The sequence below is a fragment of the [Zimmermannella] faecalis ATCC 13722 genome (assembly GCF_000381765.1).
Lineage (GTDB): Bacteria > Actinomycetota > Actinomycetes > Actinomycetales > Microbacteriaceae > Gulosibacter > Gulosibacter faecalis.
Map to the genome: position 1 here is coordinate 1 of NZ_KB907085.1, position 86,598 is coordinate 86,598.

An 86,598-nucleotide genomic window follows, 5' to 3' on the forward strand; every position below is an offset into this window, starting at 1 on the left:
ACTGACGGCAACTTGCGGGATTCTCAACCGAAAAGCCGCAAATTGCCGTCAGTTCGCGGAGAAAAGAGGCGGCGGATAGGCGGAGCAAGCTCAGCGTCGGTGCGCTCACCCGCGGATGCGGCACCGGGCTCAGCGGCGGGCGGGGACCGCCGCGGCCACCGCATCCGCCACTGTCGGGTGCGTGAACTCGAACCCGCTCTCGACGAGTCGGGTCGGCTGCACGTCGGCGTCGGCGAGCAGGAGCGAGTCGGCAGCGCGGCGCCCGAGCGCGGCCCGCAGGCCCCACTTCGGCACCGGCAGCGCATAGGGCCGGCGCAGCCGCTGCGCGAGCTCGCGACCGAGGTCGTTCGACGTCGCCGGGGTCGGCCCGGCGAGGTTCACTGGCCCGGTCAGGCCAGTGTCGATGACGTGGCGGATCGCCCGCACCTCGTCGTCGAGCGAGATCCACGGCATGACCTGACGCCCGCTGCCGAGCGGGCCGCTCACCCCGAGCTTCGTCAGCCTGAGCAGCGGCTTCAGCACGCCGTCGGCGTGCACGAGCGGCGCCGTGCGCAGTAGCGTGACCCGAACGTCCGGCCCCGCGAGCAGGGCCGAGGCCGACACGAAGGCCGGCGCGTCGCTGCCGAGCGCCCGCAGCGCATCCGCGAGCACACGCGTCGGGCGCAGTCGCGAGCGGCGCAGCTTCGTGGCGTAGGCCGGGGTCCACGGCAGGCGGCCCATGCTCGCGCCGCAGAGGTTGATGACCGCCTTGCCGCCCGCGAGGATGCTCGGGTCGAGCGGCTCGAAGTTCGCGAGCCGCTGCACCTCGTCGGGCGACTCGGCGGGGCGGCGCACGAGCCGCACGACGGTCGCGCCGTCGCGGCGCAGCGACTCGGTGAGGGCGCGCCCGATCAGCCGGAGGCACCCGCGATCACGTATCGATCGGTCATGAGTTTTCCTTTCGCGCGAGCTTCGACGGCCACCACACTGCGCGGCCGACGTCGGTGAACAGCGCGGGCACGAGCAGCGCGCGCACGAGGAACGTGTCGAGCAGCACGCCGAACGCGACGATGAACGCGAGCTGCGCGAGGAACAGAATCGGAATCACCGCGAGCGCCGCGAACGTCGCGGCGAGCACGAGCCCGGCCGACGTGATGACCCCGCCCGTCACGGCGAGGCCGCGGAAAATGCCCTCGCGCGTGCCGTGCAGCTTCGTCTCTTCGCGCACCCGAGTCATGAGGAAGATGTTGTAGTCGATGCCGAGCGCGACGAGGAACACGAAGCCGTACAGGGGCACGGCCGCGTCGGCGCCCGGGAAGTCGAACACGCCGTTGAACACGAGGGCGGCGACCCCAAGTGCCGTGCCGAACGAGAGCACCGTCGTGAGCACGAGCAGCACCGGTGCGAGCACCGAGCGCAGCAGCAGCATGAGAATCAGCAGAATCACGACGAGCACTGACGGGATGATGAGGTTGCGGTCGTGAATCGACGCGGTGTTCGTGTCGATCGCGGTGGCGGTGACGCCGCCGACGAGCGCGTCAAGCCCCGCGTCGGCGAGCGCCTCGCGCACCTCGAGCACGGTCGATTGGGCCGCGTCGGAGTCGGCGGCGTCGGTGAGCGTGCCCTGCAGCAACACCTGCCCGTCGACCTCGGTGGGTTCGGGTGCGGGGGCGCCGGGCGGGCCGGATGCGCCAATCCCGTCGGCGGTGACCGGCGCGGTGCCGGCGGGGCTCGCGTCGCTCACGACCGCGACGCTCGCGATGCCGTCGCGCTCGAGCAGCACGTCGGCGGTCGCCTGCAGCGAGTCGGCGTCGACGACGACGTTGACGGGGCTGCCCGAGCCGCCCGGGAAGTGCTCGCCGAGGGCGGCCTGCCCGTCGCGGGCCTGAGACGACGCGAGCACGAGGTCGGACTGCGGCACGCCGTGCGCCTGCAGCTGCGTGACCCCGGCGGCGCCGGCGAGCAGCACGAGCGACGTCACGATCCAGATCATGCGGGGGCGGCGTTGAATGCCGCGACCAAGCCGCGCCCAGGCGCCGGTGGGTTCGCTCGCGGGGCGCTCATCCTCGCCCTCTGCGTATGCCGGGCCCTCGGCGTGCGCCGGCACGTACTTCGGTCGGCGCGGCCAGAACGCGGCGCGGCCGAACGCGTAGAGCACGGCGGGCAGCAGCGTGATGGCCGAGAGCATCGCGAACGCGATGCCGATCGCGGCGACGGGCCCGAGCGTGCTGTTCGACTTCAGGTCGCTGAGCAGTAGGCACAGCAGGCCCGCGATGACCGTGCCGCCCGACGCGAGAATCGGCTCGATCGCGCCGCGCAGGGCCCGCCACGTCGCCCGCCACTTGTCGGTCGTGTGCCGCAGCTCCTCGCGGAACCGCGCGACGTAGAGCAGCGAATAGTCGGTCGCGGCGCCGATCACGAGAATGAAGAGGATGCCCTGGGTCTGGCCGCTCAGCAGCAGCACTCCGGCCTTCGCGAGCCACCACACGGCGAGCAGCGCGACGGTGAGCGCGAACAGGCTCGTCGCGAGCACCGCGATCGGCAGCAGCAGCGAGCGGTACACGACGATGAGGATGACGAACACCGCGAGCAGCGCGACGAGCAGCAGCACGCCGTCGATGCCCGAGAACGCCTCGATGAGATCGGCCGAGAATCCGGCTGGCCCGGTCACGTACGCCGTGACGTCGTCGGGGGCCACCTCGTCGAGCTTCGCCGAGATCGCCTCGACGACGTCGCCGATGTCGGCGTCGCTCGCGATCGGCACGAACGCCTGCGCCGCGAGGCCGTCGTCGCTCGGAATCACGGGAGAGACCTCGTCGGCGACCCCCTCGAGCTCGGGCAGCGCGGCGATCGCGTCGCCGAGGTCGGCGAGGGCCGCCTCGTCGAGCTCGGTGTCGGCGGTGAACACGATGACGGCGGGCAGCACGTCGGCGTCGGTGAAGTCGGCCGCGAGCTCCTGCACGCGCGTCGCGTCGGCCGACTCGGGCAGGTACGCGGTCTGGTCGTTCGACGACACCTCGCTCACCTTGCCGAAGTATGGTCCGCCGATGCTCGCGCCGACCAGCCAGACGAGGATGAGCGCGGCGGGCAAGACAATGCGCAGCCATTTCGGCACGCCGGTGCGCTTCGGCTGGGTTCGAGCGTGGGTCATGCAGCTCCAATGGTCGTCACAAGTCTTCTCGGCGTGGCGGCGCGCGTCAAGTTCGCCGCGCCCGCAGCGCACCGTCTGTATCGCCGCGCCCGCATCGCCGCACCGGACCGGACCGGACCGCTACGATCGCGCACATGACCGAACGCACGCCAGGCCCCGACTCGACCGCTCGGCGTGCGCGGCTCGCCGTCGCCGCGATGTTCCTCACGAACGGCGCGCTGTTCGCGAACCTGATTCCGCGCCTGCCCGAGCTGAAGGCGCAGCTCGCGCTCGACAACACGGCGTACGGCCTCGTCGTCATCGCGTTCCCGTTCGGCGCGATCGTCGCGGGGCTCGCGGCCGCGGCGGCGATTCGCCGGTTCGGTTCGTCCGCGGTGTCGTGCGGCGCGACGCTGGGCATCAGCCTCGCGCTGCTCGCCGCCGGGCTCGCGCCGAACGTCGTGCTGCTGATGCTCGCGCTGTTCCTCGGCGGGGCGATGGATGCGCTCGCCGACGTCGGGCAGAACGCGCACGGGCTGCGCGTGCAGCGGCGCTTCGGCCGGTCGATCATCAACTCGTTCCACGCGATCTGGTCGATCGGTGCGGTGCTCGGCGGGGCGATGTCGGCCGGCGCGATCGCGCTCGGGCTGCCACTCCCGGTACACCTTGGCATTTCGGGGATCGTGTTCTGTGCCGTCGCGTTCGCGGCCTATCGCTCGCGCCTGCCCGGGCGCGACGACGAGGTCGTTCCCACCGCGACCGGGAGCGTCCCGGCCCCGGCGCCGAAGGCCGCGGTCACCGGCCGCACGGTCGGCATGCTCGTGCTGCTCGTGCTCATCGCGATGGCCGGCACGAGCGTCGAGGACTCGGGCAGCTCGTGGGCGGCGCTCTACCTCGGCGACTCGCTCGGCGCACCGGCGGCGCTCGCGTCGCTCGGGTTCATCGCGCTCGTCGGCGCGCAGTTTGTGGGGCGGATACTCGGCGACAGCATGGTTGATCGCTTCGGGCAACGGGCGGTCGCGCGCCTCGGCGGGGCCATCGTGCTCGTCGGGATGGGCCTCGCGCTCGCGTTCCCGACGGTGCCGGGCACGATCGCCGGGTTCGCCGCCGCGGGCTTCGGCGTCGCGACGCTCGTGCCGGCCGCGATGCACGCCGCCGACGAACTGCCGGGCCTGCGGGCGGGCACGGGGCTCACGATTGTCTCGTGGCTCATGCGGCTCGGGTTCCTCTGCTCGCCGCCGCTCGTCGGCCTCGTCGCCGACGTCGTGTCGCTGCGGGTCGCGCTGCTCGTCGTGCCGCTCGCCGGCCTCGTGACCGTGCTCGCGGCGGGGGTGCTCGCGACGTCGCGCCGGCGCGCCGAATAGTCGGCACGCCGGCGTCGCGGTCTCGCTACGCGCGCGCCTTCTCGACGCGCTCGATGAGGGTGACGAACGCGGTGAGGTACGCCGTGAGGAACTCGCGCGTGCCGTCGTTCGTGATGTTGCGGTCGGCGTCGATGAGGCCCGGCGCCATCTGGATCATGCCCTCAGGCTGGCCCATGACGACGGCGTTGAAGTGGCCCATGATCGCGCGCAGGTGCTGCTGCGCCGCGGCGGTCGAGATCGGACCGCCCGAGGCCCCGATGATCGCGACCGGCTTGCCGTTGAACGACATGTTGCCGTAGGGGCGCGTCGACCAGTCGAACGCGTTCTTCAGCACGCCGGGAATCGAGCGGCTGTACTCGGGGGTGGCGATGAGCACGCCGTCGACCGACTCGATCGCGCGCTTGAAGTCGGTGGCCTCCTGCGGGAACTCGGCCTCGAGGTCCTCCGAGTAGAACGGCAGGTCGCGAATCGAGATCTCGGTGAACTCGACGCCCTCGGGCGCGAGCTTCGCGATCGCCTCGACGAGGGCGCGGTTGATCGACGTGCTCGAGAGGCTGCCGACGATGTAGCCGATAGTCGTCACAGAGGTACTCCTTGATTTGTGGGAGGGACAGCGACGCGGACGCGCCGCCGGGGAGTTCAAGGCGCAAGCGCGGCCGGGTATTCCCAAGAGCTTCTTCACGCATCCTGGGTGCCGCAGTTACCGGCTCAGCCGGTACCCCTGCCGAAAGGTGCCTCTACCGGCAATCCGACGGCGCCTGGACCCTTGAGTGGATGTCCACGACCAACGCCCCCTCGTTCCCTGCCCGCGCATCCGCCACTGCCCGCCTCGCCGCCCGAGCACCCGGCGTCGCCGCCTGCCTGCTCGCCGCCGCGGCGTCGTACGGCCTCAGCCTGCTGCTGCCAGGGACGAGCCCGCTGCTCATCGCGATCGTGCTCGGCATCGTCGTCGCGAACGTCGTGCCGATGCCGGCCGTCGTGGCGCCGGGCGTCGACTTCTCGGCGAAACAGCTGCTGCGCGTCGGCATCGTGCTGCTCGGACTGCAGCTTTCGCTCGCCGACATCGCTGCGCTCAGGGCACCGATGCTCGGCGTCGTGGTCACGATCGTCGCGCTCGGCATCGGCGGCACGCTGCTGCTCGGGCGGATGCTCGGGGTCGCGCCGCGCCTGCGGCTGCTCATCGCGTGCGGGTTCTCGATCTGCGGTGCGGCCGCGGTCGCGGCAACGGCCGGCGTCACCGACCCCGACGACGAGCACGAAGAAGACACTGTCACGGCCGTCGCCCTCGTCGTACTCTTCGGCACGGCGCTCATCTTCGCACTGCCCGCGCTCGCCGGCGCGTTCGGGTTCAACTCGACGTTCGCCGGCATGTGGGCGGGCGGCGCGACGCACGAGATCGCACAGGTCGTCGCGATCGGCGGCACGCTCGGCGGCGGCGCGCTCGCCGTGGCCGTGCTCGTGAAGCTCGCGCGAGTGCTGCTGCTCGCGCCGGTCATGGCCGTCGTGAGCCTGCGCGAGCGCCGCCGCGTGCGCGCGGCGGCGGGCCGCGACGCGGAGCCAGGTGCAAGTGACGGCCCGAAGCTCCCGCCGATCGTGCCGTGGTTCGTCGCGGGGTTCCTCGCGCTCGTGCTCGTGGGCTCGTTCGTGCCGATCCCCGACGCCGCGCTCTCGATCGCGCAGGTGCTGCAGACGGGGCTGCTCGCCGCGGCGATGTTCGGGCTCGGCTGCGGCGTGCGGTTCGCGCGCCTCGCGCGGGTTGGCTTGCGGCCGTTCGCGCTCGCGACGGCGTCGACCGTGCTCGTCGGTTCGATCGCGCTCGGCGGCGTCGCGCTCGTCGCGTAGGGGCCGGATGTGCGGGGTTACGGTGCGACCGGGGCCACCGGCCCCACGGTCGGCACGGCGCCACAGCCGGCAAGGTGCCGCGGCCTGCAAAGATAAGCGGATGCGCCGCCCGGCCGGCCACGCACACCGCAGTCGCACCGCCGTGACGCCGAACCGCCGCGACCCGCACCGCCTTGACACCGAACCGCCTTGACCTCCAAGGAGCAGCCCACATGGCCACCGCAATCACCGGCCTTAGCGCCTTCCCGCTCACGCCCCTGCGCGACGACCACGTCGACACGGCCGCGTTCGCGGCCCTCGTCGAGCGACTCAGCGCCGCGGGCGTCGACTCGATCACCGCGCTCGGATCGACCGGCTCGTACGCGTACCTTGACGCCGCCGAGCGGGCCGAGGTCGCCCGCCTCGCCGTCGAGCACGCCGGCACGACGCCCGTATTCGTCGGCGTCGGCGCGCTGCGCACCTCCCACGTGCTCGCGAACGTCGCGAGCGCCGAGCGCGCGGGCGCCGCGGGCGTGCTGCTCGCGCCGATGACGTACCAGCCGCTCACCGACGACGACGTCGTCGAGCTGTTCCGCGCGGTCACCGACGCGACCGACCTCCCCGTCATCGCGTACGACAACCCCGGCACCACCCACTTCACGTTCTCGACCGAGCTCTACGCGCGCATCGCCGAGCTCCCGGGCGTCGCGTCGATCAAGATTCCCGCTGTGCCCGCCGACCTCGGCAAGGCGCGGGAACGCGTCGCGCGCATCCGGGCCGTCGTGCCCGACACCGTGTCGATCGGCGTCTCGGGCGACGCCGCGGGCGCCCGCGGGCTGCTCGCCGGCTGCGACGCCTGGTATTCGGTCATCGGCGGCACGCTCCCGGCCGCGACCCTCGCGATCTCGCGGCCGGCCGCCGCGGGCGACGTCGACGCCGCGCTCGCGGCCTCGCAGCGGCTCGCGCCGGTGTGGGACTTGTTCGCCGAGTTCGGCAGCCTGCGCGTCACCGCGGCGATCGCCGAGCACCTCGGCCTCGCGCCCGAGCGCTGCCTACCGCTGCCGATTCTCGGACTCGACGACGCTGCGCGCGAGCGAGTCGTGGGCGTCGTCGACGAGCTCGGGCTCGCCAGCTGACCGTGACCAGCCTCGAGCCGGGATGGCCGCGGGTCGTCGCGCTGCCCGACGGCACTCGCCTCGCGTGGGCTCCGCTCGACGCGAGGCCCCGGCGCGATGTGTCGCGTGGCCTCCTGCGGATGCTCCTCGCCGAGTCGCCCTGCGCGGATCAGCTTCGTGACGCGCCCCTCGCCCAGCGGTGCGCGGCGTGCGGCAGCGCGACGCACGGGCAGCTGCGCCTCGACGCCCCGGGCGCGCCCCTCGTCAGCGTGAGCTACGCGGGCGGATACGCCGTGACCGCCGTCGCGCCCGCGGGCTCGGCCGAGTTCGGCATCGACGCCGAGCCCGACACCGAGTTGACCCGGCGCGCGGTCGCGGAGTCGCTCGGCTGGGGTGCCGGCCACCGCCCCGACCGCGCCGTCGCGGAATGGACGCGCCTCGAGGCCATCGCGAAGGCGCGCGGCACGGGGCTTCGCGGCGACTGGCAGCACCCGCGCGCCGACGACTTCGAGGTCGTGACCCGCGCGCTTGGTGCCCCCGCGTATCCGCTCATCGTCGCGGTCGCGCGCCGACCGGCCCCGAGTAACTAGGCCGACCCCGAGCAGCTAGACCGACCCCGAGCAGCTAGGCCGACCCGAACCCCTCAGCCGCGCTCGGCCTCAGTTCGCGGAGGGAAGTGGCGGCAGCGCAGTGTCGAACAGCCAGGCTTGCCAGACCTCGTCGAGCGACTCCCCCGCGACCTCGACCGCGAGCGCCGTGAAGTCGGCGGTGATGGCGAGCCGGTGGCGCCGCTCGGTGGCCCAGCGCAACAGCAGGGTGCGGAACGGCTCGTCACCGAGGCGGCGCCGCAGCGTCTCGAGCAGCAGCGCGCCGCGCTTGTACACGCGGTCGTCGAAGAGGTCGCGCTCACCCGGGTCGGTGAGCACGAGATTCTGCGGCAACCGCGCGAGCTTGCCGTGGTGGAGCTCGGCGCAGTCGCCGATGCTCGGGCCGTCCGAGGCCTCCGACCACACCCACTCCGAGTAGCAGGCGAAGCCCTCGTTGAGCCAGATGTCCTCCCACTTCGCGATGCCGACGCTGTTGCCGAACCACTGGTGCGCGAGCTCGTGTGCGATGAGCCGCTGCTCCTCGGGCGCGCAGTGGTTCGCGCCGAACGTCGCCATGCCCTGCGCCTCGAGCGGAATCTCGAGGTCTTCTTCGGTGACGACCGTCGTGAGGTCTTCTTGCGGGTATGGGCCGAACCACTCCTCGAACACCCGCACCATGTCGGGCAGCGGCGCGAACGCCTGGCGCACGCGGGGCCACTGCGCGGCCGGGGTCACGACGCGGCCCGTGCCGAGGGGATACTCGCGATACTCACCGACGTGCACCGCCATGAGGTAGGTCGCGGTGGGCACGCCGCTCGCGAAGGTCCAGGCGCGCTTGCCGCCGCGGGTGCGCACGTGCCCCTGCGTGCCCGTGATTGCGACGAAGAACTCGCGGTCGCAGGTGAAGCGCACGTCGTAGGTCGCGCGATCGTCAACGCGGTCGTTGCACGGGAACCAGGTGGGGGCGCCGATCGGCTGCGACGCGACGAGGGCGCCGTTGTCGAGCTCTTCCCAACCGATGTGGCCCCAGCGCGAGCGGTACGGCGCGGGCCGGCCCGCGTAGTCGAGCTCAAGCCGCAACTCGGTGCCGGGCGCGAGCGGCGCGTCGAACTTCACCTGCACTGCGCGGCGCGACTGCGTGAACTGCTTGTGCGCCCGGCCGTTCACCCGCACCTTCGCGGCCTTGAGCCCGATGAGGTCGACCTTGAGCGCCTTCGTCTCGGCGAGCACCGTGACGTCGAGCGTCGCCGTGCCGTCGAGCCGGTTCGTGCGCGGCGTGTAATCGAGGTCGAGCGCGTAGTGCCGCACGGCATAGCGCGGGTCGCCCGTGTCGGGCATATAGGGATGCGGGGCGCGGTGGGTGGTGGCGGGAGTGATCATCAGCGCGTTTCGGTACGAGGGCGGAGCGACTTGCAGCCTACGCGGTGGGCGACGGCCAGGTCATCGGATGGGTCGGGTCGTCGGCTGGGCAAGGGCACCGGATGCGCTACTTCGTCGATTGATAGGCCCGCGCCTTCACCGCGCGCCACGGGCCGATGGGGTTCCCGCTCCACCGGGAGCCGACCGGCACCTGTTCGCCGCGCATGACGAGCGACGCGGGGCCGACGGTCGCGTGGTCGCCAATCGAGGCGGCGGGAAGAATCACGCTGTGCGGCCCGAGCGTCGCGCCCGCACCGAGCTCGACGGCGTCGATGCTCATGATGCGATCGTGGAACAGGTGGGTCTGAACGACGCAGCCGCGATTCACGGTCGAGCCGTCGCCGAGGGTGACGAGGTCGGGCTCGGGCAGCCAGTACGAGTCACACCACACGCCGTGGCCGACCTTCGCGCCGAGCGTGCGCAGCCATACGGCCATCGCGGGCGTGCCGACGGCGGCGCGCGCGAACCACGGCGCCGCGAGCATCTCGGTGAACGTATCGCTCACCTCGGTGCGCCACACGAAACTCGACCACAGGGGCTGCTCGCCGGCGCGGATCGGCCCGACGATCACCCACTTCGCGATCGTCGTGATGAGCGCCGCGACCGCGCCGGCCGCGAGCATCACGACGCCCGAGAGCAGGAGTGACCAGACCCAACCCGTACTTATCCAGAGCCAGGCGAAGGTGAACAGCACGGCGACGCCGAGCCCGTGCGACACGATCACCGGCACGATGCGGCACAGCTCCCAGAGCGTGCGCGCGATGCGCAGGCGCGCGCCGGGGTTGTACGTGCGCTCGTCGGCGCCCTCCTGCGTCACGCGGCGCAGTCGAACCGGCGGCGAGCCGAGCCACGACGACCCCGACTTCGCCTTCGACGGCGCGGCCGAAAGCACGGCGACGAGCGAGTTCTTCGGCACGCGATGGCCCGGCTGCGCCATGCCAGAGTTGCCGAGGAACGCCCGCTTGCCGATGCGCACCTCACCGACGCGCAGCCAGCCGCGGTGCAGCTCGTACGAGCCGACCATCGTGTCGTCGGCGAGGAACGCGCCGTCGTCGATGCGGGTCATCTTTGGCAGCAGCAGCACCGTCGAAGCCTCGACGTTCTTGCCCACCTTCGCCCCGAGCATCCGCAGCCAGACCGGGGTGAACAGGCTCGAGTAGAGCGGGAACAGGAAGTTGCGGGCGGCGTCGAGGAGGCGCTCCGTGGTCCACACCTGCCAGCCGACGCGGCTGTGCACCGGGTAGGTGCCCTCGCGCACGCCGATCGAGCAGCACCGCACGAGCACGACGACCCCACCCGCGTAGACGAGGCCGGCCGCGAGCACGGCGGGCACGAGCCAGGCGAGCGCGCCGAGGAACCCGGCCGCGAGCGTTTCGGCGCCGCGCATCCCCGTGCTGAGCACGAGCGCGCCGACGGCGTACGCGACGAACGGGAGCAGCGCGAGTGTCACCGATGAGCATCCGTACGCGAACTTCCACGCGCGGACCTGCGGCGCGGTGCCCTTCGGCCAGCCCTCGGCAGCCTTGCGGCGCTTCGAGTCTTTCGCGCCGCCGATGCGCACGGCGGGCGACCCCGCCCAGAGCTGGTCGGGCTTCACCCGCCCGAACACGGCCGAGCCCGGCGAGATCTCGGCGCCGTCGTCGATGCGGGTGCCCGGCGCGAGCGTCGAGCGCGCCCCGACCGTGACGTTGCGGCCGATGCGCACGCCGCCGAGGCGCAGCAGGTCGCCGTCGATCCAGTAGCCGGTGAGGTCGACCTCGGGTTCGACCGCGCTGCCGCGACCGATCTCGAGCATGCCCGAGATCGGGGGCAGCGAGTGCAGGCTCACCTCGCGGTCGATCTTCGCGCCGAGCGCGCGGGCATACACCGTCACCCACGGGGCGCCGGCGAGGCCGACGGCGTCGATCTGCGTCGCGAACTGTTCGGCGAGCCACAGGCGCATGTGCACGGCGCCGCCGCGCGGATAGTCGCCCGGTTTCACGCCAGCGAGCAGGATGCGCGCGACGAGCACCGCGAAGGCCATGCGACCGAACGGGGTCGAGACGAGCAGCAGCCCGACGATGAGCACCCACCAGGGCGCGCTCGGCAGCGCGGCGAACGCGTCGGCGTCGAGGGCGCGCAGCAGCGTCGTGCCCGTGAGCAGGTAGAGCAGCCAGCGCACGCCGCTCGCGATGAACAGGGGGATGCCCGCGAGGGTCTGCGCCCACTGCGTGCGGCGGGGCGTCGGGCGCGGCTGGTGGTAGCTGTCGGGGTCGGCGTGCTCCTGCGTCGCCGCGATCGCCTTCGCCATGGCGGCGAGGCGGGGCACGTCGTAGATGTCGGCGACCGTGAACTCGGGCACGCGGGTGCGGATGCGCGACACGAGCTGCGCCGCCGCGAGCGAGCCACCGCCGAGGTCGAAGAAATCGGCGGAGACACTCGGCACGGGCACGCCGAGCACCGACTGCCACTGCTCAACGAGCCAGCGTTCGGTGCCGTCGAGTCCCGCGGCGCCGTCAAGGCCCTCCCCCGCGGCCGCGCCCGGGATCGGCCACGGCAGCGCGGCGCGGTCTACCTTGCCCGACGTACGGATCGGCAGCGACTCGACCACCGCGAGCAGCGGCATGACGCCGGCTGCGAGGCGGTCGGCGAGGAACTCGCGGGCGTACTTTCGGTCAAGCTCCTCGTCGCCCTCGACGACGAGGTAGCCGACGAGCACGGGCACGCCCGCGTCGCTATTGCGTACGGCCGCGGCGGCCGCCGTCACGCCCGGGAGGTCCTGCAGCGCGTTCTCGACCTCGCCGAGCTCGATGCGTCGGCCGCCGACCTTCACCTGATCGTCGGCGCGGCCGAGGAACATGAGTCCCGACTCCTCGTAGCGCACGAGGTCGCCCGAGCGGTACGCGCGCTCCCAGCCGAGCGACGGCATCGGCGCGTACTTCTCGGCGTCCTTGGCGGGGTCGAGGTAGTGAGCGAGGCCGACGCCGCCGATGATGAGTTCACCCTGTTCTCCCGGGGCAACGCGGGTGCCGGCCGGGTCGACAACCGCGAGGTCCCAACCGTCGAGCGGCAGGCCGATGCTCACGGGGTTCACGCCGTCGAGGCGGCAGCCGCACGACACAACGGTCGCCTCGGTCGGGCCGTACGTGTTCCAAACCTCGCGCTCGTCGTCGACGAGTCGGGCGACGAGCTCGGGCGGGCAGGCTTCGCCACCGAAGATGAGTAGACGCACGTTCTCGATCGCCTCGGCGGGCCACATCGCCGCGAGCGTCGGCACGGTCGACACCACCGAGATGCTCTGGCGCACGAGCCACTGCGCGAGGTCTTCGCCCGAGCGCACGAGCGCGCGCGGCGCCGGCACGAGGCAGGCGCCGTGACGCCACGCGAGCCACATCTCTTCGCACGAGGCGTCGAACGCGACCGAGAGCCCCGCGAGCACGCGGTCGCCGGGCCCGAGCGGGTCGGCCTGGAGGAACATGTTCGCCTCGGCGTCGACGAACGCCGCGGCCGAGCGGTGCGTCACCGCGACGCCCTTCGGCACACCCGTCGAGCCCGACGTGAAGATGATCCAGGCATCGTCGTCGAGCGCCGGGTCGTCGCGGTCGATCGGCGTCTCGGGCGGTTCGACCCCGCCTGGCTCGACCGGCCGCGGCACGTAGCCGTCGTTGCCGATGATGCCAGCGACGTGCGCCTCGCCAAACACGAGCCGCGCTCGTTCTTCCGTGTCGTCGGCGTCGACGGGCACGTACGCCGCGCGGGCGCGCATGATCGCAAGAATCGCAATGTAGAGCCGCTGCGAGCCCGAGTCGACGCGCACGCCGACGCGGTCGCCCGGCCGCACGCCCGAGTCGCGGAGCGCATCCGCCGTCGCCTCAACCTCATCAAGCAGCTGCGCGTAGCTCAGGGCTGCCGAGCCGTCGTCGATCGCGGAGGCCTCGGGATGCGCCTCAGCCGTCGCGCGCAGCACGTCGATGAGCGTGCGTGGCTCGGGCGCGAGGTGGCCGCGCGTGAGCGGCGCCTGATCGCTCGCGTGGGGTGCGGGGTCTGTGCCGTTGGTGGTGTCTGGTGTTGCTGCGGCAGGGATTGCGGCGCCAGGGGCCGCCGCGTCTGGGGTTGCCGCGTCGGGGGTTGCCGCACCTGAGGCGTTGGCGTCGTCTGAGGTGCTGGCGTCGGTGTTGCTGGCGTCAGGGGCGCCATCGTCTGGGACGTCAGCATCGGGGGTCGGGTGCGTCTGCACGTGCTCCGGGCTCCTTCGTCACAACACCGCAGTGGCGTTGGCAGGCAGGCGGTCGGTCAAATCGGGGTGATTGTCTCACTGCCAAGCGACGCCCCGGTGTCGCGCCGTTAATCCCCCAGTGGCGTGCTGCGCGATATCGCTGCCGTCCGCTGCTGGCCCGAGTAGGTGCATCCTCCGGCGACCGGCGGTACCGCACACGATGCACCCGGCCACCGCAGGATGCACCCGCTCGCCCAGCTCACCCGCTCACCCGCTCACCCGCTCACCCGCTCACCAAGCTCGTCCGCAGCCGGCGCGTAGGATGGCCAGATGGGCAATCTCGCAGCGCGCGCGGCGGTCGTCACGGTCTCTGACCGCTCGGCCACGGGTCAGCGCCGCGACGAATCGGGCCCGCTCGCGGTGCAGCTCCTCGCCGAGGCCGGCTGGCCCGCCGAGGTCACGGTCACGCCCGACGAAATCGACGGAATCCGCGCGGCCGTCGCCGACGCGATCGACGCCGGCGCCCGCCTCGTCGTCACCACGGGTGGCACCGGCATTGCACTGCGCGACGTCACCCCCGAGGCGATGGACACGCTGCTCGACAAGGAGCTCCCCGGCATCGCCGAGGCGATCCGCGCCGCGAGCATCGCGAAGCTGCCCCAGGGGATGCTCTCGCGGGCACGGGCGGGAATCCGCGGCAACGCGCTGGTCGTGAATCTCCCGGGTTCCCCCGGCGCGGTGCGCGACGGCATCCCGATCATCCTGCAGATCGCCGGCCACGTCGTCTCACAGCTCGGCGGGGGCGGTCACGAATGATCGTCACGGCAGACATCTCCGCCGCACCCCTCGACGTCGCGGCGCACCTCGACGCGGTCACGACCTCCGAGACGGGCGCGACGTCGGTGTTCGTCGGCACGGTGCGCGACCACGACCCCGACGCCGCGGGCGAGGTGACCGCGCTCGAGTACAGTTCGCATCCCGACGCCGCGGCGCAGCTCGCCGAACTCGCCCGCGCCTGCGACCGCGACGACGTGCGCATCGCGGTGTCGCACCGCACCGGGGCGCTCCGCGTCGGCGACACCGCCATCGTGTGCGCCGTCGCGAGCGCGCACCGAGCCGACGCGTTCGACGTGTGTCGCGAGGTCGTCGAGCGGGTGAAGCACGAGCTGCCCGTCTGGAAGAAGCAGGTCGAGGCCGACGGCACGGCGCACTGGGTCGGGTTGGGGACGCTCGCATCATGAACGTCTTCGACGGGCCCCTCACCGACCGGTACGGCCGCGTGCACCGCGACCTGCGCATCTCGCTCACCGACAAGTGCAACCTGCGCTGCACCTACTGCATGCCGGCGGAAGGCGTGCCCTGGCTGTCGAAGCAGAACATCCTCACGACCGACGAGATCGAGCGAGTCGCGCGCATCCTTGCCCGCCTCGGCATCGTCGAGGTGCGGCTCACGGGCGGCGAACCGCTGCTGCGCCCCGACCTCGTCGATGTCGTGCGCCGGCTCGCGCGCATCGAGGGGACGGAGGGCCCGCTGCGCGTGTCAATCACGACGAACGGGATTCGCCTCGATCACGTCATCGATGACCTCGTGGCGGCGGGGCTCGAGCGGCTCAACATCAGCATCGACACGGTGAATCCCGAGCGATTCGCGAAGCTCACCCGGCGCGACAAGTTCACCGACGTGCTCGCAGGAATCGAGGCGGCACAACACTCGGGTCTGCGCCCGCTCAAGCTCAACACGGTCGCGATGCGCGGCGTGAACGACGACGAGTTCTGCGACCTGCTGCGGTTTGCCCGTGACCACGACGCGCAGCTGCGGTTCATCGAGCAGATGCCGCTCGACGCCGGCCACATTTGGTCGCGCGTCGAGATGGTGCGCGGCGAAGAGATTCTCGAGCAGCTCACCCGCGAGTTCGACCTCGAGCCATACGGCGATCGCGGCTCGAGCCCGGCGCAGGAGTTCCTCGTCGACGGCGGGCCGACGACGGTGGGCGTGATTGCCTCGGTGACGGCGCCGTTCTGCGGCGCGTGCGACCGCGTTCGACTCACCGCCGACGGGCAGATTCGCAACTGCCTGTTCGCGCGCGACGAATCCGACCTGCTCTCGCTGCTGCGCGGCAATGGCACCGACGAGGACATCGCCCGCATGCTCCGCAGCAACATCGAGATGAAGCTGCCGGGTCACGGCATCAACGACCCGGGATTCTTGCAGCCCGACCGCCCGATGTCGGCGATCGGCGGCTAACGAGCGCCACCAGGCTCGTGCGGCAGCGGCCCTAGCCGCCGGCGAACGGGGGCAGGATGTCGAGGGTCGCGCCGGCCGCGACCGGCACGTCGTCGTCGGCGCGGCGGCCGTCGATCATGACGCTGCAGCGCGACAGCACGTCGGCGAACTCGGCACCGTGCCGCTCGCGCAGGGCCGCGCGCACGTCGCCCACGACCGCGTTCGCGGCCACGTCGAGCGACGCTTCCTCGGTGCCGGCGGCGTCGGCGGCACCGGCGAACAGGCGCACCGTTACCGTTGCCATTCGCTGACCGCCTCTCGCGCAACCTCGGCGGCCTCGTCGGGCGTGCGGCCGGCCGCCACGGCGAGCCCCATGAGGTAGGTCGTGATCGGCCCGGCGGGGCGCACGACCCCGTGGGCCGCGTCGCGCGTGACGTTGAGCAGCATCCCGGTCGGCACCTCGCTCGGGTCGATGCCGAACTTCTCCGCGAGCGTGTCGACCCACCGCTGCAGGTCTTCGGGTGTGTCAGCCATCGGATGTTCCTTCCGCAGTTTCCGACTCATTCGCAGGGTACGCGGCAATCGCGTCCCAGGTGTCCAGGTCGATCGCGAGGTCGCCCACGGCAACCTCGCGCAGTCGGAGCGGTGCGAGCAGCCGCCGCATCGATGCCCCGTCGACCTCACCAACTGCCGCGAGCGCGGCGCGCAGCGACGCGACCTGATAGCGGCCGGCGAGCCACTGCATCCGCCCCTCGCCGTCGACCGCAACGACGCCGTCACGGCCGGTGGGAATCGCGGCCCCGGCCAGTGCGGCAACGAGCGCCGGCGCCCGCGGGAGGTCACACGCGAGCAGCCACACCTCGTCGGGTTCGTCGGGTTCGAGCGCGGCGACGCCGGCCGCGACCGCGGCGACGGGGCCCCCAAACGGCGGCTCTTCGCGCACGACCGTCACGCCGGGCCGCGCGAGCGATGCCGGGCCGACCGCGACCACCGGCGAGCATCCCGACACCGCCGCGTACGCGTAGTCGACGAGCGCCCGCCCCGCGACCGAGACTGCGGCCTTGTCGGCCCCGCCGAGCCGCGAAGCGCGCCCGCCCGCGAGCACGATCGCGCCGATCATTCGGGCCGCCGCCACTCCCCGCTCTTGCCGCCAGTCTTGCGCAGCAGCCGCACGTTCGAGATCTCCACACCCTTGTCGAGCGCCTTGACCATGTCGACGAACGCGAGCGCCGCAACCGACACCGCGGTGAGCGCCTCCATCTCGACGCCGGTGCGGTCGGCGGTGCGCACGGTCGCCTCGATGCGCACGCCCTCGTCGGTCACCTCGAGGTCGACGACCGCGCCGTGCACGCCGATCACGTGCGCGAGCGGCAGCAGCTCGGGGGTGCGTTTCGCGGCGGCGATGCCCGAGATGCGGGCGACGGCGAGTACGTCGCCCTTTGGCACGGCGCCGTCACGAATCGCGGCGACGACCTCGGGGGCGCAGCGCACGAACCCCTCGGCGGTCGCCGAACGCACGGTCGGCTGTTTCTCGGTGACGTCAACCATGCGCGCGTTTCCGGCATCGTCGAGGTGGGTGAATTTGGTCATGTGAGCTCCATCACGATCACGTCGTCTCCTTCTTCGACCCGTTCAACGTCGGCGGGAATCAGCGCGTAGGCTTCGGCGCGACCCAGGGAGGCGACGAGGTGCGACCCGCTGCCGCCGCGCGCCGACGGGCGAACGCCATTGCCCTCGAGCACAACGGGGAGCACTTGCGCTCGGCCAACCGGGGTTTTCCACGCCGCGAGCGCGCGCCTTGTCACGCGGGGCCGGTCGATTTGGGCGACCCCCGCGAGCTGGAGCAGCGCCGGGCGAACGAACATCTCGAACGAGACGGCGACGCTCACGGGGTTGCCGGGCAGACAGAACGCGAGGGCACCGCCCGGGAGCGTGCCGAACCCCTGCGGCTTGCCCGGCTGCATCGCGACCTTGTCGAACCGCACGTCGGGCAGCTCCCCGAGCACCGACTTCACGACGTCGAACGAGCCGACGCTCGCGCCGCCCGAAAGAATGACGACGTCGACATCGAGCCCCTCGACGACGGCCCGCAGCGCGTCGTCGTCATCGGGAACGATGTGCACCGACGCGACCTCGGCGCCTGCCTCGCGCACGCACCCGGCGAGCAGCACCGAGTTGGATTCGGGAATCTGGCCGCGCTGCGGCGTCGCGCCCGGGGGCACGAGTTCGCTGCCGGTCGAGATGATCGCGACGCGCGCCGCGGGCACCACGCGCACCCGGTCGTGCCCCGCCGACGCGATCGACGAGAGGTCGCGGGCCCCGAGCCGAGTCCCCGCCGCAACGACTTCCGTTCCGGCGCGCGCGTCCTCGCCCTCGCGGCGGATGTGCGCACCCGGCTTCGGCTCGGCGGTGACGGTAATCTGCGCGGGCGGCGTCGCCCGCACCTCGGTGCCCTCGGCGGTTGCCTCGAGTGGTACGACGGCGTCGGCGGCCGACGGCACGGGCGCGCCGGTCATGATGCGCGCCGCCTCGCCGGGGCCGAGGTCGGGGTCGTCTGCGCTGCCGGCCGGCACATCGGCGACGACCCGCAGCACGGCGCCCTCGGTCGCGTCGGCCCCGCGCACGGCGTAGCCGTCCATCGCCGAGTTGTCGAAGAGCGGCACCGGCCAGCGGGTCGCGATCGGCTCGGCGAGCACGAGCCCGAGGGCATCGGTGAGCGGCAGCTCGACCGGCGGCAGCTGCGCCGCTGCGGCGAGCACGCGCGCCCGGTGGGCTTCGAGGTCAATCATGCGGACTCCTTCGCTGCGCCAGGTTTGCTCGTGGGGCCAGGTTTGCTCGTGGCGCCAGTGTCGTTCGTGGGGCCAGGTTCGGTCGTGGCGCCAGGCCCCTCTGTCGCCGACGCTGCCCGGCGCGCATCTTCGCCCGCCTGCGCCGCCCAGGCGCCGTATCCCCCGGCCAGCAGCAGCACGCGCGCGTCGGGGCGCGCCGCCCGCAGTGCCCGGCCGGCCGCGCGCGACCGCGGCCCGAGCTGGCAGAACAGCACGATCGTCTCGCCCTCGGGCACCGCGTCGGGATGCGCGAGCAGGGTGTCGAGCGGCACGGCCGCCGCCCCGGGAATCGTGCCGGCTGCGACCTCGTCGGGCCGGCGCACGTCGACGAGCGCAACCTCGCGCGACGCGCGCAGCGACGCGAGCTCGCCCGGCAGGACGTACTGCAGTCGCGCATCCACAGCCGGCGCGAGCGCGACCTCGCGGGTGCGTGCCGTGCGGGCATCGAGCACGAGCATGCGCCCCACGAGCGGTTCGCCGATGCCGCACACGAGCTTCACGGCCTCGGTCACGAGCAGCGAGCCGACCTGCCCGCAGAGCGACCCAACGACGCCGGCCTCGGCGCACGACGGCACGGTTCCCGCCGCAGGCGGTTCGGGAAACACGTCGCACAGCCCGATCGCCTGGCCCGCCGTCGGCCGCGACCAGAACACGCTCACCTGCGCGTCGAACTGCAGCACCGACCCCCACACGAGCGGCACGCCGAGCGCGTCGCAGGCGTCGGCTACTGAGTAGCGTGTCTCGAAGCTGTCGCTGCCGTCGATGACGAGGTCGTAGCCGTCGAGCAGCGAAACGGCATTCTCGGCGGTGAGCCACTGCCGCAGCTCGCGCACCTCGGTGTCGGGGGCGAGGGCACGGATGCGCTCGGCCGCGACCTCGGACTTCGGCCGCCCGACGTCACCGATGCCGAAGAGCACCTGCCGCTGCAGGTTCGACTCGTCGACGACGTCATCGTCAACGATGCCGATCGTGCCGACCCCGGCCGAAGCTAGATAAAGGAGTACGGGCGACCCAATGCCGCCCGCGCCAATCACCGCGACGCGAGCCGCGGCGAGCCGGCGCTGCCCGACCTCGCCGATTTCGGGCAGCCTCCGCTGCCGTGCCGACCGGCGCGCCTCTGCGTCACCGAGCCGCGAGGCCGGTTCGACAAGCGGGGGAAAGAGCATGCTCGTTACGTTAGTCGGCCCCACCGACACGCACGCCACAGCTACGCTCGGGACATGACGACTCTGCGCCGATTCTCGATCGTTGCTGCCGCCGCGACGCTGCTCCTCACCGGATGTTCCGCCGCTGACTCGCCCCACGTCACGTCTGGCGCCGGCAACGGCGACGCGGCCGCGAGCGAACCCGTCATCATCTACGCCGCTGCCTCACTGCAGGCGAGCTTCGACGAGCTCGCCGAGGCCTTCACGCAGGCGCACCCCGAGTATTCGGTCGACCCGATCACCTACGACGGCTCACAGGCGCTCGCAACGCAGATCGAAGACGGCGCCGATGTCGACGTCGTCGCATTCGCGAGTGAGAAGAGCATCGTGCCCCTCACCGACGCATCGCTCATTGGCGAGACGCAGCTGTTTGCCACGAACACGCTGCAGATCGCGGTGCCCGCCGGCAATCCGAAGGGTATCGAGCGTCTCGACGACCTCACCGACCCCGAGATCAGCGTCGTGCTCTGCGCCGTCGAGGTGCCGTGCGGTTCGGCAAGCGAGACGCTCCTCGACGACGCCGGGCTCGACATCACGCCCGTGAGCGAAGAGACGAACGTCACCTCGGTCGTCAACCGCATCGAAAACGGCGAGGCCGACGCGGGCCTCGTCTACGCAACCGACGTCATCGACGCCGGCGACAAGCTCGAGGGCATCACGCCCGACAACGCCGACTCGGCGATCAACCGGTACCCCATCGCCGTATCGCAGAACGCGAAGTCGCCCGAGGCCGCCGAGGCGTTCGTCGAGTTCGTGCTCTCCGACGAGGGCCAGGCGATCCTCGAGGCGCACGGCTTCGGCTCGGCCGAGTGACACTCCCCCGCGGAATCCGACTCGCGGCGGCAGTGGGGCTCGTGGCCCTGCTGCTGCCGCTCGTCGGGCTCGTCACGCGGGTGAACTGGCCGACATTCTGGAACGACCTCGGTTCGAAGGAGTCGCTCACCGCGCTCGGGCTCTCGGTCGCGACCGCGACGTGCGCGACCCTCCTCTGTCTCGTCGGCGGCGTGCCGCTCGCGATCATGCTCGCACGTGCGTCGCAGCGCACCGCCGCGATCGCCCGCACCCTCGTGACGGTGCCCCTTGTGCTGCCGCCCACGGTCGGCGGCCTCGCGCTCATCTCGCTGCTCGGGCGATCGGGCCTCATCGGCCAGCCGATCTTCGCCTCGACCGGGTTCAGCCTGCCCTACACGACCGTCGCCGTCGTCATCGCGCAGGCCTTCGTGTCGTTCCCCTTCCTTGTGATCACGCTCGAGGGCGCGCTGCGCACCTCAGGCACCGCGCACGAACAGGTCGCCGCGAGCCTCGGCGCGAACCCGTGGCGCGTGCTCACCCGAGTCACCCTGCCGCTGCTGCTGCCTGGGCTGCTCGCCGGCACGGCGCTCTGCTTCGCCCGGGCGGTCGGCGAGTTCGGCGCAACGGCGCTGTTCGCCGGCAACACCGCGGGCGTCACCCGCACGATGCCGCTCGCGATCTACACCGCGTTCAACGGCGTCGGGGTGTCAAAGGAGTCGGCCGTCGCCCTCTCGGTGCTCCTGCTTGTCGCGGCCGCCGCCATCGTCGGCGGCATGCGCTCGTGGCGAGAGGATCCGGTGCGATGAGCACACCGCTCCACGTCGATCTCACCGCGACTCGCGGCACGTTCGAGCTGCGCACCGCCTTCGACCTCGCGCCCGGCGAGCGCCTCAGCGTGCTCGGGCCAAACGGCGCCGGCAAGTCGACTCTGCTCGGCGCGCTCGCCGGCAGCGTCCCGGCCACCGGCACGATTCGCCTCGGCGACCGGATGCTCAACGGCGGCCGCCGCCCGGTCGCGCCCCACGCGCGCCGCATCACGCTGCTCGATCAGAAACCGAGGCTGTTCCCGCACCTCGACGCCCGCGCGAACATCGCGTTCGGGCCCCGCTCGCGGGGTGTGAGCCGGAACGACGCCGCCGCGATCGCCGACGACTGGCTCGGCCTGCTCGACCTCGCCGGCTTCGGCGACAGTAAACCCGAGGCGCTCTCGGGCGGGCAGCAGCAGCGCATCGCGATCGCCCGCGCGTTCGCCGCCGAACCCGACCTCGTACTGCTCGACGAGCCGTTTTCGGCGCTCGATGCCCGCACCGCGCCGCAGGTGCGCCGGCTCCTCCACGAGCAGCTGCAGGCGTCGCGCACGACGAGCATCCTCGTCACGCACGAGCTCGCCGACGCCTGGCAGTGGGCCGATCGGTGCCTCGTCATCGAGGGTGGCGAGGTCGTCGCCGACACCTCGCCGGCCGCGATCGCGTCGCGACCCGAGCATCCGTTCACCGCGGCCCTCGCCGGGTTCGGCGTCGTGCACGGCACGTGGTCGCGCGGGCGGCTCCTCGCCGACGGCCACGAACTCGCCGACGCGACGCCGATCGGGCCCATCGCCGAGGGCGACGCCGTCTTCGGCATCGCCGACCCCCGCGAGGTGCGCGTCGCCGCGCCCGACGAGCCGGGTGCGCTCCCCGGCCTCGTCATCGCCTCCTCGATTCGGGCGGGGATGCTCGAGCTCACCCACTCGTCGGGGCTCGTCGCCGAGGTGGCGGCGCCCACCACCGCCCCGTCGAGCGGCGACACCGTGTGGCTTCGCCCCGCCCGCATCGACGTGCGGCCCGCCCCGCATCGCTGATCCGCCCGGCGTACGCTACTGCCATGGGACGAATCACGACTTCGCGCCCCGTCGTCAAGGTCACGCTCGGCGAAGGCACGCGCCGCCGACCCGACTCGCTCGCGGTAGAGGAGCCGCTCGAGATTCGGGTGGCCGGCACGCCGCTCGCCGTGACGATGCGCACGCCGGGCCAAGATGTCGAGCTCGCCCTCGGCTTCCTCATCTCTGAGGGCATCGTCGCGAGCGGCGACGAGTTCCGCTCGGCGATCCACTGCGGTGGGCCCGGTACGGGCGGAACCGAGAACACCTACAACGTGCTCGATGTGAGCCTCGCCCCCGGCGTCGCGCTGCCGACCGACGCGCAGTCGCGCAACTTCTACACGACGAGCTCGTGCGGTGTGTGCGGCAAGGCGAGCATCGACGCGGTCGAGACCGTCTCGCACTACGACGTCGCCGGCGACCCGGTGACGGTCGACGCCGAGGCACTCGCGACGTATCCGACCGTGCTGCGCGACCACCAGGCCGCGTTCGACAAGACCGGCGGCCTGCACGCCGCGGGGCTCTTCGACGCGGCGACCGGCGAGCTGCTCGTGCTGCGCGAAGACGTCGGCCGCCACAACGCCGTCGACAAGGTCGTCGGCTGGGCCGCGCTCCAGGGCCGGCTGCCCCTGACCGGCTGCGTGCTGCAGGTCTCGGGCCGAGCGAGTTTTGAGCTCGCGCAGAAGGCCGTCATGGCGGGGGTTCCGGTGCTCGCCGCGGTCTCGGCGCCCTCCTCCCTCGCGGTCGAGCTCGCGGCCCGCGCCGGCCTCACCCTCGTCGGGTTCCTCCGCGGCCGCTCGATGAACCTCTACGCCCGCGCCGATCGCATCGTGATTCCTACCGACTCTGCCACCGCTGCCGCAAAGGAGCTGCACCATGACTACCACTGAACGCCGCACCACCGGCGGGGTCGACTACCCCGGTCAGGCGCTCGGGCTCATGCCCGACGTCCCGCGGCAGGGCGGGTTCGGCCCCGCGACCACCGGCAAGTGGTCAATCAACGCGCCGTACCACCACCCGGCCGCCGGCTGGGGCGCCGCGATGTCGGTCGGCAACGTGCTCGTGCGCGAACGGCAGCCCGTGAAGGGCACCGTCACGATGTTCCAGATGAACCACCCGGGCAAGGGCTTCGACTGCCCCGGATGCGCGTGGCCCGACGGCCCCGGCGTCACGCTCGACATCTGCGAAAACGGCATCAAACACGTCACGTGGGAGATGACGTCGAAGCGCGTCGGCCCCGAGTTCTTCGCGAAGCACACGGTGACCGAGCTCGCCGACTGGACCGACTACGACCTCGAAGACGTCGGTCGCCTCACGCATCCGATGGTCTACGACGCCGAGACCGACCGCTACCGGCCGATTTCGTGGCAGGGCGCGTTCGCCCTCATCGCGAAGCACCTGCAGGCGCTCACCTCCCCCGACGCGGCGTCGTTCTACACGTCGGGGCGACTCAGCAACGAGGCCACGTTTCTGTACCAGCTGTTCTGCCGCGAGTTCGGCACGAACAACATGCCCGACTGCTCGAACATGTGCCACGAAGCGTCGGGGCGCGCGCTCACCGCATCCATCGCGACGGGCAAGGGCACGGTCGACCTCGAAGACTGGGAGCACGCCGACACGCTGTTTGTGATCGGGGTGAACGCGGCATCGAACGCGCCGCGCATGCTCACGTCACTCGCCGAGGCGGTCGATCGCGGCGCGCAGGTCGTGCACGTGAACACGCTCCGCGAGGCCGGGGCGACCCGCACGATCGTGCCGCACGAGATTCTTGACATGGCGCGATTCAAGACGACCGACACGTCGACCGCCAACCTGCAGGTGCGCCCGAGCGGCGACTTCGCGCTCATGCGCGGCATGGCAAAGGCGGTGTTCGAGGCGGCCGAGACGGATGCGAGCGCGATCGACCACGAGTTCCTCGCGAACTACACAACCGGGCTCGACGAGTACCGCGAGCTCGTGGCGGCGACGCAGTGGGCCGACCTCGAGCGGCAGTCGGGCCTCAGCGAGGCCGAGATTCGCGATGCGGCAAAGATCTACCTCGACTCCGAGCGCACGATCATCGCCTGGTGCCTCGGCGTGAGCCAGCAGGAGTTCGCGGTCGACACGATTCGCGAAATCATGAACCTCCTGCTGCTGCGCGGCAACATCGGGCGGCTCGGCGCTGGCCCCTCGCCCGTGCGCGGCCACAGCAACGTGCAGGGCAACCGCACCTGCGGCGTCAACCACCACCCCACCGAGGCGTGGCTCGCGCGCATGGATGCGGCGACCGGCATCGTCTCGCCGCGCAAGTACGGCCTCGACACGGTGCGCACGATCGAGGGCATGCACCGCGGCGACGTGAAGGTGTTCGTCGGTATGGGCGGCAACTTCGTGCGGGCCGTGCCCGACCCGGTCATGACCGCTGAGGGCCTCGCCCAGTGCGAGCTCACCGTGCAGGTGTCGACGAAGCTCAACCGCTCGCACCTCACCCACGGCAAGGATGCGCTCATCCTCCCCTGCCTCGGCCACTCCGAGCGCGACCTGCAGGCGTCGGGTGTGCAGAGCGTGAGCAACGAGGATGCGATGAGCAGCGTGCAGCTGTCGAAGGGGCCGAAGCGGCCGGCGTCGCCGTACCTGCTCAGCGAGTGCGACATCATCGCGCGCATGGCGATGGCGACGCTGCCCGACACGCAGACGCCGTGGCAGTGGTACGTCGACGACTACGACAACATTCGCGACGTCATGTCGCGGGCGCTCGAGGGGTTCGAGAACTTCAATGAGCTCGTGCGCCAGAAGTACGGATTCCGGATTCCCCAGCACGCCCGCGAGCGCGTGTTCCGCACGCCGAGCGGCCGCGCGGAGTTCTCGCACGCCGACCTGCCGAACGTGGTGCCTGCCGACTCCGAGACGCTCGTGCTGCAGACGATGCGGTCGCACGATCAGTGGAACACCACGATCTACACGAATAACGACCGGTACCGGGGCATCACGAACGCGCGCGAGGTGGTGCTGCTCAACGCCGAAGACATGCGCGAGCGCGGCATCGAGCACGGCGACCCGGTCGACATCGTCTCGACGTCGAAGGACGGTTCGCAGCGGCGGGTGCGCCGCTACCTCGCGCTCGAGTACGACACCCCGCGTGGTTCGGCGGCGGGGTACATGCCCGAGATGAACGCGCTCATCGGCGCCGCCGACTTCAGCCCGCAGAGCGACCAGCCGCTCATGAAGAGCGTGCACATTCGCGTGATGAAGTCGGTGTAGGGGGGGGCGCGTCGTCGCGCGCGGTGCCGAGTGGGTGCATCCTCCGGCGAACGGCGGTACCGCACACCATGCACCCGCCCACCGCACGATGCACCCATTCGGTTGTCGGCGACCGCACGGCGAGTACCGCGAGCGCCACCGCGCGAGTACCGTAGACCCCCATGACCTCGCAGCCGAACCCGACCGCGCCAACCCCGACCGTGCGCGCATCCGCCTCGCCGCACGACGCACAGCCGCACCTGAAGCGAGCGCTGCAGAGCCGTCACATTCAGCTCATCGCCATCGGCGGCGCGATCGGCACGGGCCTGTTCATGGGGTCGGGCAAGACGATCTCGGTCGCCGGCCCCTCGGTGCTGCTGGTCTACCTCATCATCGGCGGGATGCTCTATTTCGTCATGCGTGCGATGGGCGAGCTGCTGTTGTCGCGCAAGTCGTACCGCAACTTCGCCGACATGACGGGCGACATTCTCGGCCCGTGGGCGGCCTACTTCACGGGGTGGACCTACTGGTTCTGCTGGGTCGTGACGGCGGTCGCCGACGTCATCGTCATCGCGTCGGTATACGTCGTGCACCTCGCACCGGCGCTGCCCGAATGGTCGCTGCCGGTCATCGCGCTCGTCGTCATCGCGATTCTCATCGGCCTCAACCTGCCGACGGTGCGTGCCTTCGGCGAGACCGAGTTCTGGTTCGCGATGGTGAAGATCATCGCGATCGTCGCGCTGATCGTCGCGGGTGTCGCGCTCATCCTGGTCGGCTACGAGAGCGAGCACGGCCGCGCGACCTTCGCGCATCTCTGGGCCGACGGCGGCTTCTTCTCGACCGGCTTCATGGGGTTCGTCGCGGCCTTCCAGATCGCAACGTTCGCGTTCGTCGGCATCGAGCTCGTCGGCACGACGGCGGCCGAGACGAAAGACCCTGAGCACAACCTGCCGAAGGCCGTGAACTCGATTCCGGTGCGCATCCTGCTCTTCTACATCGGCTCGCTCGTCGTGCTGATGTCGGTCATGCCGTGGACCGCGTACGACGCCGACAACTCCCCCTTCATTCAGGTGTTCGACGCCGCAGGCCTGCCGGCTGCGGCCGCAATCGTGAACCTCGTCGTGCTCACCTCGGCGATGTCGTCGGCGAACTCGGGCATCTACTCGACCTCGCGCATGGTCTACGGCCTCGCGACCGAGCGGGATGCGCCCTCGGTGTTCGCGCGCCTGTCGCGGCGCAAGGTGCCGCAGAACGCACTGTTCCTCACGGGCGTGATGCTGCTCTCGTCGGTCGTGCTGCTCGTGTTCGGGCTCGGCGAGTCGACGGGGTTCGCGATCGTGACCACCGTGTCGTCGCTCTGCTTCATGTTCGTGTGGAGCATGATCCTCATCAGCTACCTCGTCTACCGGCGTCGGCGGCCGCAGGAGCACGCGGCAAGCACGTTCCCCATGCCGTTCGGCCGGATCATGCCGTGGGTCGTGCTCGCGTTCTTCGGGTTCCTACTCTGGGCGTTCACGGGCGACGCGGATACGCGCATCGGCCTCGTCGCGACGCCCGTGTGGTTCGCACTGCTCGCGGTGGGCTACCTCGGGCTGCGCCGCACGCCCGCGCACCGTCGCGCCCGGGCCGAGCACCGCGCCTTCGCCGCCCGCGAGGTCGTGCTCGCGGAGCGCTGGCGCCGCGGGTCGGGCGAGTAGCGAAGGGGCGCTCCCGTGAAGTTCACGCGCGACACGCAGCGCGGCGCGTGGCTGCTCGATCGCGTCGGCGGCTGGGGCCGTGTCGGCGGCGTCGCGGGCACGGGATTCGAGGCCTACGCGCGCATCCTTCATCCCATTCACGCGTGGCGGTACGGCGATGCCGTCGACGAGTGGGGCGTGCCACGAATCGAAGAAGAAGCGCAGTGGGGCTGGGAGCAGGTCGCTGAGCGCAATGGCCGGGTCATGCATCCGCTCGTGCAGTGGCGGCGCCTCACCGACGACGAGACGGCGCTCTCGTTCGCCGATGGCTGGGAGGTTTCGCAGACCGAGGAGGGCCGGCTCGAGCCGGGTCTGCTCGCGGCGCTGACCACACACCTCAGCGACGCGACGTCGACTCCCGACGACGTCACCGCAGGCGTCTGGAACGGCTGGGGCGAGCTCCACGACGGCGCTTCACGGTACGCGGTTCTTGGGGTTGGCGCCGACGCGGCCGAAGTGGAACGCGAACGGGCGCGCCTCGAGGCAGAGGCTCGGGAGTCGGTCTCCCCCGAGGTGCGCGACGCTGCGCGCCATGGCCCGTGGCTCGAGTGGCCGGGCCGCGAATTTTTGCTCTTCGAGACGAGCCTCGCCGAGCTCAGCGACCCGGCATGGATACGCGGGGCTGGTCTCGGCGCGACGAGCGTCGACGACGGGGTCGCGCCGCAGCTGCTCTGGCCCGCCGACCGCGCGTGGGTGGTCGCGAGCGAGATTGACTGGGACTCGACGATCGTCGCCGGGAGACGCGAGCTCATTGCCGCGGTGCTCGCCGACCCAGCGTTCGAGGCATTCGAGGTCGACGAGCGCGCCGACCTCACCTGGGACGGCGACGCGCTCAACCCGCCGCGGCGCGAGCCCTGATTCGCGGGCTGGAACGCCCATGGGTTGTCACGAAGGCCCCGTCACACGCTGGTGTGACGGGGCCCTTCTGACAACCCATGCGAGATTACGGGTCGAACGACGCGGCGGCCTCGTGCGACGCGGATGCAGTGGGCACAGCCGAGCGCCACGGCCACACTTCACCGCGACACCCGGCTGCGCCCAGGTCGTTCGCGAGGGCGCCACATACGCGATTGCGCAGCGAATGCATCCGTTCAATTCTCGCGATTGAACAGCGTTGAACCGCGTGAAACGATCGAAGCAATACGAATCAACTTCGCCAGCAACTCCTGGAAAACGCGGCAATTCTCCGTTCACGTTCGGGAATGAACACGCCGCAGAGTACGGAATATTCCCGCATAAATTCGGGTTCCTAAGAAACCTTACCGACAAAATCCCCTGGTCAACACGCATCCACCCTGCTAGCCTCTGGAACGTCTGAAGCGATTCATATTTGCCGTCAATGCTGACGCCGACGACTCGATTTCTGACCCCCAGTGTCCCGACTATTCCGTGGGCGCATTTGTCGCGCCCCGAGCCGTCTCGTTCGATTTCCCACACATGGCCACCGCGCCAGAAAGCGATTCGCAATGACAATCCCCCTGACCAGAGGGCGACGATTCGTCGCGCTCACGGCGGCCGCCGTCGTGGCCACAAGCCTCACAGTTCCCGGCGCCGCGTTTGGTGCCAGCGCCGCGCCCGCCACCGCGAGCGCCGTCGACCCGGCAGTGTTCGCCGACCCGACCATCGACTACCGACCGGGCGTGCGCTGGTGGTGGCCGGGCAATGCCGCGAGCGAAGCCGACCTCATCGAGCAGCTCGACTACCTCGCCGAGAACGGCTTCGGCATGGTCGAGATCGTCGCCTTTTCGCAGTCGTATCTCGCGGAAGACGGTTCGAGCGGGTCAATCTACGCCGCCGAATCTGGCTACGACACTGAGGCGCTGCTCGACTACGAATCGCCCGAATTCTTCGCGAAGCTCGACGCCGTCGTCGCGCACGCGAACGAGCTCGGCATCACGGTCGACCTGAACATCGGCAGCGGCTACCTCGCGAACGACGACTCGATCGACCTCGCCGACAGCCAGAGCACGCTCGCCCTGGGCCGAGCAACCGTGCGCGTCGACGAAGCGGGCGCCGTCGAGCTCGTCTCGGGCGACATCGCGACCCCCGAGGGTTCGGGCGCCGTCGAGCTCGGCATCCCGGCCGCGGAGCCGAGCCCATTCTTCGCCTCGGAGATGTATGGCTACGACTTTGGCGAATGGGACCCCGATCTCGTCGATCTGAACGCCGTCATGCTCGCCCCAATCGCCGATGCGGGAGCACCGCTCCACAACGCGAACCAAACGCTCACGGGCGATTTCAGCGGCGTGAACACGTACGACGCGCAGACCGTCCTCGACCTCGACGCGGCGCAGCTCGCTTATCCGCTCGAGGGCGACACGACGTTTGGCGTCGACACGACCGACCTCGCGGCCGGCGACTACGAAGTCGTCGCGCTCTACAGCGCGGCGACGGGCGCCTACGGGCTGAACTCGATCATCGAGAACGCATCGGGCGACCGAAACTACGTCGTCGACCACCTGAACCCGAGCGCGATCACGAACCTCGTGAACGGATGGATCGGTGAATCCGACCTCGAGGGCATCGTGTCGTCGAACGACGTGCGCGCCGCATTCAACGACAGCTACGAGTTCTACACCGACATGAACTACAACGACCTCGTGCAGGCTGCCGCCGAGTCGACCGAGTTGCTCGGCTACGACATCACGCCGTACATCCCGACGCTCTACTCGATCTATGGCGACTCGTTCCTAATTCAGGGCACCCCGACCGTCAAGGCCGAATACGCCGAGCTCGGCCTCGAGATCCCGCAGGTGAGCCCGTTCGGTGGCGGCAGCACGCCACTGCTCGCCTCCGACCTCAGCGAAGCCGAGGCGGCACGCATTACGTACGACTATGGCCAGCTGCTCAACGCCCAGTTCCTCGCGGGTATGGAGGCGTTCTCGAGCGCGCTCGGCGAGTACGGCATCGACTATCGCCAGCAGGCCTACAACCCGCCGGTCGACACCCTGCAGTCCGCGGAGTTTGTGGACATCCCCGAGACCGAGGGCCTCGACGAGTACTCGATCAAGCAGGTCACCTCGGGCGCCCACCTCTACGGCAAGAACCTCATCACCTCTGAGGTGTTCACGCTCGGGTCGGTACCGTTCCAGATCACGCCTGAGTTCATGAAGCAGGGCTACGACCTCATGGCAACGAGCGGTGTGAACAACTTCTTCTACCACGGGCTCAGCGCCACGTATTACGGCAACACCGACCCGTCATTCACGTCGGACGACAACCTCTTCGCTGAGGAGGGCTGGCGAGCCTGGCCGACCATCGGTGTCGAAATGGCGAACACGGCCGGCATCGCCGCCTACTACGGGGCGATGAATGACTACGCGGCGCGCGCGAACTACGTCATGCAGCTCGGTTCGAGCAGCAGCGACGTCGCGATCTACATGCCGCTGTTCGGCAGCCTCGCAAGCGGCGGCGGCTTCAACGGCGAGCCTGCCACGCCGCTCACCGCAATCTCAACTGCGAACGCGAACGGATGGGCGTGGGACGCGATCAACGACGACACGATCCAGACGGGGCTGACCTGGAACGGCTCGCAGCTCATCGCCAATGGCGGCCACGCGACGTTCGACGCGCTCATCGTCGAGAGCAACACGGTTCCGGTCGAGACGATGGAAGCGCTCCAGCGTCTGCAGGACGGCGGCGCACCCATCGTGTTCGTCGGGAGCGCACCCTCGCAGCAGCCGAGCTTCGCCGGCGGCGACTTCGCCGCGGCCGACGCCACCGTCGCCGAGATCGCGAGCACGATGGGCGCACCGCTCGATGCGGCGTCGCTCGTGTCGACGCTCGACCCGGTGATCGCCGCCCCGATCTCGTACGCCGAGAACGAGGACATTCGCTTCGCGCGGCGCACGGTCGAAACCGGTGGCGAGCTCGCCTACGTGCGCAACACGTCGAGCGAACACGCGACGACCGTCGACCTGCAAGTCGCGAGCGAGTTCGCGCAGTGCTGGTGGCTCGACCCCGAAACCGGGAACATCCACGACGCCACGGTGACCGACGGCGTCGTCACGGCAGCGCTCGACCCGGCCGGCGCGGCCATCCTGCTCTGCGAGCCCGCGGGCGTGGGCTTCGCCGACGGCGCGACGACGCCCGGCGTCCCCCTCGCACTCGACACCACCGATCGCGCAGTCGTGCACGAGCTCTCGGACTTCACCCTCGAGGTGACGGCCGACAACGTCGGCTCGGCGCTCCCCCACGACGAGCAGACGGTGACGCTCGAAGGCGACGTGTTCGGCGACTGGTCGAGCGACGAGTTCGCCGACGGTCAGCTCAAGTACGTCACCGATTCCGGCACGTACCGCACCGAGGTTGAGATTCCGGATGCGAGCGACCTCGTTGAAAATGGCGCGGTGCTGTCGCTCGGAGAGGTGCACGACGCCGCCACCGTGCGGGTGAACCCGGGGACCGACCACGAGTTCGAGACGCAGCTGTTCTCGGCGCCGTACGAGGTCGACATCGCTCCGGCGCTCGTCGACGGCACGAACGTTATCGAGATTGACGTGCAGCCCGTGCAGAACAATCGCCGCGAGGGCCTGAAGGAGCTGTACCTCAGCGATCCCGTCGCCTACGTGCAGTATCAGGCGTACGAGAGCCAGCATGGCGGCGACGAGCTCATGCCCGCGGGCATCATCGGGCCGGTCGAGCTGACGAGCGCCGACGAGAGCGTCGCCGAGCCCGGTGCAACGCCGACGCCGACGGCGACGCCAACGCCGGGCCCGAGCGCGACCGAGCCAGGTGCGACCGACGGCGCGACCCCGCCCGAAACTGGCGGCCCCGACGCCGGTGGCCCCGACGCATCCGGTGACGACCTCGCGACGACCGGCGTCGACACCGGGCTCCTCGCGACGCTCGCGGCGCTCGGCCTGGGGCTCGTGGCTGCAGGCACCGCGCTTGCGCTCCGCCGTCGAGCCCACGACAGCGAGTAACCCGCCGAACGGGCCGTGGCCCTGCGCACCAGTTGCGCAGGGCCACGGCCCGCATCCGGCGAGGCGACACGGATGCGGTGGGCACAGTCGAGCGCCACGGCCGCACTTCCCCGCGACACCCGGCGCCGCCCACCGCATCCGAAGCGGCGACACGGATGCGGTGGGCGCAGCCGAACGCCACGGCCACACTCGCCCACGTCGCCCACCTTCGCCCAGGTCATTCGAGACCTCGGCGACGCGCGACCTACCGGTACAGCTCCGGCCGCTCGATCGTCGAGACCCCAACCCGGCGCGCATCGCCCGCGCGGAGCGACTCGACTACCGCCTCGGCGACGGCAGCCGCGGCGTATCCGTCCCACGCGGTCGCGAGCCCGAACGAGTCGGGCGATGCACCGGCGCGAATCGACGCGATCCAGGCCTGCAGCTCGCCGCGGTACGCCTCGGCATATTTGCGGGTCGAATCGACGGGGAACGCCGTGCGGTGCGCGAGCGCGTGCCGCGTATCCGTCAGCGGCAAATCGCGCAGCGACTGCGTGCCGCGCTCAAACACGAGTTCGCCGCGCACCTCGTAGCCGTACTCGGCACTCATGAAGAGCTCGAGCGTCGTGAGCACGCCGTCGGCCGTCTCGAGCAGCACGAGTTGCGGGTCGCGACGCGTCGTGCGCGACGACGACTTGCCGGCCTGCCACGACACCGTCGTGACCTCGCTGCCGAGCAGCCACGGAACGAAGTCGAACTCGTGCACCGCCGACGCGGTCACAGTGTGCTCGGAGTCGCCCGGATACGGGTCGACGTTTCGGTGTGCGCAGTGCAGCATGAGCGCCTCGCCGAGCTCGCCCGATTCGCGCGTCTGCCGCAGCTCCATGCAGCCGGGGTCGAACCTACGCATGAACCCGAGCGTCACGCGCGGCGCCGCCCCGTCGCTCGCGAGCTGCTGCTCAAGTTCGAGCACCTCGAGGCACTCGGTGGCCGTCGGCGCGAGCGGCTTCTCGCAGAGCACGTGCTTGCCGGCCCGCAGTGCCGCGAGCGTGAGCGGAACGTGAAAGTGATCCGGCGCCGCGATGATCACGGCGTCGACGTCGTCGGCCGCGATTGCCGCCGACGGGTCGACCTCGACGCGGGCGACCGTCGAGCCCGACTCGGCGATCACCTCGGCCGCGCGTTCGGTGTCGAGGTCGGCGAGCACCGCGAGGTGGGCACCCTTGATTTCGCGCTCAACACGAAGGGCGTGGTCGGCGCCCATGAGGCCGGCGCCGATGACCGCGATTCCGATGGTCATGTTGTTCCTTTCCTTTCGGCGCCCGGCTATTCGGCGAGGGCGGCGCGGAGCACGTCGACCGAGGCGGTGAGGCCAGCCTCGGGCGTCAGCGCAACGTCTTCGTGCTCGATGCTGAGCACGCCGTCGTAGCCGGCCGCCGCGAGGGCCGCGCAGAACTCGCGCCAGAACTCGACGCCGCCCGGGTGCCCCTGACCGAGGGTCACGTAGTTCCACGCGCGCGCGTCGCGCTCGGTGAAGAACGCCGTCTCGAGTCGGGTGCGGGTGGCAACACTCGGCTCGATGCGGGTGTCTTTCGCGTGCACGTGGTAGATCGCGCCCTCGAGCGCGCGCGCCGACGCAACCGGGTCGGCGCCCATCCACATGAGGTGGCTCGGGTCGAGGTTCGCGCCGACGAGGTCGCCAACCGCCTCACGCAGGCGCAGCGCCGTCGGCGCGTTGTAGACGAGCTGATCGCCGTGGGTCTCGACCGCGATGCGGCGGATGCCCTGGTCGCGCGCGAACTCGACGAGCCCGCGCCAGTACTCGGTCGCGGTCGCCCACTGCCGCTCGAGGTGTTCGCCGTTTTCGCGCGGCCACGCGGTCGTGATCCACGGGGCGACGCGATCACCCGGGTAGACAGCGGGCAGCCCCGACATCATCACGATCGTGTCGACACCGAGATGTGCCGCGAGCCGCATCGTGTCGCGGGCAACCGCATCCTGCTCGGAGCCGGTCTGCGGGTGCAGCACGTTGCCGCTCGCGTTGAGCGCGCCGAGGCGCAGGCCGCGGGAGGCGAGCTGCTCGGTGAGCTCGTCGCGACGGTCGGCGCTGTCGAGCAGTGCCGGCAGGTCGACGTGCGGGGCCGACGACCAGTTGCCGGTGGCGATTTCAACTTCGGTCACGCCGAGATCGGCCACGACGTCGAGGGCGTCGGGTAGCGAGAGGTGGGCAAGTCCGTCGGTGATGAATCCGATGTGCATGAGGTCTTCCTTGACGTGTGCGGGCCGTACGGTGTTTGGATGCGCGAGTAGAGCGCTCGACGCGAGGGTACGGCAAGAATGGGGCATTGTCATGACAATTTCCGCAATGCCTCTCGCCGCCCGCGACATCGCACCGAAGCCCCGCGGGAGTGCAATAGTTATGCAATGGCGAATTCGGATGGGCAGGGCGACTCGCGCGCGTCGGTGACGATGGAGAATGTCGCGCGCGCGGCCGGAGTGTCGCGTGCGCTCGTCTCGAAGGCCTTTCGCGGCAAGGGCGTGAGCGAGGCCTCGCGAGCGGCGATCTTCGCGGCAGCCGACCAGCTCGGGTACCGACACAACCGCCTTGCCGCCAGCCTCGCATCCCAGCAAACCGACACGATCGGATTCTTCTTTCTCGACCTCTATAACGAGGTGTTTGCCGACATCTACACGGGCCTCGCCCGGGTCGTTGAGCGCGCGAACAAGCGCATCGTGCTCGCGATCGGCGACCCTCGGCGCGGCGACGGTCGCGAGGCGGTCGAGAGCCTGCTCGACATGCGGGTCGACGCGATCGTGCTCGCCGGCACCCTGCTCGCCGACGAGCAGCTCGAGGCGCTCAATCGGTCGACTCCACTCGTCGCGGTGACCCGGTTCGTCGCGGGAATCGACTCGGCCGGCGTCGACGATCGGCTCGGCGGGCGCCTCGCGACAGAACACCTCGTGCAGCTCGGGCACCGCCGCATCGCCTACATCAGCTACCACCGGCCCGAGCAGGGATTTTCCTATCTCGAGCGCGCCCGCGGGTACGCCGACGTGCTGGCCGATGCCGGCGCCTCCCCAATCGTCGCGTACACCGACTTCACCCGCGAGAGCGCCCGCGAGGCGGCCCGCGAGCTCCTCACCTCGCCCGATCGCCCGACCGCGATCTTTGCCCACAACGACCTCCTCGCGCTCGGTGTGATCGAGGCGGCGGCCGACCTCGGCCTCGAGGTGCCGCGCGACCTCTCGATCGTGGGGTACGACGACATCCAGGTCGGGTCGATCCCCGGCATCGGACTCACGACCGTCAATCACCGGGCGCAGCGACTCGGCGAGGTTGCCGCCGAGATGGCGCTCGCGCCGCGGGATGCCGCGCAGCAAGTCGCGCGCCACCGAATGTTCGACCCCGAGCTCATCGTGCGCGCGACGACCGGCCCCGCACCCGAGTAGCGGGCGACGCATCCGCCTCGCCACCGCGCATCCGTCCTCGACAACCCGCCAGCTCCGCGCCCCCGCAATCACCCCGCAGCGACCGGCGCCGCCAGCGACAACTGGCGCGGTCATAACGGCGCCAGTTGTCGCCAGCATGGCCACTCACGAACCCGGCAACAAAAGAATGTCGTGACATTCACCAAAGGGCCCGGTACTCTCGTCGGAGCGTAGAGCGCTCTACACCTCAACGAGGTCGAACGCCACCCTCCACGCACCGACGAAGGAGTCACATGTCTCACAACACGAACCCGCTCGAGGCCGAGCTGCCGCCGCTTGGCGAGGCTGGGCCACATCGAAAGCGGCTCGGCCTCATCTCGATCGTGGCCTGCCTCGGCGGCCTGCTCTTCGGCTACGACACGGGCGTCGCGAACGGCGCCGAGGGGCCGATGGCGCAAGACCTCGGCCTCGACCTGCTGCAGCTCGGACTCGTCATCTCGATTCTTTCGTTCGCCGCCGGCGTCGGCGCGTTCCTGGGTGGCAAGCTTTCGGATGCGGTTGGCCGGCGCCGCGCGATCATCGTGCTCGCGGTGCTCTTCTTCGGCGGCACCCTCCTCGTCATCTTCTCGCCCGGCGGCGGCGGAGAGTTCAACGCCTTCGGATTTGCGACGTTGCTCGCCGGGCGCATCACGCTCGGCCTCGCGGTCGGCGGCGCCTCAAGCGTCGTGCCGGTGTACCTCGCCGAGCTCGCGCCCTACGAGATTCGCGGCTCGATCACGGGCCGCAACGAGCTCGCGATCGTGTCGGGCCAGCTCGCCGCGTTCGTCGTGAACGCCGCGATCGCGAACACTCTCGGCGAAGAGGGCGGCGTGTGGCGCTTCATGTTTGCCGTGTGTGCGCTGCCTGCGGTCTTCCTCTTCTTCGGCATGCTGCGCATGCCCGAGTCACCCCGCTGGCTCGTCGAGCACGGGCGCTTCGATGAGGCCCACCGCGTGCTCGAGTCGGTGCGGTCGCGGTCGCGCGCCGACGCGGAGTTCACGCAGGTCGAGCAGATCGCGAACGAAGAGCGCGAGGCGAAGATCGGCTTCGGCGCCCTGTTCAGCAACAAGTGGCTCGTGCGCATCGTTGCGGTCGCGGCCGGCCTGTCGATGATCCAGCAGCTGACCGGCATCAACTCGATTATGTACTTCGGTTCGCGCGTGCTCGAAGAGGCGGGCATGACGCCCGAGCAGGCCGTGCTCGCGAACATTTCGTTCGGTGTCGTCGCGGTGCTCGGCGGCATCTTCGCCCTGCGCAACATGGACCGCATCAACCGCCGCACGACGTTCCTCATCGGCCTCTCGCTCACGACGACGTTCCACGTGCTCGTCGCGATCGCCGCCAACGTGTTCCCCGAGGGCCACCCGGCCCGCGCCGTCGTGATTCTCGTGCTCGTCGTCGGCTTCGTGCTGTCGATGCAGAGCTTCCTCAACATCGCCGTCTGGGTGTGGCTCGCCGAGATCTTCCCGCTGCACATGCGCGGCCTCGGGTTCGGAATCGCCGCGTTCTTCGGTTGGACCATGGGCGGCGTGCTCGCCCTGTTCGTGCCGACCCTCATCGACTGGTCGCTCACCGGCACGTTCGTCGTGTTCGCGGCGATCGGCGTCGTCGCGATCCTCTACGTGTGGCGACTCGTGCCCGAGACTCGCGGTCGCACGCTCGAGGCGCTTGAAGACGACGTGACGACCGGCGCGATTCACACCATCACGAAGTCACAGCAGACCCACGCCGAGTAGGCGCCGCGAAACCCCGTGTATCCGATCGGGTCGAGCACCAGCGGTGCTTCGGCATCGGATACGCGGGGTTTCGTCGTGCGCGGCAGGCGCCACAGGCACATCGAGATGCCTATACTCGAGCCATGAGTTCCGATGAGCGGATCACTCCGCGCTCGATGATTGGCCGCGTCGCCGCCGTACTCGGTGCTTTCTCTGGCGAGCGGCCCGTTATCGGCGTCAACGAAATCGCCCGCAGCAGCGGCCTCGCAAAGTCGGTTGTTTCGCGCATTGTGAGTGAACTTGTTGAGGTCGACTTCCTCGAGCGAGCCGACTCCGGCGTGCGCGTCGGCATTCGGCTGTTCGAGCTCGGCGAACTGGCACAGCGCTCGAAGGAGCTCCGGCAGCTCGCCCTCGGCGCGATGGCCGACCTTCGCCAGGCGACGGGCATCACGGTGCAGCTCAGCGTACTGAAGGGCGCCGACCAGGTGTACGTCGAGATCCTCCGCGGTCGGGACGCCGACATGGTGATCCGATCCCGCGTCGGTGGCCGTGTTCCGGCCTACGCGACCGCGGGCGGCAAGGCCGTCTTGGCGCACTCGAGCGACGAGGCAGTTCAACGAGCAATACCGACGACCTTCGAGCCGCTCGGGCCGGGGACGGTCGCCGACGAGCGCGCCCTCCGCAAACAGCTCGAGCTGGTGCGCGTGAACGGATACGCCCACGAAGTCGAGGAATCAAACCCCGGCGTCGAGTGCGTCGCGTGCCCGCTTCTTCGCGCCGACGGGACCCCGATCGCAGCCATTTCCCTGTCGGGCCCGGCGGGCCGCATCAACGTCCTGCAGCACGCGACCGCAGTGCGAATTACCGCGCTCGGACTCAACCGTCGCATTCGCGCAAACTCCGCGTTCAGTACCCTTTAAGCATTCCGCTCAGCGGAACTCTCCTTACCCTTCCGCTTCGACTCAGAATTACTGTGACCGACGGCAGCGAAGTCGCTGCTGCCGCATTAGCCGTATGACGAAGACGCCAACGGGCTTGCTGCGGCACATTGAGTCGACGAGGAGGCGCCCACATGAGGGCGATGGTGATGCATGAGGCGGGTTCCCCGCTGGTACTTGAAGAACTGGTCTTGGATGCTCCTGGGCCAGGCGAAGTGCGAGTGCGCGTAGAAGCTGCCGGTGTGTGCCACAGTGACGTTCACTATCTGACGGGTGGCCTCCGTTCGCAGACCCCCATCGTGCTCGGGCACGAGGGCTCCGGCATCGTTGAAGCGGTCGGTGATGGCGTCACGCGCGTCTCCCCCGGCGACAAGGTGATCATGCTCTGGCGCCCGCGCTGCGGCGAGTGCCAGTACTGCCTCAAGGGCATGCCCGCGCAGTGCGAACTCGGCAAGATCCACGGGCAAACGAACGAGCTGCTCCGAGGCGGCACGCGCCTGAGCAAGGACGGCGAGCGCTACTACCACCTCATGGGCGATTCGGTGTTCGCCGAACAGGCCGTGGTCTCGCAGGAGTCGGTCATCGCAATCGACCAGAGCATCCCCTTCGACATCGCAGCAATCGTTGGCTGCGCCGTCATCACCGGCATGGGCGCGATCATGAACCACATGCCCGACCTGGCCGGGAAGTCGGTCGTCATCATCGGCGCTGGCGGTGTGGGCCTTTCGGCAGTCATGGCCGCGAACCTCGTCGGAGCGGCACAGATCATCGTCTCCGACCTGGTGGAGTCGCGCCTTGAGAAGGCCCTGGAGCTCGGCGCGACGCACACAATCAACTCGGGCACCGAAGATTTCGCCACGCGAGTACGGGAAATCACCGACTCCGGCCCCGACTACGTGCTCGAAGCCATCGGCCGGTCGCAAACGATTCGTTCCGGCTTTGAGAGCCTCAAGCCTGGCGGCACGGAGGTCGTCGTCGGCCTCGGCTCCGTCGGCGACGACGTCTCCATCCCGGTCAACGTACTCGTGCAGGGTGACCGCCGCCTCGTCGGCTCCCTCTACGGCACGGCCAACAGCCCGATTCAGATCCCCGAGATCCTGCGCCTGTACAAGTCGGGCCGGCTGCCGCTCGACCAGCTTCTCGACCGACAGTTCCCCCTCGCCGAGGCGAACGAGGCGATCGATCACCTCCGCACCGGGGCCGTCGGCCGCCCCATCCTGGTCCCGAATTCGTCCATCAACTCGAACTAACGCACCTCACCGCTCTCAAAGGAGACAGCATGACTGCTACAGCACCCACCGCACCACCCGCGACCCAAATCCAAGTCAGCGCGCGTGATCGACGCCGCGCCCTCTGGGGCAGCGCCGTCGGCTCCACGATCGAGTGGTACGACTACTTCCTCTACGGCACGATGGCGACCGCCGTCTTTAACGTGCACTTCTTCCCGAGCGAGGATGCGACGGTGAGCTCGATGCTCGCGTTCGCTTCGTTCGCGCTCGCGTTCGTTGTTCGCCCGCTCGGCGGCGTGGTCTTCAGCCACATTGGTGACCGCATCGGCCGCAAGAAGACCCTCGTCATCACCCTGACCCTCATGGGTGTCGCAACCATGCTCATGGGCGTGCTTCCCGACTACGCGGCGATCGGCGTTGCCGCTCCGATTCTGCTCACGCTGCTCCGGCTCATCCAGGGCCTCGCCCTCGGTGGCGAGTGGGGAGGCGGCCTGCTGCTCGCCGTTGAGTACGCGCCGAAGAACAAGCGCGGCTTCTACGGCGCCGTGCCGCAGATCGGCGCGCTGACCGGTCTTGCGCTCGGTAACATCGTCACGATCGTCGCCCGAGCGGTCTTCCCCGAAGACGCCTTCACCGAGTTTGGATGGCGCATCCCGTTCCTTCTCTCCGGCGTGCTGCTCGCCGTCGGCCTCTGGATCCGTTCGAAGATCGACGAGACCCCGTCGTTCCGCAAGGTGAAGGCCGAAGGCAACACCGAGAAGCTCCCGATCGCGACCGTCTTCAAGCACTACTGGCGCGAGGTGCTCATTTCGACCGGCGCAAAGTTCATCGAGACGAGCACGTTCTTCATCTTTGCGACGTTCTCGATCTCGTACGCGACCGGCTTCGGGTATGACTTCACGGCGATCCTCAGCTTCGTGCTGGTTGGCTCCATCATCGGCGTCGGCGGCATGCTGTTCTACGGCAGCCTGTCTGACCGGATCGGCCGCAAGAAGGTGTTTCTCGGCGGCAGCGTCGCCGTGGCGATCTTCGTCTTCCCGTACCTGAGCATGCTGTCGAGCGGCAATCTCGCGCTTGCGGGTACCGCGATCATCATCTCGTTCGCCGTCATCTGGCCGACGTACGGTTCGCTCATCGGTACCGTGCTCGCCGAGAACTTTGCGCCCGAGATCCGCTACACGGGCGCATCCCTCGGCTACCAGATCGGTGCTGCGCTCGTGGGTGGGCCGGCCCCGCTCATCGCCACCGCCCTGCTCTCGGCGTTCTCTGGCAGCTGGGTGCCGGTCGCACTGTTTGTCGTCTTCTGCGCCGTCGTGAGCTTCATCTCGGTGTCGTTCGTGAAGGTGCGCCACAACGAGGACCTCGATGCCTAACTCGACGATCGGACGGCAGCGGGATGCACCGAGTTTTGGCGCGTGGGTCACGCTCGATTCGCCGGTCGGCACCGAGCAGATCGCGCGCAGTGGGTTCGACTACGTCTGTGTTGATGGCCAGCACGGCCTCGTCGGCTACGACGCGCAGGTGCGGGCCCTCCTCGCGATCACGGCGGGCGGCGCGACCCCATTTGCTCGGGTCGTGACGAACTCCCCCGCCGAGATTGGCCGGGCCCTGGACGCGGGCGCGCACGGCGTGATCGTGCCGCTCGTGAACTCGGCCGCCGAGGCGGAGCAGGCGGCTCGCGCGGCCCGGTACCCGACGTCGGGAGGTGATCGGTCGTACGGCCCGATGCGTCTCGGCTCGCACTTTGCCGAAACCCCGGGCGACACCGATGCCTCGGTCACCGTGCTCGTGATGATCGAGACCGCGTCGGGTCTCGCCGATCTCGAGGCGATCCTCGACGTCGATGGTGTTGACGGGGTGTACGTCGGCCCGTACGACCTCTCGCTCGCACTCGGGGCCCGGGTTCCGCTTGAGGAGGAGATCCTCCCGCGACTGGATGCGGAGCTCGAGCGGATCGCGCGGGCCGCCGCCTCGCGCGGCAAGGTCGCCGGGGTCCATTGCGCCGACGGCGAGCAGGCCGCAAAGCGGGTGGAGCAGGGGTTCACGTTCATCACCGCGGCCACCGATGTGTCGTCGCTGCGGGCGGATGTGCAGCGTCAGCTCGCCGCGGCGAAGCGGATTCCACCCGACGGGCGCGGGGGCATGAGCTACTAACTCGTGCGCCAACGAGGGGTGGGGTGTCGGCCGTTGCGGCCGGCACCCCACCCCTCGTTTCCGGTGCGGCAGGCGCATCCACCGCGCCTCAGCTGAGCGCCGCCTGCAGATTCAGAAAAATTACTTGCACCTTGAACCAATGTGTGGTGTTATTTAGTTAAAGCTACAACCAATAGCAACAACGCGGCGAGGAGCTCAGCATGACTACTTTCACGATTTTCGGCACCGGCAACATGGCCAACGCAATCGGCAGCGTCGTCGCGGCAGGCGGCGCATCGGTCGAGCACATCACGCACGAGCAGGGTGCGAACGCACCCGTGAACGGCGACATCGTCGTCCTCGCCGTCCCCTACCCCGCACTCGCGGAGATCGTCGCGAACTACGGCGCACAGCTCGACGGCAAGGTCGTCGTCGACATCACCAACCCCCTGAACCTCGAGACGTTCGACTCGCTCGTCATGCCCGCCGACAGCTCGGCCGCCGCTGAGCTGCAGCAGCAGCTGCCCGGCGCGCACGTCGTCAAGGCCTTCAACACGAACTTCGCGGCGACCCTCGCCTCGGGCAAGCTCGGCGACAACGACACGACCGTGCTCGTCGCCGGCGACAACGCCGATGCGAAGCAGCAGCTCGTGAACGCCGTCGTCGCGGGTGGCGTCAAGGCGATCGACGCCGGCTCGCTCAAGCGTGCCCGTGAGCTCGAGGCCGTGGGCTTCCTGCAGCTGACGCTCGCCGCCGGCGAGAAGATTCAGTGGACGGGCGGCTTCGCCGTCGTCGCGTAACCCCACGCATCGGCCCCACGGCCTCGCCGCCATGGGTTGCCAGAAAGGCCCCGTCGCGCCCCGTCGCGACGGGGCCTTTCTGGCAACCCATGCGACGGGGCAACCCAGCGCGGCACAAACCGCGCAACGAAAAAATCCCCGGTCAAACCGGGGATTTCAGTGGCTGGGGTACCTGGACTCGAACCAAGAATAACGGTACCAGAAACCGTCGTGTTGCCAATTACACCATACCCCATTGGTGCGCCCGCCGACCCGTGGAGAGGCCGCGGCACAACGCACAAGCTTACAGCGTTCCGACAGAATCGCAAATCGAGCCTTCGCGCGCCCGTCTTCGCGACGAACGCCACGACCCAAGCCCCTTCGGCATGCGTCCACCCGAGCGCGCGATACTGAAGCCTCGCGCGTTTATCGCCACGCGTATCCGACCCGACCCTCGGAGGCACCGCATGATCACCAAGTTTGGCAACGTCATGATCTACGTCGACGACCCGCGCGGCATCGCCGACTTCTGGGTGAACACGGTCGGCTTCAGCGAGGTCGATTCGCAGGAGGCCAACGGCACGACCCTCTTCGTCGAGATCACGCCGACGGTCGAGTCCGACGCCCACCTCACGCTGTTCGACCGCAAGGTCGTCGCCGAGTCCTCCCCCGAGCTTGACCTCGCGACGCCGTCGATCCTGTTCAAGAGCGCCGACATCACAGGGATGCGCGACACGCTCGCCGAGGCGGGTGTCACGGTCGGCGACATCGTCGAGCGAGGCGACGTGACCACGTTCAACTTCGCCGACCCCGAGGGCAATTGGTTCGCGGTGCAGCAGATCGCGTGACGCGAACGCATCCCCGCCCGGCTGGGCGAGCAACCCCAGATTCAGCCCACCGCTAGGGAATCAACCCGGCAGCGGCTATCATTGCTAGCTGGGCCGTTTTCCGGCCCATCGTCGCTGACGTAACTTGCCCGGGCCACGCCCGTGCGGCACATCTTCCGCGGCGAACCGATGCGCGAACTCTCGCGCACTCGCCGACCAAGCCACGAGGGCACGCACCGCGATGACTATCGCCGTGCCCAACATCGTGGCGCATACCGAAAGCACTCTGTGACTTCTTCTACCTTCGCCGAACTCGGCGTGCCCGCTCCCATGGCCAAGGCCCTTGAGCAGAGCGGGAAGACTTCCCCGTTCCCAATTCAGCGCGACACGCTGCCCGACTCGCTCGCCGGCCGCGACGTGCTCGGCCGCGGCCGCACCGGCTCCGGCAAGACGATCGCGTTCGGCATCCCGCTCGTCGCGAACCTCGCCGACGACGCCGCCGCGAAGCGCCGACCGAACCGCCCGCGCGGCCTCGTGCTCGCGCCGACCCGCGAGCTCGTCACGCAGATCGCCGGACCCTCGAGCTGCTCGGCACGCCCATGGGCATCCGCGTCACCACGATCTTCGGCGGCGTCTCGCAGAAGCGTCAGGAAGACGCGCTGCAGCGCGGCGTCGACATCGTCGTGGCCGCGCCAGGCCGCCTCGACGACCTCATGCGCCAGGGCGTCGTGAGCCTCGACTCGGTCGAGATCACGGTGCTCGACGAGGCCGACCACATGGCCGACATGGGGTTCCTCCCCGTCGTCACGCGCATCCTCAACGCGACCCCGAAGCGCGGCCAGCGCCTCCTCTTCAGCGCGACCCTCGACGGTGGCGTCGACGGCGTCGTGAAGAAGTACCTCCACTCCCCCGTGCTCCACTCGGTCGACAGCGCCGAGTCGCCCGTGCCGCAGCTCACGCACCACGTGTTCGACGTCGCGGGCAAGGCTGAGAAGGATGCGGTGATCGAGGCACTCGCGTCGGGCACCGACCGTCGCATCTTCTTCACGCGCATGAAGCACCAGGCGAAGAAGCTCGCGAAGCAGCTCACCGCGCGCGGCATCCCCGCCGTCGAGCTGCAGGGCAACCTGTCGCAGAACGCCCGCGACCGCAACCTTGCGGAGTTTGTGAGCGGCGAAGCGAAGGTGCTCGTCGCGACCGACGTCGCCGCCCGCGGCGTGCACGTCGACGGCGTGACGCTCGTCGTGCACATCGACCCGCCGGTCGAGCACAAGGCATACCTGCACCGCTCGGGCCGCACCGCCCGCGCCGGAAACGAGGGCGACGTCGTGACGATCGTGCTACCCGAGCAGCGCGGCGAGATGAAGCAGCTGCTGCGCGCCGCGAAGATTCGCGTGACTCCGCAGCAGGTGACCGCGACAGACCGCGCCGTCGTCTCGCTCATCGGTGACGTCGCCGACCGCGTCGACCCGAAGGTGACCGAGCGCAAGCGCGCCGAGGCCCAGGCGGCGCAGCAGCGCGCGAACGGCCAGGCGCCGGCGGGCCAGGGCAAGTCGCAGGGCGCGAACGCGAAGCGCAAGCGCTCGCGTGGCGGCCGCGGCCGCAGCAACGCGACGCAGGGCGCGGCCCCGCAGGGCCAGCGCGGCGGGCAGGCGCCCCGGGGCGGCCAGGCGGCCGACCACCAGCAGCCGCGCACGCAGCAGCAGGGTCAGCGCCGCGGCGGCCGTCGCGCGCAGTCGCCGGCCGGTGCGCCGCGCCAGCGCTAGTTCACACGGATGCGCGACCGCAGCGTCGCGCGTATCGGCGGTGTGTCAGGGGCTCGTTCCCCGGCACACCGCCTTTCGTTTCCCACCTGCCGCCCGCCATTGATGCAGTTTTCTGGTACGGTAACGGTTCTAGCCGCATCGCTGCGGGAAAACCGCATCGGCGCGGGAGTGTCCGGGTCAGACGTCGCGGCGATTGATGCGGTTTTCTCGCAAAGCTGCAGCTACAACCGCGGCGATGATAGAAAACCGCATCGGACCGCAGCGCCCAGACCGCGATCGAGGCCGCAACCGCAACCGCGGCGCAACCGTGCCGCGACCGCATGCGAGCCGCGGCGGCCGCCGCGCGCAGAGCCCCGGCAGCACCTGCTAGTTAGCAGTTCGTCGCGGTTCGCCTCGATGAGATTGGATGATGGCCGAGATTTTGGCGTTTGAACGGGCTGAGCCCGTTCAAACGCCAAAATCTCGGCCATCGTCCCTGTTTCCGGACGGCACCCGCCCGAAGACGCATGGTTACCGCGCCGCGTCGGCTAATGCGCCGCGGCAACCGCCGAGAGCGCCGACGCGAGGTCGGCCCGCAGGTCGTCGACCGACTCGATGCCGACCGAGAGTCGCACGAGCCCGGGGTGGATGCCGAGGGCCGCGCGCCGCTCCTCGCTGAAGCTCACGTGCGTGGTCGTGCCGGGATGAATCGCGAGCGACCGCGTATCGCCGATGTTCGTCATGCGCGAGAACACACGCAGGTGATCGATGAACGTGCGGGCTCCTTCGAGCCCGCCGCGCACTGTCATCGAGAACACCGACCCGCTGCGGCCGCCGTAGAGCCGTTCGGCGAGCTCGGCGTCGCGCGAGCCGGGCAGCCCCGCGTAGTCGACCGATTCGACGGCCGGCTGTGCGTCGAGCCAGAGAGCGAGGTCGCGGGCGTTCTCGATGTGGCGCTCCATTCGCAGCGAGAGCGTCTCCATGCCCTGCTGCAGCAGAAAAGCGTTGAAGGGCGAGAGCGTCGCGCCAAAGTCGTAGAGCTGGGTGAACCGCACGTGCTGCTCAAACGCGCGCCGCGCGCCCCACTTCGTGACGGCGTCGGCGAGCTGCGGGTACCGGTCGGCATGCGCGGCCCAGTCGAAGCGGCCGCCGTCGACGGCAACGCCCGACATGGTCGCGCCGTGCCCGCCGAGAAACTTCGTCGACGAGTGCACGATGATGTCGGCGCCGTGTTCGATGGGCCGGATGAGCGCCGGCGTCGCGATCGTGTTGTCGACGATGAGCGGTAGCTCGGCCGACTCGGCGATACCGGCGACAACGGCGATGTCGACGATGTCGTTCTTCGGGTTCGGGATCGTCTCGGTGAAGATCGCCCGCGTCTCGGGGCGAATCGCGGCGCGCCACTCGTCGGCGTCGCGCCAGTCGGCGACGAACGACACCGAGATGCCGAGGCGCCCGAGCGTGCGCTCGAACCCGGCGATCGTGCCGCTGTAGATGCTCGCAGTCGAAACAAAGTGCTCGCCCTGCCCGCACAGCGCGAGAATCGTCGCCATGATCGCGGCACTGCCCGAGGCGAACGCGACCGCGCCCGTGCCGCCCTCGAGCGAGGCGATGCGCTGTTCCGCGACCTCGACGGTGGGGTTGAGGTGGCGCGAGTAGAGCTGCCCCTCGGTCTCACCGGCGAAACGATCCCACGTGTCTTGGAACGAGTCGAAGCGGAACGCGTTGCTCACGTGGATGGGCGCGACCCGGTCGCCGTGGTCGGCGTTCGGTTGTTCGCCGGCGTGCACCTGCCGGGTGTCGAAGCCGAATCCCTCCCAGTCGTAGTTTGGCTCGACGGGCGCGCCGTGGCTCACGCGGGTACCTGTTCGGCGGCCCGAAGCTCCTCGACGAGCGGAATCACCTGTTCGCCGAATCGCACGAGGTCGCCCTCGGGGTCGGCAAACTGCAGCAGCAGCACGTCGAGCCCGACGCGCTCGAACTCAAGGATGCGGCGGGCAACCTGCTCGGGCGTTCCGACGAAGTTCGGGCGCAGGCCACGGTTCGACACCGAGTAGTCCTCGAGCGAGACGTTGACGTTCAGCTCCGACTTCGAGATGAAGTCCTGGTACGACTGGAACCCGGGCGATCCCTCGGCGACGTTCGTGATGCGGTCGCGCTCGGTGAGCGCCTCCTCCTCGGTGTCGCGCACGATCGCGAACGCGGCCATGCCGAAGTGGGTGAACGGCTCGAGCCCCGCGGCCTCGCGCCGACCCCGCATATCCGCGATCTTCTCGGCGAGCTCCTCGACCGTGCCGCCGTGGGTGAGGTACGAGTCGGCGTACTCGGTGATGGATGCGCGGCCCGCGGGCGATTCGCCGCCGGCGAAGATGTGGGGCGCGGGCTGCGGCTTCGGCTGCAGGTGCACGTTCTCGAACTGCACGAACTCGCCGTCGAAGCTCGCGACGTCGTCGCGCCAGAGCGTCTTCAGCGCCTCGACGTACTCGCGGGTGAACGCGTACCGGTCGTCGTGCGCCGCGAACTCCACCCCGTACTGGCGGGCTTCTTCGGCCCACCAGCCCGACACGACGTTGACGCTGAAGCGGCCGTTCGTGAGCACGTGCTGCGTCGCCGCCTGCTTCGCCGCGAGCTGCACCGGCTGGTGGTAGATCGGGCGAATCGCGGCGAGAATCTCGAGGCGCTCGGTCGAGGCGCCGAGGGCGGCCGCGAGGGTCCAGGCGTCGAGCACGGGGCCGTCGGCGCCGCCGATGTCGCTGAGGTTGAGCTCGAGGATGAGCGTGATGTCGAACCCGACTCGCTCGGCCTCGCGCGCGATGCGCTGCTGCGCGGCGAGGTCGATGGGGAAGGTCTCGTCAACGTTGCGAAGCCAACGGTCCATCGTCGGCGTCCAATAGCCAAAGCGCACGGGAGCTACTTTCGGGTTGCGTCGAGTTCGCGGCCAAGGGCGCGAACGAGGGTGGTGGCGGCCGAGACGGGTGCGGCCGCCTCGACGTCGGGGTTGTAGTTCGTGTTCGTGTTGATGTCGTAGACGACGCGGCGGCCGTCGACGGTCTCCATGAACTCGATGCCGGCGACCTCGACGCCCTGGGCCGCGAGGAATTCGCGCAGGCGCACAATGAGCTCGTCGTCGGCGGTGATCTCCGAACGAATTGAGAAGAGGGAGTCGGCGCCGACCTCGCAGGCGGCCGCCGCGGGGGCGAAGTCCGCGAGCTGCGCGGGAGCCGCGGTGAGGCCCGCGAGCCCGCCCGGCGCATCCGTCGCCCCGACCGGCACGGCGCACGCCTCGGCTGGGCAGAGCTCGAAGCTGCCGGCCGACGTGTCGACGCGCACGGCGTAGACGAACTCGCCGTCGACGAACTCGGCGCGGGTGACGAATGCTTCGGCGCCGACGAGGTACTCCTGCAGCAGCGTGATGCCGTCGACGGGCTCCTCGAAGTCGGGGCCGTCGACGTACTCGACGAACTCGGCGAGCGAGTCGAAGCGACGCACGCCGAGGCCCTTGCCGCCCTGGTTGTGCTTCGTAATGAAGGGGGTCGGGAGCTCGGCCGCGCGGGCCGCGAGCGCCTCGCGCCCGAACACCGCGATCGTGTGCGGCACGTCGAAGCCGGCCGCCGCGAGCGCGACGTACTGCGCGACCTTCGACACCTCGAGCTCGGCGACGCGCGAGCCGTTCACGACCCGGCGGCCGTGCGCCTCGAGCCAGCGCAGCACGGCGCGCGCGTACTCCTTCGCGGGGCCGTGGTCGCGCGTGTGCGACGACGCGCTGAGCCGCGACCAGAACACGCCCTGCGGCGGCTCGGCCGTGAGGTCGATCGCGCCCTCGGTGAGCTCGATCTCGCGCAGGGGCACGCCCTCGGCCGCGAAGGCGTCGCGCAGCGGCGGCAGCCAGTCTTCGTTCTCGTGAAGCACGTAAACGGCGGGCTCAGCCGCGGCGTTCGTGAGGTCAAACGCGGTCGTCAAATCGAAAACTCCTCGAAGCGGCCGAAGCGGCCGCGGTAGTACGCGAGCGGGGCGCCGGATGCGGCGCTCGCCTCGAGCGCGCGGCCAAAGTACACGGTGTGGGTACCGCCGACGGGGGCGTCCATCACCTCGCAGACGATCGTCGCGAGCGAGCCTTCGAGCACCGGCACGCCGCCGTGCTCCGAGAGCGTGTAGTCGACGCCCGCGAACTTGTCGTCGGACTTGCGCGCGAAGTGCTTCGCGAGGTCGGCGTTCGCCTCGCTGAGAATGTTCACGGCGAAGTAGCCCGACTCGGTGATGGCGGGGTTCGTCGAGCTCGTCTTGTTCAGGCAGGCGAGCACCGAGAGCGGGTCGACCGAGAGCGACGAGAACGCCGAGGCGGTCGAGCCGAAGAGTTTGCCGTCGAGCGCGGTCGTGATGACCGTCACACCCGAGGCGAAGTGGCCGACGACGTTGCGAAAGTCGGCCTCGGTGAGGGCATCGAACTGTGTGCGGGTGGTCGTCATCGTGCGTGCTCCAGGTCGGATACGGTGGCCGAGAATGCGCCTCGGTACTGGGCGGCGGGGTGGGATTCGAAGACGCGCGTGGTGCCCTCGCCGTACAGCGATTCTCGCAGCGTCGTCCCCGAGTATTCGGTCTGCGCGCGGCCGCGGCGCTGCAGTTCGGGCACGACGTAGTCGACGAGATCTTCGAACGTGCCGGGCGTGATCGCGTAGGCGAAGTTGAAGCCGTCGAGGTCGCCGACCTCGATCCAGCGCTCGAGCTCGTCGGCGACGGTCTCGGGGCCGCCGACGATGACGGGGCCCATGCCGCCGATGCCGCGGCGCTCGACGATGTCGCGCACGGTCCACTGAATGGAGTTGTCGGCCGAGGTGAGCGAGGCGAGCACCGAGCGCAGGCTGTCGTTGTCGACGGCCTCGAGGGGCTCGTCGAGGTCGAACTTCGAGTAGTCGATGCCGGTCCAGCCGCCGTAGAGCGCGAGCACGCCTTCGGGGTTCGCGTACCGCAGGTACTCCTCGAACTTCGCCTGTGCCTTTTCGTCGGTCTCGTCGGTGATCACCGTGACGAGCGCGAACACCTTCACGTCGTCGCGCTTGCGCCCCTGGGCCTCGGCGAGGTCGCGAATGTCGTCGGTGATGACGCGGGCGCCCTCGGGGTTTGCGGGCGAAATGAACACGCCCTCGCCGTGCGAGGCGGCGAAGCGGCGGCCGCGGGTCGAGGCGCCGGCCTGGAAGATTACGGGCGTGCGCTGCGGCGACGGCTCGGTGATCGCGAAGCCTGGCACCGAGAAGTACTTGCCCTCGTGGTGAATCGGGTGCACCTTCTCGGGGTCGGTGAACACCCCGCGCTCGGCGTCGAACGCGACCGCGTCGTCGTCCCACGAGCCCTCGAGGAGCTTGTAGACGACGTCGAGGAACTCCTCGGCGAGCTCGTAGCGCTCGTCGTGGCCGAGCTGCTTCGTGAAGCCGTGGTTGAGCGCGGCCGAGTTGAGGTACGACGTCACGACGTTCCAGGCGACGCGGCCCTTCGTGAGGTGGTCGAGCGTCGCGATGCGGCGGGCGAACGGGAACGGCTGGTCGTACGTCACGGCCGCCGTCACGCCGAAGCCGAGGTGCTCGGTGACGGCCGCCATCGCGGGCACCTGCAGGAACGGGTCGTTCACCGGGGTCTGCGCCGCGTCGCGGAGCGCTGCGGCGGCGGAGTCGCGGAACACGTCGTATGTGCCGAGCACGTCGGCGATGAAAATGCTGTCGAAGCGGCCGCGTTCGAGGGTCTTCGCGAGGTCGGTCCAGTACTCGAGGTCTTTGTACCGGTGTGCCTGGCTGTCGGGGTGCCGCCACGTGCCCGAGGTCTGGTGCGTCGTCGTGGTCATGTCGAACGCGTTGAGAATAATCCGCTTCTTGCCCACCGTGCGCTCCTTCTGTCGTCTGAACTGCACAGCAGCGCGCTGTGCCACCACTTCATCTTGCGTGGCGACGCGGGTGGGCGCGAAGGCGCATGACCCCGAGTTACACCGCAGCCCGATTGCCCGCGTGTTCGCGCGGCGGCGAGGTTACCCCGTATGACGACGGCCTCAGCGCAGGTCGTCGAGTTCGCGCAGCAGGTTCACGCGCGCCGGGTCTTCCCAGTGCGCAGCGCCGTACTCGGTGAAGAAGAGCCGCGGGCGCGCAACGAGCCCCTCGAGCTGCGCGCGACGGCGGGCCCGCCACTCGCGCCCCGTGAGTTCGGGCAGCTCGACGCGAATGCCCTCGATGTTCGCCTCGTAGGTGTCCCAGTCGGCGGCGAGGCCGACGAGGTCGGCGTCGGAGACGCGGGCACCCGCCAAGTCGTCGGGCGCGGGCTGGTGCGCGATCGTGACGAGGATGAGCCGGGTCACCTCGTCGAGCTCGGTGTCGGTGAGGTTGCCCCACAGCAGCTGTTCGGCGACGTCGACCGACGCGTGCTCGTCGGCGGGCGACGTGTTCGTGTGCACGGCGTCGTGGCACCAGAACGCGATCTTCTCGAGCTGCGTGCCGCCGAGCTCGTCGAGCGCGGCCAGGCCCGCGGCGAGGTGCGAGACGCCGTGATAGTCGCGGTGCGGCTCCTGCCACATCTCAAGCAGCCGCTGCTGTACCGAGTCGGGCAGGCCCGCCTCGTCGAGGTTGTTGCCGTCAACGATCACCACAGTCGCACCACTCCAAACGCAATGCCCGCGAACGCCGCCGCCCAGAGCATGCTCGCGAACGTACCAATAATGAACAGCTCGCCGATGCGCGACTCCGACTGCGCCTTCAGCTGCGGGTACCGGCCGAGGCCCTTCACCGCGATGATCATCGCGAGCCCTGCGGGGAATCCCGCGACGATGGTCGCGTACACGGCGGCGCGCTCGAGCAGGCCGATCCAGCGACCGCCCGGCAGCACGCGGTCAGACTCGAGAATCTTCGGCCCGGGCGCATCCGGCTTCGGCGGCTCGATGCGGCGCAGCAACCAGCGGATGGGCGGATTCGCGAGCAGGGCCGCAATGCCGCACACGAGAATCACGAGCGACTTCAGCAGGAGGCTGACGAGGTCCATCCCGTGTTCCCTTTCTCGTGAGGCTTGCATCTGCCCAGAATGAAGATAAACTCTTCATATGTCACAGATGAAGGTATTTACTTCATGCGTGGCGCTGCTTGCTGACATTGTCGATTCTCGCAGTTCCGACCGCGTCACGGCGCACCACGCCGTGGTCGATGTGCTCTCGCAAGTCAACCAGGAGCATCCGACACTGCACCCGCTACGCGTAACCGTTGGCGACGAGCTGCAAGGCGTCTACGCGACACTTGGCGCCGCTCTCGCTGCGAGCTGGCGGCTGCGCCTGCTTCTCGAGGGCAAGGTCGAGTTGCGCTTCGGGCTTGGCGGCGGCGACGTGCGTGTCATCGATGCCCAACGCGGCATTCAAGACGGCGACGCATGGTGGCGCGCCCGTGAGGCAATCGACGGTATCGAGCAGCTCGCCGACGATCCGCAGTACCTCGGCGTACGCACGGGCATCATCGACGGCCGCGACGCCGCGACGCCATTCGCCCACCTCACCGTTACTTCGGCACGGCTCGCCGACGTGCGCTTCGCCAGCCTCCGCACCGGCGCTCGAACGAGCCTGCGACTGCTACTCGAGGGACTCGACAACCGGCGCGCCGCCGAGGCCGCCGGCATCAGCGCATCCGCGAACTCGCAGCGCGTGCGCACGAACCAGCTCCGCGTGCTCGCCGACGCGATCGAGGCCCTCGCGCAGCTGCCGTAGCCGCGTATCCGGCTGCGCGCGCCGCCCTCTCCCGGTCGCCGGCCGCGATCATCCGATCGGATGCAGTGGGCGCGGCCGAGCCTTGTGGCCACACTTGCCCACGACACCCAACTCCGCCCAGGGCATCCGCCATCAAGCGACCGGATGCGGTGGGCACAGCCGAGCGCCATGGCCACACTTGACCACGGCGCACGACTGCGCCCACGACATCCGCAATCGCAGCCGCCAGACGCAACCAGCAGCCGCCAGCCGCCACCCGCTAAACGGCAGCCCGAGCTAAAACGCCGTCGCGTCGCGATTCGCGGCAATCGCCGTGCGCGCGCCCTTGCCTGCCGAGATGATGAGCACCTCGGGCCCTGGCGCGGTGAGTTCGCCGGTCGCGTAGAGGTTCTGCACGCGGGTGCGGCCGACGCGGTCGGCGACGATGAGCCCCTCGTCGTCGAGGTCGGGGCGCACGTCGTCATCAAGAAAGTCGATCTGCGAGTCGAAGCTCGGCGCAACGAACGCCGCCTCAACCGGCACGACCTCACCATCGGCGGTGCGGATGCCCGTGAGCGTCGCCCGCTCCCCCACGACGTCATCGATCTCGCGGCGGTCGACCGCGACACCGCGCAACCGCAGCCGCTCGGCATCGACCTCGGCCACCTGCTCCTCGCTCGCAAACAGCGTCACGTGCGAGCCAATACGCGCGAGCTGCGCGGCCCGGTACGCGAGCGTCGTCGACTCCGGCACGCCGAACACGGCGATCGACGCGTCTCGCTTATTCCACGCGTCGCAGACGATGCAGGAGTGGATGTGCGTGCCATAGAACGCGCGCAGGGTCGGCAGCTGCGGGAAAATCTCCTTCAAACCCGTCGCGAGAATCACGCGCTCGCCGTGCACGAGCCGGGCGCGCGAGCCGCGAACGCCCCGCGCCTCGACGCGGAACCCCTCGCCGTCGCGCGACACCCGCGTGACCTGCGCGAACTGAATCTCGGCGTTCTCGTACTGCTCGACCTGCTCGCGACCGACCGAGCGCAGCTCGTTCGGCGGAATGCTGTCGCGGGTCAGGAACCCGTGCGCCTCCATCGTCGCCGAGTGCCGCGGCCGGTTGCCGTCGAGCACGAGCACCCGGCGCAGCTGCCGCGCGAGAATCAGCGCGGCCTGCAGGCCGGCCGGCCCGCCGCCGATAATCACCACCTCGTAGTGGTCCTCGGGGGCAATGGGCGCGGCAACGACACCGGCATCGGTCACGATCAGGCTCCTGGACGACGTGCGCGGCTAAGCGCTGAGGTGGGCGCGGAGTCGCTCGAGGCGCGCGAGCGTCTCGTCGCGACCGAGCAGTTCCATCGATTCGAACAGCGGCGGCGAGATGCGCCGACCCGACAGGGCGACTCGGGCCGGGCCGAACGCGAGCCGCGGCTTGTGGCCGAGCTCGTCGATGAGCTTGCCGCGCATCGCCGCCTCGATCGCCGCCGTCGACCAGTCGTCGACCGCCGCGAGCGCCTCGGCCGTCGCGGCGATGACGTCAACCGCGCCGTCCTTGAGCGTCTTCAGCGCGTCGTCCTGGTATTCGATCTCGTTCGCGGGCACGAAGAGGAACCCGAGCATATCGGGCGTCTCGCCGAGCAGCTGCATGCGCTCCTGCACCAGCGGCGCGGCCGCGCGCACGAGCTCGAGCTGCGCATCCGTCGCCTCGGGCGAAGCCACAAACCCGGCCTGCTGCAGGTACGGCACGAGCCGCCCCGCGAACTCTTCGGGCGCGAGCAGGCGCATGTGCTCGCCGTTGATCGCCTCGGCCTTCTTCAGGTCGAAGCGTGCGGGGTTCGGGTTCACGTCGGCGACGTCGAACGCGGCGCACATCTCATCCATCGTGAACACGTCGCGGTCGGCCGCGATCGACCAGCCGAGCAGTGCGAGGTAGTTGAGGAGCCCCTCGGGGAGGAACCCGCGGTCGCGGTGGTGGAACAGGTTCGACTCGGGGTCGCGCTTCGAGAGCTTCTTGCTGCCCTCGCCCAGCACGTACGGCAGGTGGCCAAAGCGCGGGATGAACTCGGCCACGCCGATCTCGACGAGCGCGTGGTGGAGCGCGATCTGCCGCGGCGTCGACGAGAGGAGGTCTTCGCCGCGCAGCACGTGGGTGATGCCCATGAGCGCGTCGTCGACCGGGTTCACGAGCGTGTAGAGCGGCTTGCCGTTCGGGCGCACGACGACGAAGTCGGGGAACGAGCCCGCCTTGAACGTGATCTCGCCGCGTACGAGGTCGTCGAAGCTGAGGTCGGCGTCGGGCACGCGCAGGCGCAGGCTCGGCTGGCGGCCCTCGGCACGCAGCTCGGCCTTACGCTCCTCCGAGAGGTCGCGCTCGAAGTTGTCGTAGCCCTGGCGCGGGTCGCGACCGTTCGCGACGTTGCGCGCCTCGATCTCCTCGGCGGTCGCGAACGACTCGTAGAGGTGACCGGCCTCAAGCAGCTTCGCGATGACGTCCTGGTAGATGTCCGCGCGCTGCGACTGCCGGTACGGGCCGTGCGGGCCGCCGACGTTGACGCCCTCGTCCCATTCGAGCCCGAGCCAGCCGAGCGCCTCGAGAATCTGCTCGTAGCTCTCTTCCGAGTCGCGCTCGGCGTCGGTGTCTTCGATGCGGAAGACGAATTTGCCGCCAACGTGCTTCGCGTAGGCCCAATTGAACAGGGCGGTGCGGATCAGCCCGACGTGCGGGGTGCCCGTCGGCGAGGGGCAGAAACGAACGCGGATATCGGTGCCCGTTGCGTCGGTGACGCGGGCCTGAGGTACAGAATTCATGGTCTCCCCATCCTAGTGACGCACTCGCGTGCGGTGGCCTGAGATTCCACAGAACGCCGACCTCGAGCGCGGCATTCGTCGCGACCCCCGATTCATGAGAGCATTCGAGACGCGCCCGGCCCACCGGCCGGCACCGTCACGATGGAGGTGGCCATGTTCAGCTCGGCACCCAACCGGCCCGGATTTCGCCGCGCCGACGCAAAGCACGCGGCGAAGCAGCCCGCGGCCGAGCCCGCCGCCTCGCCCGAGCCGCTCATCCGCTACGTCACCGACGGCCACCCCGAGCACGCACCCGCTGGCGCGACGATCGCCGACGCCCTCGAGTTCGCCGGAGCCGCGCCGCAGCGCATGGCGACCGTGCTCTACGCCGAGCCGGACCCCGAGCGCATCGCCGAACTCGGCACCGCGTGGCAGCTCCACCCGGTCATTCTCGAAGACCTGCTCGTCGCGAACCAGCGCCCGAAGCTCGAGCGCTCGGGCGACGTGCTGTTCGCGGTGCTCCGCTCGGCCCGCTACGTCGACGAGCTCGAAGAGGTCGAGTTCGCCGAGTTCCACGCGCTCGTGCGGCCCGACGCGGTGGCCGTCATCTGCCAAGACAGCCAGTGGCTCGACGGCAAACCGCTCGACCTGAACCTTGAGCATCCGCTCGCCCCGATTCGCCGCAACGACGCCCTGCTCTCACACGTGAACCTGCTCGAACTCGGGCCAGAGGCAGTCGTGTACCGCGTGATCGACTCGATCGTCGACGGCTACGAGCCGGTGCTGCGCGGCCTCGATATCGATAAGGAACAGATCGAGCGCCAGGTCTTCAGCGGCGACACCGCGGCCGCCGAACGCATCTACCGACTGAGCCAAGAGGTCATCGACATGCAGCAGACCGTGTCGTCGATGACCGAGGTGGTGGATGCGCTGAAGTCGGGCTTCGACAAGTACCAGATTCCCGAGGCGCTGCAGAAGTACCTCGACGACGTCGGCGACCACCTGGAACGTGCCGCCTCGCGCTCGCGCGACCTTCGCGACGCGCTCTCGCAGATTCTCAGCGTGAACTCGACGCTCGTCGCGCAGCGGCAGAACGAAGATATGAAGAAGATTTCGGGCTGGGCCGCGATCCTCTTCGCGCCGACGCTCGTCGGGGCGATCTACGGCATGAACTTCGACGACATGCCCGAGCTCCACTGGGCGTTCGGCTACCCAATGGCGCTCTGCATGATGCTCGTGCTTGCCGTGGCGCTCTACATCATCTTCAAACGCGCGAAGTGGATGTAGCGCCGCGGAGCTCGTGCGTGTGACGCGCGCGACTCCCCCGTGACTCGCGAATGACCTGGGCGCAGTTGGACGCCATGGCCAAGTGCGGCCAGGTGGCCCGGCTCCGCCCATGTGGCTCGGCATTGTGAGCGGCAGGTCGGTCGGCATCGCGCGCACGAACGGATACGCCGACATGCGCCGCTGAGCGCACGCCGGTTCGGTCGCGTGGCTGATGCCGCTCGGCCCCTCGTTTTCTACGCTCGACGTATGCGCACCGACTCCTCGCACGAGCCCTGGCCGCCCAACCCCCACGCGACGGGTATCCGGCGCCGGATCGGCGAGTTCGTGCTGCACCCGACCGTGCAGAACTTCGTCATCGTCGTGATCATCGTGAATGCGGTCGCGCTCGGCCTCGAGACGTCCGACGCGGTGATGGCACGGGTCGGCGGGCTGCTCCACGCCCTCGACCTCATCGCGCTCGGCATCTTCGTCGTCGAGCTCGCGGCGAAGATGTTCGCGCTCGGCCGGGCGTTTTGGCGCGACGGCTGGAATGTTTTCGATTTCCTCGTCGTTGCGATCGCGCTGATTCCCGCATCCGGGCCGCTCGCAGTGCTGCGTTCGCTACGCGTGCTGCGGGTGTTGCGGCTCATCAACCGCATGCCTCAGCTGCGCCGTATCGCCGACGCGATCATCAAGGCGATCCCCGGCATCGGCGCGATCGCCGCGCTCATGGCGATCATCTTCTACGTCGGCTCGGTGATGGCGACCGTGCTGTTCGGCGACACGCACCCCGAGATGTTCGGGTCGATTCCGGCCTCGCTGCTCACGCTGTTTCAGGTGATGACGCTCGACAGCTGGGCGCTCGGCGTCGTGGTGCCGGTCATGGCCGAGCACCCGACCGCCTGGATGTTCTTCATCCCGTTCATCCTCGTGTCGGCATTCGTCATGCTCAACCTGTTCATCGCCGTCATCGTCGACACGATGTCGAACCTCGGGCGCGACGAGAAACCGACCAAGCTCGAGCATCCGCTCTTTCACGCCGACTCGGAGCTCGCGCGGGTACATGCCGAGCTCGCCGAGATCAAGGCGCTGCTCAAGGAACATCCGGCCCCGCGCGACTGACCCGCGCATCCGCCCGCCATGCCGAACGACCTGGGCACAGCCGGGTCACCTGGCCTCACTTGCCCACAACACACAACCACGCCCATGGCATGCGACTGCCCCAAGCCGAACGACCTGGGCAGAGCCGGGCCACCCGGCCACACTTGCCCACCACGCAGAACTGCGCCCACCGCATCCGACACAAGAACGGATGCGATGGGCGCAGCAAGCGGGCAAAACCCCGCGGGCGCGAACCTAGGCCGCGACGACCGGGTTCATCAGCGCGCCGATGCCCTCGATGACGCAGGTCACCTCGTCGCCGTCAACGATCTGGCCGACGCCCTCGGGCGTGCCGGTGAGCAGCACGTCGCCGGGCAGCAGCGTGAACACGCTCGAGGCGTACTCGATGAGGGTCGCAACCGAGCGCTCCATCTGGTTGAGGTTGCCGACCTGGCGGGTTTCGTCGTTCACCTGGCTGCCGATCGCGCCCTGCGACGGGTCGAACTCGGTCTCGATGTACGGGCCGAGCGGGCAGAACGAGTCGAAGCCCTTCGCGCGCGACCACTGGTCGTCGCTGCGCTGCAGGTCGCGGGCCGTGACATCGTTGCCGACGGTGTACCCGAAGATGACCTGGTGCGCGTCGGCGGCCGGCACGTTGCGGGCGACCTGGCCGATCACCACGGCGAGCTCGGCCTCGTAGTGCACGTTCTGCGACTGCTTCGGCAGGATGATCGGATGCCCGGGGCCGATGATCGAGGTGTTCGGCTTGAGGAACATGAGCGGCTCGCCCGGCACCTCACCGCCCATCTCGGCCGCGTGCGCGGCGTAGTTGCGGCCGAACGCGACCACCTTCGAGCGGGGAATCACGGGCGCGAGCAGGCGCGCATCGTCGAATGGGATGCGCTCGTCGGTGGTCTCGAAGCCCGTGTAGAGCGGGTCGCCGAAGAGCTTGACGTATTCGTTCGCCTCCTCGTCGAGAATTCCGTAGGCGAGCTGGTTCTGGTAGTCGAAGCGTGCGATCTTCACCCGGCCAGCCTAACGCGACCTACTCTGGCAGCAGCTCGACTCCCTCGACCTTGTCACGTTCATAGTCGGAACTTCCCAGGGTTTCGCCGCGGAAGTAACGCGGGTTCGCGGCGCGCATGACGAACATGAGCACCACCCCGAGCAGCAGCACGCCGACGCCGAGCACGAACACGAGGCCGATGCCGTCCTGCGCGACCCCGTCGGCGTCGTACGTCGTCGCGAACAGTGCTGAGCCCGAGCCGTACGACGGGCTGAGCGAGTCGATGCAGGTCTGCACGAACATCCACACGAGCGTCACGCCGCCGGCGAGCGGCAGCAGGAACCGCATGAAGAAGTTGCGCACGCTCGTGAACCAGCTGCGACGGAAGTACCAGACCGCGGCGAGGCCGGTCGCGCCGTAGTAGAAGCAGACCATCATGCCGAGTGCGGTGATCGTGTCCCAGAGCGCGTTCTCGCTGAGCAGGCGCATGACGACGTAGAACACGACCGACGCGGCGGCCGCGACAAACGTCGCGACGGCGGGCGACTTGAACCGCGGCGAGATGCGCGCGAACGACTTCGGCATCGCCTCGTAGTAGCCCATCGCGAGCATCGTGCGCGCGGGCGACACCATGGTCGACTGCAGCGACGCGAGCGACGACGTGAGGATCGCGATCGACATGAGCATCGCGAACGGCCCCATCACCTCGGGGGCGAGCACGGCGAAGATCGATTCCTGGTTCTCGGGGTTGCCGGCACCGAACCCCTCGCCACTGATGCCCGACCACATGAGGGTCGCGACGGTGACGAGCAGGTAGAGCGCGACGATCGTGATGATCGTGACGGTCGCGGCGCGGCCCGGCGTGCGCTTCGGGTCTTTCGTCTCCTCGTTCATCGTGATGACGGTGTCCCAGCCCCAGAACATGAAGATCGACAGCGAGACGCCGGCGATGACGACCGAGAGGTCGCCGACCTCGAACGGGTTGAACCAGCTCACGTCGACGGGCGTGTAGTCGTACGCGTCGCCGCTGACCGCCGAGGTGATCGCGGCGACCGAGTACCAGACGAGCGCGATGAGCTGGAAGATCACGAGGCCCCACTGCACGCGCTCGGTGGTCTCGACGCCGCGGTAGCCGATCCACGCCGCGAGCGCGACGAAGACGGTCGTGATGAGGATGTTGATGCCGAGGTTGTCGAAGGGCACGTCGGCAATCGCGGGGTCGCCGAAGATCTGGCTCAGCAGAATGAAGAAGAAGTCGGTCGCGACCGCCGCGAGGTTCGAGAGCACGAGGATCGTCGCCGAGACGAGGCCCCAGCCGGTCATCCACCCGACCCACGGCCCGAACGCGCGCGTCGCCCACGTGAATGAGGTACCCGAGTCGGGCAGCGCCATGTTGAGCTCGCGGTAGCCGAACAGCACGAGCAGCATCGGGATGAACCCGATGAGCAGAATCGCCGGGGTCTGCAGGCCCACCTCCGAGACCGTCGGGCCAAGCCCCGAGGTGAGCGTGTACGCCGGCGCGATCGTCGAGACGCCGATGACGGCGCCACCGATGACGCCGACCTTCCCGATCGTGAGGCCCTTCGCGCCGGGCCCCGAAATGGCGGTCGTAATTGGTCCCGCGACGTCGGCCTGCGGTCGTGTGCTCATGCGGTCCTCCGTTGGATCATCCCGCAATATTAATCGATTAAGTTTGGCGCACAACACATGCCCGCTCGCGGCCAAGACGGATACGCGCGGTCGCGCGCCGCTCGGCGCACGCCTACTTGCCGGCGTTGTCGCGCTTTGGGCCGCGGTATTCGCTCGGCAGCACGATGACCGGCACCTCGAGCGCCTCGAGGATGCGCCGGGCTCGCGACCCGAGAAACACGCTCAGCCCGCGGCCGAGCCGGCTCGAGCCGATGAGCGCGAGGTCGCCCGGGCGCCAGTCGATCTTCGCGAGGGCGTCTTCGAACCCGCGCCCCTCGGCGATCTGAATCGTCGCGCGCCCCGAGTCGAGCATCCCGACCGCGGTGTCTTCGAGGTGGCGCCCGCCAAAGCTGCGTGCCTCGTCGTAGATCTCGCGCACCTCGCGCGGCGCGACCTGGTCGACCTGCACGAGGGAGACGAGCCTGAGCGGCACGTCGCGCTCGACCGCGCGCTGCACGGCCCGGCCGATGACCACTTCGGAACCCGCGCGCGTGCCGTAGATGCCAGTGATGCGCTGCACGGGTGTTCCCGGGTCGGCGAAGCGCCGCACCGCGAGCCCAACGGGCACGGGCGAGGCGTGCAGCAGGGCGTTCGCGACCGGCCCGAGCGTGAACCTGTGCAGAATCGGGCCCGCGTGTGCACCGATCACGATCACCGAGGCATCGACCTCTTCGGCCGCCTCAATCAGCCCGCGGGCAGGGTTGTCGTCGAAGCGCACCTCAAAGCGGGCGTCGATCCCCTCGGGCACGCGGCGCAGCGCGTCATCGCGCCACTCGCGCAGCTGGGCCGAGTAGATGCGGTCGGTGGGGATGAACGTGCCGACACTCGCGGCACCGTACGCCGACGGCTCGGGCACGACCATCGTGATGATGACTTCTGAGCCCTTGTCGCGAGCAAGGAAGCTCGCGAGGGCGAGTGCGTCGTAGCCCGGCGCATCCGCGACATACCCCACGATGATGCGCTCGGGGGATGTCGATGCTGCCGGTGCCGTCATTGGCTGCCACTCCTCATTCTCACTGCGCGCTCCCGCACCCTCTCGAACGGCGCCGCCACGCGTAGCCATAATGCTACCCGCCGACCCCACTGACGAATGTCGATCATTTATTCTTTACCCTGAAGGCACCGACGAAGGAGGCCGACCATGGCTGGAAACCGACGCCCCGCGGGCCGACCGCGCACGCGTATCCTCGGCCGCGAGGTCATCACCGAGGCCGCGCGCAAGATTATTGCGACGAACGGCGTGCAGGCGTTCACAATGACGCAACTCGCCGCCCGCCTCAATGTGACCCCGTCGGCGGTGTACAACCATGCCGACTCGAAGCTCGAGATTTTGCGCTGGATCGAAGACTCGATCATGGGCGAGATCGACGTGACGCCCTTCGATGAGAAGCCGTGGCGCGAGGCGCTGAAGCTCTGGGCGCGCAGCTACCGCGACACGATGGCGAAGCACTCCGAGCTCATCACGGCGATCGCGACGACCGAGGTGCTCGAGTCGCCGCAGACGGTCGCAATGTACGAGCGCGTCACGCAGGCGCTCGTCGAGGCCGGCTGGCCGCTCGAGTCGATCGTGCCGCTCATCACGGCGCTCGAGTCGTTCATCTACGGCAACGCGATCAACGAGCACGCGCCCGAAGACGTCTACGCGGTCGGCGAGCTCGCGCGCTACGCGCCGACGTTCTCGAAGGCGGTTGAGGCGCAGCCCGAGCGCAGCCAGCACGCGATCAACGACGAGCTGTTCGACATCGGCTTCGAGGCGATCGTGACGTGGACCCAGGAGCACTTCGCGAAGGGAACCGGAGCGCAGAAGTAGAGCGCGAAGGGAACCGGAGCGCAATAACAGAGCGTCAGCCCAAACGAACGGCGGGGCCCGAGTCAGTGACTCGGGCCCCGCCGTTTCGTGGATACGCGCTACGCGTTCGCGCGGATCGCGGCGACCAGCACGTCGAGGCCGTCGCGGAGCGTCTTCTCCGGCATGACGAGCGGGGGCAGCAGGCGAATCACGTTGCCGTAGGTGCCGCAGGTGAGGAACAGCACGCCCTCGCCGAGCGCCTGCTTCACGATCTTGCCGACGACCTCGGGGTTCGGGGTCTTGTCGGCACCCGTGACGAACTCGATCGCGAGCATCGCGCCGCGGCCGCGCACCTCACCGACGATGTCGAGCTCGTCGACGAGCGGCTCGAGCACCGACTTCGCGACCTCTTCGATCTTCAGCGCGGCGTCGAGCAGGCCCTGCTCCTCGTACGCCTCGATCGTCGCGAGCGCCGACGCGTTCGCGACCGGGTTGCCCGAGTAGGTGCCGCCGATGCCACCGGGCTGGGGCGCATCCATGATCTCGGCGCGGCCGATGACTGCCGACAGCGGCATGCCGCCCGCGAGGCCCTTCGCCGAGGTGACGAGGTCGGGCTCGATGCCGCTCCATTCCGAGCAGAACCACTTGCCGGTGCGGGCCATGCCGGCCTGCACCTCGTCGGCAACGAACACGATGCCGTTGTCGTTCGCGAACTTCACGAGGCCCTCGAGGAACCCGTCGGCCGGCACGAGGAAGCCGCCCTCGCCGACGAGGGGCTCGATGACGATCGCGGCGACGTTGTGCGCGCCGACCTGCTTCTCGATCGCCGAGATGGTGCGGGCCGCGGCCGCTTCGCCCGAGAGCTCGTCGCGGTACGGGTAGCTGAGCGGCACGCGGTAGATCTCGTTCGCGAACGGGCCGAAGCCGTCCTTGTACGGGAGGTTCTTCGCGGTCATCGCCATCGTGAGGTTGGTACGGCCGTGGAACGCGTGGTCGAACACGACGATCGCGTTGCGGCCCGTGTACTTACGGGCGATCTTCACGGCGTTTTCGAGCGCCTCGGCACCCGAGTTGAACAGGGCGGCCTTCTTCTCGAACGAGCCGGGGGTGAGCTCGGTGAGGCGCTTGCAGAGCTCGACGTAGTTGCCGTAGGGCGCCGTGTTCACCTGCAGGTGGAGCGCGTTCGCCGCGGCGTCCTGCACGGCCTTGACGACCTTCGGGTTCGCGTTGCCGACGGTCGACACGCCAATGCCCGAGCCGAAGTCGATGAACTGGTTGCCGTCGACGTCGCGCAGCACGACACCGTCGGCGTCCTCGATGTAGCTCGGCAGGGCCGAGCCGATCGACGCGCTCACGTACTTCGTGCGCTCCTTCGCGAGCTCCTGCGACTTGGGGCCGGGGATCTCGGTGACAATCTTCCGCTGCTGTTCGAGACGGAACTCCATTGCTCTGCCTTCCTTTCACCGCCCTGCGTGGGCGCTCGATGACCGACGTGACTTGGTAAGGCGCACGCCTCACCACAGCGTTCAGCGTACGCCCGCAACGTGACGCACAGCATGTCGTCATGCACCACGCGAGGCCAGCTTGTTGTGCACTCGCACGGCCCGTAGGCTCGGGGCATGGTCACGACGATCGCCGAGCTCCTGCGCGCCCCCGAACTCGGGTTGCGGCTGCGCCTCGGCGACGAGGTGCCGCTGCGGCGCGAGCTCGACTGGGCCGTCGTCACCGAGCTCGTCGACCCCTCCCCCTCGCTCGCCGGTGGCGAGCTCGTGCTCACGACCGGCGTTCGGCTTCGCACGCCCGAGCAGTTCCGCAGCTTCGTCGGCGCGGTCGCCCAGGCCGGGTCGGCGGGCCTCGGGTTCGGCATCGGCATCAGCCACGACGAGATCCCCGAGGCCCTGCTCGACGCCGCCGCGAGCGCGGGGCTCCCCGTCGTCGAGGTGCCGTTCGAGGTGTCGTTCTCAGAGGTCACGCGCTACGTCGCGGCCCGCAACGAGAGCGAGCGGGTCGCGAAGCTCGAGACGCGCTATCGCCAGCGGCAGCGCCTCGTCGAGCTGCTGCTCGGCGACGGCGAACTCGAGGCGATGCTCGCGGCGCTCGGCAAAGACGCCGCGGCCCACTTCGCGGTGTCGCTCAACGGTGAGATCGTCGCCGGCACGCTCGAGGTCGACGACCCGGCCGTGACGGGGTGGGATGCGCTGCCGATCGCCCTCGCGAACTCGGGCCAGGCGACGCTCCACGCCTCGCATCCGCGCCGCGACGACCTCATCAACGCGGCCCGCTCCCTCGTCGGCCTCCACCTCTCGCAGGCGGCGAGGCGCATGCGCTCGGCGCGCGAGCAGGCGGGCCAGGTGCTCGGCGATCTCGGCTCGGGGCTGCTCGACGACGCGAGCACCGCGACGCGGCTCGAACAGGTCGGGCTTCGGCCGGGCCGGCGGTATCGGATGCTCGTGGCCGAGCAGCGCGCCGGCACGCGCGGCGACCTCGCGACCATGCGCATCCCGAACTCGCTGCAGGCGACCGCGACGGCGCTCGTCGAGGGGCAGCTCATCGTCGTGCTCGACGACGACGCGGGCGACCCGCACATCGCCGCCGAGGTGCTGCTCGCGACGACTCGCGCGGCAGGTATCTCGGCGCGCATCGGCATCGGCGGGGTGTACCCGGTTGGTGTGGCGCTGCGGTGGAGCTGGCACGAGGCCCGCGACGCGCTCGCGCACCTCGGCGACGACGAAGAAATCGGCCAGGCGACGCGCATCTCGCTCGCGTCGCTCGTGCTCGGGGCCGCGAACACGCCCGTCGAGCAGCTCGCCCGCGAGGTGCTCGCACCGCTCGAGCGCAGCGACGCCGAGCACGGTACCGCGCTCATCGACACCCTCGACGCGTGGATCGAGCACTCGGGTGCCGCGGCCGAGGTCGCCGAGGCGCTCGGCACCCACCGCAACACGGTGCGCTACCGCATCGAGCAGATCACGCGCCTCACTGGGCTCGACCCGCGCATCACCGACGACATCGTGCAGTTCGCGCTCGCGCGCACCGCGGCGCGGCTCCTCCCCCGCCGCCACGCCTGACGCGCGGCGACGAGGGCCAGCGACGAGAGCCGCAGCCTACGCGAGCTTGACGAGCCAGCCGTGCGTGTCGTTGACGTCGCCGTTCTGAATGCCCGTGAGCTCGGCACGGATGCGCATCGAGAGCGAGTCGAGGGTGACCGGCGGGTTCTCGATGGTGAAGTCGGTCGCCTTGAGCGTGCCGATCGGGGCGATCACGGCGGCGGTGCCGACGGCGAACGCCTCGGTGATCTCGCCGGCGGCGGCACCCTCGCGCCACTCGTCGAGGGTGATGCGGCGGCGCTCGACCTTGTGGCCGGCCTCAGCGACGAGCTCGAGGATCGCCTCGTTCGTGACGCTCGCGAGAATCGAGTCGGACTCGGGCGTCGCGACGGTGCCGTCCTTGAACGCGAGCACGATGTTCATGCCGCCGAGTTCCTCGAGGTACTTCTGCTCGGAGGCGTCGAGGAACAGCACCTGCTCGCAGCCGTTCTCATACGCCGTCTGCTGCGGCAGCAGGCTCGCGGCGTAGTTGCCGCCGCACTTCGCGGCACCCGTGCCGCCTCGGCCGGCGCGCGAGAGCTCGCGCTCGAGCCAGATGTCGACGGGCCGCGTCGGGTCGGCGAAGTACGAGCCGGCCGGCGAGGCGATGACGAAGTACGAGACCGTCTGGGCCGCGCGCACGCCGAGGAAGTCCTCGTTCGCGATCATGAACGGGCGCAGGTAGAGCGACTGCCCCTTGCCGTGCTCGGGCACCCAGCGCTCGTCGATCTGCACGAGCTGGCGCAGCGACTCGACGAAGAGTTCCTCGGGCAGCTCGGGCAGCGCGAGGCGGCGCGCCGAGGCGGCGAAGCGTGCCGCGTTGCGCTCGGGGCGGAACGTGTGCACCGAGCCGTCGGCGTGACGGTACGCCTTGAGGCCCTCGAAGATCTCCTGGGCGTAGTGGAAGACGGCGCTCGCCGGGTTCAGCGTGAGCGGCCCGTAGGGCACGACCCGCGCATCCTGCCAGCCGCCGGCTTTCGTCCAGTCGATGACGACCATGTGGTCGGTGAAGTGCTGGCCGAACCCGGGGTTCGCGAGCACCTCCTGCAGCTCGGCATCGGTTGCGGGGTTGGGATTACGGTCGATTCGAAACGACATTGGGTTCCTTGCAGTGAGCAGTTGAGTTAGTTCGCGAGCCGGGCGACGATCGCGTCGCCGATCTCACTCGTCGTGCGGGCGGCGCCGTCGCGGGCGGCGAGGTCGGCTTCGCAGGCGCCCTCGACGCGGTCGGCGGCCTCGACGAGGTCGAAGTGTCGCAGCAGCAGGGCAACCGACAGGATGGCCGCGGTCGGGTCGGCCTTGCCGGTGCCGGCGATATCGGGTGCCGAGCCGTGCACGGGTTCGAACATGCTCGGGAACTCGCCCCCGGGGTTGATGTTCCCCGAGGCTGCCAGGCCGATACCTCCGGTAACGGCGCCGGCGAGGTCGGTGATGATGTCACCGAAGAGGTTGTCGGTCACGATCACGTCGAAGCGCGACGGATCGGTCACGAAGAAAATAGTGGCCGCATCGATGTGCAGGTAGTCGACGGCGACGTCGGGGTACTCGCCCGCGACCTCGTTCACGATGCGGTTCCACAGCAGCCCGGCGTTCACGAGCACGTTCTTCTTGTGCACGAGCGTGAGCTTGCCGCGGCGGGTGCGGGCGAGGTCGAAGGCGTATCGCACGGTGCGCTCGACCCCGTGCGCGGTGTTCACCGAGGTCTCGGTCGCGATCTCGTGCGGGGTGCCGGTGCGCATGGCGCCGCCGTTGCCGGTGTAGAGACCCTCGGTGCCCTCGCGCACGACGACGAAGTCGATCTCGCCGGGTGCCGCGAGCGGGCTGCGCGCGCTCGGCCAGAGCTTCGAGGGGCGCAGGTTGATGTAGTGGTCGAAGGCGAACCGCAGCTTGAGCAGCAGGCCGCGCTCGAGAATGCCGCCCGCGAGCTTCGGGTCGGCCGGGTCGCCGCCGACGGCGCCGAGGAGCAGCGCGTCGTGGCGGGCGAGCGTGTCGAGCGAGGCGTCGTCGAGCACCTCGCCGGTTTCGAGGTAGTGGCCCGCGCCGAACGGATACTCGGTCTCGGCGAGCTCGACGTCGGCGGGCAGCGCCGCGCGCAGGACTTTGCGGGCCTCGGTGATCACCTCTGGGCCGATTCCGTCGCCCTCGATCACTCCGAGATCCAGCTTCTGCACCACGCTGCGCATCCTTTCGCCTGAACCGTGGCCACCCTGTGCCGTGGCCACGTATTCGCTAAGCCTACCGCGCAGCGCGGCGTCTCCAGGTGCCGCGATCGCGCCTACTCGGCAATACCGAACTGCTCGCGCAGCCGCTCCCGGCTCGCCTGCGTGCCCTCGAGCTGCAGCGCGAGCAGCTCGGCGTAAATTCCGCCCGAAGCGGCGAGCTCGGCCGGGGTGCCGACCTCGTCGATTCGGCCGTCGCGGAGCGTGATGATGCGGTCGACGTGCTGAATCGTCGAGAGGCGGTGCGCGATGATGAGGCTCGTGCGGTCGCCGGCCATGAGCTCGTCGAGCCCCGCCTGCACGGCCCGCTCGCTCTTCGTGTCGAGCGCGCTCGTCGCCTCGTCGAGAATGAGCACGGGCGCGTCCTTCAGCATCGCGCGCGCGACCGCGATGCGCTGCTTCTGACCGCCGGAGAGCTTGAGCCCGCGCTCGCCGATGACCGAGTCGAGCCCGTGCGCGAACCCCTCAATGAACTCCCACGCGTTCGCCCGCTTCGCGGCGTCGATCACCTCGGCCTCGCTCGCGTCGGGGCGGCCGTACGCGATGTTCTCGCGAATCGTGCCGCTGAACAGCGACGGCTCCTGGAACACGACGCCGACCTCGGCGCGCAGCGCCGGCATCTGCAGGTGCGCGATGTCGCGGCCAAACAGCTCGATGCGCCCCGACGTGACGGGGTAAAACCCGAGCAGCAGGCTCACGATCGTGCTCTTGCCGCCACCCGAACCGCTCACGAGCGCGATGCGCTCGCCGCGCTCGATCGCGAAGCTGATGCTGCGCAGCACGGGGGTCTCCTCGTCGTACGCGAACTCGACGTCGTCGAAGCGCACGGGCGCGGCGTCGGGCCGCGGTGCCGGGTGCTCGGCGTCGGCCCGCTCGGTTTCGCGCAGTTCGATGCCCTCGCGCTCGTCGGCGGGAAGCTCCATCACGCGGAAGTAGTCGCGCGAGCCCGCGATCGCGTGCTGCGCCGAGTCGATGATCCACGACATCATCGACACGGGCGCGCGGGCCATCGACACGAGCTGTATGAGCAGCACCATCTCGCCGATCGTGAACTGCCCCTGCGCGGTCTGCACGAACAGAATCAGGTAGATGCCGAAGAACACGACGTTGAGCGCGATGCGTCGCAGCGCATCCATGCCGTGCCAGAGCCGCGACTGCTGGCTCGTGAGGTCGACCGTCGCGCGAAACTCGCGGCGAAAGAGCTTCCACTCGCGGGCCTCCTGCGCGAAGGAGCGCACGGCCGGCAGCTGCCCGACGACCTCGCTGAAGCGGCCGCGGGCCGTGTCGACGTGCAGGTTCTTGTCGTGCTCGATGCGCTGCCAGCGCCGCGAGGTGAGCGCCGTGAGCCACATGTAGATGGGGAACAGCGCGAACAGCAGCAGCGCGATCGGCCACGAGTAGAACGCCGTGATGCCGAGCACCGCGACGGTCGTGACGAGCATCGAGAACATGTTGTTCGCGAACGACTGCACGAACTGCGTGACCTCGCTGATCGTGCGGTCGAGGCGCGACACGATCGTGCCGGTGAGCTCATTGTCGAAGTAGCGCTGCGGCAGCTGCAGCAGCTGGTTGTAGTACCGCGTCGAGAGCAGCGAGCGCATGCGGGCGCTCATGACGTCGCCGAAGTAGCCGCCCGACGAGTCGGCCGCCGTCACGACCAGTTCAACGGCGAGAAACGCGACCGCGAGCCAGAGCACCGTGCTGACGCCGGCCTCGAACGTGAGCTGCCCGCCGACGATCGCGACGATCTCGTCGGTCGCGCGGCCGATGATGAAGGGCGTGACGAGCGCGCCCGCCGCCGACAGCAGCGCGAGCGCGACGATCGCCGCGTAGTACGGCGTGAGTTCGCGGGTATACCGAAAGAGCTTCGCGAGAGCGTTCACTCCCCCGACCCTAGCCAGGCGCGACCGCGCGCACGCGTCAGTGCGCTGTTGGCGCAACGCAAACGTGCGCCGCCCGGAGTGGGCGGCGCACGTTCCCCGCGAGCGGGGTGGATGCGAGGGTGCGGCTTCGCGCTTAGCGCGCGGCCTGACCGTCGGTGTAGTCGGCGTCCTGCTGCGACCACGCGAAGAGCTTGCGCAGTTCCTGACCGGTCTTCTCGATCGGGTGCGACTGCTGCTCCTCGCGGAACTTCTTGAACTCGGGCGCGCCCGCGTCCTGATCCTCGATGAAGCGCTTCGCGAAGGCACCCGACTGGATGTCGGCGAGCACGGCCTTCATGTTCTCCTTGACGCTCGGGTCGACGACGCGCGGTCCCGAGACGTAGTCGCCGAACTCGGCGGTGTCGGAGACGCTCCAGCGCTGCTTCGTGATGCCGCCCTCCCAGATGAGGTCGACGATGAGCTTGAGCTCGTGCAGCACCTCGAAGTAGGCGATCTCGGGCTGGTAGCCAGCCTCGGTGAGCACCTCGAAGCCGTACTGGATGAGCTGCGACGTACCACCGCAGAGCACGGCCTGCTCGCCGAAGAGGTCAGACTCGGTCTCTTCGGTGAAGGTGGTCTTGATGCCGCCCGAGCGCAGGCCGCCGATTGCCTTCGCGTAGCTCCACGCGGTGTCCCACGCGGTGCCCGAGGCGTCGACCTCGACCGCCGCGATGACGGGAACGCCACGGCCGGCCTCGTACTCGCGACGCACGGTGTGGCCGGGGCCCTTCGGGGCGACCATGATCACGTCGACGCCCTCGGGCGCGGTGATGTAGCCGAAGCGAATGTTGAAGCCGTGCGCGAAGGCGATGGTCTTGCCCGGTGCGAGGTTCGGCTCAATGTCGTCGGCGTAGAGGCCGCGCTGGCTCTGGTCGGGAGCGAGGATCATGACGACGTCGGCCCACTTCGTGGCCTCGGCGTTCGAAAAGACTTGGAAGCCTGCTTCCTCGGCCTTCGTGCGCGACTTCGATCCCTCGCGGAGTGCGATTGCGACCTCGACGCCCGAGTCGCGCAGGTTCTGCGCGTGCGCGTGGCCCTGCGAGCCGTAGCCGACAATGGCAACCTTCTTGCCCTGGATGATCGACAGGTCTGCGTCGTTGTCGTAGATGATCTCAGCCATGTGTGATCGATTCTCCCTTGATATTTCGATGATGTTCGGTCGGTGAGCGGTGGCTAGCGGAGCACGCGCTCAGAAATGGACTTCGGGCCGCGGCCAACCGCGAGGAGGCCCGACTGCACGAGCTCGCGGATGCCGTACGGTTCCAGCATGCGCAACAGCGCCTGAACCTTGCCCGAGTCTCCCGTGGTTTCGATCACGAGCGAGTCGGGCGCGACGTCGACGACGCGCGCGCGGAACAGGTTGACGGCCTCGATCACTTCGGAACGCGTCTGCTTGTCGACGCGCACCTTCACGAGGATGTGCTCCCGCTCGACCGCGCTTGCCGGGTCGAGCTCGACGATCTTGATGACGTTGACCAGCTTGTTGAGCTGCTTCGTCACCTGTTCGAGCGGGAAATCTTCGACGTTCACCACGACGGTCATGCGCGAGAGGCCCTCGACCTCCGACGACCCCACGGCGAGCGAGTCAATGTTGAAGCCGCGGCGGGCGAACAGCCCCGCGACGCGGGTGAGCAGGCCCGGCTTGTCTTCGACGAGCAGCGAAAGAATGTGCTTCGACATCGCGGTTACTCTCCCTCGTAGGCCGGGCTCGCGTCGCGCGCGTAGCGAATGAAACTGTTGGAGACGCCCTGCGGCACCATCGGCCACACCATCGCGTCGGCCGACACGACGAAGTCGATGACGACCGGGCGGTCGTTCGTCTCGAGCGCAAGCTTGATCGCGTCGTCGATCTCGTCTTCGTTCTGCACCCGCACGCCGAGCGCGCCGTACGCCTCAGCAAGCTTCACGAAGTCGGGCACGCGCACGGTGTCGTGACCGGTGTTGAGGTCGGTGTGCGAGTAGCGACCGTCGTAGAAGAGGGTCTGCCACTGCCGCACCATGCCGAGCGACGAGTTGTTAATGACGGCGATCTTGATCGGAATGTTGTTGATGACGCAGGTCGCGATCTCCTGGTTCGTCATCTGGAAGCAACCGTCGCCGTCGATCGCCCACACGACGCGGTCGGGCTGAGCAACCTTCGCGCCCATCGCGGCCGGTACCGCGTAGCCCATCGTGCCGGCGCCGCCGGAGTTGAGGAAAGAGTTCGGGCGCTGCAGGCCGAGGAACTGCGCCGACCACATCTGGTGCTGCCCGACGCCCGTGGCGTAGACCGCCTCGGGGCCCGTGAGCTCGCTGATGCGCTCAATCACCTGCTGCGGGGCAAGCAGCCCGTCGGTCGACGGGGTGTAGCCGCGCGGGAACTCGTTGCGCAGGCCCTGCAGGTACTCGAGCCACTCGCTGATCTCAAGCTTGCCGTGGCCGCCGTCGCGAAGCGCCCGCGTCACGTCGGCGAGCACCTCCTTCGCGTCGCCCACGATCGGCACGTCGGCCGTGCGAATCTTCGAGATCTCCGCCGGGTCGATGTCGATGTGCACGACCTTCGAGTTCGGCGAGAACAGCTCGGCCTTGCCCGTCACGCGGTCGTCGAAGCGGGCGCCGACCGTGAACAGCAGGTCGGCCTCCTGCAGCGCGAGCACCGCGGGCACCGTTCCGTGCATGCCCGGCATGCCGAGCATCTGCGGGTGGCTGTCAGGGAACACGCCGCGCGCCATGAGCGTCGTCACGACGGGCGCACCCGTGAGCTCCGCGAGCTCGAGCAGTTCGGGGGCCGCGCCGGCGCGACCGACGCCGCCGCCCGCGTAGATCACGGGCTTGCGGGCCGCGAGCAGCGCGTCGCGCGCGGCGACGATCTGCTTGCCGTGCGCCTTCGTGATCGGGCGGTAGCCCGGCAGGTCGAGCTTCACCGGCCACTCGAAGTCGAACTCGCCCTGCTGCGCATCCTTCGTGATATCGACGAGCACGGGGCCGGGGCGACCGGTCGAGGCGAGGTGGTACGCACTCGCGATCGCCGCGGGCACGTCCTCAGGGCGCTTCACGAGGAACGAGTGCTTCGTGACCGGCATCGTGATGCCGACGATGTCGGCCTCCTGGAACGCGTCGGTGCCCATGAGCGTCGAGAACACCTGGCCGGTGATCGCAAGCATCGGCACCGAGTCCATGTAGGCGTCGGCGATGGCGGTGACGAGGTTCGTCGCGCCGGGGCCCGACGTCGCGATGCAGACGCCGACCTTGCCGCTCGCCGAGGCGTATCCTTCGGCCGCGTGGCCCGCGCCCTGTTCGTGGCGCACGAGGATGTGGTTGAGCGACTTCGCGTCGAGAATCGCGTCATAGGCCGGCAGGATCGCGCCGCCCGGCAGACCGAACACGTCGGTCACGCCGAGCAGCTCGAGCGTGCGCACCACGGCGGCGGCACCGGTAATCCGCTCGGGTGCAACTTGAGTTGTCATTTGAATGTGTGTCCCCATCGAGTCAAAGCGGGCAGTTTCCGGGCCGGCGCGTGCGGCAATGCACTAGCCCGTGACGGCGCCCTCCGAGGCGCTTTTCACGAGCTTGGCGAACTTCGCGAGCACACCGCGCGTGTAGCGCGGGGGCAGCGGTTCCCAACCTTCACGGCGGTTGGCAAGCTCGGTCTCGTCGACGAGTAGGTCCAAGGTACGAGCTGCGATATCGACCCGAATTCGATCGCCGTTGCGCACAAAGGCGATGGGTCCTGCATCTACAGCCTCTGGCGCAACGTGGCCGATACACAGGCCAGTTGTGCCGCCTGAGAATCGACCGTCAGTGAGCAATAGTACATCCTTGCCGAGGCCGGCTCCCTTGATCGCGCCCGTGATGGCGAGCATCTCGCGCATGCCGGGGCCGCCCTTCGGGCCCTCGTAGCGAATCACGACGACGTCGCCGTGCTCAATCTCGCCGCGGGTCAGCGCATCCATCGCCTCGCGCTCGCGCTCGAACACCTTCGCGGGGCCTTCGAACGCCTCGAGGTCGAAGCCGGCCGACTTCACGACCGCGCCCTCGGGGGCGAGCGTGCCGTGCAGGATCGAGATGCCGCCGCGCTCGTGGATCGGGTTGTCGAGCGTGTGGATAATCTCGCCGTCGAGGGGCTGCGGCTTCAGCTCCTCGAGGTTCTCGGCGACGGTCTTGCCCGTGCAGGTGAGGGCGTCGCCGTGGATCATGCCCGCGTCGAGCAGGGCCTTCATGACCACCGGGATGCCGCCGATGTTGTCGACGTCGTTCATGACGTACTTACCGAACGGCTTCATGTCGGCGAGGTGCGGCACCTTGTCGGCGATGCGGTTGAAGTCGTCGAGCTGCAGGTCGACGCCCGCCTCGCGAGCGATCGCGAGCAGGTGGAGCACAGCGTTCGTCGAACCACCCATGCACATGACGACGGCGATCGCGTTCTCGAACGCCTTCTTCGTGAGGATGTGCTCGGTCGTGATGCCGCGGCGCAGCATCTCGACGACGGCCTCGCCCGACTTGTGGGCGTAGTAGTCGCGACGGCGGTCGGCCGACGCGGGCGCGGCCGAGCCGGGGATCGACATGCCGAGGGCCTCGGCGACCGACGCCATCGTGTTCGCCGTGTAGAAGCCACCGCAGGCACCCTCGCCGGGGCAGATCGCCTCTTCGATGCGCTTGCGGTCTTCTTCGCTCATGAGCCCGGCCTTGCAGGCACCGACGGCCTCGAACGCGTCGATCACCGTGACGTTGTCCTTCACGGTACCGTCGCTGAGGCGCACGCGGCCCGGGTAGATCGAGCCGGCGTAGAGGAACACGCTCGCGAGGCGCAGGCGCGCGGCGGCCATGAGCATGCCGGGGAGCGACTTGTCACAGCCGGCGAGCAGCACCGAGCCGTCGAGGCGCTCGGCCTCCATGACGGTCTCGACCGAGTCGGCGATGACCTCGCGCGACACGAGCGAGAAGTGCATGCCCTCGTGGCCCATCGAGATGCCGTCAGACACCGAGACGGTGCCGAACTGCAGCGGGTAGCCGCCGCCGGCGTGCACGCCCTCCTTGCAGCCCTGCGCGAGCCGGTCGAGGCTCAGGTTGCACGGCGTGATCTCGTTCCACGAGCTCGCAATACCAATCTGCGGTTTCGCCCAGTCATCGTCGCCCATCCCGACAGCGCGAAGCATGCCGCGCGATGCGGTCGCCTCGATGCCATCGGTGATGACGCGGGATTTCGGCTTGATGTCGACGCCGTCGACGGGCGGTACAGCTTGGTCGGTCATGGTGAAAGTCTATCCCTCACCAGTCGCCCCGAGCGCCGCCCGGCTCCCGCCCGATTGCTCGGGACTGGTGGGGTTCGACAGCCCGAGCCGCTAAAGCTTGGGGGCGTTGGGGTTGCGCGTCTCGGGTTCGGATGCGTCGGCCGCGTCGTCGAGCAGCTCGACCTGCTCGCGGGCCGCCTCTTCCTCTTCGGCACGCTGGGCCCGCTTCACCTCGTCTTCGAGCTCGTCGATGCGCAGCTCGACGAACTCGTAGTGCCGCGAGCGGTAGCCGCCGCGCGCGAGCACCATACCGGCGGCCGGGGTCGTGAGGAACTGGAAGAGGATGATCGGCACGAGCAGCACGATCGTCCACGCGTCGGTCTGCTGCAGCGCGAGCCCGACGAGGATGAACAGGAGCCCGGCCGCCTGCGGCTTCGACTGCGCGTGCAGGCGCGAGAGCAGGTCGGGGAAACGCAGCAGCCCGAGGCCCGCCGAGAACGAGAGCACGGCGCCCGCGAGCACGAACAGGATCGTCGCGAGATCGAGCCAGGTGTTGCCACTCAGGCCGTTATCGTTCATTGCGCACCTCCCGAGCGACGGCGTCGTGGGCGCGCTGATGCCGCGAGACCTCTTCTTCGACGAGCGAGCCGTCGTCGCGGTGCCGCGTCACGTCGTCGGCGTCGGCGGGCTCGGCGTCATTCGGGGTCGAGTTCAGGGTGTTGCCAGCGCGGCCGCGCGACACGAACCGGGCGACGGCCATCGTGCCGATCGAGGCCGTCATTGCGAGCGTGAGCACGAGCGGCAGCGTCGTGAGGTGGCCACGCAGGGCCATGTCGGCCGAGAGCACACAGATGAGCACGGTCGCGAGGGTGTCCGAGCCGACCATGCGGTCGACGACCGAGGGGCCACGGATCACGCGGATGAGCGACATGATCGCGCCGGCGGCAAAGAGCAGCCCGATGACCCAGATGAGCACGGTGAACAGCAGTTGCATTAGAGCCCCGCCTCCCATTCGGCCTCGCGCGCCCGGCGCGCGGCCTCGCGGCGCTCCTCGTACCGGCGCTGTCGGCGCGACGCGAACAGCGGAGGCATACCGCGCTCGGCGCGGTCGTCGTTGATGAGCGCGATGTCTTCGTGGTTGCCGAGCGCGACGACCACCGCATCCTCGATCTTCTCGGCCGCGACGCGAGCCTTCGCGATTTTCTCGTCGGTGTCGGCGTCGAGCACGTGAAGGTAGAGAATGCCGCGCATGCGGTCGACCTCGACGACCGCGGAGCCCGGCACGAGCATGTTGATCTCGGCGGCGAGCGTGAGCAGCCAGTCGGAGTGCACGCGCATGCGCGAGGCGATGATCGACGCCTGCGGGGGCGCCTGCGGCCGTACCGCGAGCCACGCCATCTGGAAGGTCGAGCCGACGAGCCAGCCGAGCACCTTCGCGAGCAGCACGAACGAGTAGCCGAGGTGCATCCGGCCCGACAGCAGCACGGGCGGCAGCTCGAAGACGCGCACGACGATGAGCGAGAACACGATGCCCGTCACGACGCTGATGAGGTCGATGTGCCCCCAGAGCACCACCCAGATGACGACGAGGCCAATGAGCAGCGGCAACTGCGTGAGCAATTGCACGGCGGGGCGCTGCAAGCGCTCCGCACGCACTACGGGGTCGGCGGATCTCATGGCTTGATCCCCTCCGTTCCGCTCACGCCGTCGACGTACGCCGCCGGAATTGTGAGGTTCGCGGCCGCGGCGTCGGCGAACTCGTAGATCTGCCCGGCAAAGACCGTCATGCAAATTGTGACACCGACCATGACCGCGGTCGCGGTGTTCATGACGATCGAGTTCGCCTTGCTCTCGCTCACGACGTCGCCGCCCGGAATCTCCTCGAGCTTCGTCATGAGCTGCGAGTCGAACCCGGCCACCTCGTCTTGCGAGCGCCAGAAGCCGAGGTTCCACACGCGAATCAGCGCGTACAGCGTGAGGAGGCTCGTGAGCGCCCCGACGCCGATGCCCGTCCACACGAGCCACTGCGGCACCTCGAGCGCCGTGCCCTCGGCACCGGCGATGAACAGGCCGAGCTTGCCGATGAAGCCCGAGAACGGCGGAATGCCGCCGAGGTTGAGCATGGGCACGAAGAAGATGACCGCGACGAACGGCGAGCGCTGGAGCATGCCCGCGAGGTGCGTGAGCGTCGCGGTACCGGCGATGCGCTCGATTAGCCCCGTCACGAGGAACAGTGCGGTCTGCACGAGAATGTGGTGGGCGATGTAGTAAACGGTCGCGGCCCAACCCGCCTCGGTGCCGAGGGCGATACCGAAGATCATGTAGCCGATGTGGCTCACGAGCGTGAACGAGAGCATACGGCGAATGCCCGCCTGTGCGACGGCACCGAGAATACCGATCACCATCGTGAGCATCGCGACGACGATGAGCAGCACCGAGATGTCGTTCTGCGCGAACAGCAGCGACTCGCTGCGGAGGATCGCGTAGACGCCCACCTTGGTGAGCAGGCCGGCGAACACGGCCGTGACGGGCGCGGGCGCCGACGGATACGAGTCGGGCAGCCAGAACGAGAGCGGGAAGAGCGCGGCCTTGATGCCGAAGCCGACGAGCAGCAGCAGGTGGAGCGGCAGCTGCACCTCCTGCGGCAGCTCGGCCATGCGAATCGCGATCTCGGCGAAGTTGACGGTGCCGACGGCCGCGAAGATCGCGGCGATTGCGGCGAGGAAGATGAGCGACGAGACGAGCGAGACGACGATGTACGTGATGCCGGCGCGGATGCGCGAGGCGGTGCCGCCCAGCGTGATGAGCACAAAGCTCGCGACGAGGAGAATCTCGAAGCCGACGTAGAGGTTGAACAGGTCGCCCGCGATGAACGCGTTGTAGACGCCCGCCGCGAGCACGAGGTAGGTCGGGTAGAAGATCGAAACTGGCGTCTCGTCGTCACCGTCAGTCGCGCCCTGGCCGATCGAGAACGCCATAACCGCGATGAGCACGATGCTCGTGACGAGCACCATGAGCGCCGAGAGGCGGTCGACGACCAGCGAGATGCCGAACGGGGCCGCCCATCCGCCCACCTGAATCACGAGCGGCTGGTCGGCCGTGTGCACCGCGACGATGAGCGCGATCGAGATCGCGAGGGCGAGCACCATCGTGACGCTCGCGAGCAGAATCTGCAGCCGCTGCTTGCGCGCGGCGGTCAGCGTGATCGCGGCGCCGAGCAGCGGCACGAGCACGATCAATGGAACGAGCCAGCTCATGCGTCACCGCCCTCTCGTTGCTCGCGTGGCTTTTCTTGGTTCGCGCGTTCGTCGATCTCGTCTCGGGTCGGGGCACCCGCGACGGCGACCTCGGCATCGGAGCCGAACTCGGTGTCGCCCGAGTCCTCCTCGTCGAACACCTCGTCATCTTCTTCGGGATCGACTGTGCGCAGCTCGACGGCCTCGTCATCGTCGTCGACCTCGTCGCCGTGCGCGAGGCGCCACGACCGGTAGAGCAGCGCGAGCATGAACGCCGTCGTCGCGAACGTGATGACGATCGCGGTGAGGATGAACGCCTGTGGCAGCGGGTCAGAGAAGTCCTCGGGGTTCGCGCCGTCGCCCATGAGGGGCGCCGAGCCGTAGCGGCCCGAGACGAGGAAGATGAGCACGTTCGTCGCGTTGCCGATGAGCATGACCGCAAGGATCATGCGCGTGAAGCTGCGCTCGAGGAGCATGTAGACGCCGCAGGCGTACATGACGACCATGCCGACGAGCAGCACAACGTTGAGCGTCATGAGTCGCTCCTCTCGCTGCGCCGGCGCACGACGGGAATCGAGCCGGTCATGGGCTTCGGCGTCGGCACCGTGCCGCGCACCTCGGCGCCGTCGATGACGACCGCGCCGACGTTGCGTGCCCCGAGGTGTTCCTCTTCGGCCTGCACGTCGAGCTCCGACCCGAGCGAGCGGAGGATGTCGATGACGAGGCCGATGACGATGAGGTAAACGCCGATGTCGAAGATCGTCGACGTGACGAACACGATGTGCCCGATGCCCGAGACTTCGCTGTCGACCCAGAAGCTCGTGAGCGGCGGGTAGCCGAAGAAGATCGGCACGATCGCGGAGCCCGCGGCGAGCACCATACCGATGCCGAGCAGCCGACCCGCGTCGATGCGCACCGCCGCGTCGAGCTCCTCGCGACCGCCAGCGAGGTAGCGCGCCGAAAGGGCAAGGCCCGCGATCACGCCGCCCGCAAACCCACCGCCCGGGTCGTTGTGCCCGGCGAACAGCAGGTAGAGCGACGCGATGAACAGGGCGTGGAAGATGATGCGCACGACGACCTCGACGACGATCGAGCGGTGCTCGGGCGCGAGGGAGTTACCGGCGATGAGCCACGGGCGGTGGTCGTCGGAGCGGCGAAGCGGCGCCTTGCCCTCGACCGACTGCGCGCCCTTGACGAAGTTCGAGAAGAATCGGCGGCTGCGCTGCCGCACGTCGGGGCGGGCCGCCGCCTCGCGCTGCGAACCGCGGGCGCTGAGGTATACGAGGCTCGCGACACCGGTCGCCGCGGCGATGAGCACCGACAGCTCGCCCATGGTGTCCCAGCCGCGCAGGTCGACGAGCGTGACGTTGACGACGTTGTACCCGTGGCCGCCCTCGACCGCGAGCTCTGGGAAGCTGAGGCCGTCGGAGGGGGCGATGCGGAAGCCCATCGCGATTGCCGTGATCACGCCGATCGCGAGGGCGACCGAAATCGCGATCACCCAGCGCAGCCACGCGGGCAGGTTGTTCTCGATGTGGGCGTGCTTCGCGGGTAGGCGACGCAGCACGAGCACGAACACGATGAGAGACATCGTCTCGATGAGCGCCTGCGTCGTCGCGAGGTCGGGTGCCCCGTGGAGCGCGAACATCACGGCGATCGCGTAGCCGGTCGCGCTTACGAGAATGACGCCCTGGAATCGGCGCGTGCTCTGAGTGACGGCGATCGACGCCATGATGAGCACGACGACGATGCCGAGCTGCACCCACGAGAACGAGTAGTCGAGGTCGAGCTGCGAGTAGTCGATGAACGGGAGCGGCACGACGACCGCGGCGACCGTGACGATGAAGATGATCGCGAGGTAGAACGGCAGCGAACCGCGCTGGGTGCTTGAGGTGACCCGGGCGGCGACCGTGTCGAGTACACGCAGCGAGAGCCAGTAGCCTCGCGCCGCCTCGAAGAGATCGGGCACGAACGACTGCACCCGTTCGACCTTGCGGCGGGCCGCGAACAGCCCGAGGCCGGTCAGCAGCGTGATCGCCGAGATGCCGAGGGCGGGCTCGAGCCCGTGCCAGATCGCGAGGTGGTACGGATGCTCGGGGTCGAGCATCGGTGCGGTGTCGGCCGACTGCGCGATGAGGTGGTCGATCGGCGTCGCGAAGAACGGGATGACGATGGTCGTGACGACGAGCAGGATGGGCGCGATGAGGTCTTCTGCGTGCCGGCCGGCCTTCTCCCCCGGCTCGATGCCGGGCTTCGACGCGAATGCGCCCCAGAGGAAGCGGCAGGTGTACGCGACGGTGAGCATCGACCCGACCGCCGTGCCGATGAGTGCGACCCAGCTCCACGAGTCGCCGAGCGCGACGCCCGTGAGGAAGCTCGAGAACACCGCCTCTTTCGCCACGAAGCCCCACAGCGGCGGAATGCCAGCCATCGAGGCCGCCGCGATGATCGCCGTGACCGTGAGCACGGGCATCCGTCTGCCGAGCCCGCTGATCTTGCGGATGTCTCGCGTGCCGAGCTGGTGGTCGATGATGCCGACGATGAGGAACAGCGCCGCCTTGAACAGCGCGTGGCCGATCACCATCGCGATCGCCGCGAGCATCGCGTCGCGCCCACCGAAGCCGGCGATGGTCATCATGAAGCCGAGCTGTGACACCGTGCCGTAGGCGAGGATCAGCTTGAGGTCGAACTGGCGGAGCGAACGCCAACCGCCGACGAGCATCGTCCACACGCCGAGCACGATGAGCGTCTCGCGGAACCCGGGCACTTCGGCGAAGGCGGGCACGAGCCGGAGCACAAGGTAGACGCCCGCTTTCACCATCGAGGCGGCGTGCAGGTAGGCCGACACCGGGGTCGGTGCCGCCATGGCACCGGGGAGCCAGAAGTGGAACGGCAGCTGCGCCGACTTCGTGACCGCGCCGACGATGACGAGCACGAGCGCCGTGGTGAGGAAACCGTCGTGCGGAATGTCGGCGGTGAGGATCTCACTGAACAGCGCCGAGCCCGCCCCGACGTGGAGCATGACAATGCCGACGAGCATCGCGAGCCCGCCGAAGGTGGTCACGAGCAGTGCCTGCATCGCCGCACCGCGCGAGGGGCGTCGACCGGTGTAGTGACCAATCAGCAGGTACGAGAGGATGCTCGTGGCCTCCCAGAATACGAACATCAGGTAGATGTTGTCGGTCGTGACGAGGCCGAACATGACGCCCGCGAAGCCGAGCAGAACCCCGGCGAACCGACCGAGGCCGGGCTCGTCCTTCGTGAAGTAGCTCGCGCAGTAGAGCAGCACGAGCGCCCCGATCGCGGTGACGATCATCGCGAGCACCCAGCTGAGCGCGTCGATGCGGAAGTCGAGGTTCATCGACAGCGTGGGCAGCCACTCATACGAGACTCGCCAGGTCTCCCCCGCGAAGATCTGCGGGGCGAGGGAGGCGGTCCACACTGCGGCGGCCGCCGAGACCGCGGCGCCGATGTAAAAGAGGGAGGTACCGGGAAGTCGACGCAGGGCCGGCATCGCCAAGCTCGCAACTGCGAAGAGTGCGAGCAAGAAGGCCATCCGCGGTCTCCCTTCGCAATCTCACATACGTACTCATCTATTTTACCTGGGAATCCCTGGCAACCGCGACTTCACCAGCCTGTCACGCTGCGGGCGTACGCTGACGACGATGATCAAGATTGGTATGAGCACCTCGTGCACCTTTCCAAAGCCGACGTCGCAGGCGTTCAAGATTGCTGCGGCCGCTGGCTATGACGGCGTGGAGGTGATGGTGTCGACCGAGAACGACTCCCGCAACCCCCACGCGTTGCGCGCCTTCTCGGCGAGATACGGCCTGCCCGTACTGTCGATTCACGCACCCGTGCTGCTGTTCACGCAGTTCGTCTGGGGCACGAAGCCCGATGAGAAGCTCGAGCGCACGGTGGAGCTCGCGCACGAGATGGGCGCCCGCACCGTCGTGGTGCATCCGCCGTTCCGCTGGCAGGGTTCGTACGCGACCCGCTTCGAGGAGCAGGTGACGCGACTCGAGCGGGAATCGGGCATCGCCCTCGCGGTCGAGAACATGTTCCCGTGGAACGTCGCTGGCAGCCAGAAGGCATACCTGCCGGGCACGAACCCGATCGAGATGAACGTCGATTCGATAACGCTCGACTTTTCGCACGCCGCGCTCTCGGGCGAGAACTCCTACGACATGGCGATCGCCGCCGGCGACCGCCTGCGCCACCTGCACCTCTGCGACGGAGAGGCGCCCGACGGCAAGAAGCGATTGTTCGACGAGCACCGGATGCCCGGGCAGGGAGGCCAGCCCGTCGCGAAGACGCTGCGGCACCTCACCGACAGCGGATGGGACGGGCTCGTCATCGCCGAGGTGAATACCCGATCGGCGCGAAAGGATGAAGCGAAGCGGCTGCACATGCTGCGCGAGACGCTCGAGTTCGCGCGCACGCACACCGCGGTGCCGGCGCAACAACCGCAGCAGTAGTTTGCTTCTGCTTCGGGTAGGAAACAAAAAAAGAGAGGGTGTGAATCCGACCGAAGTCGAAATCACACCCTCTCGTTAAGTTAAGTTCGGCAGTGTCCTACTCTCCCACAAGGTCCCCCTTGCAGTACCATCGGCGCAAAGACGCTTAGCTTCCGGGTTCGGAATGTAACCGGGCGTTTCCATCTCGCTAAAACCACCGAAACACTTCTCAACACACAACCACCACACCCCCACACACAACCGCATGCGGGCACATGATGTCTTGATCGTATGTCAAGAACCACACAGGGACGCGAACATCTAGATTCGTTACTTATCGCACATTGGCAAAGAGATTATTGAAGTCATCGGCGTATTAGTACCGGTCAGCTCCACACCTTACAGCGCTTCCACATCCGGCCTATCAACCCAGTCATCTACTGGACACCTCTCCCCCAAAACGGGGATGGAAGTCTCATCTTGGAGCCGGCTTCCCGCTTAGATGCTTTCAGCGGTTATCCGTCCCGAACGTAGCCAATCAGCCGTGCCCTTGGCAGAACAACTGACACACCAGAGGTTCGTCCTTCTCGGTCCTCTCGTACTAAAGAAAGATCTCCTCAAACTTCCAACGCGCGCAGCGGATAGAGACCGAACTGTCTCACGACGTTCTGAACCCAGCTCGCGTACCGCTTTAATGGGCGAACAGCCCAACCCTTGGGACCTACTCCAGCCCCAGGATGCGACGAGCCGACATCGAGGTGCCAAACCATGCCGTCGATATGGACTCTTGGGCAAGATCAGCCTGTTATCCCCGAGGTACCTTTTATCCGTTGAGCGACAGCGCTTCCACAAGCCACTGCCGGATCACTAGTCCCGACTTTCGTCCCTGCTCCACCTGTCAGTGTCACAGTCAAGCTCCCTTGTGCACTTACACTCAAAATCTGATTACCAACCAGACTGAGGGAACCTTTGGGCGCCTCCGTTACTCTTTGGGAGGCAACCGCCCCAGTTAAACTACCCACCAGGCACTGTCCCTGAACCGGATCACGGTCCGAAGTTAGATAATCAGAATGACCAGAGTGGTATTTCAACAACGACTCCACCAACACTAGCGTGCCAGCTTCACAGTCTCCCACCTATCCTACACAAGCCACACCAATCACCAATACCAAGCTATAGTAAAGGTCACGGGGTCTTTTCGTCCTGCTGCGCGTAACGAGCATCTTTACTCGTACTGCAATTTCGCCGAGTTCGCGGTGGAGACAGCTGGGAAGTCGTTACGCCATTCGTGCAGGTCGGAACTTACCCGACAAGGAATTTCGCTACCTTAGGATGGTTATAGTTACCACCGCCGTTTACTGGGGCTTAAATTCTGTGCTTCGCCAAAGCTAACACTTCCTCTTAACCTTCCAGCACCGGGCAGGCGTCAGTCCGTATACATCGTCTTGCAACTTCGCACGGACCTGTGTTTTTGATAAACAGTCGCGTCCCACTAGTCTCTGCGGCCACCACACCCTTTCGGAGTAAATCCTAATAAGCGGATGGCCCCCCTTCTCCCGAAGTTACGGGGGCATTTTGCCGAGTTCCTTCACCACGATTCTCTCGAACTCCTTAGTATTCTCTACCTAACCACCTGTGTCGGTTTGGGGTACGGGCGACTCAGACCTCGCGTCGATGCTTTTCTTGGCAGCAGAGGATCACCAACTACGCCTTTACGGCTTCCGCATCAGCTCTCAGGCTACACGCATGGCGGATTTACCAACCACACACCCTACAACCTTGCCCGGATACAACCATTCACCCGGATTGGCTACCTTTCTGCGTCACACCTGTTACTACGCTACCCGCCCCAGCATCGGTTCGAACGCTCCACCACACTCCCACACCAAAGGCGCAGGAAGCAGCTTCAGGCTCTTAGCATCACTGGATTAGGTTTGGACGGTCTTTCGCCGGTACGGGAATATCAACCCGTTGTCCATCGACTACGCCTGTCGGCCTCGCCTTAGGTCCCGACTTACCCAGGGAAGATTAGCTTGACCCTGGAACCCTTGGTTATTCGGAGGACGGGTTTCTCACCCGTCTTTCGCTACTCATGCCTGCATTCTCACTCGTGTACCGTCCACGACCACGTTCCCGTGCCGCTTCACCCAGTACACGACGCTCTCCTACCCAGCCAACAAATATTGACTGCCACGATTTCGGTGGTGTGCTTGAGCCCCGTTACATTGTCGGCGCGGAATCACTTGACCAGTGAGCTATTACGCACTCTTTCAAGGATGGCTGCTTCTAAGCCAACCTCCTGGTTGTCACTGCAACTCCACATCCTTTTCCACTTAGCACACGCTTAGGGACCTTAATCGGTGGTCTGGGTTGTTTCCCTCTCGACAATGAAGCTTATCCCCCACTGTCTCACTGCTGCGCTCTCACTTACCGGCATTCGGAGTTTGGCTGACGTCAGTAACCCGGTAAGGCCCATTAGCCATCCAGTAGCTCTACCTCCAGCAAGAAACACGCAACGCTGCACCTAAATGCATTTCGGAGAGAACCAGCTATCACGAAGTTTGATTGGCCTTTCACCCCTAACCACAGCTCATCCCCCCAGTTTTCAACCTAGGTGGGTTCGGTCCTCCACGACGTCTTACCGACGCTTCAACCTGGCCATGGCTAGATCACTTCGCTTCGGGTCTAGAACATGCGACTCAACGCCCTCTTCAGACTCGCTTTCGCTACGGCTACCCCACACGGGTTAACCTCGCCACACATCACTAACTCGCAGGCTCATTCTTCAAAAGGCACGCCGTCACCCCGAAAGGCTCCGACGGATTGTAAGCGAACGGTTTCAGGCACTATTTCACTCCCCTCCCGGGGTTCTTTTCACCTTTCCCTCACGGTACTAGTCCGCTATCGGTCATCTGGAAGTATTTAGGCTTATCGGGTGGTCCCGACAGATTCACACAAAGTTTCACGGGCTCCGTGCTACTTGGGATACTCATCAACACCAACACACTGTTTCGGATACGGGACTCCCACCCACTCTGGTCAGGCATTCAAACCTGTTCTCCTACACTGCGCTAGACGCCTGCCGCGTGGTAGCACGACCAACAAGTCCCACAACCCCGACCATGCAACCCCTACCAGGTATCACACACAACCGGTTTAGCCTCATCCGCTTTCGCTCGCCACTACTCACGGAATCACGTTTGTTTTCTCTTCCTGCGGGTACTGAGATGTTTCACTTCCCCGCGTTCCCCCTCAACACCCTATACATTCAGGTGCGAGTAACCACATCAAGTGCGGCCAGGTTTCCCCATTCGGAAATCCTCGGATCAACGCCCGTTTATCGGCTCCCCGAGGCTTATCGCAGATTACTACGTCCTTCATCGGCTCCAGATGCCAAGGCATCCACCGTTCGCTCTTAGCAACTTCAAAATCACCAAGTACGATACATAAGAATCAAAATGAACTCGAAATCAGAAAACTAATTTCAAATAAAAATTATCCACCACCCCACACCACAACCACACCCCGAAAGACGCAGCCATGACACGAAGCGGCAAATAAAGATGCTCGCGTCCACTATGTAGTTCTCAACATACAATCAGCACCACCCGAACCCAGAAACCACAGTTCCTGACCCCGCAGTGGCCTGCAGGAAACCCACCCACCAGCAAAACCGCTAGCAGGCGTGACCGGTCCCCAAGGACCCAACAGCGTGCACCACAAACCAGCCACAACCCCAACCAGCTTCCAACCAACCCCCGAAAGAGCCGGCGTACTACTCGTTAGAACCACAACCAGTTCCAGCCATATGTTCCACCCTTGAGCACCAGCGCCACCCAAACGGTGACACCAGCAACCCCACCCAAGATCTTCTCGAGTGAAATATCGCTCCTTAGAAAGGAGGTGATCCAGCCGCACCTTCCGGTA

At 68.5% G+C, this 86,598-nt stretch carries 68 protein-coding genes, 1 tRNA gene, 2 rRNA genes and 1 pseudogene; 30 read left to right on the forward strand and 42 right to left on the reverse strand.

Annotated elements, in window-relative coordinates; all coding sequences use genetic code 11:
• Positions 1-129 precede the first annotated feature (129 nt).
• Together G328_RS0112495 and G328_RS0112500 are read right to left on the reverse strand one after the other, a co-directional pair.
• Complete coding sequence (locus G328_RS0112495; protein ID WP_019619352.1) at positions 130-843, reverse strand: DUF1731 domain-containing protein; 714 nt, start codon at positions 841-843, stop codon at positions 130-132.
• An 82-nt stretch (positions 844-925) separates the two neighbouring features.
• A complete protein-coding gene (locus G328_RS0112500; RefSeq protein WP_019619353.1) occupies positions 926-3,130 on the reverse strand; it encodes an MMPL family transporter in 2,205 nt (734 codons plus the stop codon).
• Between the two features lie 134 nt (positions 3,131-3,264).
• Between G328_RS0112500 and G328_RS0112505 the strand changes: the two genes are divergently transcribed.
• Positions 3,265-4,473 carry an MFS transporter gene (locus tag G328_RS0112505; protein WP_019619695.1) on the forward strand — a complete coding sequence of 403 codons (1,209 nt, stop codon included), beginning with the start codon at positions 3,265-3,267 and terminating at the stop codon, positions 4,471-4,473.
• Between the two features lie 25 nt (positions 4,474-4,498).
• On the opposite strand, the gene G328_RS0112510 is transcribed toward G328_RS0112505, so the two are convergent.
• Positions 4,499-5,056, reverse strand: a complete 558-nt coding sequence (locus G328_RS0112510; RefSeq protein WP_019619696.1) for an NADPH-dependent FMN reductase — start codon at positions 5,054-5,056, stop codon at positions 4,499-4,501.
• A gap of 191 nt (positions 5,057-5,247) precedes the next feature.
• On the opposite strand from G328_RS0112510, the gene G328_RS0112515 reads away from it, so the two are divergent.
• The 3 genes from G328_RS0112515 to G328_RS16030 all read left to right on the forward strand — a co-directional run bounded on the left by G328_RS0112515 (position 5,248) and on the right by G328_RS16030 (position 7,999).
• Positions 5,248-6,315, forward strand: a complete 1,068-nt coding sequence (locus tag G328_RS0112515; protein ID WP_019619697.1) for a YeiH family protein — start codon at positions 5,248-5,250, stop codon at positions 6,313-6,315.
• Between the two features lie 212 nt (positions 6,316-6,527).
• A complete protein-coding gene (locus tag G328_RS0112520; protein ID WP_019619698.1) occupies positions 6,528-7,430 on the forward strand; it encodes a dihydrodipicolinate synthase family protein in 903 nt (300 codons plus the stop codon).
• 2 nt (positions 7,431-7,432) lie between these two features.
• Complete coding sequence (locus G328_RS16030) at positions 7,433-7,999, forward strand: 4'-phosphopantetheinyl transferase family protein (protein ID WP_019619699.1); 567 nt, start codon at positions 7,433-7,435, stop codon at positions 7,997-7,999.
• 69 nt (positions 8,000-8,068) lie between these two features.
• Here the strand turns inward: G328_RS16030 and G328_RS0112530 are convergent, their stop codons facing one another.
• Positions 8,069-9,376, reverse strand: a complete 1,308-nt coding sequence (locus G328_RS0112530) for a M1 family metallopeptidase (protein WP_019619700.1) — start codon at positions 9,374-9,376, stop codon at positions 8,069-8,071.
• A gap of 106 nt (positions 9,377-9,482) precedes the next feature.
• A complete protein-coding gene (locus G328_RS0112535) occupies positions 9,483-13,478 on the reverse strand; it encodes a Pls/PosA family non-ribosomal peptide synthetase (protein WP_051082919.1) in 3,996 nt (1,331 codons plus the stop codon).
• A 462-nt stretch (positions 13,479-13,940) separates the two neighbouring features.
• Here G328_RS0112535 and G328_RS0112540 point away from each other — a divergent pair, with 462 nt between their 5' ends.
• From G328_RS0112540 to moaA, 3 genes are read left to right on the forward strand one after another with little or no spacing between them, the layout of a single operon-like run.
• The gene (locus G328_RS0112540; protein WP_019619702.1) at positions 13,941-14,426 is read left to right on the forward strand and encodes a MogA/MoaB family molybdenum cofactor biosynthesis protein; all 486 of its coding nucleotides are present in this window, start codon (positions 13,941-13,943) and stop codon (positions 14,424-14,426) included.
• Positions 14,423-14,851: a molybdenum cofactor biosynthesis protein MoaE gene (locus G328_RS0112545; RefSeq protein WP_019619703.1), complete on the forward strand. Its 429-nt coding sequence runs from the start codon at positions 14,423-14,425 to the stop codon at positions 14,849-14,851. Before G328_RS0112540 ends, G328_RS0112545 begins: the two co-directional genes overlap by 4 nt.
• Entirely contained in the window at positions 14,848-15,855 is a 1,008-nt protein-coding gene (gene moaA, locus G328_RS0112550) for a GTP 3',8-cyclase MoaA (RefSeq protein WP_019619704.1), read from the forward strand. The genes G328_RS0112545 and moaA overlap by 4 nt, the downstream gene beginning before the upstream one ends.
• A gap of 31 nt (positions 15,856-15,886) precedes the next feature.
• On the opposite strand, the gene G328_RS0112555 is transcribed toward moaA, so the two are convergent.
• From G328_RS0112555 to G328_RS0112580, 6 genes are read right to left on the reverse strand one after another with little or no spacing between them, the layout of a single operon-like run.
• Positions 15,887-16,138 (reverse strand): MoaD/ThiS family protein, encoded by a 252-nt coding sequence (locus G328_RS0112555; RefSeq protein ID WP_019619705.1) that lies wholly within the window; start codon positions 16,136-16,138, stop codon positions 15,887-15,889.
• The gene (locus tag G328_RS0112560) at positions 16,126-16,368 is read right to left on the reverse strand and encodes a DUF6457 domain-containing protein (RefSeq protein WP_019619706.1); all 243 of its coding nucleotides are present in this window, start codon (positions 16,366-16,368) and stop codon (positions 16,126-16,128) included. Before G328_RS0112560 ends, G328_RS0112555 begins: the two co-directional genes overlap by 13 nt.
• Complete coding sequence (gene mobA / locus G328_RS0112565) at positions 16,361-16,954, reverse strand: molybdenum cofactor guanylyltransferase (protein ID WP_019619707.1); 594 nt, start codon at positions 16,952-16,954, stop codon at positions 16,361-16,363. Before mobA ends, G328_RS0112560 begins: the two co-directional genes overlap by 8 nt.
• Positions 16,951-17,424: a cyclic pyranopterin monophosphate synthase MoaC gene (gene moaC / locus G328_RS0112570; protein WP_019619708.1), complete on the reverse strand. Its 474-nt coding sequence runs from the start codon at positions 17,422-17,424 to the stop codon at positions 16,951-16,953. The genes mobA and moaC overlap by 4 nt, the downstream gene beginning before the upstream one ends.
• On the reverse strand, positions 17,421-18,623 hold the full coding sequence (locus tag G328_RS0112575; RefSeq protein WP_019619709.1) for a molybdopterin molybdotransferase MoeA: 1,203 nt from the start codon (positions 18,621-18,623) through the stop codon (positions 17,421-17,423). Before G328_RS0112575 ends, moaC begins: the two co-directional genes overlap by 4 nt.
• Positions 18,620-19,828 carry a ThiF family adenylyltransferase gene (locus G328_RS0112580; protein WP_019619710.1) on the reverse strand — a complete coding sequence of 403 codons (1,209 nt, stop codon included), beginning with the start codon at positions 19,826-19,828 and terminating at the stop codon, positions 18,620-18,622. Before G328_RS0112580 ends, G328_RS0112575 begins: the two co-directional genes overlap by 4 nt.
• Positions 19,829-19,882: 54 nt before the next feature.
• On the opposite strand from G328_RS0112580, the gene modA reads away from it, so the two are divergent.
• The 8 genes from modA to G328_RS0112620 all read left to right on the forward strand — a co-directional run bounded on the left by modA (position 19,883) and on the right by G328_RS0112620 (position 32,397).
• On the forward strand, positions 19,883-20,680 hold the full coding sequence (gene modA, locus G328_RS0112585; protein WP_019619711.1) for a molybdate ABC transporter substrate-binding protein: 798 nt from the start codon (positions 19,883-19,885) through the stop codon (positions 20,678-20,680).
• The gene (modB, locus tag G328_RS0112590; protein WP_026339888.1) at positions 20,677-21,465 is read left to right on the forward strand and encodes a molybdate ABC transporter permease subunit; all 789 of its coding nucleotides are present in this window, start codon (positions 20,677-20,679) and stop codon (positions 21,463-21,465) included. Before modA ends, modB begins: the two co-directional genes overlap by 4 nt.
• Positions 21,462-22,499, forward strand: coding sequence for a sulfate/molybdate ABC transporter ATP-binding protein (locus G328_RS0112595; RefSeq protein WP_019619713.1), 1,038 nt, complete (start codon positions 21,462-21,464; stop codon positions 22,497-22,499). The genes modB and G328_RS0112595 overlap by 4 nt, the downstream gene beginning before the upstream one ends.
• A gap of 23 nt (positions 22,500-22,522) precedes the next feature.
• Positions 22,523-23,407: a formate dehydrogenase accessory sulfurtransferase FdhD gene (gene fdhD, locus G328_RS0112600; protein ID WP_019619714.1), complete on the forward strand. Its 885-nt coding sequence runs from the start codon at positions 22,523-22,525 to the stop codon at positions 23,405-23,407.
• Positions 23,394-25,757, forward strand: a complete 2,364-nt coding sequence (locus G328_RS0112605) for an FdhF/YdeP family oxidoreductase (RefSeq protein WP_019619715.1) — start codon at positions 23,394-23,396, stop codon at positions 25,755-25,757. The genes fdhD and G328_RS0112605 overlap by 14 nt, the downstream gene beginning before the upstream one ends.
• A 161-nt stretch (positions 25,758-25,918) precedes the next feature.
• Positions 25,919-27,433 carry an amino acid permease gene (locus tag G328_RS0112610; RefSeq protein ID WP_019619716.1) on the forward strand — a complete coding sequence of 505 codons (1,515 nt, stop codon included), beginning with the start codon at positions 25,919-25,921 and terminating at the stop codon, positions 27,431-27,433.
• Positions 27,434-27,448: 15 nt separating this feature from the next.
• On the forward strand, positions 27,449-28,330 hold the full coding sequence (locus G328_RS16035) for a hypothetical protein (protein ID WP_019619717.1): 882 nt from the start codon (positions 27,449-27,451) through the stop codon (positions 28,328-28,330).
• A 608-nt stretch (positions 28,331-28,938) separates the two neighbouring features.
• Entirely contained in the window at positions 28,939-32,397 is a 3,459-nt protein-coding gene (locus G328_RS0112620; RefSeq protein WP_083919650.1) for a glycosyl hydrolase, read from the forward strand.
• A gap of 244 nt (positions 32,398-32,641) precedes the next feature.
• Here the strand turns inward: G328_RS0112620 and G328_RS0112625 are convergent, their stop codons facing one another.
• Complete coding sequence (locus tag G328_RS0112625) at positions 32,642-33,676, reverse strand: Gfo/Idh/MocA family oxidoreductase (protein ID WP_019619719.1); 1,035 nt, start codon at positions 33,674-33,676, stop codon at positions 32,642-32,644.
• Positions 33,677-33,702: 26 nt separating this feature from the next.
• A complete protein-coding gene (locus tag G328_RS0112630) occupies positions 33,703-34,635 on the reverse strand; it encodes a sugar phosphate isomerase/epimerase family protein (protein ID WP_019619720.1) in 933 nt (310 codons plus the stop codon).
• Positions 34,636-34,800: 165 nt separating this feature from the next.
• Between G328_RS0112630 and G328_RS0112635 the strand changes: the two genes are divergently transcribed.
• The 7 genes from G328_RS0112635 (at position 34,801) to G328_RS0112665 (ending at position 42,659) form a co-directional block, all read left to right on the forward strand.
• Positions 34,801-35,826, forward strand: coding sequence for a LacI family DNA-binding transcriptional regulator (locus G328_RS0112635; RefSeq protein WP_019619721.1), 1,026 nt, complete (start codon positions 34,801-34,803; stop codon positions 35,824-35,826).
• Between the two features lie 272 nt (positions 35,827-36,098).
• Positions 36,099-37,580: a sugar porter family MFS transporter gene (locus tag G328_RS0112640; RefSeq protein WP_019619722.1), complete on the forward strand. Its 1,482-nt coding sequence runs from the start codon at positions 36,099-36,101 to the stop codon at positions 37,578-37,580.
• 122 nt (positions 37,581-37,702) lie between these two features.
• Positions 37,703-38,479, forward strand: a complete 777-nt coding sequence (locus G328_RS0112645; RefSeq protein ID WP_019619723.1) for an IclR family transcriptional regulator — start codon at positions 37,703-37,705, stop codon at positions 38,477-38,479.
• A 167-nt stretch (positions 38,480-38,646) separates the two neighbouring features.
• Positions 38,647-39,747, forward strand: coding sequence for a Zn-dependent alcohol dehydrogenase (locus tag G328_RS0112650; RefSeq protein ID WP_275401669.1), 1,101 nt, complete (start codon positions 38,647-38,649; stop codon positions 39,745-39,747).
• A 29-nt stretch (positions 39,748-39,776) separates the two neighbouring features.
• Entirely contained in the window at positions 39,777-41,099 is a 1,323-nt protein-coding gene (locus G328_RS0112655) for an MFS transporter (RefSeq protein WP_019619725.1), read from the forward strand.
• Positions 41,092-41,880, forward strand: coding sequence for an HpcH/HpaI aldolase family protein (locus tag G328_RS15395; RefSeq protein WP_019619726.1), 789 nt, complete (start codon positions 41,092-41,094; stop codon positions 41,878-41,880). Before G328_RS0112655 ends, G328_RS15395 begins: the two co-directional genes overlap by 8 nt.
• A gap of 200 nt (positions 41,881-42,080) precedes the next feature.
• On the forward strand, positions 42,081-42,659 hold the full coding sequence (locus tag G328_RS0112665) for an NADPH-dependent F420 reductase (RefSeq protein ID WP_019619727.1): 579 nt from the start codon (positions 42,081-42,083) through the stop codon (positions 42,657-42,659).
• 160 nt (positions 42,660-42,819) lie between these two features.
• Here G328_RS0112665 and G328_RS0112670 read toward each other — a convergent pair.
• Positions 42,820-42,894, reverse strand: a tRNA-Gln gene (locus G328_RS0112670).
• Positions 42,895-43,105: 211 nt separating this feature from the next.
• Between G328_RS0112670 and G328_RS0112675 the strand changes: the two genes are divergently transcribed.
• Together G328_RS0112675 and G328_RS15400 are read left to right on the forward strand one after the other, a co-directional pair.
• Complete coding sequence (locus G328_RS0112675) at positions 43,106-43,486, forward strand: VOC family protein (protein WP_019619728.1); 381 nt, start codon at positions 43,106-43,108, stop codon at positions 43,484-43,486.
• Positions 43,487-43,795: 309 nt separating this feature from the next.
• Positions 43,796-45,231: pseudogene (locus G328_RS15400) on the forward strand (DEAD/DEAH box helicase).
• A 527-nt stretch (positions 45,232-45,758) separates the two neighbouring features.
• Here G328_RS15400 and G328_RS0112685 read toward each other — a convergent pair.
• The 7 genes from G328_RS0112685 to G328_RS0112715 form a co-directional block, all read right to left on the reverse strand.
• Positions 45,759-47,066, reverse strand: a complete 1,308-nt coding sequence (locus G328_RS0112685) for an O-acetylhomoserine aminocarboxypropyltransferase/cysteine synthase family protein (protein WP_019619731.1) — start codon at positions 47,064-47,066, stop codon at positions 45,759-45,761.
• The gene (locus G328_RS0112690) at positions 47,063-48,115 is read right to left on the reverse strand and encodes an LLM class flavin-dependent oxidoreductase (RefSeq protein ID WP_026339891.1); all 1,053 of its coding nucleotides are present in this window, start codon (positions 48,113-48,115) and stop codon (positions 47,063-47,065) included. Before G328_RS0112690 ends, G328_RS0112685 begins: the two co-directional genes overlap by 4 nt.
• A 5-nt stretch (positions 48,116-48,120) precedes the next feature.
• The gene (locus tag G328_RS0112695; protein WP_019619733.1) at positions 48,121-49,170 is read right to left on the reverse strand and encodes an ATP-grasp domain-containing protein; all 1,050 of its coding nucleotides are present in this window, start codon (positions 49,168-49,170) and stop codon (positions 48,121-48,123) included.
• The gene (locus G328_RS0112700) at positions 49,167-49,676 is read right to left on the reverse strand and encodes a flavin reductase family protein (RefSeq protein WP_019619734.1); all 510 of its coding nucleotides are present in this window, start codon (positions 49,674-49,676) and stop codon (positions 49,167-49,169) included. The genes G328_RS0112695 and G328_RS0112700 overlap by 4 nt, the downstream gene beginning before the upstream one ends.
• Positions 49,673-51,043, reverse strand: a complete 1,371-nt coding sequence (locus G328_RS0112705; RefSeq protein ID WP_051082920.1) for an LLM class flavin-dependent oxidoreductase — start codon at positions 51,041-51,043, stop codon at positions 49,673-49,675. Before G328_RS0112705 ends, G328_RS0112700 begins: the two co-directional genes overlap by 4 nt.
• 201 nt (positions 51,044-51,244) lie before the next feature.
• Positions 51,245-51,835: an HD domain-containing protein gene (locus tag G328_RS15405; RefSeq protein ID WP_019619736.1), complete on the reverse strand. Its 591-nt coding sequence runs from the start codon at positions 51,833-51,835 to the stop codon at positions 51,245-51,247.
• Positions 51,829-52,224 carry a hypothetical protein gene (locus G328_RS0112715; protein ID WP_019619737.1) on the reverse strand — a complete coding sequence of 132 codons (396 nt, stop codon included), beginning with the start codon at positions 52,222-52,224 and terminating at the stop codon, positions 51,829-51,831. The genes G328_RS15405 and G328_RS0112715 overlap by 7 nt, the downstream gene beginning before the upstream one ends.
• Positions 52,225-52,312: 88 nt before the next feature.
• Between G328_RS0112715 and G328_RS0112720 the strand changes: the two genes are divergently transcribed.
• A complete protein-coding gene (locus G328_RS0112720) occupies positions 52,313-52,933 on the forward strand; it encodes a SatD family protein (RefSeq protein WP_019619738.1) in 621 nt (206 codons plus the stop codon).
• A gap of 276 nt (positions 52,934-53,209) precedes the next feature.
• Here G328_RS0112720 and G328_RS0112725 read toward each other — a convergent pair whose 3' ends face one another.
• Together G328_RS0112725 and gltX are read right to left on the reverse strand one after the other, a co-directional pair.
• Positions 53,210-54,166, reverse strand: coding sequence for an NAD(P)/FAD-dependent oxidoreductase (locus G328_RS0112725; RefSeq protein ID WP_019619739.1), 957 nt, complete (start codon positions 54,164-54,166; stop codon positions 53,210-53,212).
• Between the two features lie 27 nt (positions 54,167-54,193).
• Positions 54,194-55,711 carry a glutamate--tRNA ligase gene (gene gltX, locus G328_RS0112730; RefSeq protein ID WP_019619740.1) on the reverse strand — a complete coding sequence of 506 codons (1,518 nt, stop codon included), beginning with the start codon at positions 55,709-55,711 and terminating at the stop codon, positions 54,194-54,196.
• A gap of 153 nt (positions 55,712-55,864) precedes the next feature.
• Here gltX and G328_RS0112735 point away from each other — a divergent pair, with 153 nt between their 5' ends.
• A complete protein-coding gene (locus tag G328_RS0112735; protein ID WP_019619741.1) occupies positions 55,865-56,977 on the forward strand; it encodes a magnesium and cobalt transport protein CorA in 1,113 nt (370 codons plus the stop codon).
• Between the two features lie 246 nt (positions 56,978-57,223).
• Positions 57,224-58,078, forward strand: a complete 855-nt coding sequence (locus G328_RS0112740) for an ion transporter (RefSeq protein ID WP_019619742.1) — start codon at positions 57,224-57,226, stop codon at positions 58,076-58,078.
• Between the two features lie 234 nt (positions 58,079-58,312).
• On the opposite strand, the gene G328_RS0112745 is transcribed toward G328_RS0112740, so the two are convergent.
• From G328_RS0112745 to G328_RS0112755, 3 genes are all read right to left on the reverse strand, one after another.
• Positions 58,313-59,083: a fumarylacetoacetate hydrolase family protein gene (locus G328_RS0112745; RefSeq protein WP_019619743.1), complete on the reverse strand. Its 771-nt coding sequence runs from the start codon at positions 59,081-59,083 to the stop codon at positions 58,313-58,315.
• Positions 59,084-59,102: 19 nt separating this feature from the next.
• The gene (locus tag G328_RS0112750) at positions 59,103-60,713 is read right to left on the reverse strand and encodes an APC family permease (protein WP_019619744.1); all 1,611 of its coding nucleotides are present in this window, start codon (positions 60,711-60,713) and stop codon (positions 59,103-59,105) included.
• A 112-nt stretch (positions 60,714-60,825) separates the two neighbouring features.
• A complete protein-coding gene (locus tag G328_RS0112755; protein WP_019619745.1) occupies positions 60,826-61,746 on the reverse strand; it encodes a universal stress protein in 921 nt (306 codons plus the stop codon).
• Positions 61,747-61,893: 147 nt separating this feature from the next.
• On the opposite strand from G328_RS0112755, the gene G328_RS15410 reads away from it, so the two are divergent.
• Complete coding sequence (locus G328_RS15410) at positions 61,894-62,562, forward strand: TetR/AcrR family transcriptional regulator (RefSeq protein WP_019619746.1); 669 nt, start codon at positions 61,894-61,896, stop codon at positions 62,560-62,562.
• Positions 62,563-62,660: 98 nt separating this feature from the next.
• Here G328_RS15410 and gabT read toward each other — a convergent pair whose 3' ends face one another.
• On the reverse strand, positions 62,661-63,986 hold the full coding sequence (gene gabT, locus G328_RS0112765; RefSeq protein ID WP_019619747.1) for a 4-aminobutyrate--2-oxoglutarate transaminase: 1,326 nt from the start codon (positions 63,984-63,986) through the stop codon (positions 62,661-62,663).
• Positions 63,987-64,160: 174 nt separating this feature from the next.
• Here gabT and G328_RS15415 point away from each other — a divergent pair, with 174 nt between their 5' ends.
• The gene (locus G328_RS15415) at positions 64,161-65,609 is read left to right on the forward strand and encodes a PucR family transcriptional regulator (protein ID WP_019619748.1); all 1,449 of its coding nucleotides are present in this window, start codon (positions 64,161-64,163) and stop codon (positions 65,607-65,609) included.
• A 36-nt stretch (positions 65,610-65,645) separates the two neighbouring features.
• On the opposite strand, the gene G328_RS0112775 is transcribed toward G328_RS15415, so the two are convergent.
• The 13 genes from G328_RS0112775 to G328_RS0112835 form a co-directional block, all read right to left on the reverse strand.
• Positions 65,646-66,725 carry a branched-chain amino acid aminotransferase gene (locus G328_RS0112775; protein WP_019619749.1) on the reverse strand — a complete coding sequence of 360 codons (1,080 nt, stop codon included), beginning with the start codon at positions 66,723-66,725 and terminating at the stop codon, positions 65,646-65,648.
• Between the two features lie 26 nt (positions 66,726-66,751).
• Positions 66,752-67,810, reverse strand: a complete 1,059-nt coding sequence (locus G328_RS0112780; RefSeq protein ID WP_040905841.1) for a 3-isopropylmalate dehydrogenase — start codon at positions 67,808-67,810, stop codon at positions 66,752-66,754.
• Positions 67,811-67,902: 92 nt separating this feature from the next.
• Positions 67,903-69,729 (reverse strand): ABC transporter ATP-binding protein, encoded by a 1,827-nt coding sequence (locus G328_RS0112785; protein ID WP_019619751.1) that lies wholly within the window; start codon positions 69,727-69,729, stop codon positions 67,903-67,905.
• A gap of 133 nt (positions 69,730-69,862) precedes the next feature.
• A complete protein-coding gene (gene ilvC / locus G328_RS0112790) occupies positions 69,863-70,912 on the reverse strand; it encodes a ketol-acid reductoisomerase (protein WP_275401670.1) in 1,050 nt (349 codons plus the stop codon).
• A 29-nt stretch (positions 70,913-70,941) separates the two neighbouring features.
• Positions 70,942-71,448, reverse strand: coding sequence for an acetolactate synthase small subunit (ilvN, locus tag G328_RS0112795; protein ID WP_019619753.1), 507 nt, complete (start codon positions 71,446-71,448; stop codon positions 70,942-70,944).
• A 5-nt stretch (positions 71,449-71,453) separates the two neighbouring features.
• On the reverse strand, positions 71,454-73,214 hold the full coding sequence (locus G328_RS0112800; RefSeq protein ID WP_040905843.1) for an acetolactate synthase large subunit: 1,761 nt from the start codon (positions 73,212-73,214) through the stop codon (positions 71,454-71,456).
• Positions 73,215-73,277: 63 nt separating this feature from the next.
• Positions 73,278-74,999: a dihydroxy-acid dehydratase gene (gene ilvD / locus G328_RS0112805; RefSeq protein ID WP_019619755.1), complete on the reverse strand. Its 1,722-nt coding sequence runs from the start codon at positions 74,997-74,999 to the stop codon at positions 73,278-73,280.
• A gap of 90 nt (positions 75,000-75,089) precedes the next feature.
• Positions 75,090-75,557: a monovalent cation/H(+) antiporter subunit G gene (mnhG, locus tag G328_RS15420; protein ID WP_019619756.1), complete on the reverse strand. Its 468-nt coding sequence runs from the start codon at positions 75,555-75,557 to the stop codon at positions 75,090-75,092.
• Positions 75,547-75,972 carry an MrpF/PhaF family protein gene (locus G328_RS16250; protein WP_019619757.1) on the reverse strand — a complete coding sequence of 142 codons (426 nt, stop codon included), beginning with the start codon at positions 75,970-75,972 and terminating at the stop codon, positions 75,547-75,549. The genes mnhG and G328_RS16250 overlap by 11 nt, the downstream gene beginning before the upstream one ends.
• A complete protein-coding gene (locus G328_RS15430) occupies positions 75,972-76,655 on the reverse strand; it encodes a Na+/H+ antiporter subunit E (protein ID WP_083919654.1) in 684 nt (227 codons plus the stop codon). Before G328_RS15430 ends, G328_RS16250 begins: the two co-directional genes overlap by 1 nt.
• Positions 76,652-78,235, reverse strand: a complete 1,584-nt coding sequence (locus tag G328_RS0112825; protein ID WP_019619759.1) for a Na+/H+ antiporter subunit D — start codon at positions 78,233-78,235, stop codon at positions 76,652-76,654. The genes G328_RS15430 and G328_RS0112825 overlap by 4 nt, the downstream gene beginning before the upstream one ends.
• A complete protein-coding gene (locus G328_RS0112830) occupies positions 78,232-78,750 on the reverse strand; it encodes a Na(+)/H(+) antiporter subunit C (RefSeq protein WP_019619760.1) in 519 nt (172 codons plus the stop codon). The genes G328_RS0112825 and G328_RS0112830 overlap by 4 nt, the downstream gene beginning before the upstream one ends.
• Positions 78,747-81,770 carry a Na+/H+ antiporter subunit A gene (locus G328_RS0112835; RefSeq protein ID WP_019619761.1) on the reverse strand — a complete coding sequence of 1,008 codons (3,024 nt, stop codon included), beginning with the start codon at positions 81,768-81,770 and terminating at the stop codon, positions 78,747-78,749. Before G328_RS0112835 ends, G328_RS0112830 begins: the two co-directional genes overlap by 4 nt.
• A 109-nt stretch (positions 81,771-81,879) precedes the next feature.
• Between G328_RS0112835 and G328_RS0112840 the strand changes: the two genes are divergently transcribed.
• Positions 81,880-82,692: a sugar phosphate isomerase/epimerase family protein gene (locus tag G328_RS0112840; RefSeq protein ID WP_019619762.1), complete on the forward strand. Its 813-nt coding sequence runs from the start codon at positions 81,880-81,882 to the stop codon at positions 82,690-82,692.
• An 84-nt stretch (positions 82,693-82,776) separates the two neighbouring features.
• Here G328_RS0112840 and rrf read toward each other — a convergent pair.
• Positions 82,777-82,893, reverse strand: a 5S ribosomal RNA gene (rrf, locus tag G328_RS0112845).
• A gap of 134 nt (positions 82,894-83,027) precedes the next feature.
• Positions 83,028-86,100, reverse strand: a 23S ribosomal RNA gene (locus G328_RS0112850).
• Between the last annotated feature and the right edge of the window lie 498 nt (positions 86,101-86,598).

Bases quoted from the DNA above. Each gene is read 5' to 3' on its own strand.
- moaA (WP_019619704.1), top strand. From the start codon at position 14,848: ATGAACGTCTTCGACGGGCCCCTCACCGACCGGTACGGCCGCGTGCAC.
- G328_RS0112540 (WP_019619702.1), top strand. From the start codon at position 13,941: ATGGGCAATCTCGCAGCGCGCGCGGCGGTCGTCACGGTCTCTGACCGC.
- G328_RS0112595 (WP_019619713.1), top strand. From the start codon at position 21,462: ATGAGCACACCGCTCCACGTCGATCTCACCGCGACTCGCGGCACGTTC.
- fdhD (WP_019619714.1), top strand. From the start codon at position 22,523: ATGGGACGAATCACGACTTCGCGCCCCGTCGTCAAGGTCACGCTCGGC.
- G328_RS0112830 (WP_019619760.1), bottom strand. From the start codon at position 78,750: ATGACGCTCAACGTTGTGCTGCTCGTCGGCATGGTCGTCATGTACGCC.
- gltX (WP_019619740.1), bottom strand. From the start codon at position 55,711: ATGAATTCTGTACCTCAGGCCCGCGTCACCGACGCAACGGGCACCGAT.
- G328_RS0112635 (WP_019619721.1), top strand. From the start codon at position 34,801: ATGGCGAATTCGGATGGGCAGGGCGACTCGCGCGCGTCGGTGACGATG.
- gabT (WP_019619747.1), bottom strand. From the start codon at position 63,986: ATGGAGTTCCGTCTCGAACAGCAGCGGAAGATTGTCACCGAGATCCCC.
- G328_RS0112560 (WP_019619706.1), bottom strand. From the start codon at position 16,368: ATGGCTGACACACCCGAAGACCTGCAGCGGTGGGTCGACACGCTCGCG.
- G328_RS0112835 (WP_019619761.1), bottom strand. From the start codon at position 81,770: ATGGCCTTCTTGCTCGCACTCTTCGCAGTTGCGAGCTTGGCGATGCCG.
- G328_RS0112500 (WP_019619353.1), bottom strand. From the start codon at position 3,130: ATGACCCACGCTCGAACCCAGCCGAAGCGCACCGGCGTGCCGAAATGG.
- G328_RS0112505 (WP_019619695.1), top strand. From the start codon at position 3,265: ATGACCGAACGCACGCCAGGCCCCGACTCGACCGCTCGGCGTGCGCGG.
- G328_RS0112655 (WP_019619725.1), top strand. From the start codon at position 39,777: ATGACTGCTACAGCACCCACCGCACCACCCGCGACCCAAATCCAAGTC.
- G328_RS0112530 (WP_019619700.1), bottom strand. From the start codon at position 9,376: ATGATCACTCCCGCCACCACCCACCGCGCCCCGCATCCCTATATGCCC.
- G328_RS0112520 (WP_019619698.1), top strand. From the start codon at position 6,528: ATGGCCACCGCAATCACCGGCCTTAGCGCCTTCCCGCTCACGCCCCTG.
- G328_RS0112650 (WP_275401669.1), top strand. From the start codon at position 38,647: ATGCATGAGGCGGGTTCCCCGCTGGTACTTGAAGAACTGGTCTTGGAT.
- G328_RS0112755 (WP_019619745.1), bottom strand. From the start codon at position 61,746: ATGACGGCACCGGCAGCATCGACATCCCCCGAGCGCATCATCGTGGGG.
- G328_RS0112575 (WP_019619709.1), bottom strand. From the start codon at position 18,623: ATGATTGACCTCGAAGCCCACCGGGCGCGCGTGCTCGCCGCAGCGGCG.
- G328_RS0112665 (WP_019619727.1), top strand. From the start codon at position 42,081: ATGACTACTTTCACGATTTTCGGCACCGGCAACATGGCCAACGCAATC.
- G328_RS0112735 (WP_019619741.1), top strand. From the start codon at position 55,865: ATGTTCAGCTCGGCACCCAACCGGCCCGGATTTCGCCGCGCCGACGCA.
- G328_RS0112825 (WP_019619759.1), bottom strand. From the start codon at position 78,235: ATGAGCTGGCTCGTTCCATTGATCGTGCTCGTGCCGCTGCTCGGCGCC.
- G328_RS0112800 (WP_040905843.1), bottom strand. From the start codon at position 73,214: ATGACAACTCAAGTTGCACCCGAGCGGATTACCGGTGCCGCCGCCGTG.
- G328_RS0112750 (WP_019619744.1), bottom strand. From the start codon at position 60,713: ATGAGCACACGACCGCAGGCCGACGTCGCGGGACCAATTACGACCGCC.
- G328_RS16250 (WP_019619757.1), bottom strand. From the start codon at position 75,972: ATGCAACTGCTGTTCACCGTGCTCATCTGGGTCATCGGGCTGCTCTTT.
- moaC (WP_019619708.1), bottom strand. From the start codon at position 17,424: ATGACCAAATTCACCCACCTCGACGATGCCGGAAACGCGCGCATGGTT.
- modA (WP_019619711.1), top strand. From the start codon at position 19,883: ATGACGACTCTGCGCCGATTCTCGATCGTTGCTGCCGCCGCGACGCTG.
- G328_RS0112610 (WP_019619716.1), top strand. From the start codon at position 25,919: ATGACCTCGCAGCCGAACCCGACCGCGCCAACCCCGACCGTGCGCGCA.
- G328_RS0112700 (WP_019619734.1), bottom strand. From the start codon at position 49,676: ATGACGACCACCCGCACACAGTTCGATGCCCTCACCGAGGCCGACTTT.
- G328_RS0112715 (WP_019619737.1), bottom strand. From the start codon at position 52,224: ATGGACCTCGTCAGCCTCCTGCTGAAGTCGCTCGTGATTCTCGTGTGC.
- G328_RS0112620 (WP_083919650.1), top strand. From the start codon at position 28,939: ATGACAATCCCCCTGACCAGAGGGCGACGATTCGTCGCGCTCACGGCG.
- G328_RS0112630 (WP_019619720.1), bottom strand. From the start codon at position 34,635: ATGCACATCGGATTCATCACCGACGGACTTGCCCACCTCTCGCTACCC.
- G328_RS0112545 (WP_019619703.1), top strand. From the start codon at position 14,423: ATGATCGTCACGGCAGACATCTCCGCCGCACCCCTCGACGTCGCGGCG.
- G328_RS0112840 (WP_019619762.1), top strand. From the start codon at position 81,880: ATGATCAAGATTGGTATGAGCACCTCGTGCACCTTTCCAAAGCCGACG.
- G328_RS0112580 (WP_019619710.1), bottom strand. From the start codon at position 19,828: ATGCTCTTTCCCCCGCTTGTCGAACCGGCCTCGCGGCTCGGTGACGCA.
- G328_RS15395 (WP_019619726.1), top strand. From the start codon at position 41,092: ATGCCTAACTCGACGATCGGACGGCAGCGGGATGCACCGAGTTTTGGC.
- G328_RS0112640 (WP_019619722.1), top strand. From the start codon at position 36,099: ATGTCTCACAACACGAACCCGCTCGAGGCCGAGCTGCCGCCGCTTGGC.
- G328_RS0112605 (WP_019619715.1), top strand. From the start codon at position 23,394: ATGACTACCACTGAACGCCGCACCACCGGCGGGGTCGACTACCCCGGT.
- G328_RS0112515 (WP_019619697.1), top strand. From the start codon at position 5,248: ATGTCCACGACCAACGCCCCCTCGTTCCCTGCCCGCGCATCCGCCACT.
- G328_RS0112625 (WP_019619719.1), bottom strand. From the start codon at position 33,676: ATGACCATCGGAATCGCGGTCATCGGCGCCGGCCTCATGGGCGCCGAC.
- ilvN (WP_019619753.1), bottom strand. From the start codon at position 71,448: ATGTCGAAGCACATTCTTTCGCTGCTCGTCGAAGACAAGCCGGGCCTG.
- G328_RS15415 (WP_019619748.1), top strand. From the start codon at position 64,161: ATGGTCACGACGATCGCCGAGCTCCTGCGCGCCCCCGAACTCGGGTTG.
- mnhG (WP_019619756.1), bottom strand. From the start codon at position 75,557: ATGAACGATAACGGCCTGAGTGGCAACACCTGGCTCGATCTCGCGACG.
- G328_RS0112780 (WP_040905841.1), bottom strand. From the start codon at position 67,810: ATGCGCAGCGTGGTGCAGAAGCTGGATCTCGGAGTGATCGAGGGCGAC.
- G328_RS15430 (WP_083919654.1), bottom strand. From the start codon at position 76,655: ATGAGATCCGCCGACCCCGTAGTGCGTGCGGAGCGCTTGCAGCGCCCC.
- G328_RS0112775 (WP_019619749.1), bottom strand. From the start codon at position 66,725: ATGTCGTTTCGAATCGACCGTAATCCCAACCCCGCAACCGATGCCGAG.
- G328_RS0112555 (WP_019619705.1), bottom strand. From the start codon at position 16,138: ATGGCAACGGTAACGGTGCGCCTGTTCGCCGGTGCCGCCGACGCCGCC.
- mobA (WP_019619707.1), bottom strand. From the start codon at position 16,954: ATGATCGGCGCGATCGTGCTCGCGGGCGGGCGCGCTTCGCGGCTCGGC.
- G328_RS0112675 (WP_019619728.1), top strand. From the start codon at position 43,106: ATGATCACCAAGTTTGGCAACGTCATGATCTACGTCGACGACCCGCGC.
- G328_RS0112645 (WP_019619723.1), top strand. From the start codon at position 37,703: ATGAGTTCCGATGAGCGGATCACTCCGCGCTCGATGATTGGCCGCGTC.
- G328_RS0112705 (WP_051082920.1), bottom strand. From the start codon at position 51,043: ATGACCACGACGACGCACCAGACCTCGGGCACGTGGCGGCACCCCGAC.
- G328_RS0112740 (WP_019619742.1), top strand. From the start codon at position 57,224: ATGCGCACCGACTCCTCGCACGAGCCCTGGCCGCCCAACCCCCACGCG.
- G328_RS15410 (WP_019619746.1), top strand. From the start codon at position 61,894: ATGGCTGGAAACCGACGCCCCGCGGGCCGACCGCGCACGCGTATCCTC.
- ilvD (WP_019619755.1), bottom strand. From the start codon at position 74,999: ATGACCGACCAAGCTGTACCGCCCGTCGACGGCGTCGACATCAAGCCG.